Annotated in this window: 65 protein-coding genes and 10 pseudogenes (1 of these 75 running past the window's edge); 28 read left to right on the top strand and 47 right to left on the bottom strand. The window is 72.3% G+C overall.

Going from position 1 to position 115,343, the window contains the following annotated elements:
* The 3 genes and pseudogenes from AB0N31_RS04385 to AB0N31_RS04395 form a co-directional block, all read right to left on the bottom strand.
* Window positions 1–460, bottom strand: a pseudogene (locus AB0N31_RS04385) (transposase); the annotation flags it as partial.
* An 88-nt stretch (window positions 461–548) separates the two neighbouring features.
* Window positions 549–935 (bottom strand): hypothetical protein, encoded by a 387-nt coding sequence (locus tag AB0N31_RS04390; protein ID WP_366057017.1) that lies wholly within the window; start codon window positions 933–935, stop codon window positions 549–551.
* Window positions 936–991: 56 nt separating this feature from the next.
* Window positions 992–1,096, bottom strand: a pseudogene (locus AB0N31_RS04395) (IS5/IS1182 family transposase); the annotation flags it as partial.
* Between the two features lie 13 nt (window positions 1,097–1,109).
* Between AB0N31_RS04395 and AB0N31_RS04400 the strand changes: the two are divergent.
* From AB0N31_RS04400 to AB0N31_RS04410, 3 genes and pseudogenes are all read left to right on the top strand, one after another.
* Window positions 1,110–1,214, top strand: a pseudogene (locus AB0N31_RS04400) (IS6 family transposase); the annotation flags it as partial.
* 483 nt (window positions 1,215–1,697) lie between these two features.
* The gene (locus AB0N31_RS04405) at window positions 1,698–2,477 is read left to right on the top strand and encodes a hypothetical protein (RefSeq protein WP_366056845.1); all 780 of its coding nucleotides are present in this window, start codon (window positions 1,698–1,700) and stop codon (window positions 2,475–2,477) included.
* Window positions 2,474–3,511: a site-specific integrase gene (locus AB0N31_RS04410; RefSeq protein WP_366056846.1), complete on the top strand. Its 1,038-nt coding sequence runs from the start codon at window positions 2,474–2,476 to the stop codon at window positions 3,509–3,511. The genes AB0N31_RS04405 and AB0N31_RS04410 overlap by 4 nt, the downstream gene beginning before the upstream one ends.
* Before the next feature lie 161 nt (window positions 3,512–3,672).
* Here AB0N31_RS04410 and AB0N31_RS04415 read toward each other — a convergent pair whose 3' ends face one another.
* Both AB0N31_RS04415 and AB0N31_RS04420 read right to left on the bottom strand, forming a co-directional pair.
* Window positions 3,673–4,536, bottom strand: a complete 864-nt coding sequence (locus AB0N31_RS04415) for a hypothetical protein (RefSeq protein WP_366056847.1) — start codon at window positions 4,534–4,536, stop codon at window positions 3,673–3,675.
* Window positions 4,537–4,595: 59 nt separating this feature from the next.
* Window positions 4,596–5,717, bottom strand: a complete 1,122-nt coding sequence (locus tag AB0N31_RS04420; RefSeq protein ID WP_366056848.1) for an IS630 family transposase — start codon at window positions 5,715–5,717, stop codon at window positions 4,596–4,598.
* Window positions 5,718–5,812: 95 nt separating this feature from the next.
* On the opposite strand from AB0N31_RS04420, the pseudogene AB0N31_RS04425 reads away from it, so the two are divergent.
* Window positions 5,813–6,151, top strand: a pseudogene (locus AB0N31_RS04425) (transposase); the annotation flags it as partial.
* A 9-nt stretch (window positions 6,152–6,160) separates the two neighbouring features.
* On the opposite strand, the gene AB0N31_RS04430 reads toward AB0N31_RS04425, so the two are convergent.
* The 8 genes from AB0N31_RS04430 to AB0N31_RS04465 all read right to left on the bottom strand — a co-directional run bounded on the left by AB0N31_RS04430 (window position 6,161) and on the right by AB0N31_RS04465 (window position 17,284).
* The gene (locus AB0N31_RS04430; protein WP_366056849.1) at window positions 6,161–8,701 is read right to left on the bottom strand and encodes a sensor histidine kinase KdpD; all 2,541 of its coding nucleotides are present in this window, start codon (window positions 8,699–8,701) and stop codon (window positions 6,161–6,163) included.
* Between the two features lie 12 nt (window positions 8,702–8,713).
* Window positions 8,714–9,397, bottom strand: a complete 684-nt coding sequence (locus AB0N31_RS04435) for a response regulator transcription factor (RefSeq protein WP_366056850.1) — start codon at window positions 9,395–9,397, stop codon at window positions 8,714–8,716.
* A gap of 133 nt (window positions 9,398–9,530) precedes the next feature.
* Window positions 9,531–10,199 (bottom strand): potassium-transporting ATPase subunit C, encoded by a 669-nt coding sequence (locus AB0N31_RS04440; RefSeq protein ID WP_366056851.1) that lies wholly within the window; start codon window positions 10,197–10,199, stop codon window positions 9,531–9,533.
* 24 nt (window positions 10,200–10,223) lie between these two features.
* Window positions 10,224–12,305 (bottom strand): potassium-transporting ATPase subunit KdpB, encoded by a 2,082-nt coding sequence (gene kdpB / locus AB0N31_RS04445; RefSeq protein ID WP_366056852.1) that lies wholly within the window; start codon window positions 12,303–12,305, stop codon window positions 10,224–10,226.
* Between the two features lie 32 nt (window positions 12,306–12,337).
* Window positions 12,338–14,035 (bottom strand): potassium-transporting ATPase subunit KdpA, encoded by a 1,698-nt coding sequence (kdpA, locus tag AB0N31_RS04450; RefSeq protein WP_366056853.1) that lies wholly within the window; start codon window positions 14,033–14,035, stop codon window positions 12,338–12,340.
* Window positions 14,036–14,042: 7 nt separating this feature from the next.
* Complete coding sequence (gene kdpF / locus AB0N31_RS04455) at window positions 14,043–14,132, bottom strand: K(+)-transporting ATPase subunit F (RefSeq protein ID WP_037672136.1); 90 nt, start codon at window positions 14,130–14,132, stop codon at window positions 14,043–14,045.
* A gap of 647 nt (window positions 14,133–14,779) precedes the next feature.
* Window positions 14,780–15,154 carry a hypothetical protein gene (locus AB0N31_RS04460; RefSeq protein ID WP_366056854.1) on the bottom strand — a complete coding sequence of 125 codons (375 nt, stop codon included), beginning with the start codon at window positions 15,152–15,154 and terminating at the stop codon, window positions 14,780–14,782.
* A gap of 150 nt (window positions 15,155–15,304) precedes the next feature.
* Entirely contained in the window at window positions 15,305–17,284 is a 1,980-nt protein-coding gene (locus AB0N31_RS04465) for an amino acid transporter (RefSeq protein WP_366056855.1), read from the bottom strand.
* A gap of 171 nt (window positions 17,285–17,455) precedes the next feature.
* Between AB0N31_RS04465 and AB0N31_RS04470 the strand changes: the two genes are divergently transcribed.
* Window positions 17,456–17,689: a hypothetical protein gene (locus AB0N31_RS04470; RefSeq protein WP_366056856.1), complete on the top strand. Its 234-nt coding sequence runs from the start codon at window positions 17,456–17,458 to the stop codon at window positions 17,687–17,689.
* Window positions 17,690–17,789: 100 nt separating this feature from the next.
* Here AB0N31_RS04470 and AB0N31_RS04475 read toward each other — a convergent pair.
* Window positions 17,790–17,942, bottom strand: a pseudogene (locus AB0N31_RS04475) (transposase); the annotation flags it as partial.
* On the opposite strand from AB0N31_RS04475, the gene AB0N31_RS04480 reads away from it, so the two are divergent.
* From AB0N31_RS04480 to AB0N31_RS04490, 3 genes and pseudogenes are all read left to right on the top strand, one after another.
* A complete protein-coding gene (locus AB0N31_RS04480; RefSeq protein ID WP_366057018.1) occupies window positions 17,883–18,140 on the top strand; it encodes a hypothetical protein in 258 nt (85 codons plus the stop codon). The pseudogene AB0N31_RS04475 and the gene AB0N31_RS04480 overlap by 60 nt on opposite strands.
* Before the next feature lie 141 nt (window positions 18,141–18,281).
* Window positions 18,282–19,745 (top strand): IPT/TIG domain-containing protein, encoded by a 1,464-nt coding sequence (locus tag AB0N31_RS04485; protein WP_366057019.1) that lies wholly within the window; start codon window positions 18,282–18,284, stop codon window positions 19,743–19,745.
* A gap of 215 nt (window positions 19,746–19,960) precedes the next feature.
* Window positions 19,961–20,410 (top strand): annotated as a pseudogene (locus AB0N31_RS04490) (IS701 family transposase); the annotation flags it as partial.
* Between the two features lie 80 nt (window positions 20,411–20,490).
* Here AB0N31_RS04490 and AB0N31_RS04495 read toward each other — a convergent pair.
* Window positions 20,491–21,219, bottom strand: a complete 729-nt coding sequence (locus tag AB0N31_RS04495) for an SDR family oxidoreductase (RefSeq protein WP_366056857.1) — start codon at window positions 21,217–21,219, stop codon at window positions 20,491–20,493.
* A 14-nt stretch (window positions 21,220–21,233) separates the two neighbouring features.
* Between AB0N31_RS04495 and AB0N31_RS04500 the strand changes: the two genes are divergently transcribed.
* Entirely contained in the window at window positions 21,234–21,530 is a 297-nt protein-coding gene (locus tag AB0N31_RS04500; RefSeq protein WP_366056858.1) for a MerR family transcriptional regulator, read from the top strand.
* Window positions 21,531–22,217: 687 nt separating this feature from the next.
* Here the strand turns inward: AB0N31_RS04500 and AB0N31_RS04505 are convergent.
* Both AB0N31_RS04505 and AB0N31_RS04510 read right to left on the bottom strand, forming a co-directional pair.
* Window positions 22,218–22,673 carry a hypothetical protein gene (locus tag AB0N31_RS04505; RefSeq protein WP_366056859.1) on the bottom strand — a complete coding sequence of 152 codons (456 nt, stop codon included), beginning with the start codon at window positions 22,671–22,673 and terminating at the stop codon, window positions 22,218–22,220.
* A gap of 75 nt (window positions 22,674–22,748) precedes the next feature.
* Window positions 22,749–23,330, bottom strand: a complete 582-nt coding sequence (locus AB0N31_RS04510) for a phosphotransferase (protein WP_366056860.1) — start codon at window positions 23,328–23,330, stop codon at window positions 22,749–22,751.
* 324 nt (window positions 23,331–23,654) lie between these two features.
* Here AB0N31_RS04510 and AB0N31_RS04515 point away from each other — a divergent pair, with 324 nt between their 5' ends.
* The 3 genes from AB0N31_RS04515 to AB0N31_RS04525 all read left to right on the top strand — a co-directional run bounded on the left by AB0N31_RS04515 (window position 23,655) and on the right by AB0N31_RS04525 (window position 25,894).
* Window positions 23,655–24,050: a hypothetical protein gene (locus AB0N31_RS04515; RefSeq protein WP_366056861.1), complete on the top strand. Its 396-nt coding sequence runs from the start codon at window positions 23,655–23,657 to the stop codon at window positions 24,048–24,050.
* Window positions 24,051–24,507: 457 nt separating this feature from the next.
* The gene (locus AB0N31_RS04520; protein ID WP_366056862.1) at window positions 24,508–25,002 is read left to right on the top strand and encodes a transposase family protein; all 495 of its coding nucleotides are present in this window, start codon (window positions 24,508–24,510) and stop codon (window positions 25,000–25,002) included.
* Window positions 25,003–25,381: 379 nt separating this feature from the next.
* On the top strand, window positions 25,382–25,894 hold the full coding sequence (locus AB0N31_RS04525) for a hypothetical protein (protein WP_366056863.1): 513 nt from the start codon (window positions 25,382–25,384) through the stop codon (window positions 25,892–25,894).
* Between the two features lie 5 nt (window positions 25,895–25,899).
* Here AB0N31_RS04525 and AB0N31_RS04530 read toward each other — a convergent pair whose 3' ends face one another.
* The gene (locus tag AB0N31_RS04530) at window positions 25,900–26,178 is read right to left on the bottom strand and encodes a hypothetical protein (protein ID WP_366056864.1); all 279 of its coding nucleotides are present in this window, start codon (window positions 26,176–26,178) and stop codon (window positions 25,900–25,902) included.
* Window positions 26,179–26,622: 444 nt separating this feature from the next.
* Complete coding sequence (locus AB0N31_RS04535) at window positions 26,623–26,907, bottom strand: DUF6207 family protein (protein WP_366056865.1); 285 nt, start codon at window positions 26,905–26,907, stop codon at window positions 26,623–26,625.
* A 67-nt stretch (window positions 26,908–26,974) separates the two neighbouring features.
* Here AB0N31_RS04535 and AB0N31_RS04540 point away from each other — a divergent pair, with 67 nt between their 5' ends.
* Both AB0N31_RS04540 and AB0N31_RS04545 read left to right on the top strand, forming a co-directional pair.
* A complete protein-coding gene (locus AB0N31_RS04540) occupies window positions 26,975–28,759 on the top strand; it encodes a protein kinase (protein ID WP_366056866.1) in 1,785 nt (594 codons plus the stop codon).
* 348 nt (window positions 28,760–29,107) lie between these two features.
* Window positions 29,108–29,365: pseudogene (locus AB0N31_RS04545) on the top strand (AAA family ATPase); the annotation flags it as partial.
* A 37-nt stretch (window positions 29,366–29,402) separates the two neighbouring features.
* Here AB0N31_RS04545 and AB0N31_RS04550 read toward each other — a convergent pair.
* Window positions 29,403–30,159, bottom strand: a pseudogene (locus AB0N31_RS04550) (IS6 family transposase).
* A gap of 344 nt (window positions 30,160–30,503) precedes the next feature.
* Between AB0N31_RS04550 and AB0N31_RS04555 the strand changes: the two are divergent.
* Both AB0N31_RS04555 and AB0N31_RS04560 read left to right on the top strand, forming a co-directional pair.
* Window positions 30,504–30,731, top strand: coding sequence for a hypothetical protein (locus AB0N31_RS04555; RefSeq protein WP_366056867.1), 228 nt, complete (start codon window positions 30,504–30,506; stop codon window positions 30,729–30,731).
* A gap of 117 nt (window positions 30,732–30,848) precedes the next feature.
* On the top strand, window positions 30,849–31,262 hold the full coding sequence (locus AB0N31_RS04560) for a hypothetical protein (protein ID WP_366056868.1): 414 nt from the start codon (window positions 30,849–30,851) through the stop codon (window positions 31,260–31,262).
* Window positions 31,263–31,357: 95 nt separating this feature from the next.
* Here the strand turns inward: AB0N31_RS04560 and AB0N31_RS04565 are convergent, their stop codons facing one another.
* Together AB0N31_RS04565 and AB0N31_RS04570 are read right to left on the bottom strand one after the other, a co-directional pair.
* Window positions 31,358–31,894, bottom strand: a complete 537-nt coding sequence (locus tag AB0N31_RS04565; RefSeq protein ID WP_366056869.1) for a transposase — start codon at window positions 31,892–31,894, stop codon at window positions 31,358–31,360.
* A complete protein-coding gene (locus AB0N31_RS04570) occupies window positions 31,891–32,076 on the bottom strand; it encodes a winged helix-turn-helix domain-containing protein (protein WP_366056870.1) in 186 nt (61 codons plus the stop codon). Before AB0N31_RS04570 ends, AB0N31_RS04565 begins: the two co-directional genes overlap by 4 nt.
* Before the next feature lie 94 nt (window positions 32,077–32,170).
* Here AB0N31_RS04570 and AB0N31_RS04575 point away from each other — a divergent pair, with 94 nt between their 5' ends.
* Window positions 32,171–32,581 (top strand): hypothetical protein, encoded by a 411-nt coding sequence (locus tag AB0N31_RS04575; RefSeq protein ID WP_366056871.1) that lies wholly within the window; start codon window positions 32,171–32,173, stop codon window positions 32,579–32,581.
* Here the strand turns inward: AB0N31_RS04575 and AB0N31_RS04580 are convergent.
* Both AB0N31_RS04580 and AB0N31_RS04585 read right to left on the bottom strand, forming a co-directional pair.
* Window positions 32,532–32,888, bottom strand: a pseudogene (locus tag AB0N31_RS04580) (hypothetical protein); the annotation flags it as partial. The gene AB0N31_RS04575 and the pseudogene AB0N31_RS04580 overlap by 50 nt on opposite strands.
* A 273-nt stretch (window positions 32,889–33,161) precedes the next feature.
* Window positions 33,162–34,328 (bottom strand): epoxide hydrolase family protein, encoded by a 1,167-nt coding sequence (locus tag AB0N31_RS04585; RefSeq protein WP_366056872.1) that lies wholly within the window; start codon window positions 34,326–34,328, stop codon window positions 33,162–33,164.
* A 105-nt stretch (window positions 34,329–34,433) separates the two neighbouring features.
* On the opposite strand from AB0N31_RS04585, the gene AB0N31_RS04590 reads away from it, so the two are divergent.
* The 3 genes from AB0N31_RS04590 to AB0N31_RS04600 all read left to right on the top strand — a co-directional run bounded on the left by AB0N31_RS04590 (window position 34,434) and on the right by AB0N31_RS04600 (window position 35,922).
* Complete coding sequence (locus AB0N31_RS04590; RefSeq protein ID WP_366056873.1) at window positions 34,434–35,105, top strand: TetR/AcrR family transcriptional regulator; 672 nt, start codon at window positions 34,434–34,436, stop codon at window positions 35,103–35,105.
* Entirely contained in the window at window positions 35,089–35,484 is a 396-nt protein-coding gene (locus AB0N31_RS04595) for a PPOX class F420-dependent oxidoreductase (protein ID WP_366056874.1), read from the top strand. The genes AB0N31_RS04590 and AB0N31_RS04595 overlap by 17 nt, the downstream gene beginning before the upstream one ends.
* A gap of 90 nt (window positions 35,485–35,574) precedes the next feature.
* On the top strand, window positions 35,575–35,922 hold the full coding sequence (locus tag AB0N31_RS04600; protein ID WP_366056875.1) for a VOC family protein: 348 nt from the start codon (window positions 35,575–35,577) through the stop codon (window positions 35,920–35,922).
* A 29-nt stretch (window positions 35,923–35,951) separates the two neighbouring features.
* On the opposite strand, the gene AB0N31_RS04605 is transcribed toward AB0N31_RS04600, so the two are convergent.
* Window positions 35,952–36,068 carry a hypothetical protein gene (locus tag AB0N31_RS04605; RefSeq protein WP_366056876.1) on the bottom strand — a complete coding sequence of 39 codons (117 nt, stop codon included), beginning with the start codon at window positions 36,066–36,068 and terminating at the stop codon, window positions 35,952–35,954.
* A gap of 25 nt (window positions 36,069–36,093) precedes the next feature.
* On the opposite strand from AB0N31_RS04605, the gene AB0N31_RS04610 reads away from it, so the two are divergent.
* From AB0N31_RS04610 to AB0N31_RS04620, 3 genes are all read left to right on the top strand, one after another.
* Complete coding sequence (locus AB0N31_RS04610) at window positions 36,094–36,285, top strand: hypothetical protein (RefSeq protein ID WP_366056877.1); 192 nt, start codon at window positions 36,094–36,096, stop codon at window positions 36,283–36,285.
* A gap of 626 nt (window positions 36,286–36,911) precedes the next feature.
* A complete protein-coding gene (locus AB0N31_RS04615; protein ID WP_366056878.1) occupies window positions 36,912–39,458 on the top strand; it encodes a hypothetical protein in 2,547 nt (848 codons plus the stop codon).
* Between the two features lie 5 nt (window positions 39,459–39,463).
* Window positions 39,464–39,901, top strand: a complete 438-nt coding sequence (locus AB0N31_RS04620) for a hypothetical protein (RefSeq protein ID WP_366056879.1) — start codon at window positions 39,464–39,466, stop codon at window positions 39,899–39,901.
* A gap of 9 nt (window positions 39,902–39,910) precedes the next feature.
* On the opposite strand, the pseudogene AB0N31_RS04625 reads toward AB0N31_RS04620, so the two are convergent.
* From AB0N31_RS04625 to AB0N31_RS04635, 3 genes and pseudogenes are all read right to left on the bottom strand, one after another.
* Window positions 39,911–40,228, bottom strand: a pseudogene (locus AB0N31_RS04625) (HNH endonuclease family protein); the annotation flags it as partial.
* A 315-nt stretch (window positions 40,229–40,543) separates the two neighbouring features.
* The gene (locus tag AB0N31_RS04630) at window positions 40,544–40,987 is read right to left on the bottom strand and encodes a hypothetical protein (protein WP_366056880.1); all 444 of its coding nucleotides are present in this window, start codon (window positions 40,985–40,987) and stop codon (window positions 40,544–40,546) included.
* 36 nt (window positions 40,988–41,023) lie between these two features.
* A complete protein-coding gene (locus AB0N31_RS04635) occupies window positions 41,024–41,770 on the bottom strand; it encodes a transposase family protein (RefSeq protein ID WP_366057020.1) in 747 nt (248 codons plus the stop codon).
* Window positions 41,771–41,918: 148 nt separating this feature from the next.
* Here AB0N31_RS04635 and AB0N31_RS04640 point away from each other — a divergent pair, with 148 nt between their 5' ends.
* The gene (locus AB0N31_RS04640) at window positions 41,919–42,158 is read left to right on the top strand and encodes a hypothetical protein (protein ID WP_366056881.1); all 240 of its coding nucleotides are present in this window, start codon (window positions 41,919–41,921) and stop codon (window positions 42,156–42,158) included.
* 369 nt (window positions 42,159–42,527) lie between these two features.
* Here the strand turns inward: AB0N31_RS04640 and AB0N31_RS04645 are convergent, their stop codons facing one another.
* From AB0N31_RS04645 to AB0N31_RS04670, 6 genes are all read right to left on the bottom strand, one after another.
* The gene (locus AB0N31_RS04645; RefSeq protein WP_366056882.1) at window positions 42,528–43,373 is read right to left on the bottom strand and encodes a phytanoyl-CoA dioxygenase family protein; all 846 of its coding nucleotides are present in this window, start codon (window positions 43,371–43,373) and stop codon (window positions 42,528–42,530) included.
* Window positions 43,370–43,804 (bottom strand): hypothetical protein, encoded by a 435-nt coding sequence (locus tag AB0N31_RS04650; protein WP_366057026.1) that lies wholly within the window; start codon window positions 43,802–43,804, stop codon window positions 43,370–43,372. Before AB0N31_RS04650 ends, AB0N31_RS04645 begins: the two co-directional genes overlap by 4 nt.
* Before the next feature lie 71 nt (window positions 43,805–43,875).
* A complete protein-coding gene (ccrA, locus tag AB0N31_RS04655) occupies window positions 43,876–45,240 on the bottom strand; it encodes a crotonyl-CoA carboxylase/reductase (protein ID WP_366056883.1) in 1,365 nt (454 codons plus the stop codon).
* A gap of 59 nt (window positions 45,241–45,299) precedes the next feature.
* Window positions 45,300–45,695, bottom strand: a complete 396-nt coding sequence (locus AB0N31_RS04660; RefSeq protein ID WP_366056884.1) for a DUF3037 domain-containing protein — start codon at window positions 45,693–45,695, stop codon at window positions 45,300–45,302.
* Entirely contained in the window at window positions 45,692–46,474 is a 783-nt protein-coding gene (locus AB0N31_RS04665) for a HipA family kinase (RefSeq protein ID WP_366056885.1), read from the bottom strand. Before AB0N31_RS04665 ends, AB0N31_RS04660 begins: the two co-directional genes overlap by 4 nt.
* Window positions 46,475–46,514: 40 nt before the next feature.
* Entirely contained in the window at window positions 46,515–47,732 is a 1,218-nt protein-coding gene (locus AB0N31_RS04670; protein ID WP_366056886.1) for a cytochrome P450, read from the bottom strand.
* 212 nt (window positions 47,733–47,944) lie between these two features.
* On the opposite strand from AB0N31_RS04670, the gene AB0N31_RS04675 reads away from it, so the two are divergent.
* The 4 genes from AB0N31_RS04675 to AB0N31_RS04690 are packed head-to-tail and all read left to right on the top strand — an operon-like array spanning window position 47,945 to window position 51,225.
* Window positions 47,945–48,577, top strand: a complete 633-nt coding sequence (locus tag AB0N31_RS04675; RefSeq protein WP_366057021.1) for a TetR/AcrR family transcriptional regulator — start codon at window positions 47,945–47,947, stop codon at window positions 48,575–48,577.
* Window positions 48,578–48,634: 57 nt separating this feature from the next.
* A complete protein-coding gene (locus AB0N31_RS04680) occupies window positions 48,635–50,299 on the top strand; it encodes an MFS transporter (protein ID WP_366056887.1) in 1,665 nt (554 codons plus the stop codon).
* A gap of 39 nt (window positions 50,300–50,338) precedes the next feature.
* On the top strand, window positions 50,339–50,671 hold the full coding sequence (locus tag AB0N31_RS04685) for a DUF6204 family protein (RefSeq protein ID WP_366056888.1): 333 nt from the start codon (window positions 50,339–50,341) through the stop codon (window positions 50,669–50,671).
* Window positions 50,668–51,225 carry a DUF2087 domain-containing protein gene (locus AB0N31_RS04690; RefSeq protein ID WP_366056889.1) on the top strand — a complete coding sequence of 186 codons (558 nt, stop codon included), beginning with the start codon at window positions 50,668–50,670 and terminating at the stop codon, window positions 51,223–51,225. Before AB0N31_RS04685 ends, AB0N31_RS04690 begins: the two co-directional genes overlap by 4 nt.
* Here AB0N31_RS04690 and AB0N31_RS04695 read toward each other — a convergent pair.
* The 13 genes from AB0N31_RS04695 to AB0N31_RS04755 form a co-directional block, all read right to left on the bottom strand.
* Window positions 51,217–52,554: an acyltransferase domain-containing protein gene (locus AB0N31_RS04695; protein ID WP_366056890.1), complete on the bottom strand. Its 1,338-nt coding sequence runs from the start codon at window positions 52,552–52,554 to the stop codon at window positions 51,217–51,219. The two genes, AB0N31_RS04690 and AB0N31_RS04695, sit on opposite strands and share 9 nt — an antisense overlap.
* Before the next feature lie 9 nt (window positions 52,555–52,563).
* Window positions 52,564–53,520, bottom strand: coding sequence for a class I SAM-dependent methyltransferase (locus AB0N31_RS04700; protein ID WP_366056891.1), 957 nt, complete (start codon window positions 53,518–53,520; stop codon window positions 52,564–52,566).
* Window positions 53,521–53,551: 31 nt separating this feature from the next.
* Window positions 53,552–53,971 (bottom strand): aspartate 1-decarboxylase, encoded by a 420-nt coding sequence (gene panD, locus AB0N31_RS04705; protein ID WP_366056892.1) that lies wholly within the window; start codon window positions 53,969–53,971, stop codon window positions 53,552–53,554.
* A gap of 14 nt (window positions 53,972–53,985) precedes the next feature.
* The gene (locus AB0N31_RS04710; protein WP_366056893.1) at window positions 53,986–55,188 is read right to left on the bottom strand and encodes a cytochrome P450; all 1,203 of its coding nucleotides are present in this window, start codon (window positions 55,186–55,188) and stop codon (window positions 53,986–53,988) included.
* A gap of 14 nt (window positions 55,189–55,202) precedes the next feature.
* Window positions 55,203–58,439, bottom strand: a complete 3,237-nt coding sequence (fabD, locus tag AB0N31_RS04715) for an ACP S-malonyltransferase (RefSeq protein WP_366056894.1) — start codon at window positions 58,437–58,439, stop codon at window positions 55,203–55,205.
* Between the two features lie 23 nt (window positions 58,440–58,462).
* Complete coding sequence (locus tag AB0N31_RS04720) at window positions 58,463–61,540, bottom strand: amino acid adenylation domain-containing protein (protein WP_366056895.1); 3,078 nt, start codon at window positions 61,538–61,540, stop codon at window positions 58,463–58,465.
* Window positions 61,537–62,385, bottom strand: a complete 849-nt coding sequence (locus AB0N31_RS04725; protein ID WP_366056896.1) for a hypothetical protein — start codon at window positions 62,383–62,385, stop codon at window positions 61,537–61,539. Before AB0N31_RS04725 ends, AB0N31_RS04720 begins: the two co-directional genes overlap by 4 nt.
* A 207-nt stretch (window positions 62,386–62,592) precedes the next feature.
* Window positions 62,593–71,241: an SDR family NAD(P)-dependent oxidoreductase gene (locus AB0N31_RS04730; protein ID WP_366056897.1), complete on the bottom strand. Its 8,649-nt coding sequence runs from the start codon at window positions 71,239–71,241 to the stop codon at window positions 62,593–62,595.
* On the bottom strand, window positions 71,238–78,017 hold the full coding sequence (locus AB0N31_RS04735) for an SDR family NAD(P)-dependent oxidoreductase (RefSeq protein WP_366056898.1): 6,780 nt from the start codon (window positions 78,015–78,017) through the stop codon (window positions 71,238–71,240). Before AB0N31_RS04735 ends, AB0N31_RS04730 begins: the two co-directional genes overlap by 4 nt.
* A gap of 20 nt (window positions 78,018–78,037) precedes the next feature.
* Window positions 78,038–97,102 carry an SDR family NAD(P)-dependent oxidoreductase gene (locus AB0N31_RS04740; protein ID WP_366056899.1) on the bottom strand — a complete coding sequence of 6,355 codons (19,065 nt, stop codon included), beginning with the start codon at window positions 97,100–97,102 and terminating at the stop codon, window positions 78,038–78,040.
* The gene (locus AB0N31_RS04745) at window positions 97,102–101,724 is read right to left on the bottom strand and encodes an amino acid adenylation domain-containing protein (RefSeq protein ID WP_366056900.1); all 4,623 of its coding nucleotides are present in this window, start codon (window positions 101,722–101,724) and stop codon (window positions 97,102–97,104) included. The genes AB0N31_RS04740 and AB0N31_RS04745 overlap by 1 nt, the downstream gene beginning before the upstream one ends.
* Window positions 101,721–114,779 carry an SDR family NAD(P)-dependent oxidoreductase gene (locus tag AB0N31_RS04750; protein WP_366056901.1) on the bottom strand — a complete coding sequence of 4,353 codons (13,059 nt, stop codon included), beginning with the start codon at window positions 114,777–114,779 and terminating at the stop codon, window positions 101,721–101,723. The genes AB0N31_RS04745 and AB0N31_RS04750 overlap by 4 nt, the downstream gene beginning before the upstream one ends.
* A 26-nt stretch (window positions 114,780–114,805) precedes the next feature.
* A protein-coding gene (locus tag AB0N31_RS04755; RefSeq protein WP_366056902.1) for a beta-ketoacyl synthase N-terminal-like domain-containing protein crosses the window boundary here: on the bottom strand, window positions 114,806–115,343 show its final stretch. Its footprint extends 5,405 nt past the window's final position; 538 of the gene's 5,943 nt are visible here — the last part of the coding sequence; the start codon falls outside the window, past its right edge; it ends in the stop codon at window positions 114,806–114,808.

Raw genomic sequence — 115,343 nt, forward strand, 5'->3', positions numbered from 1 at the left:
GTCCACTCACGCGGCAGATACAACTGCCACTCCAACGGACACGAGGCGGTGTCGGTGGCGGCATGGACACTGACCGCGACCTGGCAGTTCGCCCGCTTCCCAACCGCCCCGCAGTACTGGCGGGCCACCCCGGCCGACGCCTTGCCGCACTTGGGGAACGACACGTCGTCGATCACCCACACCTCAGGAGTGATCACCTCGACAGCCGCTCGGCGATCCGCCGCCGCACCGGCAGCGGATCCCACGGCGACTGGTTAACGAACTGCTGCAGGGCCTGCATGTTCCCGTCCGGCAGCCGATCCGCCATCGGCTGGATCGACTTGCGTCGGCCGTCCAGCATCAGACCCCGCAGGTAACACTCGCCCCACCGCCGCTGATCCCGCCGCGGCAACGACCCGAACACCTCGGCAACGAACCCCGATAACTCACCCCGGAGCCGTTCCACTTCCCCCAGCCTCATACCAGAGAAGACGCCCACCACCAGGCGAGATCACCCGACGTAACGAAGCACCACTAGTCCACGCGGGCGCAGCGCCCTGTCTGGCGGATCACGGCGTGAAGGCGCGCTGGACGGTCAGCGCGAGTGCGGTGCGGCGTGCCTTGTGAGCGGCTTCGGGTTCGTCCTTGTGTGCGGTGTACATGGGGCTCGCCGGTGACCAGGTCATCGACATGGTGGTGACGATGGCCAGCACGTCGGCCGGCGCGATGCCGGGATCGACGAGGCCCCTGGCTTGGGCGTCGGCGATCGACTGGATCTTCTGTGCGTCGTGGCCCGGCATGAAGTGGTAGAGGTCGCCGGTGGGCGTCCGTTCCAGTCGGGCCCAGGTGGCCAGGCGGACCAGTTCGGGGCGGAGGAGGTAGGCGTCGTAGAGCCGGACGGCATAGCCGGGAAGGTCGTCGCCGGTGACGGGGACCGTCTCGACAATGACATCCAGGTGCTCGGCGAAGACGGCGTCGAAGAGTTCGTCCTTGCTGCGGTAGTACTTTCGGTCATGGCTTCGGAGCGGACCGGCAGGGTTTCATCGTCTCGGGCGAGGCGGCAGTGGAGCATGAGCCAGCCGTAGGTGCGCTCGACCGCCCACCGCTTCAGGATCAAGGGTCAAGGCCCCAGCGGCATCTCACCCCACCTCCAACCCCTCCGCCATCTGATCCCCGCATCCGACCATCGCGCCGAGATGACCGTCCGCTTCGCCATCTGGGAGCAGATCACCGGCGGCGGCGTCGCCGGGCCCTGGACAGCCGCGGCCTCGAACACCCCCAGTACAGCCACGGCGGACCCTGGCGATAACCCCGTGACGGGGCACCCACGGTGGGTATGGCCATTGAGTGACACACTGTCATTCCACGAGATTTCAGGGGGAATTGGGGATGACTTACCGCCGTCACCCGCCCAAGTACCGCGCCGTCTGCTGGCCGACCCCGCGTTCGTCCGGGCCCTGCACGAGCGGGACTTCACCACGGTGTTCGCGATGGCCCACGACGCGGGGATCTCCTTCAACCGGATCGCGGAGGCGTGCGCGCTCAAATCCGAGCGCGTCAGCCAGATCGCTCGGGGCACCGCAGCTGTCACCGCGCTGGCGACTGTCGAGAGAATCGCCGGCGGACTGCGCATTCCCGGTGCCCTACTGCGGCTCGCTGCGCATCCCTAGGAGGACACCGCCGCCCACAGCACGGAGTCCCACCATGGAGATGACCCCATGAAACGCCGCAACCTGCCGCGCGGCGCACTGGCCGCCGGCCTCAACGCCCCGGCCCTCGCCGCCCTCAGCGCCGCCCGGACCGACGTCGACCAGCCCCTCTCCCCCGACGTGCCCCAGGACCTGCCCGACTTGGAAGCGGCAGCCGAGAGCTACGGGTACGGCTACCACGGCCAGCAGCCCACCCTCGTCCTCGCCGACCTGGTCTGCGACTTCGCCGGTCTGCGCCCGCTGCTCACCGTCCCTCAGCCCGCGCCGGTCCGGGCACGGCTGTGCCGCACGGCCGGGCAGATGGCCGGGATGACCGCGATCGTCTTACACGACCTGGGCAGCCGCCGGGAGTCCCGCGCCTGGTGCGCCACCGCCGCCCAGGCCGCCGCCGAATCCGGCGATCCCCAGCTGCACGCCTGGGTCCTCGCCCGCGAGGCGATGGTCCCGCTCAACTACGGCGCCCCGAAGGCGGCGGCCGGCCTCGCCGAACGAGCCCGTCACGTCACCGGGCACCGGCCGACCGCCGCGGCGACGCTGGCGGCCGCGGTCGCCGCCCGCGCCTACGCCCTCAACCACCAGCCCGAGCAGGCCCGCGCCGCACTCGAGGCCGCCGACGCCCTCATGGACCGGCTCCCCGAGGGCGAGCGGTCGGACACGTGGCTGACGTACGGCGAGCAGAAGCACCACGTCCACCTCAGCCACGCGTTCACCACCCTCGGGGAGACCCGCCTCGTCCACGTCACAGCCAGGAGCGCGCCCTGGAGCTGTCCGCGCCGACCAGCACCATGACGCGCACCCTGCTGAACATCGACGCGGCGGCGTGTTCCCATCACGACGGTGACACCGAGCAGGCGTGCCGCCGTACGGTCGCGACCGACAGCCCCCTTCAGCAAGATCAACCAGAAGATCATCCCGCCCGGCCAACCAACGTGACAGCGCCGTTCGCAGCCCTGCCCTCGCATCGCGACCGCGCGCTGGTCGCCTTCTACATCTCGGCCAGCCCGCGCGCCTCGGAACTCCTCGGCGTCAGCCGCGACCGGCTCAGCCCCGGTGACCAGACGATCGGCGTCATCCGCAAGGGCTCCCGGGCCCTGCAACGGATCCCCGCCTCCAGCGACGCGTTCGTATGGCTGCGGCTCCACCAGCAGCAGATCCGCCCGCAGGCCCTCGACGGGCCGGAGGAACCGCTGTGGTGGATCCTCCGACGCCCGATCAGGCCGTTGAGCTACGACGCGGCCCGCATGGTGTTCGCCCGGGCCAACGAGACCCTGGGAGCAAACTGGACCCTGCATGACCTGCGGCGCAGCGCGGCCAAACGCATGGTGCGCGACCCCAAGCTCTCGCTCACCGACGTCCAATGGGTCCTTGGCCATCTCCACATCAGCACCACGGAGCAGTACCTCGAACCCGCCGAGGACGAGGTCGTCGCGCACGTGCTGGCCCACCACGCCCGGCAGGCTGCAGAGCCCGTCAAACCGGTGATGCCCGCCCCGGGCTACCGTTCCGAGGTTCTCCAGACGCTGTCCGGCACGGCCTCGGTGGAGGCCCAGCGTGACCACCGCGACCGTGACTGCCCGGCCCTCCGCCCCCGTCCATCACGCCCCCTTGCCTCCCGGCCAGGAGAATCGCGAAGCGCCGACGACCTGGTGGCAGACGGAGGAACCGCGCGAACAGGTGCTGGAGCGCACACTCGCGCTGCCGTTCACCGCGGACAGCGACGCCGACCTGCGCACACGGCACCGCGGTCTGATGAAGCTGCTGGACTGGCTGGAGGACCAGCCCGGCCGCACCTGGTAGGAGCGCTGGATGGCCAGCGGAGCTGAGGAAGCAGGCCGGGAGTGGACGCGGATGCCGATGCAGTGGCTCTCGTGGCTGATGAGTGATACTCCCGGCTCGCTGCAGAACACCTGCCCGCCGATCTCGCCGAGCGGAGGACATGCTGAGCCCGTCGCCGAGCGATTGGGCGAACCCTGTCCGCCGCCGGTCAGAGCGTTTCGCCGGTGCAGGACCCATGGGGGCCGCAGGCATAGCAGGTGTACCGCATGCATCCGGTGCACAGTCCGATGTTCTCCAGCCGGTAGCGGTCACCACAGCCCTCGCATACGGCCCGCTCCCGCAGCATGGCCGTCCAGCCGTCGGCGCCCCCGAGGGAGTCGTAGGAGGCGGCGACGAACTCCGCCCACGTGATGTCGTGGTCGGTCCAGTGCTTGAGGTGCCAGGAGTACACCGCGAAGAACGCCTTGCCGGTCACGAGGTGGTCGCGCCCACGGCCGTCGCGGACCCACAGTCGGACGAGCTCCCTGATCCGCTCCTCGAACGGCAGTCCGCAGTCGAGGGCGACGTGGTCGCTGTTCACCGCCTCATCATGTGGCACCTCGTGCGCCACCTCGGTGACATCACTCCGGGCACCGTGAACCGACGACCCTCCCATGGGGCCCACCGGGGATCCTGCGGCTTCGGTGTACCACGTGACGACGTGAGCTGTGAGCTCGTTGATCGAGTAATCGATCTTCGTCCGGACACGGTCCGGGTCGAGGAGCATGGCCTTGAACGGCCACGGCCCCTCCATGTGAACCACATGTTCCTCAGTGTCGTCGGTCAGTACGGCCGTGCGTCCGCCATCCAGGGCGACGACCCAGTAGACGCCGCCGTCCTCCGGGTCGTGAAACACCTGTATCCGGGCTGCGTCGATACCCGCCGCCAACAGCGCGCCGATGACACCGTATCGATTGGCGACGCCGGGAGGACTCCCCTTCTCCCTCCACCTCACCCCGGTCGCGGCGGGCGGCACTTGCGTCGGCCGAGCGGGGCCTGGTTCGGGGCAGTCGGCGGCGTCTCTCGCGTCCATGAGAATGGGGCCTCCTTCGTGATGGTTGCACCGGGCCCACAATCTTGTCGTACGGACCGCTAGTGTCCTGCGCCAGAGATCCGTCGGCAGAAGCGGGCGAGGGAGTCGAGGATCTCTTCGGCTGTCTTGGTCCAGATGAACGGCTTGGGGTCTTCGTTCCAGTCTTTGACCCAGGCGCGGATGTCGGCTTCCAGGGCCTGGATGTTTTTGTGTGCGCCGCGGCGGATCATCTGGTGGGCGAGATAGCCGAACCACCGCTCGACCTGGTTGATCCAGGAGGAGCCGGTCGGGGTGAAGTGCAGCTCGAACCTGGGGCGTTTGGCCAGCCAGGCCCTGATCGCCGGTGTTTTGTGGGTGCCGTAGTTGTCCACGATCAGGTGGATCTGCAGGTGGGCGGGCACCGTTTTGTCGATGCGGATCAGGAACTTCTTGAACTCCGCGGCCCGGTGCCGGCGGTGCAGGGCGGTGATGACTTCGCCCGTGGCGACGTCGAAGGCGGCGAACAGGGTGGTCAGGCCGTTGCGGACGTAGTCGTGGGTGCGCCGCTCGGGCATGCCCGGCATTATCGGAAGCACGGGCTGGGAGCGGTCCAGGGCCTGGATCTGCGACTTCTCGTCCACCGAGAGCACCACCGCACCTTCGGGAGGGTTGAAATACAGGCCGACGACGTCATAGACCTTCTCCACGAACAACGGGTCCGTCGACAGCTTGAAGGTGTCCGCGAGATGCGGCTTGAGCTGGAACTGCCGCCAGATCCGGCCCACGGTCGACTTCGACAGACCGCTGTGCTCGGCCATCGATTTACGCGACCAGTGGGTGGCGTTCTTCGGCACCTGTTCCAGCGTGGTGACCACCACCGCTTCCACCTGGTCGACGGTGATGGTGGGCGGCCGGACCGGCCGGGGTTCATCGGCCAGCCCGTCCAGCCGCTCGGCGAGGAAGCGCCGCCGCCATTTGCGGACGGTGTCCGCACTCACCCACAGATCCCGGGCGACCGTGACAATCGGCGGCACCTCCGGCCCCGCACACGCCAGCACGATCCGCGCCCGAAGGGCCAGCGCCTGGGCCGATGTCGCCCGGCGCGTCCACCTTCCCAACACCGCCCGCTCGTCATCAGACAGCAGCAACGGTTCCAGTTTCGGGCCCCGACGGGGAACTGACGCACCAGCAGCAGAAGTCACACAACTACTCACGATCAACTACTGGCGCAGGACACTAGTTCCAGCAGCGGTTCGTGTCCTGAGCTGGCGGTTGTCGTTGTCCCGGCATGGAGGGGATGACTGAAGTCGGTTGCCGGGCTGCGGAGTTGGAGTCGGTACTCGAGCGGGTGGCGGGCCGGTTCGGTCGGGCGGATCTGCGGTGGCGGATGCGGGACTATGTCCGCGGTCTGCTGGGCCAAGCGGCACGCAAGAACGGCTGGCAGCTCGCGGAATGGGCGGGCCACCGCACTCCGGACGGCTTCCAGCGGCTGTTGAACAGCAGCGTCTGGGACGCGGATGCCCTGCGTGACGACGTCCGTGCTTACGTCGGTGAACGTCTCGGTCCGGACGGGGTACTGATCATCGACGACACCGGGTTCATCAAGAAAGGCACCACGTCGGCCGGGGTGGGCCGGGTGAGCGCTTCAGGTCGTCGCCGGTGACAGGTCCGGCTGCCCCGCACGCCGCTGCGGTGCTGTCCGTACGGCGAGCACCATGGTCAGGCCCCCACCCGGGGTGTCCTCGGCGTGCAGACTCCCTCCGATGGCCTCGGCGAAGCCGCGGGCGACCGCGAGGCCGAGGCCGACGCCGTTGCCGCGCGGGGCGTCGCCGTAGCGCTGGAAGGGTTCGAAGATGCGGGGCTTGGCCTCGTCCGGGACACCGGGGCCGCGGTCGACCACCCGGACCTCCACCCGGTCGGCTATGGCGCTTGCGGAGACCAGCACCCGCTCCCCCGGCGGGCTGTACTTCACCGCGTTCTCGACCACGTTGGCGACCGACCTCTCCAGCAGGCCGCGGTCGACGTCCACCATGGGCAGGGTCTCCGGGACGTCCAGGTCCACACTGTCCTCGGGGACTCCGCCCAGCGCCATCGGGATCACCTCGTCCAGGTCGGTCTCGCGGATGATCGGAGTGACGGTCCCGGTCTGGAGGCGGGACATGTCGAGCAGGTTGCCGACGAGGTGGTCAAGGCGATCGGCGCCGTCCTCGATGGCCTCCAGCAGTTCCGCCTGGTCCTCCTCGGACCACTCGACGTCGTCGGCGCGGAGGGAGGTGACCGAGGCTTTGATGCCGGCGAGCGGGGTGCGCAGGTCGTGGCTGACGGCGGCAAGCAGGGCGGTGCGGATGCGGTTGCCCTCGGCGAGTTCCTTGGCCTGGTCCGCCTCCTGCTGAAGGCGTCGGCGGTCCACGACCACGGCGGCCTGGGCGGCGAAGGCGGCCAGCACCCGGCGGTCCTCGGCCGGCAGGACCCGCCCGGACAGGGCCAGTGCCATGTGGTCGCCGGCCGGGACGTCGACATCGGCCTCGTCGGGAACGGCGCAGGGACGTGGACCGACGCTGCCGGCGCAGGTCCAGGGTGCGACATCGCTCTCGCGCTCCAGCAGCGCCACCGACTCCATGCCGAAGGTCTCGCGGACCCGTTCCAGAAGGGCGTCGAGGCTCGTCTCGCCGCGCAGGACATGGCCGGCGAGGAAGAAGAGGATCTCCGACTCCGCCCGCAGGCGCGCCGCCTGGTCGGTGCGGCGGGCCGCGACGTCCACCACCGACGCAACGGCCACAGCGACCCCGACGAAGATCACGATGGCGACGATGTTCTTCGGGTCGGCGATGGTCAGTGTGTGGACGGGCGTGGTGAAGTACCAGTTGAGCAGCGTGGAGCCCACCACCGCGGACGCCAGCGCCGGGAGGAGCCCGCCCACCAGGGCCGCCGCCACGGTCAACGACAGGAACAGCAGCATGTCGTTGGCGAGACCGACGTCCGGGAGGACGCCCGTCAGCAGCCGGGTGAGCAGGACGGGACCCAGCACACCCGCGAGCCAGCCCGCGAGGACCCGGGACTGCCCGAGGCGTGCCCCGCGCGCCACCGGCAGGCCGCGGCCCTTGCCCGCCTCGCCGTGCGTGATGAGGTGGACGTCGAGGTCGGGGCCGGAGTCGCGGGCCACGGTGGCTCCGACGCCGGGTCCGAAGACGTACTGCCAGCTCCTGCGGCGGGAGACGCCGAGGACGATCTGGGTGGCGTTCACCCCCCGGGCGAACTCGAGCAGAGCAGCGGGTATGTCGTCGCCGACAACGTGATGGAAGGTGCCGCCCAGGTCCTCGACGAGCGTGCGCTGGACGGCGAGCTCCTTGGGCGAGGCGGCGGTGAGGCCGTCGCTGCGGGATATGTAGACGGCCAGCACCTCTCCGCCCGCGCCCTTTTCCGCCAGCCTTGCCGCCCGCCGGATCAGGGTGTGGCCCTCCGGACCGCCGGTCAGGCCGACAACGATCCGCTCCCGCGAGCCCCAGATGGCCGAGACCCGGTGCTCGCTGCGGTACTTGTTCAGGTACTCGTCGACCCGGTCGGCCACCCACAGCAGCGCCAGCTCGCGCAGGGCGGTCAGGTTGCCGGGGCGGAAGTAGTTGGACAGGGCCGCGTCGACCTTGTCCGATTTGTAGATGTTGCCGTGCGCCATACGGCGGCGCAGCGCCTCCGGCGACATGTCGACCAGCTCGATCTGGTCGGCACGCCGGACGACCTCGTCCGGAACGGTCTCCCGCTGCCGCACACCCGTTATCGACTCCACCACGTCACCGAGCGACTCCAGGTGCTGGATGTTGACGGTCGAGACCACGTCGATGCCCGCGGCCAGCAGCTCCTCCACGTCCTGCCAGCGCTTGGAGTTCCGCGAGCCCGGCACGTTGGTGTGGGCCAGCTCGTCGACCAGTGCCACGGCGGGGGCCCGGCGCAGGACGGCGTCCACGTCCATCTCGGTGAAGACCGTGTCCCGGTACTCGATCTCCTGGCGGGGCACCTGCTCCAGGCCGTGCAGCATCACCTCGGTGCGCGACCGGCCGTGGTGCTCCACGAAGGCGACGACACAGTCCGTGCCGCGCTCGATACGGCGGTGCGCCTCCGACAGCATCGCGTACGTCTTGCCGACGCCGGGTGCCGCGCCGAGGTAGATCCGGAGCTTGCCGCGTGCCATGTCGTCCCTCGGTCAGGCTTCGAAGCGGTAGCCCATGCCGGGCTCGGTGATCAGATAGCGGGGGTGGGAGGGGTCCTTCTCCAGTTTCCGCCGCAGCTGGGCCATGTAGACCCGAAGGTAGTTGCTCTTGTTGGGCTGCGAGATGCCCCAGACCTCCCGCAGGAGGTGCTTCTGGCTGACCAGCTGGCCCGGATGGGTGACCAGGATCTCCAGCAGGTGCCACTCGGTGGGGGTGAGCCGCACGTCCTGCCCGCCCCGGACGAGCTTCTTGGCCAGCAGGTCGACGGTGAATTCGCCCGTCGCGACCAGAGTCGACTCCGGGGTGAGCGGAATGTCCTCGGTGCGACGCACGGCGGCCCGCAGCCGGGCCAGCAGCTCGTCCATGCTGAACGGCTTGGTGATGTAGTCGTCGGCGCCCGCGTCCAGCGCCGACACCTTCTCGCCGGAGGACTGCCGGGCGGACAGCACCAGGATCGGCGCCCGGCTCCAGCCGCGCAGACCCTTGATGACGTCGACGCCGTCCATGTCGGGCAGGCCGAGGTCGAGCAGGACGACGTCGGGCTGGCGCGCGGCGGCGAGCCGCAGGGCGGTGGCCCCGTCGGGGGCGGCGTCCACGCCGTAGTGACGTGCCTGCAAGTTGATCACGAGGGCCCGCACGAGCTGCGGGTTGTCCTCGACCACGAGCACCCGGGTCATGAGTGTGCTGCCTCTCCTGTCGTACGTCGGACCATGAGCGTCGGCAGCGGAGCGACCGACGTCATGGCGGCGGGAGCCGACCGGTCCGGGCACTTCTGCCGGCCGCCGACCCCGCCGAGAACACGCGACGCCATCAGCTCTTCGCCACGAGTTCCTTGAGGGCGGTGTTGAGCTCGAGCACGTTCACCCGTCGCTCACCGATGAAGCCGAGGGTACGGCCCTCGGTGTGCTCGTCGATCAGCTCCTGGACCTCGGTGACGGGCAGGCCGTTCCTCACGGCGACCCGGTGGACCTGGATCTGCGCGTATTCCGGGGAGATGTCCGGGTCGAGGCCGGAGCCGGAGGACGTCACCGCGTCGGCGGGCACCTCGGCCGGCTCGACCGCGTAGCCGGGGACCGAGTTGTCCTTCACGACGGCGGTCTTGGCGTCCTTCACCCACTGGATCAGCTCGTCGTTGTCGCCAGCCCGGTTGGTCGCACCGGACAGGATGAGCGAGTACTGGGTGTTGGCGCTGTTGGCGCCCAGGCCGTTCTGCGGACGGCCCTGGAACCACTTCAGGTCGGCGGCCGGGGTCTCCTCGCCCTCCTTCAGCGGCAGGTTGTAGGACTGCCCGATCAGGGAGGAGCCGACGACCTTGCCGTCGGACCTGATCTCCGAGCCGTTCGCCTTGTCGTGGAACAGCCCCTGGGCGATGCCCGTGACGACGAGCGGGTAGACGACCCCCGTCACCAGGGTCAGCGCGAGGAGGGCGCGCAGGCCCGCCCCGAGCAACCGGGCGGTGTTGGTCACAGAGTTGTTCATGGCGATCAGCACGCCTTTCGAGAGTCACAGCCCGGGGACGAGGGACAGGAGCATGTCGATGATCTTGATACCGATGAAGGGTGCGATCAGGCCGCCGAGACCGTAGATCCCGAGATTGCGCCGGAGCAGCCTGTCGGCGCTGACCGGCCGGTACTGCACGCCCTTCAGGGACAGCGGCACCAGGGCGATGATGATCAGCGCGTTGAAGATCACCGCGGACAGGATGGCGGAGTCCGGCGAGGACAGGCCCATGATGTTGAGCTTGTCCAGGCCCGGGTAGACCGCCGCGAACAGCGCCGGGATGATCGCGAAGTACTTCGCCACGTCGTTGGCGATGGAGAACGTCGTCAGCGCACCGCGCGTGATCAGCAGCTGCTTGCCGATCTCGACGATCTCGATCAGCTTGGTCGGGTTGGAGTCGAGGTCGACCATGTTGCCGGCCTCCTTGGCGGCCGACGTCCCGGTGTTCATGGCCACGCCGACGTCCGCCTGCGCGAGCGCGGGGGCGTCGTTGGTGCCGTCACCGGTCATCGCGACCAGCTTGCCGCCCGCCTGCTCCCGCTTGATCAGCGCCATCTTGTCCTCGGGGGTGGCCTCCGCGAGGAAGTCGTCGACGCCCGCCTCCTCGGCGATCGCCTTCGCGGTCAGCGGGTTGTCGCCGGTGATCATGACGGTCCTGATGCCCATGCGGCGCAGTTCCTCGAACCGCTCGCGCATGCCGTCCTTGACGACGTCCTTGAGGTGGATGATGCCCAGGACCCGGGCACCGGCGGCGTCCTCGACCGCGACCAGCAGCGGAGTGCCGCCGGCCTCGGAGATACGGTCGGCGACGGGGCCGGCGTCCTTGGCGACCCGGCCGCCGCGCTCCTCGACCCAGGCGATGACCGAGCCGGCCGCGCCCTTGCGCACCCGGCGCCCGTCGACGTCCACGCCCGACATACGGGTCTGGGCGGTGAAGGCGATCCACTCCGCGCCCACCAGCTCGCCCTGGTGCCGCTCGCGCAGCCCGTACTTCTCCTTCGCCAGGACGACGATCGAACGCCCCTCGGGCGTCTCGTCGGCCAGCGACGACAGCTGGGCGGCGTCGGCGACCTCAGCCTCCGTCGTCCCGCGCACCGGCACGAACTCGGCGGCTTGGCGGTTGCCGAGCGTGATGGTGCCGGTCTTGTCCAGCAGCAGCGTGGAGACGTCGCCGGCGGCCTCGACCGCGCGCCCGGACATCGCCAGGACATTGCGCTGCACGAGCCTGTCCATGCCCGCGATCCCGATCGCCGAGAGCAGCGCGCCAATGGTGGTCGGGATGAGGCAGACCAGCAGGGCGACCAGCACGACCATGCCGAGTTCGGAGCCGGCGTAGTGCGCGAACGGCGGCAGGGTCGCCACCGCCAGCAGGAAGACGATCGTCAGCGAGGCGAGCAGGATGTTCAGCGCGATCTCGTTGGGGGTCTTCTGCCGGGCCGCGCCCTCGACCAGGTTGATCATCCGGTCGATGAAGGTCTCGCCCGGCTTCGTCGTGATCTTGATGACGATCCGGTCGGACAGAACCTTTGTACCGCCGGTGACAGCCGAGCGGTCACCGCCGGACTCGCGGATGACGGGCGCCGACTCGCCGGTGATGGCCGACTCGTCCACGCTCGCGACGCCCTCGACGACGTCGCCGTCACCCGGGATGACGTCACCGGCCTCGCAGACGACGAGGTCACCGACCCTCAGCTCGGTGCCGGGGACCACGGTCCCGTCGGCCTTGCGGGCCACGGAGTCGGTCTTGGCCTTGCGCAGCGTGTCCGCCTGCGCCTTGCCGCGGCCCTCGGCGACCGCTTCAGCGAGGTTCGCGAAGATCACGGTGAGCCACAGCCAGGCGCTGATCGTCCAGCCGAACCAGTCGCCCGAGTCCTGGAAGGAGAAGACCGTCGTCAGGACGGAGCCCACGAGGACCACGAACATCACGGGCGACTTGACCATCACCCGCGGGTCGAGCTTGCGGAACGCGTCCGGCAGCGACTTCACCATCTGCCCGGCGTCGAACAGACCCGCGCCGACACGACCCTCGGGGGTCTTGTGACCCGTCGGCGCGTCCTGGTGGGGCGCCGGAGTGGATACGGACATGGAGTCCTCTGACTTCTCTGTGCGGGTGGTCGTCACGCCAGCCCCTCGGCGAGCGGGCCCAGCGCGAGGGCCGGGAAATAGGTCAGACCGGTGATGATGAGGATCGCGCCGACCAGCAGGCCGGTGAACAGCGGTTTCTCGGTGCGCAGCGTGCCCGCGGTGACCGGAACCGGCGTCTGCCGGGCCAGCGAGCCGGCGAGAGCGAGTACGAACACCATCGGTACGAAGCGGCCGAAGAGCATGGCCAGGCCGAGCGTGCTGTTGAACCAGCGGGTGTCCGCGTTCAGCCCGGCGAAGGCCGAGCCGTTGTTGTTCGAGGCGGACGTGTAGGCGTAGAGGATCTCGGAGAATCCGTGCGCCCCGCTGTTGGTCATGGAGTTCGGCGGGGTCGGCAGGGCCATCGCGAACGCGGTAAAGATCAGCACGAGTGCCGGGGTGACCAGGATGTACAGGGCCGCCAGCTTGATCTCGCGGGTACCGATCTTCTTGCCCAGGTACTCGGGGGTGCGGCCGACCGTCAGACCGGCGATGAACACCGCGATGATCGCCATGATCAGCATGCCGTAGAGGCCGGAGCCGACACCGCCGGGCGCGATCTCGCCCAGCATCATGCCGAGCAGGGTGATGCCGCCGCCGAGGCCGGTGAAGGAGGAGTGGAAGGAGTCCACCGCACCGGTCGAGGTGAGCGTGGTCGACACGGCGAAGATCGACGAGCCGCCGATGCCGAACCGGACCTCCTTGCCCTCCATCGCCCCGTTCGCGAGCTCGAAGGCCGGGCCGTGGTGGGAGAACTCGGTCCACATCATCAGAGAGACGAGACCGAGCCAGATGGTGCCCATCGTGGCGAGGATGGCGTGGCCCTGCTTCACCGAGCCCACCATGACGCCGAACGTGCGGGTCAGGGAGAACGGGATCACCAGGATCAGGAAGATCTCGAACAGGTGGGAGAACGGGGTCGGGTTCTCGAAGGGGTGGGCGGAGTTGGCGTTGAAGTACCCGCCGCCGTTTGTGCCGATCTCCTTGATGGCCTCCTGGGAAGCCACCGCGCCCCCGTTCCACTCCTGCGAGCCGCCCATGAACTGGCCGACCTCGTGGATACCGGAGAAGTTCTGGATCACGCCGCAGGCGACCAGCACGATCGCGGCGACGAGCGCGAGCGGCACGAGGATACGTACGACACCGCGCACCAGGTCAGCCCAGAAGTTGCCGAGTTCACCGGAGCGGATGGGGGTCCCCCCGCTTGAGCGAAGCCGAGAGTGAGGGAGGGCGAAACCGCGCACCAGCGTCACCGCGACGGCCATGCCGACGGCCGCGGAGACGAAGTTCTGCACGGCCAGACCGGCAGTCTGCACGACGTGACCCATGGCCTGCTCGCCGTAGTACGACTGCCAGTTGGTGTTCGTCACGAACGACACGGCCGTGTTGAACGCCTGGTCCGGGTCGATGGCGTCGAAGTCGAGCGAGCCGGGCAGGACCCCCTGGAGCCGCTGAAGGCCGTAGAGGAAGAGGACGCCGATCACCGAGAAGGCGAGGACACCGCGCAGATACGCGGTCCACGTCATATGCGCGTCGGGGTTGGCACCGATGCCCTTGTAGATCCACTTCTCGACCCGCAGATGCCGCTTCGAGGAGTAGACCCTGGCCATGTAGGTGCCGAGGGGGATGTGGACGAGCGCCAGCGCGCCTGTCAGGGCGAGCAGTTGGAGCACGCCGGCGGTTATTGGACCCATGCTGCTCTCAGAACCTCTCCGGGAAGATCAGGGCGAGGACGAGATAGCCCAGCAGGGAGACGGCCACGACCAGGCCGACGACGTTCTCGGCGGTCACAGCTTCGTCACCCCTTTGGCGATGAAGGCCACCAGCGCGAAACCCGCGAGCGTGGTGATGACGAAGGCCAGATCGGCCATCGCGAACTCCTGGAGTCAGGCTCGGTTGAACGGACGAGTAGAGGAAAGCGCCTCTGTGGCCGGAACGGGGCGTCCGTTGACGACTCTCTTACGGCATCGCGGAGCGTCTTGACGGAACTCATACGCTGCTCGCCCCTACCCGCGAGTAGGAAATCGGGGTGCAGGTGAGCCGCTTCACAGCAGCCGGAACCGGGGCCGGCGGTCCGCGTGCCGGGCGCCCGGCGCGGGGGACGCGGGTGTTCCGACCGCCTTCCGTCGCTTGTGGCCGTTCCTTGCGGCATCTCGGTACTCAGCCGGCAGCCGTTGACGGAACATTGACGCAGGCGGGAGGCGGGAAGCGGGGGGGACGGCCCGCGCCGCGGCCTCGTTCGGGCTCCGGGGCGCGGACCCGTGAGGTGGACGGCACTCCGCGCGCGCGGACTGCTGCCCGGTCAGGCGCTCGCGTTTCGGACCATCAGGTGGGACTGCCGGGTGGAGCGAGCCCTCCGCAGTCGACGGACTCGCCCCCCCCCCGAGGGCGCGAGAGCGGCGAACCGGCGTGCGGGGCGGGGCGGTACAGCGCCCCGGTCACGGCTGTTGCTTCACGCGGCTGGCTGAGGCCCGCTGAGTGTCGGCGCCGGAGCTGACGTGCCGCAGGGTCTGCTGGGGTCCGTGCCAGTCCGGGCGAGGGCTCCAGACTCCCGCACAGGGTGCACTGTGCGGCCTCGCACGGCAGTGAGGAGGAAGCAGCAACTGGTACTGGTTTTCGGCTGCCGACGTGGCGGGCCTGGAGCGTTTGTCCCAGGCGTGGAGGTCGGTGAAGCGTCCGTTGGCGATCACGACGCAGGCCAGGATGGGGGCGGCTTCCCCGACCTCGTCGAGAACGTCGTCCCCGGGTTCGGCGGGCAGGAGCAGTTCCAGCAGTCCGATCGCGTCGCCCCTGGTGGTGACCGGAACGATCATTCGCTGTACCTGTCCGGTGAGGAACGACACTCTCGTGGCTCCGAAACGCCGACGCAGATCGTCAGCGACCACTGCGACGATGTCCACCGGCGCCGCCCTCTCCGCCGCGGTCCTTCGGTCGCCCCTGTGCAGGGCTACGGCGTGGCGGGCTCAGTCGCCGACGTGGATGCCGGGCCGCCGGTCGGGGTCGGGTTCGTTGCTGCGGATGATCTCGCGGGTGACGGGGGCGGTGTCGCCGCGGCCGAGGAGGAAGTACCGGATCATGTGCACCAGGGGGCTGCCTTCGGCCCAGGCGAAGTAGCAGTGCGGCCGCACACCGGTGGCGTCCCGCAGGGCCAGCAGGATGGCGGCTATGGCGTTGGGCGCTGCCGGGGCCTGGGCGCGCAGGATGCGATGGCCGTCCACTTCGACACCGTGGACGGTGAGGGTGTCGCTGAAGTCGGACGGGTCGACCACGTCGATCTCCAGGAAGAGCACGTCGGCCGGGCCCGGCACCGGGTTGGCGCCGCGCTGTTCGCGTTCCTTGGCCCTGTACTCGGCGTCGTCTCCGGCCTCGCGGCGGTTGGCGATGATGTTGATGGACCGGTCGTGGGCGAGGGTGTCGGTGATGAACCGGCGGGCGGCCTCGTCGAAGACGAGGCGGTCGGCGCGCAGCTCGGTGGTGCGCGATACGCGGGAGACCAGTGACACGGTGATGATGCCAAGGATGAAGAAGCCGGAGATGGCGATGCCGTCCGGCTTGTCGACGATGTTGGCGATCAGCGCGTAGAGCAGGACCGCGGTGAGCAGCGCGAAGCCGACGGTGGCCGCGCGCCGTCGATGGCGGGCGACGAAGACGGTGACGGCAAAGGCGCCGGAGACCATCATCGCCAGAATGCCGGTGGCGTAGGCGCCGGCCTGCTTGTCGACGTCGGCGTCGAAGGCGACGGTGATGATGATGCACAGGGTGGTGTAGACCAGGACGACCGGGCGCACTGCGCGGCCCCATTCGGGGGCCATGCCGTAGTCGGGCAGGTAGCGGGGCACGATGTTGATGAGTCCTGCCATGGCGGAGGCGCCGGCGAACCACAGGATGAGGATGGTGCTGATGTCGTAGACGGTGCCGAACGCCTCACCGACGTGCTCGTGCGCGAGCCAGGCCAGGGCACGGCCGTTGGCGGCGCCTCCGGGCTCGAACTCGTCCTCGGGGATGAGGACGGTGGTGACAAAGCTGGCGGCCAGCAGGTAGACGCTCATGATGAGCGCGGCGACGGTGAGCAGCTTGCGGGTGTTGCGGATGCGGGCCTGCAGCCGCTGCTCGTCGTCGGCGCCGTCGGCCGCCACCAGCGGCATCATGCTCACGCCGGTTTCGAAGCCGGACAGGCCCAGCACCAGCAGGGGGAAGGCCAGCAGGGCAGGGCCGACCAGATCACCGAAGCCGCCCAGGTCGGTGAGGGATGCGGTCCACGCCGACCAGGCTTCGGGATCGGTGAGCACGTGGGCCACGCCGACGCCGATGACGACGGCGTTGAGGGCGAGGAAGACAGCCACCAGGGGGATGGCCACCTTGACCGCTTCGCTGAAGCCCAGCAGGAACACTCCGCCAAGGATCAGCAGCAGCACCACCGTCAGGGCGACCTCATGGCCGTGCAGTGCCGAGGGGAAGAAGGGGTTCTCCACCACGTGCACCGAGGCGTCCGCCGTGGACAGGGTGATGGTGATGATCCATGAGGTGGCCACGAAGCCGAGCAGGACCAGCACGAACAGCTTGCCCCACCAGAACGGCAGCAGGTCCTCCAGCATCGCCACCGACCCCGCACCGTGCGGGCTCTGCCTGGCCACCCGGCGATACATCGGCAGCATCCCCAGCAACGTCAGTGCCACGATCAGCAGCGTCGCCAGGGGGGACACGGCCCCCGCCGCAAGCGCTGCGATCGCCGGGACGTAGGCCAGACTGGAGAAGTAGTCGACGCCGGTCAGGCACATCACCTTCCACCAGGCATGCGGCTCGGCATGACTCTCACCGGCCGCCGGCCCCGCCGGCTGCACCCGGTGACGCAGCAGCCACCGCGCCGCCGCACCAGTTGGCTGCGCCCGCAGAGCCGGACTGTCCACCGTCTCCGGCATCATCGGCCGGCTCGCCTCGCTCATATCCCCACGCTCTCTTCAGTCTGCCTGTCGGATCGATCGCCGCACGCCACCGCCTACCCGCTGGTGCGACGATCACTGAGTATGTGCCCTGCCGACCCGCTGCCCGGCACCGAGGCGCCGATAACGAATGAGATGCCGGTGGGCTGTCAGGGGTGACTGACGGGACCCGGGGTGCCGCTGGTCAGACTGAACTGTGAGCGGCGCTCGCTGGGCCGTCCCATCGCCGCGTACGTCCGTGACGTGGGCGCCGCCGAGCCCGGCGTGCGGGTCACCGTGCCGATCCCGGAGACGGAGCCGGAGCGGCTGTGGCAACGGCTGCTGCAGAACCAGCAGGGCGCGTGCAACCGGCTGAGGTGCGGGGAAGGACCCGCCCCCGCCTGTGCCCAGTCGGCGCAGCGCTCGTAGCGCGTCTCGTCGTTCCTGCGTGAGCGTGACTGCGGGAACCGGGGCAATGGAGCCTCAGGAGCCCCAACCGGCCCCTGAGGCTCACCCCTTAGACCGTGTCCTACATGGTCAGTTTGAGGAGGCGTTTGTAGCAGCAGAGAGCGGCTGCCAGTCCGAGAAAGGCCAGGTAGTTGCCGGGTTTTCGCTCGTAGCGGTGGTTGAGGCGGCGGTAGCCGGTCAGCCAGGACATGGTGCGCTCGATGACCCACCTGCGTCGGCCGCGCTCATCCGCCCCGGCGGCATCGTCTCCTGGGTCGCCGCCCCGGGCCTGCCCGCAGACACCGCAGCTCTGGCGACCGCGCTGCGCACCTGGCTCGGCGAACCGCACACACGTACGCCGAACGGCCAACAAGGTGAACCTGGCCAACCTGCAGGCAGGAAAAGCGCCGGACAACGCAGAGGGGAGGTCTGATTGTGTGCGATCCACTCTGCCGGCCGGTTCGGCACAGATCTGCCTTGATGCTGCCGAAAGGCCACCCCGCCTCCGCACCGGCAAAACATCCGAGGAGCAGGAACGACGATGGCACCCGATTCGACAACCGCCCAGGTGACCATGACCCTGGCTGCCCTTGCAGCCACCGGGGCCACCCCGCGTCCCTCCGGGGAAACCCCGCAACAACAGACCGAACGAATCATCACCGGCGTCAACGCGCAACTGAGCGATCCCAGCCTTGCGACGCAGGGCGCGTGGAGGCTGGTGTGGCTCGCCCTGAGCGAGGCCAACGCGAATATGGCCTACATCGCACGGAGCACCAACGGCTCGAACGAGTTCGCCGTGGTCGCTCGCGGAACGGACGCCGATCTGACCGACATCCTCGAGGACCTCGATGTCGGCACAGTCGTCCCGTTCCCCGAAAGCGGAGCACCGAAGCCCATCGCCGTTTCCAAGGGGGCGATGGATGCGTTCAAACGGGTTGTCAACGCCCGCTCGATCGCCTCACCCTCCCCGAACGTCACGCTCGCTCAGGCGCTCACCGCCGCACTCGACTCGGCGCCCTCCTCGCCGCAGCCGACCGTCTATCTGACCGGTCACAGCCTGGGCGGTTGCATCGCCACCATGCTCGCGCCGTACCTGCAGGCACAGACCTGGCCGAAACAGCCGAAGTTCGCGGTGATCACCTATGCCGCTCCGACCGCCGGCGTACAGAGCTTCGTCGACTACTTCGACTCCGTGCCGTGGGTCATCGACGAGCGTCACAACAACGCCTACGACCTGGTACCGCAGGCGTGGGCCGATCTCGACACCACCGCCGGCTGGTACCCGAGCCCGGGACCGCAGGCAACCGAAGAAGTGAAGCTGCTCATCGGGGCGATCTCCCAGCGCACCAAGGGCAACGTCTACGTCCAGCCCGGCACGCTCTGCCCGATGAACACCAACTACACGAGCCTTGCCAAGAACCTGGTCAACAAGACCACCCAGGACTTCCTCGGCCAGGTCGCCTTCCAGCACGCCAACTCCACCTACCTGGACCTGGTGGGAGCGCCTGCCGTCCCTTCCGCACCGGTGGTGACCGACGTGACCCCCGCCTTCGGCGAACCAGGCGCCACGGTGACCATCAACGGCACCGGTTTCAGTAAGGACAGTATGGTCGACTTCGGCCACTTCGCCTGCCCCACGCGCAACATCGACTCCGACAGCAGGATCACCGCTAAGGTCCCCAACGGAACCGGCGTCGTCCACGTCCGCGTCACCAACACCCTCGGCACCTCCCCGGCCGTCGCGATGGGGCGGTTCGCCTATGGCGGACCCGCACCTGTGGTGGTCAGTGCCGTCAGCCCGACCAGCGGAAAGGTCGGCACCCTGGTCACCATCAGCGGCTCGGGCTTCGCCGATGGCGCCACCGTGCACTTCAAGGACAAGGCATCCGATTCGGTCAAGTTCGTCTCCACCGGACAGATCACCGCAACCGCGCCCGGTCAGCTCGACGACCACCAGACGGTGAACCTCACCGTGACGGTCGGCAAGGCCACCTCTCCCACCAGCCCGGCCGACGAGTTCACCTATACCGGACGGTAGCGTCCGCACGCCCCGTCCCCGGGGTGGCCCTTCGAGCAGTCCCGGGCCCTTGCCGCCGACCGGTCGAACCGTGCCCGGGCGAGGGATCGCCGCAGGATCGTTCACCCTGCGGCGACCAGGCCACGGAGCTGTGCGGCACGGCGAGCAGCTGCCGGGCGACCAGGCGTCCGGAACCCAGCCCCGGTCGCCAGATCAGGTTGTGGTCGAGCTCGGCGGGCACCTGCCAGCTACTGATCCGCCGCAACCGCACCACCGGCCAGGTGGCCTACTACCGCTGTTTCAGCCCACGGCCAGTAGCGCTGCCCGCCCTGGTCCGCGTCGCCGGAACCCGCTGGAAGATCGAGGAGACCTTCCAGGCCGGCAAGGGCCTCGTCGGCCTGGATGAGCACCAGGTCCGCCGCCACACCCCCTGGCTGCGCTGGGTGACCCTCGCGATGCTCGCCCATGCCTTCCTGGCCGTCATCCGCGCCGGCGAGCACTACGAACACGCCGCCCCCACCGGACTCATCGCCCTCACCTGCAACGAAATACAGCGACTATTCGCTCTGCCCGCCGCATCCCCGAACGACCACCGCGACCATCGCCTGCACTGGTCCCTATGGCGTCGTCGACACCAGCCCCGCGCCCGCGACTGCCACTACCGCCGACGCGAGGCCACAGCATGAAGATCCACAACTGCGGATGGAGTATTAATTGACTGAGCTCGGAAGCAACCGACCGAAGGCAGTGCGCCCCGAGGGGCCCCTCATGCCGCCGTTAGCGCCGCCAGGGCGTGGTCCATCGCGGCGTTGAATTCTTCCGGCGTCAGCGGCAGCCGGGACTTGACGTCCCGACTCCACTGGTCGGCGAGGACCTCGGCGGAGCTCGCCTCGACACCGTCGAGCGCCGCGTCGGCCAGGTCCGACGGCGCGATCTTGGCCACGGGCCAGCCCGCGGCCATGTCGGTGTCGGCCAGGCCGAGGTGCACCGCCGTCACGAGTGTGCCCTGCTCGGCGAGTTCCAGGCGGACGCCGTTGGTCATGGCCCAGGCGGCGGCCTTGGTCAGGTGGTAGGCATTGGCGCCCTTGCCCCCGAACCATGACATGGCGGAGAGGACGTTGACGATCGCGTCCCCGCCGTTCCTGGCGAGCGCCGGCGCGAACTCCCGGATCATTCCCAAGTGGCCGAACATGTTGGTCTCCAGCTCGTGCCGTACCGCGTCCAGCGAACCGGTCACCAGGTCGGTCCCCGTCTGGATCCCCGCGTTGTTGATGAGCAGCGAGACGTCCGGGGCGGCCTCGGCTGCGGCCCTCACGGATGCGGGATCGGCGATGTCGAGGGGCAGCACGTCGACCCCGGGCAAATCCACGGTCTCGGGCCGGCGAGCCGTCGCGTAGACCTTGCGGGCGCCCCGTTCGAGCAGGCGCTGGGCGAAAGCGCGGCCCAGGCCGCGGTTGGCTCCGGTGACAAGGGCAACTGAGTTGGTGATGTCCATGCCCGGTACGCGCCGTGCGCTACTACGAGCAGCAGGGGCTGCTCATCGCCGAGCGCAGCCCATCCGGCCAGCGCCTCTACCGGCAGGATGCCGTCACCCTTGTCCGCTTCTTCCAGCAGATGTTCGCCGCTGGCCTGACCAGCCAAAGGATCACGGAACTCCTTCCGTGCTGGGACTCCGGGCACACCGACGCCGAGCAACGAGCCATGCTGCGCGCCGAGCGGGACCGCATCCAGGCCAAGGTCGACGACTTGCAGGCTGCCCTGGACCGCCTCGACGAGGTCATCGCGATCACGGACACGCACCCGTAGGCGCGGTCGGCCGGACGTCGCACCAGCGATCTACGGCTGGAGCACTAATGACCCAGGAGTAGCGGCCTGGCACTGGCACTCGCGTGATCAAGCGCTCGCAGCCACGTTGCTCGAACTGGAGAAGAACTCCGCCGGCCCCAGCGACGACGAGAAGGAGGGGCCAGGGAGGACTCCAGGAATGCGAGCGGGGCGCACTCGCCGGCCTGAGGGATGCGCGGGGCAGGAGGCGGTCTCGCTCTTGAACCGCATACAGCTGGTGCCACACCTCCTCCGTAGGGAACCGTTTGATCCCGGCATCAGCCATACCAACACGCCCAGTTGCTGATCGAGTTGCGCAACGCCCCGGTCCACTACCGACCCGAATGGCGTGCCACAGGAGGCGTCACAGGGGGCCGCGGCCTTGCCAAGAGCCTGGTCGGCTTGAGCTTCGCGGCTCGTACGGCGCCGTCGCCACGCACGCAGCGCAAACAAGGCAGTATCACTCGACCGATCTCGTCAGGACGAGCAGCCAGGATCGAACCCACTGCACACCCAGCCCTAAACCCACAGCAGCCGACGGGTTCCCTACCAAACAGCCGCAGGAATTCACGAACCCGTCGGCTTCGCGCAGGGTGGAGTTCGACCACAGGGTGCGGCTCGGTTGGGTCCGCTCCCCGCAGTCAGCGCTCCGGGCGATGGCGTCCCCGGTCACAGGCGGGTGGTGAAGCGGCCGTCGGGCAGTTTGCGCAGCCAGCCGCGATCAACGAGTCTGACCAGCCTCCCCCGCAGCGGTTCCAGCCTGGCCCGCACGGTGACGTCGACACCCGGCATCTCGCCGACCTGGCGGGCCATGACCGGTCCGGCGGCCTGCCGCACGGCAGCCAGGATGCGCTGGTGGTCCGGCGGGAGCATGGTCTCCTCCACATCGGGCGTGCGGTGCGGGAGCAGCATCACCGCCCGGCCGCCCACCTGCCTGGGCGCCGGCGCGGCCGAGGCGTGTTCGTCGGCGAGCTGCTCGCTCACCCGGGCAAGGACACGTTCGGCGACGGCGAGTTCGTCCCGCTCGGCCCGCACCTCCGCCAACTGCTTGGCCAACTGCTCTTCGAGTTCGTCCAGTTCCGCACGGCGCGCGGTGATCCGTTCCAGGAGTTCGGGATCCGGCATGCGTCGGATCGCAGAAGGCCGTCCGACTGCCACGGGACGGAATCAGCGAACCGACTGCGGCCGTTGCCCACGCGCTCACCGCACTGAGCGTTCCAATGCAGCCCGATGATCGGAAACCCACTGATAGGCCGCCTGAACTTGCGTCACCGCCCCTGCGTCACGGAGCCGTGCCATGGCGACGTCACCCGTATCGGCCTGGGTCTTGATGCCCCGCCAGCACCGGTCCTGCCACCACAAGATCGTGGACACGAGACGTTGCCGGTCCAGCAGCACGTAGCTGTCGACGATCAGCCTCATGCGCCGGGCTGTCTCCTCGACGTCGGTGACCGAAGGGCCCAGATCGAGGTACTGCCAGCAGACATGAGCGATGTCGTGGATCCGCGCGCCAGGCGCAGCAAGGTCCCAGTCGATGAATGCCGTCGGGCGAAGCTCGCCGCTGGACAGGCGATAGACGGTGTTCTTGGGCGACAGGTCGTTGTGACACACGACCTCTTGGTCTCCGGCCAGCCAGGTGCCGGCCGTCAGGTCGTGGAACTCACGCACGAGCCGGGCGACCGTCACCAGACTCTCGTCCGATGACACAGCGACAGGTTGTTGCGGCTCCCATGCCACGTGGCCATCGAGGTAACGGAGGACTTCACGGCCCTCGTCGTCCACACCGAGACACCGCGGAGCACCACTCCAGCCACTGGCTTCAAACAGCCTCAGCAGATCACCCACGAACTTCGTGCGAGCCGACGCTGGACGGCGCACCGTCTCCCCGACACGAACAACCGCATTGACAAAACCTCCGGGCAAAAACGACTCAGGCATCCGTCCACCCTGCCCGATCACTACCTTCAATGCTCAATAACTTGTCCTGACGCTTGATCCGCCCCCGAGACAACTCCGCCAGATGATCTACTCCGCAGACAGCCGCCGACGGCCAGCGTGAGTATCCCGAGGATCGGCCACACCAGTCCTTTGACCTGCGACTTCAAGTTGGCAGAGGCTCAGTTGTGGCCACTCCTCGACGACCCTGCTGCCGGTGTCGTCCGCGAGACCGCCGCCGCCCTGCTGCCCTCGGCCAAGGAACTGCCCGCCGACTGGCTGCTGGAGCGCACCCGTACCGATCGGCCGCGGCACGTCCGCGTCGGCGCGTTCCGGCTGCTCGACGCGCGCGGCGGCACCGTGGCGCTACGGGCGGCGGTCGGTCTGCTCGAGGACCCGGATATGAAACTGCGCACCTGGGCCGCGCAATCAGTGCAGCGCTGGCATCCGTCGCCGGACGGGCGGCGCGGCGACGCAGAGGTGGGTGAACTGCTCGACCAGAGCCGACACCTCTTCAGCGACCACGTACTGCGCCGACGCAAGTGGGAAGCCGGGGTGGACAGCTGAGACCGTACGGTCCAGAACCCTGCTCAGCACTCGCCGTCCGGTGGCCCTGACGACAGCACGCCTGCCTTGGTGACAACTATCGTGCTTCGACTCAGCTGGCTGACGAGCTCGTGCACGGTAGGCGGTGAGAGGTCGCGTTTCCAATCGTCGATCATGGTCGTGTGGTGGGGAACGTGTCTCGTGCAGCGACCATCAGCGGCCGGAGGATCACGGGCCTGCCGGCCGATGTGATTTCTGAACTCGTGGCCGAGCTGGGTCCGTTGTGGCATGAACGGCACCAGGCCAGGCTTGCGTCCAGGCTCCGGAAGCGGGTGATCGGTGTCGGCGCGAAGCACCGACCGGTCTTCGTCGACCGGCTCCCGGCCACCCTCGTGCGCCTCCGGCACGGGGTCACGCACGACGTGCTCGCCTGCTGGTTCGGGGGGACCGCTCCACCATCACCCGCGCCATCGGCGAGGTGCGACCGCTGCTCACCGAACGCGGCTGCACCATCAGCTCGGGGGTGCGGCTGGGGACCCTGGCCGAGGTCGTCGACCACCTCGGCGTCAGCGGAAAGACCGGCATCACCGACGGTACCGAGATCCGGGCCCGCCGGCCCGCCGCCGGACGCAAGGGCCGGGACACGTTCGTCCCCGGCAAGAGCAAGCAGAACGCCGTCAAAACCATGGTGGTCACCGACGAGGACGGGCGGGTGCGCCTCTGCAGCCCGACCAGGCCCAGAAGCTGCGCGGGCATCACCCACGCCCGCCGGTTGGGGCTGGTCGAGCTCCTGGCCGACGGTCCCGCAGTGGAGATCCTCGCCGATGCCGGTCACCAGGGTCCGGGCGCGCAGACCGGCAGCCGGATGGTCACCCCGCCGCACCGCAAGTTCAAGAAGAACGCCCCCGTCGTGGACGATCACCTGAAGGTGCCCTGCAGGAAGGACAACAGCCTCTCCCGCGGAGCCCGCTGAGAGGAGATCGCGGTCGACAGCGAGACGGAACCGGTGACCGTCAAGCCAGGCGCATGGACATCGAAGACCCGCGCGAAACATGACAAACTCGCCTCCGAACAGCTCGACGCACCTCGGAAGCTGGGCATGGAATGGGCGTGACCTGTACAGGGGGGCGCATGGGGCTGGTGTTGCCCTCACCAGCGAATTTCGCGCGTTGTGAGACTCCGACCCGACGCCGGGCAGCAGAACCCGGCGCGACCCGACATGGCAGCCGGGCCGCCAGGCTGCCCACCATCGGCTCCGGGAAGCGAAGGGGTCAGCGTCGTCGGTGGCCTGCGGGTGCGAACGGCCCGGACGGGGAAGGGATTTGGGCGATACCAGCGCAGAGGGAGGCAGCGTGGCGAGCGAGATCTCGGACAGATTCCGGTACAGCATCACGCACACCTACGTCACGCGGCATGTCGGGGACAGCACCCAGACGAAGACACTGGTCGGCGCGGAGGTGAGGAGCTTGGACCGGTTCGCCGACCGGACCAACGAGCGGAGCGAGCATTGTGAGCAGTGCGGCGCCCGCGTGCGGGTCGTCCTTGGGTCGGCGGCCGATGTGCGGCGTCGCCGACGTGTGCACCGGCTGCTGTGGCCGGTCTGGGCGGTGCTGGCCGTGCTGAGCGGCTGGGGCCTGGTGCAGGTGGTGCGCACGGGGGACGGCCGGGGGTACGACGACCTGTTCGTCCTGTTCTTCACGGCGGCCGGAACCGTCCTGCTCGGCTGCAGCACCCTGCGCAGCCTGGTCCTCACGCAGGGCTTCGACACCCCGGTGGTGACCAGGACGGACGACCGCGAGCCCTACGGCGTCCAGCACGGCTGGTCCCCGCCCCGGCCGACGGACGTCCACGATCGCACTCCGTGATGCACTCACCGGCCTCGGCGGGAACCCAGGGGCGGCTGGGCGGCGCCCTCGTCCGCCGGCAGGGACACCGGCTGCTCCGATGGCCGGGGGACGTGGGAGCCGGGGGTGGGTGTACGGGCGGTGGAGTGTTCGGTCCGGGGCTCGCCCGCCCGGCGGGTTCGGTGCAGGGCCGGGATCAGGACGCAGGTGACCGCGGCGCTGTGCCACAGCAGGGCGTCGAGTCGGACGGCCGTGGGATACGCGCCCGCGGCGACCGCCGCCCGTGCGCACACCCTGCGATCCATATTGCTCTCCACGGATAGCAGCGTGGTGCGTCGGCCGGGACGGCGTCGTTGACGAGCTTACGCTGCACCGGGCACACGAACCCGGTGATCGCGGCGAACGCGCACAGCAGCGCGACCACGGCCCACGGCACGGTCCGCCGAGGGTGGCGGCGGCGAGGGTCACGGCCAGCGGCGCGCTCAGCAGGGGCACCCACTGGGCGGCGGGCAGTCGGCGGCTCAGCCAGCGCGGACGCGCCGAGACCACTGCCTCGGCGACCGTCATGGCCGCGAGTACGCCGCCATGCGCGCCCTCTCCGATGCCGTGGTCCAACGGTGACCCGGCGGCCGCGCCCTGTGCGACGCGCGCCCCGGCGAACCCCGGGCACCCGGCCCCGGCGTCAGCTGCCGCTTGTACTACTCCGGCGACACACCCTGACCAGCCCACGGCCGGCACCGCGCGAGCCGCTACGGGCCGGGCTCCTGGCGCAGGTCCAGGTAGCAACGCAGCCGCACCCCCGGCTGGCCGCGCTCCCGGCTCGTGCGGTTCGCGGCCGCGACCTCCACCACGGCCAGCTTCTGTTGCAGGGAGCCTGGCCGGGAGCTGCTCCAGGATGCCGAGCGCGGTGTCGTGGCGGCGGGGAAGGGGCTCGCCGCGTCAGTCGGCGGTGACTCGCTCGTGGGCGCGCTGGTCGCATTCGTCGACGGTGAGGCCGCCCAGTTGCCGTTGACGGTGGCGTAGTCCGCGCACATACCCCGGCCGGGCCGCCCACTATCCTGCTTTTCCGTCACGGGGTGAGGTGACCAGGGGGAGGCGTACGTGCAGTCGTTGGAGAGCACGGATCCGGCCACGATCGGCGGCTATCCGCTGCTGGCACGGCTCGGCGCGGGAGGTATGGGGCAGGTCTACCTGTCGCGCACGCCGACCGGCCGCCCCTTGGCGCTGAAGACGGTCCGACCCGACCTCACCGCCGCCCCGGACTTCGAGCGGCGCTTCGCCCGGGAGATCCGCACCAGCGACCGCGTCCGCTCCCCGTGGACCGTTTCGGTGGTGGACTTCAGCCCGCCCGGCCACCGCCCACTGTGGCTGGCCACCGAGTACGTCGCCGCGCCTGCCCTCTCCAACTGGGTCGCCGGGCACGGGCCGCTGCCGCCCGCCGCCCTGCGCGCCCTGGCCGCCGAACTCGCCGCGGCGCTGGCCGCCGTGCACGCCTGCGGGCTCACCCACCGGGACGTCAAACCGTCCAACGTCCTGCTCGGCCGCGACCGGCCCATGCTCATCGACTTCGGCATCGCCCGGGCCGCCGACGACCCCCGCCACACCAGCACCGGCGGTGTCATCGGCTCGCCCGGCTATCTCGCTCCCGAACAGGCCGCCGGGGGAGCCGTCACCGAGGCGGGCGACATCTTCTCCCTGGGCGCGGTCCTGGTGTTCGCCGCGACCGGCACCGGTCCCTTCGAGCATCCCGGTGAACAGCCCTCGGCCGCCTCCCTGCTCTACCGCATCGTCCACGAGCCACCCCGCCTGGACGGCGTACCGGCCGAACTGGCCCCGCTGATCCGCGACTGCCTGGCGAAGCGGCCCGAGGACCGGCCGCACAGCGCCGAGTTGGCGGCCCGGCTGCGCCGGGGGCGGGCCGCGGACGACCCACGGTCGGCCGCTCACGAGCGCGGGCCCGCTCCGGCGGCCGACGCGTGGAAGGACGCGCTCCCGCCCGGACTCGGTGCCGACCTCGCAACCCGCGAGGAGGAGGGCGCACACCGGTGCGCGGTACCGCAGCACGGCCAGGGGCAGGCGCCGTCGGACGCGGTGACGTCCGCCGGCGGGAGACCGCCCGCGCCGACGACCGCCGGGGCGGTGTCCCTGACCCCGTCCCTCGACCACGCGATCCCTGCCGCGCCCTACTCGACGCCCCCCGACACCCCGGCCCCCTACGGCCGGGCAGCCCCGGACACCCTCACCCCGTACGGCCCGTTCGCCCCCGGCACCGCCGGGCCGGCCGGGTGCGGGCCGCACGGTGCCTGCACCCCCCACAGGGAGGGGGGCGCACGCCGCCGCGTCCGCTGGACCGTCGCCGGTTCCGTTCTCGCGGTGGCCGCCCTGGTGACCGGCGTCCTGCTGTGGAACCCGTTCGGCAAGGAGGCGGCCGGTGAAGGCTCCACGGTCTCCCCGCCCCCCTCGTCCTCCGCACCCGCCCTCTCCGCCGCATGGGCGGGCGTCTGGACCGGCACGGGGCCGGGCAACCCTGACGCGGACGGCCAACAGCACCCGCGCACCGAGTCGTTCACCGTGACCCTCACCCTGCACACCGCCGAGGTGGGCGAACTGGCCGGCAAACAGGTCAGCAACATCAAAGAGGCCGGCACCGGCCGCGAGGTCGGCTGCACGGAAGCCCTGGAACTACGGTCGGTGCGTGGCACGACAGCCACGTTCGTCGCGGCCACCAGCCACGCGACCAACCGCTCGGACACCTCGCTGCAGTGCGAGAGCGGCCACCTGTACGTGGTCCAGCTGACCGCTGCCGACACCATCAGCCTCGGTGATGAGGGCAGCCAGTCCGCCGGTGCGCCCACGGCCCTGCACCACAGCCGCGGCACGTCCTGAGCGGCGACCGCCGGGGCGGCGCGGGAGCCACGGAATCGGGTGACGAGGGCCGCCGGTCGGGCTGATAGTTTGCCGGTCTCCCTGTCGGTGAGGGTGGCCATCTTGAGAAGGCCAGGGTCTTCGGTCCAGACGTCGATGGTGTCGAGGACGCAGTACCGGTTGTTGCCGCCGCCGAAGGGGAAGTCGGCCCGCTTCTCCGACCTGCACCGGTGCCGCGAAGTGCACCGCCGGGTTGAACAGCATCTGGGTACGCCGCGCCCTCTTTCACCCCACGCGTCGGACGGCTCGTAGCTGCCACACCGCCCGCTTCAGGCGATGGCCGGGGATGTCACGCCGACCGGTGCACCCGACCTGCTGCCGCGCGCGCCTCGCGGCTTTCACGGGCGGGCGGGGGAACCGGCCGCTCTGTCGCGTGCTGCCGAAGGCGAGGCGCCCGTCTGTCTGGTCGTCGGGCCCGCCGGGGTCGGGAAGACGGCCCTCGTGCTGCACTGGGCCCACCGCTGCCGTGCCGGATATCCCGACGGGCTGCTCCATGCCGACCTACGCGGCTTCGGCGACACGGGCGAGCCGGCCTTCGTAGAGGTGCTGCGCGAGTTCCTGTCGGCGCGTTGGGGCGTGATGGGCCCTGGGGCCGGGCGGGTCTTCAGGCCGTGGTGGGCGAGCCGGCAGCGCAGGTGATCTGCTCCCAGACGGCGAAGCGGACGGTCGTCTCGGCTCGGTAGTCGGAGGCTGTCGTCAGGTGACGGCGAGGGCGGGAGCGGGCCGAGATGCCGCTGAGCGCGGACGGGCAGCGCTGCGCCCCGCCCACGCTGCGGAAGATCTTCATCGCGCGTTCGCGCTGTCTCGTCGGTTGATGACTGTTCTCGGCCCGGTTGTTCGATCGCTTGTGGGAGCGGTGCTCGACCTGGGGCATGACCTCGCGGTGGGCGGCGCCGCAGGAGCACAGCTTGTCCGTGACCGTCACCCGCGGCGCCGCGCGGGTCTTCCTCATCGGGCGGCGGAAGAAACACCGGGCGGCAGCCTTGTCCCGCCGACCCTGCACGAGGATGTCCAGCAGTCGCCCCCTGGTCGACAGCTCGCCACAGGTACCTCAGCGCGCTGTTGATCTTGACGAATACCTCGTCCAGATGCCATGTGTCGCCGGGCTGGGGCCGGCGGCGACGCAGTCCGCCGGCGTAGGCCCGGCCGAACGTGGCGCACCATCGCCGCACCGTCTCATGGGAGACGATCACGCCGCGCTGCAGCATCAGCTCCTCCACCTCGCGGAAGCCGAGCGGGAACCGGAAATACAGCCACACGCAGGGGGGATCACCTCGACCGGGTACCGGCGCCCCCCTGTACGACGCCGACGCACTCCCCACGGACGATCTCCCTCCCACCGTGATCAATCCGAAGATCATCCCAACCGGTCAATCAACCTGGCAGTGCCCCCGAACATGCTCGACGCCCTCGGTCACCCCTGATGGATAACCCGGCATCGGCAGCGCGGCCACGACGGTACAGCGGCAACTGCGCCGGTGCAGCAGCTCCGAGGCCCGGCAGAAGAACACCGACCGTATTTTTGCAGGTGGAATTGCCTGGGACCGTACCCGTCCACCGTGATCGACTGGGCCCGCCGCAGAGGCGCTGTCCCGCACCGGCGGACAACCCCACCGCCGACGCACAGCGTCCCCGCCTGGCCCCTCTCGGTGGTCCAGGAATGAAAAGCGGGAAATGTCGAGCAGAGCGAAAGGTAAGAGCGAACATGAAGCAGAAGATCACTTCGCTTGCCGGTGCCATGGCCATGGCCGGTGGCGTCGTCATCGCGGCCGTGGCCGCGGCCACCGGCCAGGCGTCCGAGGCGGACCACGGACGGCCCATTTCCGCCCCCACCCCGCACGCGACCGTGGTCTTCGGCTACCAGCTGTCCGATTCCGACCTCGCCGCGCCGCTCGGCGAGTGGGGCATGGGTCGGCGGACGCCGCGCGCCTAGGTCCTGTCTCTTTGGCCAGCGTCATGTCCAGATGAGGATGGCCACGAGGTGGAGAGTCTGCTGTCAGCACCGCGTGCCTGCCCGAACGGGCCGGTCGCACGTCCGAAGGAGAGAGTCATGCTGGTCCGTAAGTTCAAGGCAGCCGTGATTGCGGCCGCCGCGGTCGCGAGTGTCTCGGTGGTGGCCACGCCGGCCGAGGCGAGTAACTGCTCGCGCGGAGGCGGCATCTACCTCTGCGAATACGGCGTGACCAGCTACAAGCTGCCCGACGGTACGAAGCAGGAATTCGTCGTCGGTACCGACCGTGCGGTGTGGACCCGCTGGACCGACTCCGACGGGGACTGGTCGGGATGGATGTCCATGGGCGGAAAGGCGTGGAGCACGGCGCGCGCCTACGACTACGACACCAGCGATCCCTGGACCTTCAGGGTGTTCTATTACGACCAGACCGCAGAGTACTGGGGCCGCAACCGTGACCACGACGGCAACTGGTCTCCGTGGACCCGCTACGATCTCCCGCTCAACGGCTGATCACCGCGCGCCCGGCCGTACGGCCCCATCACCCCGGCCGGGTCTCCCTCACCTCGTTCGACGGCCTCCACGAGCGGAAGTGCTTGCTGAGGTTTTCAGGGCGGGGTCGGTGGTGCGAGGGTCAGGCCGGTGGTGGTGAGGCAGCCGTCGGTCAGGTGGGGGCGGAGCTGGATCCTGCGTAGCTCCCGGCGGAGGACACGGTCGAGGTCGTCGGGTGTGTCGAAGGCGGTGTTGGCCATGGCCCGGCGTACGAGTGACCAGAGGGCCTCGACGGGGTTCAGGTCGGGTGCATACGGCGGGAGGCGGACGGTGGTGAGCCAGTCGTGCTCGGCCTCGTACCGTTTCAGCCCGGACGCCAGGTGGGTGTTGAGATTGTCCCAGACCACCACGATCGGGCCGCCGAGCTGGACGTGTGCACGGACGAGCAGGTCGCGGTAGTCCTGCCAGGAAAAGCTTTTCCGTGCCCCCTTCAGGAGCAGATGGCGACGGGGCCGATAGATCAGTCTGGCGCTCTCGCCGGGTTTGTGGCAGCACAGCGCGGCGACCGAAGTCCTGCGGCGGGATCTGCCCCGGACGCGGACAACGGGCGTGCGGCCACGTCGCCCCCAGGTCCGGGCCCGTGGCGGCGTCATCGAGAATCCGGCCTCGTCCTCGAAGAGGATCCAGCCCCCATGGGCCGCCGAGAGGCTTTTCCCTGCAGCCACACCTCCTTCTCCCACAACTCCACCGCGTGCTCGTCGCGTTCGAGCGCACGACGGGCAGGCGCCTGCCAGGACCAGCCGTGCCGTTTCAGCAGCCGCCGCACCGTCGCCACCGACAGGCCCCGAAAACCTCAGCAGGAGAAGAGTGTGTTGCCTATCCGGCCGGAGCGGGGAGAGACTGCTTGCGAGCCGAGAGTAGGTGCGCCCGTGGCAGCAGTCGAACCGGAGCACGTCGCCTGGTTGACCGAGAGGCAGCTGGCCCGAGCCTGGCCGACCATCCGGGCGACCTGTCTGTACGCCACCGCGAATGCCAACGGAGTCCGCAACAACCTCCATGTGTCGCACTCCACTTGGGGCGAGAGCAAGTGGCGCACGTATCACCCCGCGGACGTCGCCCGGGTGGCCGGGGCGATCGCCGACGGCACCGCGGAGCTCCAGCCGCACTGGCGGAACGACACCTCCGAGGCCAAGCTGCTCGATCAGCGCCTCCGCAGGAAGAACCTGCCCGGTGACATCGGGTGCGCCCTGCTCGTCGCCGTCCCGTTGGCGATCATCGTCATTCTCCTGGTCATCTCCTGGAACAGCTCGGGATCGTCTGCGCCCTCCTACTGGCACTGACCCGCATAGAGCCCGCTCCGTCGAGATCCGCTTCGCCGCCCTCCGCGAACAGCTCCGAGTGCGCCTTGGCGAGCAGCAGATAGCCCTCGTCGTTGGCCGTGACGCCCAGGCGCTCCCGCCTTCGTCAGCTCGCGCCTGACCTTGACCGGGACGCCCGCCACCAGCGAACCGGGCGGGATCTGCATGCTCTGCGGCACCACCGTGCCGGCCGCTATCAGTGAAGCGGCGCCCACCCGCGCGCCGTTGAGCCCAGGGCGCCCATCCCGACCGGCACGTCGTCCTCGATCGTGCAGCCGTGCAGCACCGCCGCCCCAGGCCGGCTACCTCGCCACTCTCGCGATCAGCCGGTTCGACCTCTGCGGATCTCGGGCAAGCCGCTCGGCGCGCTGCCGCACACCTGGCTGTTCACCGCCACCAAGCCCGAGCCCCACGCCCCGGCTCCCCCGGTCCGCCGGCCTCCGTCTGCTGGCCGCCTCCCCGTGCTGGGCGCCCGTGGGGCCCGTCCCCGGTCTGGAACGACTGGTGGCGGGGCCGATGGGAGGGGGTGGTGCGATGCGCGTCCGGCACCGTTCTTGCCCGTTCAGGTCGTGGGCCCCCCGGGACGCACGGTCCGGAAGGTGGTGCGGATCTCCTCGGTCAGAGCGGCGGGCTGTTCGAGGGCGGCGAAGTGCCCTCCGCGGTCGAGCCGGCCGTAGTGCAGGAGGTTGGGGTAGCGACGCTCGATCCAGCGTCGCGAGGCTTGGACGGCCTCGCCGGGGAAGATGCTGAACCCGGCCGGGGTGGGATTCGGCTCAGGGGTGCCGCCCGGCTCATGCCGTGCCTCCCAGTAGAGGCGCACGGAGGAGGGGCCTGCGTTCGGCAACCAGTACAGCATGATGTCATCCAGGATCTCGTCGCGCGGGACGACCGTCTCGGGGTCGCCGTCGCTGTCGGTGACGTCCTCGAAGAGGGTATAGATCCAGGCGGCGAGTCCGGCGGGGGAGTCCGCGAGAGAGTAGCCGATGGACTGCGGCCGGGTGGCCTGCTCCTTCGCGTAGCCGGACAGGACGCTCTCGTAGCGCTGCGTCCTGGCCAGCATGCGCTGTTCTTCGGGCGTCGCCGCCTCGATCTCCTCGGCGGTGGGGAAGACCAGGGGCAGGTTGACGTGCATGCCGAGGAAGCCCTTGGGGGCCTTGCGGCTGATCGCCTCGACGACGGCGGATCCCCAGTCGCCGCCCTGTGCGACCCATGTGCGGTGGCCGAGGCGGTCCATGAGCTCGATCCAGGCGTCGGCGACGCGGGCGACTCCCCATCCGGTGGTGTCCGGCTTGCCGGAGAAGCCGAAGCCCGGCATCGAGGGGATCACGACGTGGAAGGCGTCCTCGGCCCGGCCGCCGTGCGCGAGGGGGTCCGTCAGCGGACCGACCAGGTGACGGAACTCGAGGACGGACCCGGGCCAGCCGTGGCACAGCAGCAGGGGAAGCGCCGAGGGCTCGGGCGAGCGAGCGTGCAGGAAGTGGACATCGATCCCGTCCAGGACGGTGCGGTACGACCCGATGCCGTTGATCTCGTCCTCGCAGCGCCGCCAGTCGTAGTCGCGGGCCCAGTGGTCGCACAGTGCGCGGATCCGATCCAGCCGAGGGCCCTGGTCCGCACCGGTTTCCCGGTCCGGCCACCGGGTGTCGGCCAGTCGGCGAGCGAGCCGGTCGAGGTCCTGCTGGTCGACCGAGACGGGGAACGGCTCGATGGTCGTGGGCTGTGGGGGCACTACGGATCTCCTTGTCGGGACGGTGGTGCGGTGATGCACCCTACCCATGAAGTGGAGGGAGTTTTCAACTTGAGAGGCCGCCCTCAACTTTGCTAGGTTCGGCGCATGACCGAACGTCCCCTGCGCCGTGACGCCGAGCGCAATCGGCAGCGTCTGCTGGAGGCGGCGCGAGAGCTGATGGCCCGTGACGGACTCGGAGTGCCGTACGAAGTGATCGCCCGCGCGGCCGGAAGCGGCATGGGTACGCTGTACCGGCGCTTCCCCCAGCGACAGGACTTGGTGGACGCCCTGTTCGCCGAGCACGTCGAGGCCGTGGTCGCCCTGGCCCGCCAGGCACTCCAGGCCGACGATCCGTGGACCGGCCTCACCTGGTTCATGGAGCGGCAGTTCGAGCTCGAAGCCGGCAATCGCGGTCTGAGCGAGCTGCTGCGCGGTGCCCAACGGGGAACCGACCGGCTGGCCCAGGGGTGCGCCAGGATCGCGGAACTCGCCGGGCAACTCATCGAACGCGCGGTCGGTGCGGGTCGGTTGCCGGACCACGTGGCCCCCGGCGACCTGGAGACCATCCACCTCATGGTGGGGGCGGTGATGGACGCCTCCCGGCAGCACGACCCCACTCGATGGCGACGTGCACTGGCCATGTCGCTCGCCGGACTCCGCCATGCCGAACCGTCCCACCCGCGTGAGGGCGAGCAAGCCGACGCGCACCCCGAAAAGGCCCCGGTCCCCCCGGCATCACCGAACGGAGAGCAAGCCCACCATGTCCCTGCCCCCTGAACTGGTCGACGTCCTGCGCACACCCGCCCTGTGCTTCCTGACCACCCTCATGCCGGACGGCTCACCCCAGATCACCCAGACCTGGGTCGACACCGACGGGGAGAACATCCTCGTCAACACGGTTCCCACGCACCAGAAGATGCGCAACGTCGAACGCGATGCGCGCGTCGCTGTCGCTGTCGCGGACCCGGACGCGCCCGCGCGGTACTGGGGAGTCCGTGGACGGGTCACCTCCACCACCACGCAGGGAGCCGATGAACACATCGACGCGCTGTCGCACAAGTACCTGGGACGTCCCTACCCGGGTTTCGCCGGCGGAACGCAGCAACGCGTCCTGCTGACCATCACCGCCGACCGACTGCACACCCCGCGCACCTAGGGCGTGTATCGAAAATGCGTACGGCGGTTGGTGTGGCGTAGTACTCCTGGAGAGCCTCAACGCCGGTCTGTTGTCACCTTGGAGTTACCGATGGCCGTTCGCCGTGTCGTACCCAATGTCCAGTCGGAGGCTGCGCAGGAGAGCCGGGAGTTCTACGGCCTGCTCGGATTCGAGGAGGTCATGAACCACGGCTGGATCATGACGCTCGCGTCCCCGTCCAGTCCGACGGCACAGATCAGCTTCATGGCCAGTGACAAGAGCGCACCGGTCACTCCCGACGTGAGCGTCGAAGTAGATGACGTGGACGCGGCCTACGCGACCATGCGGGAAAGCGGCGCGGAGATCGTTCATCCCCTGCAGGACGAGGAGTGGGGGGTGCGCCGGTTCTTCGTCCGTGACCCCAACGGCCGGGTGGTCAACGTACTGGGACACCGTTGACGGTTCTCCCGGCTGCAGGGGAATACGAGTCACAGCCATTCGTTGATGGCCGCGACGAGCACAGTCGCCTCGTAGCGGACGGCGAGTTTCTCGTAGCGAGTGGCCACCGCCCGGTGTCTCTTGAACCGGTTGATCCTGCACTCCACAGCGTGCCGCTCCCTGTAGTCGATCTTGTCGGACTTCGGTGGGATCACCTTCGACCTGAGCTATGCCACTGAGGCCGAACGGCTCGCCGATTCACTCGGCCAGGTGGTGAAGCAGCAGGCACACAGTCGAGCCGCTGCAAGGGCGGCGCAACACCTGGTGACCGAGAACGGAGCAGGACAGGTGCTCAAGGCCGTCCAGCGGCTGACCGACGGATGACGTCAGCACCCGCCAATACCGGTCAATACCGGGGAAGATGCCGTCGGGCGGGTCGACGCCGACGAGGCCTTCCGTCCCGTCGGCCGTGGTACTCGTCGCGGTTTCCGCAGGCCGGGGAGCCGGACGGGACGCTGAGGGCGGCGGGGGCCGGTGGCACCGCGGGCGGAGTCAGCCGGTCCGGCCGGGGGCGGGGCATGAGGACGGCCGGTCCTCCCGGCGGTAGCCGGTGGGAGACGCTCACGTCATGGCTCACTCCGTGTCCGCGTGACCCGGTCGGCCTTCCCTCGAATCTCGGCGCCGGACGAGCGCCAGCACACTGCGCAGCTTCCTCGCGGTCCATTCGGGGACGTACCGGCACACCGCCCCTGGAACCGGGGCCCCACTGGGCCGAATCCTGATCACTCTTGCTGCAGTTGGAGCGGGCGGTGACGGCGATGAGACTGGCCTCCTGGCCACGAGGTCGTTGACGTAGGCCTCGCGTCGGGCGGAGCTCCAGGTGAAGGCGCCGAAGTCCCGGCTGAAGTCGTCGCGCGCGCTGCCCGCACGTAGTGGGCCCCTGCTTCCGGGCGTGTCGAGTCGGCGGGTTATCGTCCGACTGTTTGTTCCATTTTTCTCACAGGAGCCTCATGCGCCTCCAACAGGCCTCCCTGGTCGTGGCTTTCTCGCTCGTCGCCGGCCTGACCACCGTCACCGCCGGACTGGCCGGCTCCGCGGCGTACGCCGACGACGTGGCCGCGCTGCCGCTGTCCGGTTACGCGCACCTGGTGGTCGACCCCGCCCACCAGCACGTCTTCGTCAGCCAGGGTGTCGGCTCGGCCGGCATCGTGGTGACCGATCTGTCCGGCACCCCGGTCACCACCGTTGCGGGGGAGCAGGGCGCCACCGGTCTGGCGCTGTCGCCCGACGGCGGCACGCTGTACGCGGCGCTGGCGGACGGCGGAGCGATCGCCGCGATCGACACCGCGACGCTCACCGAGACCGCCCGCTGGTCCACCGGCGCGGGCAGCTCCCCGGTCTCCGTCGCGGTGGCGGGCGGCCGCGTCTGGTACGGCTACACGGCCGACGGCAAGGGCGGCATCGGCTCGGTCGACCCGTCCGCGCCCGCGCCGGCGGCGATCCCGCAGCCGGCCCTGTCGCAGTGGACAACCGCACCGCTGCTCGCCGCGGGCGGCGACGTGCTCGCGGCCGAGGAACCGCAGGGCAGCCTCAGCCACGTGGCGACCTTCAACGTCGCTTCCGGCACGGCGTCGGTCAAGGCGGACACCCTGGTCTACGGCGGCACGGCGACCGGGCTCGCCGTCACCGGCGACGGCACGCGGGTGCTGCTGGCCGCCCCGCAGCAGCTCGCCCTGCGGGCGTACCGCAGCACGGACCTCGCGGCCGCGGACCCCGCCGCGTACTTCACCGGCGGCTCCGGTTCCGCGCCCGGCTCGGTGGCCGTCGACACCGACGGCACGGTCGCCGTCGCCGGCACCTCCGGCGTCTACCTGTACGCCGGCACGAACACCCTCGCCGAGAACCACCTCACCTTGCCGTCCGGCACGCTCGCCCCGGACGGCCTGGAGTGGGGCGCCGACGGCACGACCCTCTACGCCGTCACCAAGGACTCCTCGGGTGCCCACAGCCTGAACGTGCTGGACGCCCCGAAGCTGACGGACACCGAACTCGCCCTGCGGCACCCGCAGTACGCGGTGCCGACCGAGCGGTACACGGTCAGTGGCTCGCTGAGCACCCGCGGCTTCCTGCCGGCCGGCGCCGCGCTGAAGGTCACCCGCGACGGCACCGCCCTGCCCGGCACCACACTCGGCGCGGACGGCACGTTCACGTTCACCGACCTCCGCCAGGACGAGGGCACCTACGCCTACCAGGTGGCGTACGCCGGTGACGCCACCCACCGCCCCGCGACGGCCTCGCTGAGCGTGAACGTGGCGAAGCTGCCGACCGATGTCGTGGGCACCGACATCACCTCGGCGAACCCCGGCTCGGTCGTCCTCACCGGCCGCCTCATGGCCCAGCTGGGCCTGGGCACCTTCCCGCAGGGCACCACCGTCCAGGTGGCCCGGCGCGACGAGGCAACCCAGCAGACCGTGCCCCTGGGATCCGTCCCCGTGGACCCGGCCACCCTCCAGTTCACCGTCACCGACGCCCCGGGCGCCGCCGGCTCGTTCATGTACGTCTTCGCCTACGCCGGGGACGCCACCCACCAGCCGTCCGAGAGCGCCATGAGCATCATGGTCGCCCCGTACGCCCCGACGCTGACGCTGAACGCCCCGGCGACCGCCGTCCGAGGGGCGGCCCTGTCCTTCGGCGGCAAGCTCGGTGACGGCCCCTACGCCGCCGGCCGGACGGTCACCGTCTCCCGCAAGGACGCCGCCCACAGCACCCCGGTGACCTGGACCACGCCGGTGGCCGCCGACGGCACCATCACGGTGAAGGACACCCCCGACATCGGCGGCGCCAACACCTACACGGTCACCTACCCCGGCGACGCCTCCCACAAGGCGGCCACCGCGCTCGCCACCGTCCAGGTCTCCCGCGCGGCGACCGCCCTGACCGTCGCCGGCAACGCCTCCTCGTACGCGTACGGCGCGACGGCCACCGTCACCGCGCACCTGGGCACCACGTACAACGGCCGCACGGTGTCGATCTACGCCACGCCCTACGGCGGGACGAAGACCCTGCTCACCACGGGCACCGTGGACACCTACGGCAACCTGAGGACCACCTACAAGATCACCCGCAACACCACCTTCACCGCGTCCTTCGCGGGCGACTACCGCTACGCCCCCGCGACGGCCGCCCGCGCCGTCAACGGCTATGTGAAGATCGCGACGGCGCTCGGCGGCTACTACACGAGCACCACGTACAGCGGGATCACCTACCGCGTCTTCCACAAGACTGTGAAGCCCACGGTGACCGCGACCGTCACGCCCAACAAGGCCGGCCAGTGCGAGCGCTTCCAGGTCCAGCAGTACTACAGCGGCGCCTGGCACACGCTCACCACGTCGGGCTGCTACGCCCTGTCGTCGACGAGCAGCGCGAAGGCACAGCTCAGCCTCACCAACGCGCTCAACCAGAAGTTCCGCGTCCGCCCCACGTACGAGCGCTCCACGAAGGACCTCAGCAACGTGAGCACGTGGGGCGGCTGGCTCTACTTCGTGGTGCGCACCTGAAACCGGTGACCTGGCCGGAGGCCGCCCGGACGACGCTGGGCTGTGCCGTGGTGTGCGTCCTGGCGTACGCCGCGCTGACCCTGCTGGGCCAGGACACCGGCCCGGTTCAGGCACCGGTGGTGATGGTGCTGGCCCGCTGGTGGTGGGAGCGGCACCGCGACTGGGCCGCCGGTGCGGCGGCCGGCCTGGCCGGGTCGCTGGTGGTGTTCGTGCTGCTCGGCCCGCTGCGCGCACACCTGGACCGGCTGGCCGCGGACTCGTCGGCCACCTGCGCGGGGGCGGTGACCGGGGTGGTCGTGCTGACCGTCGGGTCACGGCTGCGGGCCAGGGCCCGCGGTGCAGCCGGGCGCAGCCGACCCGGCGCAGGCCGTTGGACAACCGCCGGCGGAACCTGGGACCACAGCCGGCCCGGCCGTCGTTCTGGCGGCCGGGCCCGCACCTGAGCCGTCGCTCTACGCCGCGGGGGTGTAGGTGACGGTGGTGTCGCCGCAGTCGTCGGCGAGTTCGGTGAGCCGGTCGTGTTCGGTCTGGTCGGCGGTGAGATTCCAGCGCGGTTTCGTCGCGGTCCATTCGGAGATGCACCGGCACACCGCGTCCGGGGCCGGGGGCAGCCATTGGGCGGGGTCCTGGTCGGCCTTGCTCCGGTTGGAGCGGGCGGTGACGGCGGCGAGGCTGGCGGCCTGGCCGAGGTCGTTGGCGTAGGCCTCGCGCCGGGCGACGGTCCAGGCGGAGGCGCCGAAGTCCCAGGCCTCGGCGAGCGGCACCAGGTGTTATCCGCACTCCGATTTTGGTGCCGCTGACGTCTGCGACATGAGCGATGTGAAGTTTGCCCACCGCAGTCCGTCCTCCGCCTCGAAGACGCCCATCTCCTTGAGGCGCTGCCGTGCCCAGTCCAGCGCGTCCTGGATGTCCTCGTCCACCGGCTGCCGCTCCCCCACGATGCCCCGCTCCCCCGCTGTCTGTTTTCGTCGCCGTTCGTGTTGTCCGCGCGATGCGGCGCCCGCAGGCAAAGCCGGATCGTACGCGGTCTCGCCGGCACGCGCCGGTGCCGTCTGCGCCGGCCGCGGCGTCCGCCGGGACCGCTCTCAGACGGACCCGGGCTGTTGGAAGGCCGTACCGAGCGCGCGCAGTTGAGCGCGGCGGGCCTGCATGAGTTCCTCCGGTCGGCGCAGGGCGGTGTCCAGGAGCCATACCCCGCGGCGGTACGGCTGGAAGCCGATGCTCTCCCACAATGCGGCGATCTTCTTCTTCGCCTGGAGCCGATAGGCCTCGGTGACCTGCTCACGGTCTTCGGGGTGCTCGCCCATGCCGGGAAACACCGCTACCGCGCAACAGCCCCCGGACAGAGGGCGGATCGCCTCGACGGCCAGCGCCGGGCCCAGTCCGAAACCCCTCCACGCCTTGTCGAGACTGACGCGGTCGAGGGTCAGCAGATCGCCGACGGGATGGGTGACCGCTTCCTCGAACGCGGCGCTGTAGCCCGTGCGTCCAGAACGACCAAGAACGGCAGAGACAAGGAAATCCCACACCGATCACTACATTTCAAGTCGATGACTGAACGCTTCTCATCCTGAACGCCAGGTGATCTCGATGGCGTGAATGGCAGCGACCGTGCGCCCGATGCGGTTGGTGCTGCACCGGGCCTTGCGGAGGATCCGCCATTGCTTGAGGAGGGCGAAGGCGCGTTCGCCCGGTGCTCGCAGCCGGGCATGGTCCCGGTTGTACTGCTGGCAGTCCTCGGGAAGCTCGTGGTGACGGTAGTGGGGAGTGCGGACGGTGGCGCCGGCCCCCTGGTGGGCGCGGTCGGCCAGGACGAGGAGCTGACGGGACAGGCAGGCTTGGATCACACCGTGGGCGCGGGCTGCGGTCAGGTCGTGGGGGCGGCCGGGCAATGCTCGCGAGAACCACAGGGGTGTTCCGTCCGGAGCGGCCACGGCCTGCACGTTCATCCCGTGACGGCGGTGTTTCATCGAGCAGTACGGCTCGTCCGCCGCGATACGGTCGGTGGCGGTCAGGGTGCCGTCGAGGAGGACGAACCCCTTTGGCGACAGCTCGCGCAGGGCCTCGTGCAGGCTCGGGGCGCGCTCGGCGAGAAGGCCGACCGTCTCGCTCACGTACCGGCCGGCGGTGGCGGTGGAGACGCCGAACCCCGCGGCGACCTGGGCCAGAGTCTCGTTCTTGCGCAGGTGCACCAGGACCAGCAGAGCCTGCCGGAAGCAGCCCAGCCTGCGCCGGCGGGAGTTCAGCTCATACCTTCGGGCGTAGATCAGCCAGGAAACGTGCTCAACGACCTCGTGCGGGACGTCGGGCATGGCTCGATACGGGACCAACAGGGCTCCTGTGTCCAGACGTTGGCGAGTGAGATCACCAGCCGAAACGACCAGGAGGCCCTGCCGCGTCACGGGCCCCGACCGTCAGCCGTCATCGCCCGCCAAATCCCGGACGACGAACAGGAGCTGGATGCTCGCGGCGAACATCGCGGCCGACCTCGACGACTGGCTCCGCCTCCTCGTCCTCCACGACCAGGAGGACCCGGTTGACGCCGAGCCCCAGACCATGCGGATGCGGATCTACCACCAGACCGGTCGTCTCGTCCGGCATGCCCGCATCCGGCACCTCCGCCTCGACGCATCATGGCCCTGGTCGGCCGCCTTCGCCCTCGCCTGGAACCGGCTCACCAGCCCGTATCAGGTCACTTGACCAGCACGAACCCGTCCCCACGAGAACAAGGAAGGAGAGCCCCCGCGGTCTCCGGGCCCGTGGACCCCGGCGCAGCCGCAGCGACACGCGACGACCCCACCCACACAGCAACGGAACAAACAGGGTGAAATCACCGCATCGACAAGTGGCGATCACCGCTGACGGATCGAGGTTGAGCAAAACGCCCTCCGAGGACTCCGGTAGGCGTCCCCACCGGGACGCCTACCGGTTCTCGGGTGAATTCGCCGGGCGCCTGCGTCGCAATAAAGGAACGTGTTCACGCCGACAAGAAACAGGAAGGGAAACCGAGATCCTCAGTCTTTCAGCTTCGGAAGTCGAAGGCGGATGACGGCCGATGCGGGAAGCTCGTCAAACGGCGCGCTCGGCGAGCAGAGCATGCGGGTTACTGGATTCGTACCAGCCGAGGAATGGAGGACAGACGTCGTAGCCCAGCAGACGCTGCAACTCTTCGGGGTACTCGCGGACCACGTCCATCGGCACCGCGAGATACTGATTCTCCTCCTGTCGCATGTTGCCGGCGATATACGACAGGGTCAGCCCGGTACGCGGCTCGGTGGACGCATTATGCCCGCCACCGTGATAGAGACCGCCGAGCCAGATCAGCGCGGATCCGGCCGGCATCTCGGCCGGCACCGCCTCGTCGCGCTGCGGTGCCCGCTCATCGTCCCAGCGGTGACTCCCCGGGATCGTCATGGTCGCGCCATTCTCCGCAGTGAAATCGGTCATCGCGACCATGACCTGGACCCGGGTGGTGGGCGCGGGGTAGGGCCGCAGGTGAGAGGTATCGTCGCGGTGCAGCCACTGCGCACCCTCATCGGGCCAGATCTGGATCACCTGGGTTGCGCTGATCTGGATGTTGGGTGAGATGTTCACCTGCTGACCGCTGAACCACACCGGCACGGGCTGCTGAATGAGTCGGCGGGCGGCCCCGAGGAACAACGGGTGCAGCGCGACGGCGGCCGTGTGCCGGCTACGGGCGAACAGCGAGGACATCCGTTTGGTCTTGTGCCCGGAGAAATCATTGTCGCCGTAGCCGAACTTCTCCAGCGCGGGACCCAGGTCGGCCCAGAGCGCCTGTCGGGTGTCGGGGGCCAGGAAATCCTCCACGACGACGGCGCCATGCTCATCAAGGAGATTGCACACTTGGTCGAGATCGGCGTCGGAGCGTACCGTGACGAGGTTTTTGTCGGTCATTCGTTTCCCCTCCATGAAGGCGTGTAGTTCAGGACGCGATGTCCCTGAGGCTCTGGGCGCGCTCGGTGCTCTCCCACTTCAGGTCCGGCAGTTCCCGGCCGAAATGCCCGTACGCCGCGGTCTGCTGGTGGCCAGGAGTAGTCGTAGAGCCGGAACAGAGATGCGACGGGGATCGGCCCGCCGTCGCCCTGCCAGACGGCGTAAGCATCCTCCGGGGTGAGCACGTCGATCTCCCGGCACATCCGGACCAGGGCCGCGTGCCGTGCCGCGCTCCTGTACGGCGTCCTGCCAATGGGTCCACAGCTTGTGCTTCCCTCGGCCCAGCGTTGCCTGAGCAGGCTTGGTGTCCGCTCCACGTCGTCGAAGATCTCGGCCACGTCACCGGCCACGATGGGCCAGTCCAGGAACGACTCCGGGACCGTCTCCTCCACGATGCGACGGTTCTTCGGGGGTGACATGTGTGGGGTCCCTCCCGGCGTGGAGAGCGCCGTCGCATACCCGGTCATACGAGTTCCCGGTCTCGCGGCGACTCCGTCTGCCGGAAGCGGTTGATCGCGTCGAGATGCTTGTCGCGCATCGCGGTGTCGCGGACGCCCAGCCCCTCGTGCGGTGCCAGGGCCAGCACGCCGACCTTGCCGATGTGCCGGTTGCGGTACACGTCGTCGACTGCCTGACCGGCGTGTTCCAGGGCGTACGTTCGGGAGAGGGTGGGGTGGATCTTGCCCTTGGCGATGAGGCGGTTGGACTCCCACGCCTCCCGGTAGTTGGCGAAATGCGATCCGACGATCCGTTTGAGCGACATCCACAGGTAGCGGTTGTCGTACTCGTGGCGGTAGCCGGAGGTGGAGGCGCAGGTCACGATGGTGCCGCCCTTGCGGGTGACGTACACCGAGGCGCCGAAGGTGTCCCGGCCAGGATGCTCGAAGACGATGTCGGGGTCCTCACCGCCGGTGAGCTCCCGGATCCGGCGGCCGAACCGTTTCCATTCCGCCGGGTCCTGGGCGTATTCGTCCTTCCAGAACGTGTAGCCCTCGTCGGCGCGGTCGATGACCGCGTCGGCGCCCATCGCCCGGCAGAGGGCGGCCTTGGCCGGGCTGGACACCACGCAGATCGGGTTCGCGCCGCCGGCCAGCGCGAACTGCGTCGCGAACGCCCCCACGCCACCGGACGCGCCCCAGATGAGCACGTTGTCGCCCTGCTTCAGCTGGGCGCCGTTGCGGGAGACCAGCTGCCGGTACGCGGTGGAGGCGACCAGACCGGGCGTGCCGGCCTCCTCCCATGTCAGGTGCACCGGCTTGGGCATCAGCTGGTTCGCCTTGACCAGCGCCAGTTGGGCCAGACCGCCGAAGTTGGTCTCGTACCCCCAAATGCGCTGGTCCGGGTCGAGCATCGTGTCGCTGTGCCCGTCGGGCGCCTCCAACTCGGCCGACAGACAGTGCGCGACGACCTCGTCGCCGGGCTTCCACGCGAACACGCCGGGCCCGGTGCGCAGCACGACTCCGGAGAGGTCGGAGCCGATGACGTGGTAGGGCAGGTCGTGCCGCCGGGCCAGGGGTGAGCGACGGCCGTACCGGGCCAGGAACGTGAAGGTCGGCAGCGGTTCGAAGAGCGAGGACCACACGGTGTTGTAGTTGATCGAGCTGGCCATCACCGCCACCAGCGCCTCCCCGGGCCCGACTTGGGGAACGGCGACCTCGTCGAGGTGCACCGACCGGCGCGGATCGCGGTCCGCGGCCGCGACTCCGACGAACATCTCGGCCTCGTCCGCGTGCAGGGTCACCGCGCGGTAGCTCTCCGGGACGGGCAGGGCGGCGAAGTCCTCCGGCTGGGTGTCCGGGTCGAGAACGGCGCTGATGATGTCTTGCATCTGTGCTCCTCCGTGTACGCGACTGCGGAAGCAGGGGGACCGGCGGGCCGCCTCCCGGGTCAGTGCACGAGCCGTCCCATCAGGCGCTTGAGCTCGGCGGCCGGATCGGTGGTGAGTCCGCCGTGCACGGGACTGGTCTGGATCACGGTGCTGCGGGGTGCGGTGAGCCAGCCGAAGCGTGCCCCGCGCGTGCCGGCCCCGGCGGGACCGCCCTCGGGGCCGCCCGCGCACACCGCGCGGATGGTGTCCAGGGCCGCGGTGACCATGTCGATGTCGATGTCGGGGTCGAGCGCGCGAAGCCGATCGGCGTCGATGTGGACCGCGGCGCCGAGGAAGTCCGCGCCGGGGCAGTAGAGCAGCGCCCCGACGTTGATCTGTTCGCTGCGGTCGACTCGCGGGACGGCGCGCAGCAGGGCGTAGTCGAAGCTGAGGACGGACGGCGTGGCGGTGGTCATGCGTCCTCCTCCGGCCACCACGCGCGGGGTCCGGCGCATCGGGTGAGCAGGTAGTCCACGTAGCGCTGCCGCAGGTCGGCCGGGTCCGCTTCCTGGGGAACGGAGTTCATGCCCAGCAGGAAGCTGTCCGGGACCAAGGCTGTGATCTCGGTCAGTGCCTCGGCGGTCACCGTCTCGGCGAGTTCGGCGTCGAGTTTGGCGAGCACGGCCGGGTCGAGGGAAGCGACCAGGTCGGCGAGCACGTGCTGGGACAGGTCGTACCGGCGCTCGGCCCAGGCGGCGACGGCCGGCCAGGAGTGCTGGAACAGCAGTGCGGCACCGTGGTCGATGGCCCAGAGCTGGCGGTGCCAGATGATCAGGTTGGGGTTGGACCAGGTGCGGTCGACGTTGGCGGTCAGCGCGTCCAGCCAGTAGATCCTGGCGGCCTCCTCGGCGGGCGGCTCCCACCCGACCCCGTCGTAACCGACCGACCCGGGCAGGAAGTCCATGCCCAGGTTCTCGCCGGCGCTGGCCCGCAGCAGCTCCTGGATCTCCTGGTCGGGGTCGCGGCGCGCCATTTCCGGGTCGATGTCGACGGTGACGAGCTCGGGGACACGGATGCCCAGTCGCCGGCCGAGTTCGCCGACGACGATCTCTGCGACCAGGGCCGCGGTGCCCTGGCCTGCGCCGCGGAACTTCACGACGTAGACGCCGTCGTTGTCGGCTTCCACCAAGCCGGGCAGCGATCCGCCCTCACGCAGGGGGGTCAGGTACTGCGTTCCTAAGACTCTTTGCAACAAAACTCATCCTGCTGTTCGTTGTCGGGCATGGATACGGTGGTCACACGAGCCGGACGGGCAGTCGTGTGACGGCTTTCAGGAAGCGTGGGCCGACGTCGTCGGGGTCGGCGGCCAGGCGGATGTCGGGGAAGCGCGCGAACAGCTTGTTGAGCGCGATCTCGGTCTCCGCCGTGGCCAGCGACGTCCCCGGGCAGAAGTGGTCGCCGGCGGCGAAGCTGAGCTGCGGGTTGTCGGCGCGGGTGACGTCGAGGACGCGCGGGTTGGTGAACCGCTCGGGGTCGTTGTTGGCGGCGCCGACCACGAGCTGGATCTGGCCGTCCTTGGGGATGGTCACCCCGTCGATCTCGATCGGCTCCGCGGCGAAGCGCGGCAGGGCCATCTTGATCGGGCCGGAGTAGCGCATCAGCTCGCGCACCGCCCGGACGGTGTTCTCCGGCTGCGTCTTGACCAGCTCCAGCTGGTCGGGGTGGGTCAGGAGGTTGAAGAAGCTGAGCGAGATCGAGTGCCGGACCGTGTCGAGGCCGGCCTGCACCAGGACCAGGACCAGGGCGACGAGTTCGACCTCGTCGAGCTTCTCGGTCTCGTCGCTGACCTGGACCAGGTCGGAGATCAGGTCGTCGCCGGGCTGGGCGCGGCGCGCGCCTATCAGCCGGATGACGGTGTCGACCATGCCGTGCAGCGCGGGCGGCAGGATCTCCGGGTCGGGGCGGACGAAGGTGGTGAACGCCTCGGACCACTTCAGCCACTGATCGCGGTACTCGTCGTCGACGCCGAGGAGTTCGCAGATGACCGTGGTGGAGATCGGGTGGGCGTACTCGGCGACGAGGTCCGTCTCGCCTTCGGGATCCATCCGGTCGAGCAGCTGGTCCGCGAGCAGCTCGATCCGGGGGCGCAGGGACTTGACCCGGCGCACCGAGAACGCCCGGTCGATCAGGGACCGCACTCGCCGGTGGTCCTCCGGCACCATCGTCATGATCGTCGAGTCGAAGTACTTGAGCAGTTCCTCGGGCACGCCGCGGCGGCGCATGCTGTCGAGGTGGACGCCCTCCGGCGGGTGGTTGCTGACCCGGCGGTCGGCGAAGAGGCTGCGGACCGCCTCGTAGCGGGTGACGACGTAGACGTCGTTGCCGTCGGAGAAGCGGCCCGGGCACACCGGTCGGGGCGCGCCTGTCCAGCGCTCCCCCGCCTCACGGTCGGTCACGAAGTTCACGTCGGACAGGTCGAACTCGACGTCTGTCCAGTCGAATGTTCCGGTCACCAACATCCCCATTCACTAGCTTCACAACGCTGATCCGGGTGTTGACGGGGGCCGTCGGCGAGCGATGCGACACACCCCGGGTTGAACCATGCAGTATTCAGATTCAGGACTGTATCAGAATGCGATACTGTATCTGAGTTCTCAGAAGGAGGCCGATCATCAGCAAACGACTCACCCGGCAGGAGAGCCGGGAAATCACTCGCCAGGAGCTGCTGCAGGCGGCGGCCGACCTGTTCGCCGAATGCGGCGTCAACGGCACCTCGGTCGAACAGATCGTGGAGCGCGCCGGGTACACCCGGGGCGCCTTCTACGGCAACTTCGACGGCAAGCAGCAGCTGATCCTGGCCCTCCTGGAGCAGCGCACCGAGCGCGAACTGGCCGAGGTGCAGGCACTCAGCGCCAACGCCGGCTCGTTCGAAGAGACGATCGAGTACCTGCGCACCTGGCACCGCGAGCGGGACAAGAACTTCGCGAGCTGGCTGGCCCTGCGCACCGAACTGTGGCTCTACGGCATGCGCGATCCGGCAGTGATGTCCCTGCTGGCCGACCGCGAGCGCCGTTCCCGCGAGGCGATGGCCCAGGCCCTCACGCAGGGTTTCGCCGCCCGGTCGGTCACACCACCCGCACCGGTGGAGCTGCTCGCCCTGATCGTGCACGCCTTGGACGACGGGCTCTCCATCCAGCGCGTGCTCTCGGCCGGTGCCAGCCCGGCGGGAGGCGTCATGGACGTGGTGGATCTGCTGATGCGGTCGTGGACCGCGCTGGCCCGCACCGGCGCCACCGAACCCGCCGGTGCCACCGAACCCGCCGGACCGCCCGCCCCGGAGAACGGCACCACTTCCTGAGTCGATGGCCGGTTCCTTCTGCCGGCCACGCCATACCGAAGAACTGGAGTACAACCCATGAGCGAGGAAGCGAAGTCGACGACGGCGGAGGCGGCTCTCGGGCCGCCCGTCGCTGCCGACGGTCCGGACCCCAAGCGCTGGCTGGCGCTGATCGTCCTGCTTGCCGCGACTTTCATGGACCTGCTCGACGTCAACATCGTCACCGTGGCGATCCCGAGCATCCAGGAGGACCTCGGCGCCTCCTCGGCCGCCGTCCAGGCGCTGAACGTCGGCTACACCCTGTCCTTCGCGGTCACCCTGATCACCGGCGGCCGTCTCGGCGACATCTTCGGCCGCAAGCGAGCCTTCCTCTTCGGCGTCGCCGGCTTCGTCCTGGCCTCGGCCCTGTGCGCCTTCGCGCCCAACGCCGAAGTCCTGGTGGCCTCCCGGGTCCTGCAGGGCATCGCCGCCGCGATCATGGTGCCGCAGGTCTTGGCGATCATCTACGTGACCTTCCCGGCAGCGGAGATCGGACGGGTCGTCGGCCTGTACGCCAGCATGATCGGCCTGGCCATCGTCGCCGGACCCTTGCTGGGCGGCGTGCTGATCTCCTGGGATCCGGCCGACCTGGGATGGCGGACCGTCTTCGTGGTCAACCTGCCGTTCGGCGTGGCCGCCCTGATCGCCGGCTCGATGTGGATGCGCGAGTCGAAGTCGCCCCGCGCCACCCGGCTGGACCTGGTCGGCATGGTGCTGGTGACCACCGGCCTGCTGTTGCTGCTGCTGCCCCTGCTGCGCGGCCGCGAACTCGGCTGGCCGGCCTGGAGCATCGCCTCGCTCATCGCCTCCGTACCGGTCCTCGTGGCGTTCGTGTACTACGAGCGATACAAGACCGCCAAGGACGGATCGCCCCTGGTCGTCCTCTCCCTGTTCAAGATCCGGACCTTCGGTGCCGGGGTCGGCGCCCAGCTGCTGTTCAGCTGCATCCCGGCCGGCTTCTTCCTCAGCTGGACGCTCTATCTGCAGGGCGGTCTCGGCTGGTCGGCGCTGCACACCGGTCTCACCGCGATCCCGTTCTCGCTGGGCGTCCCGATCGCCGGCAACTTCGCCGTCCGCAAGCTGTTCCCCCTCTATGGACGCAACTGCCTGTTCGCCGGGGCGCTGCTGATGATGGCCGGGCTCCTGCTGTACGCGTGGATCGCCCACCTGGCCGGCGACGGGATCACCTCCTGGCACGCCGTCGTCCCGATGCTGCTGCTCGGCTCCGGCATGGGCATGCTGCTGGCCCCGCTGACCGGCATGACCATCAACGATGTCGAGCCGCGGGAGGCCGGCGCGGCGTCCGGCCTGATCAACGCGGCCGGTCAGCTCGGCGCCGCCCTCGGCGTGGCCGTCATCGGTGCGATCTTCTTCTCCGGCCTCGCCTCCAATACGGGCACGCAAGCCGACCGGGTGCTGCCGAGCATCCCGGCCGTCGCCTCGCAGCAGGCCGAGATCCGCGCCTGCGCCGTCGACGCCCACAGCCAGGCCGACCTCACCGCCGTGCCCGAGACCTGCCGCGCCCTCGGCGCCGGTGACCCCGCCGAGCAGGAGGCGATCGGAAACGCGCTGGCCGACATCAACTCCGGGACGTTCACCGCCACCTTCAGCGAAGCGCTCTACTGGGCGTCCGCAGGCCTGGCCGCGGTGATCTGCCTGCTGTTCCTGCTGCCGCGGCAACCGCGGCGGCTGGGCGCGTCCTGACCGTCCCCGTCCTCCCGACACCTGAGGAGCACCACCACCATGCCCCGCAAGAACTACCAGATCATCGTCTACGGCAAATTCGCGCCGCTCGACGACGACCAGCGCGCCAAGCTGCTGGCCGTGGCCGACAAGCACGACCTGTTCCAGTCGAAGTTCACCGAGGAGGGCACCCTCACCTACGAGCGGGCCCTGCTCACCTTCACCTTCCGCTGTGTCGTGAAGGCCGACGCCGAGGACAAGATCGACGAGGTCGTCGCCGGGGCCGAGGAACTGGCCACGGCCGCCGTCCGGGACCTCGGCGCCGATGTGCGCGATCTGCGGTCCGTCTGCACCGACCTGGAAACCATCAAGATCAAGCGACGGGGACGATGACGCCCGAGACATTCACCGTTCTCCTTTCCGACTCCGCTCTGCGGCGGGTTTTCTCGGCCATGGCCCTGGGCTCGTCGACGTCCGCGGAGATCCTCGCCACAACCGGGCTCGCCGCCCCGGAGGCCGCCCCGGCGATCGGCCGGCTGCTGCGCGAAGGCCTGGTCGTCGCCCAGGGCCGGGGCCGGCTGGCCGTCGACGAGGCCGCCCTGGACGCCGCGGCCGAGATCGCCGGACGCCGCCAGCGGGAGCAGGCGGAGGCCGAACAGCCCGATCCCGGGCTGCGCGGCTACGTCCGTGGCACGGTGCTGGTCCGGCTGCCGGAGGACGACGACGAGACCCGGCAGGCCGTGCTGCACCATGTGGCGGCGACGACCTTCGAGGCCGACCGGGAGTACGACGAGCGCACCGTGACCGATCTGCTGCGGCCGTGGTGCGAGGGCACCACCGTGGACCCGGTCTCGCTGCGGCGGTTCCTGGTCGACGACGGCTTCCTGCACCGCGCGTCGGGCGCCTACCGGCTCGTTTCCCTCGTCGGGCCCCGGCAGTCATCCTGAGCCCGTCGCGACCGGCGAGGGCCGCGGGCACCGGACAGCCTCCAGGACGGCGGCCTGGTAGGGCGTGAGCACCGGCGCCGGCGGGACGGACGTCGGCCAGTGCGGGTCGCGGCCGTACGTGAAGAGCGTGCCGAGCGACGACAGCATGGCCCGGCGTTCGGTCCGCCGGCGGCCGGAGGGCAGCACCTCCCCCGGCCGTCCGGCGCTCTCCAGCGTCTGCCGCAGGCTGCTGAGCAGCACCGGATGGGTGCTGACCTCGACGAAGATCTCATGACCGTCCTCGGCCAGCCGGCCGGTGGCGGCGGCGAACCGGACCGGCTCCCGCAAGTTGCGCATCCAGTACGCCGGCCCGAGTTCGGTGCCGGGCACCGGCGCCGCGGTCACGGTCGAGTAGAACGGCACCCGTGACGGCACCGGGCTCAGCGAGCGCAGCGCCGCGGCCAGGTCGTCGCGGAGTTCATCGACGTAGTGGCTGTGCGAGGCGACCGTGCCCCGCACCATCCGGCAGTAGACGCCGCGCCGGTCGAGGTCCTCGACCACCGCGGTCAGCGTGCCGGTGTCCCCGGCCAGCACGGTCGAGCGGGGACTGTTCTCCCCGGCGACGCAGATACGGCCTCCACTGGAGGCGGCCAGGGCGTGCGCGGCCTCGGGTGACAGCTCGGTGGTGGCCAGCGCACCCCGGCCGGCGATCCGCCGCAGCAGAGCGCTGCGGCGGCATGCGATCAGCAGGGCGTCGTCGAGGGTGAGCGCTCCGGCCGCGTACCCGGCGGAGATCTCGCCCATGCTGTGCCCGGTCACCGCGTCCGGCTCCACGCGCCAGCTGCGCCACAGGGCCACCAGGGCGATCTGCAACGACACCATCGTCGGCTGCAGCACGTCGATCTCACCGAGCCGCGACACCGCCGGGTCGGCCCGCAACTGCTGGATCACCGAGAAGCCGGCCAGCTCGCGTACCCGTTCGTCGCAGCGCCGCAGCGCCGCGCGGAATACCGGCTCGGTGGCCAGCAGCTCCAGGCCCATGCCGTCCCACTGAGCGCCCTGACCGGCGAAGACGAACACCAGTCCCGGCCGGCGGGACGGCGGCGGAGCCGACGCCCGGTCGGCCCGCCCCTGCACCAGCTTGTCCAGGCCCTCGGCGAGGTCGTCGTACGACTCGGCGGCGACAGCGGCCCGGTGTGCCAGACCGGTCGTCCCGGCTGCCGCGTCGTGGCAGTACCGGGCCAGCGAGGGCAGATCCCTGCCGGCGCGGATCCGGCCGACGTGCCCGCGGATCGCGGCGAGCAGGCCGTCCTCGGTCTCGGCGGCGACGGCGAACAGCCGTACGGTCACTTCTCCCCCTCACACTCGGACGGCGACCTGGTGCCGATAGCTCTCCATCGGCAGGCCGCTCATCCACGGCACGAGGCCCAGCCGGCTGAGCACCTTGATCGAGGCGGGCGGCTGGTAGTCGGCGAACATGCCACCGAACATCAGGATCTGACTGTGCGTGGCGATCGTGCGCACCAGCGGGTTCATCCGCTGCCGGTCCAGCGTGCGGCGGAAGCGGCTGCCCGGGGCCATCCGGCGGCGCACCGCGGCGCGGACCTCACCGGAGACGTCGTGATCGCTGATCCACTTCAGCTGGGGCATCTCCTCGGTGATCCCGCGCATCGTCCGCAGCCGCTGACGGGTGAACACATCGATGTGGGACAGCGTCCCGCCCGGACGCAGCACCCGCGCGGCCTCGTGCAGAAAGCGGCCCAGATCGGGATACGTGTGCGAGCTCTCGATGTTGATCAGCACATCCACCGAGGAGTCTTCGAACGGCAGCTTCTCGGCATCGCCGTGCACGAAGCGCAGGCTCTCGCCCCGGGCCAGAGTGGCCTCGGCCCGGGCGATCGCCTTCGGCGACAGGTCCAGGCCGGTCATCCGGGCGCCGGGAACGAGCCGGGACAGGAAATTGAGCCCCTCGCCCGTCCCGCAGCCCACCTCAAGGACCGCCCGGCCGGCGCACCCGTCCAAACCGTCGGGAAGATCGCGCAGGGCCAGGTAGTAGAGCTGCTCGCTGAAACCGTCGGTGCCGAACTCGGTGAACCCGGGCAGCCGGGCCTCGATCTCGGCTGCCAGGTCGGGGTCGTACATCCCCCAGTTCCACAGTTCGCCGCGGCCGGACAGGGTGGCCGCCATGTCGTAGATGGAGGAACTCGCCGACTTCATCCCGGCGGCCTTCCCCCCCGAGCGGGGTGCTCTGGACTCGTCGAGGTTGATGTCCGCCAGACCGGCGGTGAAGGCGGTCATCACATCGGGTTGGCTCATTGTGGTCTCCGAGTTCGCCGGATCGGTGCGGTCACGCGTCGACGGTGTCGCCGCGCATCAGGTCGTCGGCGCCGTCGGGCACCTCGGCCGGGTCGGAACCGACGTTCTGCGGTCGGTTGCCGCCGTCGACGAAGACCACGCTCGGCCGGTACGAGCGAGCCCGTTCCTCGGTCATCGCCGCATACGAGATGATGATCACCAGGTCGCCGGGGCTGATCAGCCGGGCCGCCGCGCCGTTGATGCCGACCACTCCGCTGCCGGCCGGCCCCTCGATGACGTAGGTGCTGAGCCGGGCTCCGTTGTCGATGTCGACGACGTCGACCTTCTCTCCGGGCAGCAGGTTCGCGGCGGCCATCAGCGTCGAGTCGAGCGTGAGCGAGCCGACGTAGTGCAGGTCCGCCTGCGTCACCGTGGCACGGTGAATCTTCGACTTGAGCATCTCTCGGTACACCGGATGATCTCCGTTCACCATGTCACCGGCAGCTCGTGGACGCCGTAGATGATCGATTCGGGGTTCGTGCGGATCTGGTCCGCGGGTGTCGCCAGACGCAGCTCGGGCAGCCGCCGGGCCAGCGCCTCGAACGCGATCCGCAGTTCCAGCCGCGCCAGTTGCTGCCCGACGCACTGGTGGATGCCGTAACCGAACGACAGATGCGCCACCGGCGGCCGGGTGATGTCGAGGCGGTCCGGGTCTTCGCAGAGCGCCGGGTCCCGGTTCGCCGCGGTCAGCGACAGGGACACGGCGTCGCCCGCGGTGAAGCGGTGCCCGTCGAAGTCCATGTCGACGCCGGCCGCACGAATCGAGCCGGCGTGCATGACCGTCACATAACGCAGCAGTTCTTCCACCGCGCCCGCGCCCAGGCCTCCCGGGTCCGCGGCCAGTGCCGCGTACTGGTCCGGATGTGCCAGCAGGGCGAAGGTGCCCAGCGCGATCATGTTCTTGCTGGTGTCGTAGCCGCCCACGAGCAGCACGCTGCCGATGGTCGCCAGTTCCTCGTCGCTGAGATCGCCGTCGGCGACCAGCGTGCCGAGCAGATCGTCGGTGGGCTCTTCGCGTTTGGAACGGATCAGCTCCATCAGCTGCCCACCGACGTTCTGCCAGCCGGCGATCGCCTCCTCCGCGCTGGAGTGGACGGTCAGCAGCGCCTTGATGCCCTTGACGAACACGTCCCGCCGGTCGGCGGGGACACCGAGCAACTCGCAGATCACCAGACCGGCGACCGGTTCGGCGAACGCGGCGACCAGGTCGGTGGGGCCGCCTTCCTCGATCATCTTGCCGAGATACAGCTCGACGTGCTCGGCCAGCCGCGGCTCCATGGTCCGGGTGCGGCGGGCCGAGAACCAGGCGGTCAGCCGGCGCCGGTAGTGGGTGTGCTCCGGCGGGTCCATCGCCGTGAACATCCCCGGCGCCAAGTCGGTCCGGTCCCCGGCCATCGGCAGCGGAATGGGGGTGCGCAGCAGGTCGCCACGCGAGCTCATGCCCCGGGCGGCGAGGAGCCGGCGGACCTGGTCGTAGCCGGTGATCAGCCAGCCGAGGTGGCCGTCCGGGAAGACCATGCGGGCCACCGGCTGCTCCGCGCGCAGCTCGGCGAGTTCGGGTGCGGGGTCGAACGGGCAGGTGCCACGGGTCATGGGCAGGCCGTCGACGGGACGAACGGTCTCGGACACAACGCTCTCCTTTGCTAGACGCCGGCGGACCCGACGATCTCGGCGGCTTCGGTGATGAGTCGGTCGGCCAGCTCGTCGGCGTGCCGGTCGCGCCAGGCCTCGTACGGGGTGCCGCGCAGCCAGTGGTTGCAGGCGCCCAGCGCCGGCCCGCAGGCCACCTGGTAGTCCGCGACGCGCTCCGGGGTGCCCTCGATCGCCCACCGCTGGGCTTGGGCGCAGTACCAGCGGAAGACCAGGGCCATCCGGCGCTTGGGGTCGGCCGGCTCGCCGGCGGGGACGACCCGCGACGCCAGTTCCTCGAAACCTGCGCCGAAGTAGTCGCGTTCCACCCGGGACCGGATCTGGCGGGGCACGGCGTCCCAGGAGTCGTAGGTACGCCACAGGTCGTAGAGCTTGCCGGCGCGTACGTGGAAGAGGACGCCCTTCCGCAGCACCCGGGCCCGGCCGCCGAGCTCGAACAGCGCGCCGTACGGGGCGTACGCGGTGTCGTGCACGTCGAGGTCGGGCAGCAGGTCCTTGGCAGCCTCGCTGAGCCCGCTCTCGGCGGTGCAGAGGTTGATCGATCCGGTGAGGACGAAGTCGGCGCCCAGTACGAAAGCGGCGGCGGCCGACTCCGGAGAGCCGATGCCTCCGCCACCTCCGACGCGTACGCCGGAGGCGACCCCGCCGAGCTGCGCCCGCAGCCTGCGCACCGAGGGCAGCAGCGCGGGCAGTGCGCCCTGGTCGGTGTAGTCGGCCCCGTCGCCGATCGCGCAGATGTCGTCGGCCAGGGCGATCCGCTCGCCGGCCGCGGCCTCCTCGGCGGTGAGCAGTCCGTCGTCGACCAGCCGTTGCACGAGGGAGCGCGGCGGCGGCGCGAAGAACAGGCGGGCGGTGTCCAGGCGGGTCACCTTGGCCAGCAGCTTGCGTGGGGCGTGCACGGTGCCGTCCGCCAGGATGCGGGCACCGGTCAGACGGTGCCTCACCAGCGCGGGGGTCACCTCGACATAGGTGGCCGCCTCGACGAGGCACACGTTCTCACGGACCAGCAGGTCGACCAGGTCGGCCTCGGCGCGCGGGTTGAACGGGTCGTAGGTGATGTTGACCCCGAACGGCGCGGCGGCCCCGGCTGCCGCCCGGATGCCGCGGATCGCGTCGGCGACGTCCACGAGCGGGAGCCCGGCCGCACCGAAACAGCCGAGCAGGCCGGAGCGGGCCAGCCGGGCGACCAGCTCGACGGAGCTGACACCGTGGTGCATGCCACCGGCGACGTAGGCGTGCCGAACGCCGTGGTGGCGCCGGAACGCCGCCGAACCCGGCTGCGCGCGCTGCGGCGCCGGAGCACGGACCGGTTCGGTCAGCGCCACGATCCGTTCCGGCTCGGGTCGGAGCGGTGTGGCCTCCTCCCGGATCCGGGCGATCAGCTTGGTCAGCACCTGCCCCGGGCCCAGTTCACGGACCCGGAAGTCACCTCGGCCCATCAGCAGCCGGATGCTGTCGGTCCACCGCACCGGGGAGACGATCTGGCGGCGCAGCGTAGCAGCCACGGCGTCCGGCGCGTACGGCCGGGCGTCGACGTTGCTGATCACGGGGATCTTCGGGGCGGCGAACGTCGTGGCATCCAACAGGCGCCCGAACTCCTCCGCGGCCTGCGCCATGTAGCGGCTGTGGAAGGGGGCGCTGACGTTGAGCGGGGCACAGCGGGCGCCCTTGTCCTTGAACACCGCAAGCGCACGGTTGACCGCGTCGGCCGGGCCCGCGATGACTGTCTGGGTCGGCGCGTTGTAGTTGGCGATGTCCAGTCCGGACAGCTCGGCGTCGCCCAGCACCTCCCGGACCAGGTCGGCGTCGACGGCCGAGACCGCCGCCATCGTGCCGCCGGTGACCTGTCCCATCAGCCGGCCGCGTTCGGCGACCAGGCGCAGCCCGGTCTCGAAGTCGTACACGCCCGCGGCGAACAGGGCGGCGAACTCACCGAGGCTGTGCCCGAGCAGATAGTCGGGCAGGCGGCCGCCCTCTTGCAGGACGGCCAGCCAGGTGAGGGCGTCGACCACGTACAGGGCGGGCTGGGTGTACCGGGTGTCGCGCAGATTGCGGCCGGGGTCCTCCAGGCACAGCTCACGGATCGAGTACCCCAGGACGGCGTCGGCCCGTTCGACCAGCTCGGGGAACCGGTCGAACAGGTCTCGGCCCATTCCCTTGGCCTGAACACCCTGGCCGGGGAAGACATAGACGTCGAAGCCGTCGCCCGGGGTGGCGGGGTCGGCCACGGGCGTCTCAGTGGTCATGGTGGTCACCTCGGTTCGTCGAGCCGGTGCGGCGATGAGCGAGCGGGTGTCGAGCACCGCCTGGTACAGCACCTCGTCCCGGGCGTACGGGGAGAGCAGCGGCAACACCCGGGACCGGCTGCCCTCGGGAAGCCGCGCCCGCACCAGGTTGGCCATCGACCCGGACGGGCCCAGGTCCAGGAAGAGCAGATCGTCGCGGGCCAGCAGCGGTTCGAGGGCTCGTGCCAGGTCGAACGGCTCGCGCAGGACCCGCCAGAAGTGGTCCGAGTCGGGGCGGTGTGTCTCGGCACCGGTCGTTCCGGAGATCAGCGGGATCGTGGCGGGTCGCGGGGTGAGACCGCCCACGAGCTTCGTGAACGCGTCGCGCACGCCGTCGATCAGCGGTGAGTGGAACGGGTACAGCACCGGAAGCCGTTGGCAGAGCACACCTGAGACGTTCAAGTGGCGCTCGATGTCGTCGAGCCGGTCGGCCGTGCCCGCGAGCACGAAGTTGTCCGGCCCGTTGATCGCGGCCAGATGTGCCCCGGCCAGCGCGGGATCGCGGTCGACGAGGGCGGCGTCGGCGAGGACCGCCAGCATTCCGCCGCGCGGGCACTCCGCCTCGAAGAGCGCCACTTGGTCCAGCAGCGAGCGCAGGCATTCCTCGGGGTCGAAGATGCCGGCCACCGTGGCGGCGACGACCTCGCCCAGGCTGGCGCCGAGCACCAGCTCCGGCTCGAAGCCGCGGGCGCGCAGCATACGGGCCAGCGCGTACTGGACCATGAAGATGGCCGGCTGTGTGAGCGACAGGCGGGTCATCGCCGTCTCCGCGCCGCGGCCGTCGCGGTGGATCGCGGCGATGACCGAGTCGCCGTGGACATCGCGCACCACCGCGTCCAGACAGTCCAGAGCATCGCGGAAGACCGGGTCGGCACCGTAGAGCCACCGGCCCATGCCGTGGTACTGGGAGCCCTGGCCCGCGAAGAGGAAGACCGGTGTCAGCATGGTGAGGGGTCCTCTTCGGTCGCTCACGCGAGCCCGCGCAGGCGGCCGGCCAGCGCGGCGGGGGTCGGGTTCTCGAACACGTCGGTGAGAGCCAGCCGGACGCCGGTCTCGTCCTTGATGCGCTGCGCGAGCGAGGCGGCGAGCAGCGAGTGGCCGCCGCTGGTGAAGAAGTGGGCGTCGGCGTCCAGGTCCGGCCGGCCCAGGAGCTCGGTGAAGAGCTTGGTCAGGGTGGCGGTGAGCGCGTCGCCGCCGGCCGCACCCGCGGTGTCGCCGCCGGCGGCGGCCGACTGTCGCGCGGCGAGGTCCGCCAGTGCCAGATAGTCGACCTTGTCGCTTCCGGTGCGGGGGAACGTCTCCACCGCGAGGAACCGGTGCGGCACCACCGAGCGTGGCAGCCGCTGCCGGGCGTGCTCCCAGAGCTCGTCCACCGCCTCGGGCCGGTGCGGCACCTGTACGAAGGCGGCCAGGCTGCCGTCCGCGGCAGGGTCGCCGACCACCAGCACGGCGGCCGCCTCGACGTCCGGATGATCGGACAGCACTGCTTCGATCTCGCCCAGCTCGATCCGGTTGCCGCGCAGCTTCACCTGCCGGTCCATGCGGCCCAACAGGTCGATGCGGCCGTCCGGCAGCCAGCGCGCCACATCTCCTGAGCGGTAGAAGCGTCCCCATGAGGAGTTCACCCCGAAGCGCTCGGCGGTGAGGTCGGGCCGTCCGTGGTAGCCGGAGGCGACACCGACTCCGGCGACGCACAGCTCGCCGCGCAGGCCGATCGGCAACGGCTCACCGTTCGGGCCGGCGATGAAGATCCGGGTGTTGGCGACAGGCGTTCCCACGTCCACTCGGTCGCCGGGATTCGCCGGTACCCGGCCCGCGGTCGCCCAGATCGTGCTCTCCGTCGGGCCGTAGACGTTCCACAGTTCGGCGCCCGCCGCGGTCAGGGTCGCGGCCAGCCCGCCGGGCAGGGGCTCACCGCCGCTGAGCAGGGTGCGGCTGGCGACCAGATCGGTGATGCGGTCGGCGACCAGTCGCCAGGTGGTCGGTGTCGCCTGGAGGAATCCGATGTCGTGGGCGCGTATCTCCTCGGCCAGCAGGGCTCCGTCGGTGCGGGCCTCGTCGGGCAGCACGACCGTGTGGCCGCCGTGCAGCAGCGGCATCATCAGTTCCAGCGACGAGGTGTCGAAGCTGTACGTGCTGAGCCAGCCGGTGGGCCGCGCCGTCGTGGCGACGCCGAAGCGCACCGCGTAGTCGGTGATGTGGTTGACCAGGCTCCGGTGCGTGATCGGGATGCCCTTCGGCCGTCCCGTCGATCCGGACGTGTAGATCACGTACGCGAGGGCGTCCGGGCCGGCCACGCCCGCCATGGCGGCGTCTACGGGGACGGTGGGGGCGGCGTCGACGTCAGGGGCCGGGATCGTGCGCCGGTCGCCGGGCGCGGTGAGCCCGTCGCCGGTCACCACCACCCGGGCGCCCGCGTCGTCGAGCTGGTAGGCGATCCGCTCCGCCGGGTGGTGCGGGTCCAGCGGCAGGTACGACGCTCGGGCAAGCCACGTGCCCAACACCGCGGCGGCCAGCGCCGCACCGCGCGGCAGGAGCAGCGCGACGACGTCGCCGGGGCGGACACCGGCCGCCGTCAGTCGCTCGGCGGTGTGCACGGCGGCGCACCACAGGCGGCCGTAGCTCACCAGCTGATCGCCGTCCCGGATCGCGAGGGCGTCCGGATCGGCCGCGGCGCGCTCGGCGAATCCTGCGAGCACCGACGTCAGGTCGATCGGCTGGTGGGTCGTGTTGGCGGCTTCGATGATCGCGTGGTCCTCGGGCGACCAGATCGACAGCGAGCCGACCGGCGTGTCCGGTGCGGCGCCGACGGCGACCAGCAGCGCGTCATAGCGACGGACCATCAGCTCGACGTCTGCCCGGTCCAGGACACCGGTGTAGAACGCCGCGCGCACGGTTGCGCTGTTGCGGTCGGAGGTCACGAAGAACTCCAGGTCGAACTGGCTGAACCCGTTCTCGACAACGACCAGTTCCGCCGCGGCGCCGGCCACCGTGAAGGTGCGCTGGTCGGCGGTGAACGGCACGTAGTTGAACACATGGCGGAACAACACGTTGCGCCAGCCGGAACCGTCGCGCTCGATCACGTCGAGCAGTTCGTCGGCGGGCATGTCCGCGTGGGCCATCGCCTCCATGAACACCCGGCGCGCCCGGCCGACCAGCTCCCGGAAACCGGCCGTGCGCGCGGTCAGCAGGCGCAGCGTGACCAGGTTGCTGTGGTAGCCGACCGCCCCGGCCGCCTCCCGGCCGCGCGAGTTGACCGGCGATCCGATGGTCAGGTCGGGGCCGGCGCCGTGTCCGGCCAGCAGCATCGCGTACGCGGTGAGGAGGACGACCGACTCGGGCGCGCGCAGCTCGCGTTGCAGCCGCCGGACGACCTCGTGCGCCTCGGGCGAGAGGACGTGGGTGACCTCGTCGCCCTCCAGCGTGGTGGTGGCCGGGGCCGGCTTCTCGCACCACAGCTCCAAGCCGGACGAGCGGAACCCGGCCATGGTGTCGCGCCAGAACGTCACGCTCTGCTCGGAGGGTTCGGGCTCGTGCCAGGCGGGCACCGGGTCCGGCTCGGGGGTCCGGCCGGCCAGCGCCGCCTCGTAGAACTCGACGAGCTGGGCGCGCAGGAGGGCGGTGGACTGCACGTCGGCGACGGCGTGGTGCAGTGCGAGACAGAAGACGTCTTCGTCGGGGCCGTGCAGCAGCAGGGCGCGCAGCAGCGGGCTCCCGTCGGCCCGGAACGGGCGGGCCACGAAAGCGGTCAGCGTGCCGCGCTCGTCACCGTGCCCGGCGGCCTGCTCCGGCTCGATGCCGAGGCTGGGCAGGACGGTCCTGGTCAGGGCGTCGTCGGTGCGGTGGAAGACCGTGCGCAGCACCTCGTACCGGCGTGGCAGCAGGTCGAGTGCCGCGGCCAGGGCCGTCGGGTCGAGGCGTCCGGCGACGCGGAAGGCCAGCGACAGATTGTTGGCACCGCTGCCGGGCACGAGGTCGTCGAGCAGCCACAGGGCGGTCTCCTTGCGCGAGGCGCGCACGTGGGCGTCCGCGGCGCCGGCCGTCATCGGCGGGCCTGCGAGCCGGCGCCGAGCAGGCCGGCCACGGTCGTGGCGACCTCCGGGGTCCGCAGCAGGTCGCGGTGCTCCACGTCGAACCGGACCTCGTCGGCGACTCCGATCGGTGCCAGGCCGGGGGTGGCGCGCATCCGGTTGAGTCCGCTGGCCGGGCTCGCCGAGGTGATGACGGTGGCCCGGGACCAGCCGGGACGCGGGTCCAGTCCGGCGGCGACGCCGAGATAGGTCATGAACGAGCCGACCAGTGCCACCAGTTCACCGGCGTAGCCCTCGTCGAGGCCGGCGCGGCGCAGCGCGGCCGAGCCGATCGGCTCGAAGATCGCGTAGAGCTCGGCGGCGAACTCGGCCGGTGTGGTTCCCGGCCGGGCGGCCAGGCGCTCCGCCGCGCCGGCCAGCTCGTCGACCTCGGCCGGGGTCAGCACGGCGGTCATGTTGCCGATGACCCGGCCGAACTGCAGGTGGACGGTGGGCACGTCGACGAGCTCGGGGTCGAAGACCACCACCTGCGGCGCCGTCGGCTGCCGGGCGGCGATCCGCTCGGCCAGGGCACCGGCGAAGACCGATCCGGCGCAGTAGCCGAGGACCGCCCGGACCGTACGCCCGCTCGCGGCGACCTCAGCCAGCCAGGGCGCGAGGTACTCGTCCTGGTCGATGCCGGGGCCGGGGACCCGGGCCGGGGCGACGGTCTGCCACAGCGCACAGTCCAGTCCCAGGCTGGGCGTCAGGTCGGCGAAACCGCCCTCGTTGCGGCCCGTCACCGGGAAGTCGGTGGCGAGCACGACGTCGGCGTCCGATGCTGCGTCGAGCACCACATTCCACACGGCAGGGCTTGGCATCTGGCAATTCTCCTGAATATCGAAAGGTCAATGCAGGGCAATTTTTCACGCATCGCCGGAGCCGTTCTTCGCCGATGCTATTAACCAATCGGGGCGTTGTCCACCTCGATTTTCCGGGAAATTTTCGAGCAATTTTTGGCATGCCCCAGCAGGCAAGACCCGGTACGGGCCACGCCGAAATAAATGATTCGTCCGTCAGTCGACCGACTATTCCCCCTCACTCATTCGCGCCACCACGAGATCCGCGAGAGCCTGCGGAGTAGGGCATTCATAAAGCACATCCGCCGCCCATTCCAGACCGGTCAGCGTGCCCAGGTGATCACGCAGTTCCAGCGCGGTGACCGAGGACAGTCCCAGATCGAAGAACTCGTCGCCGGCGCCGATCTCGGCGCCCGAGTCGTGCCCCAGCACGGCCGCTGCCAGCTCCCGCACTCCGGTCAGGACCTCGGCGTCCCACCGATCGCGGGGCAGCCGCGCCAGCGCCGCCCGCAATCCGCCGGACGGACCGGACCCGGTGGACGCAGCCGAGGGCTCGACGCCCGCGGGTGGCTCGGTCGCCGCCTCGCTCAGGAGCGCCGGATCAGCCGGACCAGCCGGATCCTCGTCCCCGTACTCGGCGACGAACACACCTTCCGGCCGGATCCGTGCCGCGGTGTGCCCCTGCCCGATCACGGCGCACAGCCGGGCCCGGGCCCGGGCATCCATCTCCGGCGGAAGGTCGACGACGTGATCCGCGACCGGCAGCGAGCCGTCCCGGGTGAGAACCCACAACGACACCCCGGGCATCCCGGCCGGTTCGGCACCGGGCAGGACGATCACCAGATCGGGCCGCCCGGCGGCGTCGACCGTCACCCGGGCGCCGTGTCTGGCCAGCGCGCCGGCGAGCGCATCGGTCAGGTCCTGGTCGTCCCCGGGCGGCGGCACCAGCGCTACGGTCATGTCCAGGACCGGGGGAACGGCGTCCGGGACCAGTCGCCACCGCACCGGTCGCCGGGCCGTACCGGCGCCGGGCCGCAACCGTGCCACGGCCGCGAGAACCTGGTGCGGTGTCTCGTCGCCGCGCAGGCCGAGCATGCTCAGCACGGCCGCCGGGTCGCCGGAGCCCAGCGCCGACCAGAGAGCGTCGGATGCCGGGACCGGGGCCGGGGCCGGTGGTACCGGCTCGGGCCAGTACCGGCGGCCCTGGAACGCATACCGCGGCAAGGGGCAGCGCCGCGGCTCACGGCCTGCGTACGCGGCCGGCCAGTCGACGCGCACCCCGTACGTGTGCAGGGCGCCGAGCGCGCCGAGGGCGGCCCGGGCGTCCGGACGGTCCCGCCGGGCCAGCGCCACCGGGGGAACTGGCGCCGCGGGCAGGCAGGCACGGACGGCCGGAGCGAGCACCGCGTCCGGGCCCAGCTCCAGGAACGCGGTACCTCCCGCCCGGTCCGCCTCCTGCACCGCGTCGAGGAAGCGAACGGAGCCACGCAGCTGGTCCACCCAGTACGCCGGCGAGATCATCTTCTCGTCGGTCCGCACCGTGGAGACGATCGGAATCCGGGGCTGCTGGAACGTGACCGCCTCGGCGACCGCCCGGAACTCGGCGAGCGCCGGTTCCACCCGGGCCGAGTGGAACGCCGTCCCGACCCGCAGACGGCGGGTGCGATGCCCCCGATCGGACAACACGCCGGCGAGCTCCAGCACGGCGTCCTCGTCCCCGGAGAGCACGACCGTGTCCGGGCCGTTCACCGCGGCGATCGACACCCGGTCGGCGTACCCGGCCAGGAGCGGCAGGACCACCGCCTCGGCGGCACGGACGGACACCATCGCGCCACCGGCCGGCAGCCCCGCCATGGCCCGCCCTCGGGCGGTGACGAGCGTGGCGGCGTCGTCGAGCGTGAGCATGCCTGCCACGTACGCCGCGGACAGCTCGCCGATTGAGTGGCCGATCAGCATCTCCGGCCGCAACCCCCAGGCGCTGGCCAGCCGGAACTGGGCCACCTGGAGCGCGAAGAGGGCGGGCTGCGTGTACTCCGTGCGGTCGAGCAGCCGGCCGTCGCCCCACACCACCTCGTGCAGCGGGGTGTCCAGCGTGAAGTGCGCGCTCACCTCGTCGAAGGCCCGCGCGTACTCAGGGAACGTCTCGTACAGCCCGCGCCCCATCCCGGGCAGCTGGCTGCCCTGGCCGGTGAAGACGAGCACCAGCCGGTGCCGCGCGGCGGTGGCGCGCAGCACGGCCGGCGCGGTGTTCCCCTCGGCGAGGGCGGCCAGCCCGGCCCGCAGCGCGGTCTCGTCCCCACCGGTGACCATCGCCCGGTGCTTGTGGACGGCGCGGGTGGTGGCCAGCGCGTACGCCACCGCCGACGGATCCGTGGCAGCGGTGGCCGCCAGGCGGGCGGCCTGCTCGCGCAACGCCGCCTCGGACCGTGCCGACAGCAGCCACGGCACCCCGTCGAGGACCGGCCGTTCCCCCTCCGCGTCCGTCGCCGACGGTGCCTCCTCGATCACCATATGAGCGTTGGTGCCGCTGATGCCGAACGAGGACACCCCCATGCGCCGCGGCGCCTCGTGTCGCGGCCAGGGCTGCGCCGAGGCCAGCAGCGCCACGTCGCCGGCGCTCCAGTCCACGTGCGGAGACGGCTCGTCGATGTGCAGACTGCGCGGCAGCACGCCGTGCCGCAGCGCCAGCACCGCCTTGATCACCCCGGTCACGCCGGCCGCGGCCTGGGTGTGCCCGACGTTGGACTTGATCGAGCCCAGCCACAGCGGCCGCGGGCGGTCGCCGCCGTACACCGCGAGCACCGCCTGCGCCTCGATCGGATCGCCGAGGACGGTGCCGGTACCGTGCGCCTCGACCGCGTCGACGTCGGCCGGGCCCAGCCCGGCGGCGGTCAGCGCCGCCCGGATCACCCGCTCCTGGGCCGGGCCGTTCGGCGCGGTGAGCCCGTTGCTCGCCCCGTCGGAGTTGACCGCGCTGCCGCGCAGCACGGCCAGCACCTGGTGACCGTGCTCGCGGGCCCGCGACAGCCGCTCGACCAGGACCACGCCTACGCCCTCGCCCATGCCGGTGCCGTCGGCGGCCGCGGCGAACGGTTTGCACCGGCCGTCCGCGGCGAGCCCGCGCTGGCGGCTGAACTCCACGAACACCGCGGGCGTGGCGAGCACGGTCACCCCGCCGGCGAACGCGAGGTCGCACTCCCCGGCCCGGATCGCCTGTGCGGCCAGGTGCAACGCGACGAGCGACGACGAGCAGGCGGTGTCCACGGTGACGGTCGGCCCCTGCAGCCCGAAGGTGTACGCCACTCTTCCGGACAGCACGCCGCCGCCGACGCCCGGCGCGAGGAACCCCTCGGCGGCGGCGCCCTCCAGCAGCCGGCCGTAGTCCTGGTACATGGCGCCCATGAACACGCCGGTGCCGGTGCCGCGCAGCGTGTCCGGGTCGATGCCGGCGTCCTCGCACGTCTCCCAGACGGTCTCCAGCAGCAGCCGCTGCTGCGGGTCCATCGCCACGGCCTCCCGCGGCGACACCCCGAAGAAGGCGGCGTCGAACTCGGCCACACCGGAGACGAACCCGCCGGACCGGGCGTACGAGGTGCCGGGCGCGTCCGGGTCCGGGTCGTGCAGCTCCGCGAGGGGCCAGCCGCGGTCGTCCGGAAACGGCACGATCGCGTCCCGTTCGGAGACCAGCAGGTCCCACAGGTCGTCCGGGCCGCGGACGCCGCCGGGCAGCCGGCAGCCGATGCCGACCACCACCACCGGGTCGTCCGCGGTGCCGGCGGTCACCGGGGCGGCGCTCGGCTGCTCCGCGCCGGCCAGCCGGTCGCCGAGGTGCCGGGCCAGCGCGGCCGGGTTGGGGTGGTCGAACACGAGCGTGACCGGCAGCCGCAGCCCGGTCGCACCGGAGAGCCGGTTGCGCAACTGAACCGCGCTGAGCGAGCCGAACCCGGCGTCCTTGAACGCCCGGTCCGGGTCGATCGTGTCGGGTGAGGCGTGCCCCAGCACGGCGGCGGCGTGCCCCAGCACCAGCTCAAGCAGCACCCGGTGCCGGTCGGCCGGGCTCTTGCCGGCGAGCCGGGCCACCAACTCGGAGTCGGCGGCACCGCCACGGGTGGCCGTACGCCGCGCCGGCACCCCGGCGAGCGCCCGCATGACCGGCGGTACGGCGGCACCGGTGGCACGGAGCGCGGCCAGGTCGAGCCGGATCGGCACGAGTACCGGCTCGGCGACGGTCAGGGCGGCGTCCAGGGCGGCCAGGGCGGCGTCGCGCGGGAGCGGCGGGAACCCCGAGCGGCGGAATCGGGCCAGGTCGGCGCCATCGGTCATGGTGCTCTCGTCGGCCCACAGGCCCCAGGCCAGCGAGACACCCGGTAGCCCGGCGGCCCGGCGTACCCGGGCCAGCGCGTCCAGGGCGGCGTTGGCCGCGGCGTAGTTCGCCTGGCCGAGACCGCCGAGCACACCCACCGCGGAGGAGAACAGGACGAGCCGGGCCTGCGGGAGCAGTTCGTGCAGGAGCCAGGCCGCGTCGACCTTGGGGCGCAGCACCCGGGCCAGCCGCTCCGGCGTGAGGTCGGCGACCAGCCCGTCGTCGAGCACCCCGGCGGCGTGCACCACCGTGCCGACGTCGGCCGTGTCGAGCAGCGCGGTCAGCTCCGCCCGGTCCGCGACGTCGCACGCCACCACGGCGACGTGCGCGCCGGCGGCGGTCAGCTCCGCGGCCAGGGCGGCCGCCTCCGGGGCCTGCGGCCCCCGCCGGCTCGCCAGCACCAGGTCGCGGACGCCCAGGTCGTGCACCAGGTGCCGGGCGACGATCCCGCCGAGCGTGCCGGAGGCACCGGTCACCAGGACGGTGCCGAGGTCGCCGGCCGGTTCGCCCGCCGGGGACACCCGGGCCAGCCGCAGCTCCCGCGCGGCGCCGGCGGCGAGGCCCACCTGCGGCTCGCCGGCGGCCAGCGCGGCCGGCACCGCGGCGACGGTGGCGTCATCGCCGTCGGCGAGGTCGAGCACCGCGAAGCGGTCCGGATGTTCCAGCTGGGCACAGCGCACCAGCGCCGCGGTCGCGGCCTCGCCGGGATCGTCGAGCACCCGCCGGGTCACCACGACGAGAGTGGACGTGGCCCGGCGTTCGTCGGCCAGCCACCCCTGCACCAGGGCGAGCGCCCGCTCGGCAGCCGCGGCGGGCGGGCCGGACGGGGCCGGGACCAGGACGAACGGCGCGTCGTCGTCGCTCGGCGGCACTCGCAGCAACCGGGCGAGGGCGGGATCGCGGACCGCGTACCCGGCGGCGGGACCGTCCGGCAGCGGCAGCGGCGCCCACTGCGGAAGCAGCAGGTCACCGCGGTCCGGCAGGCCGAGTGCGCCGTCCGGGAGTGGGCTGAGCACCAGGGACCGCACCGACGCGACCGGCGTCCCCGCCGGGTCGGTCAGCTCGATGCGGACGGCGCCGTCCCGGGCGCCGGTGAGCGTGGCCCGGACGGTGTCCGCGCCCACGGCGTGCACCTGGACCCCGGTCCACTCGAACGGCAGCGCGGGCCGGTCCTGCGCCCCGGCACGGAGGTCGCTGAGCGCCAGCGGGTGCAGACAGGCGTCCAGCAGCGCGGGGTGGACGCCGAACCCGCCCGGCTCGGCGCCGGGCAGGGCGACCTCGGCGTACAGGTCCCCGGCCCGGTCGCGCCACAGTGCGCGGACGCCGCGGAACACCGGCCCGTACCGCAGTCCGGCGCTGTCCAGCCGTTCGTACAGCTCGTCCACGTCGAGCGGCTCGGCGCCGGCCGGTGGCCAGGCGGTCGCCGCGGGCGGCGGCGGGTCACCGCCGGGCGTGAGGACGGCGGTGGCGTGCAGGGTCCAGCCACCGGCACCGACCCGGCCCTGCACGGTCACGTCCCGTGACCCGTCCGTACCGGGCTCGCCGGCCTCGATCCGCAGCCGGACCTCGGCGTCCTCCGGCACCACGACCGGGACGAGCAGGGTCAGCTGGTCGATCACCGGGCACCCGGCCTCGTCACCGGCCCGGGACACCAGGTCCACCATGGCGGCGCCGGGGAGCACGACATGCCCCTCGACGGTGTGGTCGGCCAGCCACGGGTGGGTGGCGGCCGACAGCCGTCCGGTCAGCACGAGCCGGTCGGCCCCGGGCACGGCGGCCCGCAGGACCGGATGCTCGACGGCGTCCAGGCCCAGGGCGGACGGGTCTCCGCCGCCGGCCGGCAGCCAGTACCGCTCGGTCACGAACGCGGTGGTGGGCAACTCGACCGGCCGGGCCCCGGGCCACACCGCGGACCAGTCCGGACGGACCCCCTGCACATGCAGTTGCGCCAGCGCCCGGACCAGCTGGTCCGGTCCGCCCTCGTCGCGGCGCAGCGTGTGCAGGACGGCGACCTCGGCGCCGATCGCATCCACCGTCTCCTGGGCGCCGGTGGCCACCACGGGGTGCGGGCTGACCTCCAGCAGCGTGGTGCAGCCGTGGCCGGCGAGTGCGGTGACGGCCTCGTCGAAACGGACCGGTTCGCGCAGGTTGCGGTACCAGTAGTCGGCGTCGAACGCGTCGTCGCCGTCGATCCACCGGCCCTCGACCGAGGAGAAGAACGGTACGGCCGGCGGGCGCGGGACCACCGGGGCCAGCGCGGCGCGGACCCTCTCCTGTACGCGTTCCACGTGCGCGCTGTGCGAGGCGTAGTCCACGTCCACCCGACGGGCCCGTACCCCCTCGGCCTCCAGCTCGGCGAGCAGCTCGTCCAGGGCGTCACCGTCACCGGAGACCACGACCGAGGACGTGCCGTTGACCGCGGCCAGCGACAGCCGCCCGCCCCAGGCATGCAGACGTTCGCGGACCTGCTCGGCGGACAGCGCCACCGACATCATGCCGCCGAGGCCGGACAGCTCCACCAGCGCCTGGCTGCGCAGCGCCACCACCCGGGCGGCGTCCGGCAGGGTCAGCGCACCGGCGACGTACGCGGCGGCGATCTCGCCCTGGCTGTGGCCGGCGACCGCGGCCGGGGTCACGCCCACCGAACGCCACACCTCGGCCAGGGCCACCATCATCGCGAACAGCACCGGCTGCACGATGTCGACCCGGTCGTAGTCCTGCTCGCCGCGCAGGACGGCGGTCAGCTCGAAGTCGACGTACGGCGCGAGCGCGGCCTCGCACTCGGCGATCCGGTCCCGGAAGGCTGTGTTGCTCTCCAGCAGCCGCACCGCCATCTCCCGCCACTGCGATCCCTGGCCGGGGAAGAGGAAGGCCACCGGACCGGGCGCTCCGGTGACGCCCTCCACCACCGTCGGTGACGGCCGTCCGGCGGCGACGTCGGCGAGACCGGTCAGCAGTCCGTCACGGTCGTCGGCGCACACCACGGCCCGGTGCTCGTGCGCGGTCCGCGTCTCGACCAGGGACGAGGCGACGTCCCGCGGGTCCTGGTCGGGCCGGGCGGCGAGCGCGGCGGCGAGCGCGGCGGCCTGGGCGCGCAGCCCGGCGGGCGACCGGCCGGACACGGCCCAGGCACACGGCCACGACTCTGCGGGCTCGGTGCCGGGTGTCGGGGCGGCCGCTGCGGGCTCCTCGAGGATGACGTGCGCGTTGGTGCCGCTGACGCCGAAGGACGAGACGGCCGCGCGGCGCGGTTCGTCGCCGGCCGGCCACGGCACCGGCTCGGCCAGCAGCTCGACCGCTCCGGCCGACCAGTCCACGTACGGCGTGGGCCGGTCCAGGTGCAGCGTGCGCGGCAGCACCCCGTGCCGCATGGCCATCACCATCTTGATGATCCCGGCAACGCCCGCCGCGGCCTGGGTGTGCCCGAGGTTGGACTTGATCGAGCCCAGCCACAGCGGTCGCGGGCGGTCTCCGCCGTACACCGCGAGCACCGCCTGGGCCTCGACCGGGTCGCCCAGCGGGGTGCCGGTGCCGTGCGCCTCCACCGCCGCGACCTGGGCCGGGGTGAGGCCGGCGTCGACTAGGGCGTCCTGGATCACGCGGCGCTGCGCGGGGCCGTTCGGGGCGGTCAGGCCGTTGCTGGCCCCGTCGGAGTTGACCGCGACGCCGCGGACGCTCGCGTGCACCCGGCGGCCGGCCGCCACCGCGGCGGAGTGCCGTTCCAGCACCAGCACGCCGACGCCCTCGGACCAGGCGGTGCCGTCGGCGGCCGCCGCGAAGGGCTTGCACCGCCCGTCCGGGGCGAGCCCGCGCTGCCGACTGAACTCGACGAACGCGCTCGGCGTAGCCATCACGGTGACACCGCCGACCAGCGCCATGTCGCATTCGCCGCGTTGCAGGGCGCGGACCGCCTGGTGGAGGGCGACCAGCGACGACGAGCATGCGGTGTCCACGGTGACGGCCGGGCCGCGCAGCCCGAGCTGGTACGCGACCCGTCCGGACACGACGCTGCCGCCGCCCTGGGCGCCGTGGTAGTCGTGGTGCATCACCCCGGTGAACACCCCGGTACGGGTGTCCCGCAGCGCCGCCGGGTCGAGGCCGGCCCGCTCCACCGCCTCCCACGAGGTCTGCAGGATCAGCCGCTGCTGCGGGTCGGTGTACAGCGCCTCCTTCGGCGAGATGCCGAAGAAGCCGGCGTCGAAGGCCGGGGCGTCGTGCAGGAATCCGCCGTCACGGACCGTGGAGGTGCCGGGGTGGTCGGGGTCGGGGTGATACAGCCCGTCCACATCCCAGCCGCGGTCGCGGGGGAATCCCGTGATGCCGTCGCGGCCCTCGGCGACCAGCGACCAGAGGTCCTCGGGCGACTCGACGCCGCCCGGGTAGTGGCAGGCCATGCCGACCAGGGCGATCGGCTCGGCGGACCGGCTCTCCGCCTCCCGCAGCCGCCGGCGGGTGGCCTGCAACTCCGCGGTGACACGGCGCAGGTAGTCACGGAGTTTGTCCTCGCTGCTCATCGGTCCTCCTGATCGGGTACGGGGCTGCCGAGCTCGGCGTCGATCAGGGCGAACACCTCGTCGTCGGTGGCGGTGGCGAACACGTCCAGGGGCGCCTCGGCGGTCTCCGGGCTCAGGGCGGTGAGCAGTTCACGCACCCGTTGCACCACCCGGCCGCGAAACACCTCGTCGGTGGCCGCCTCGGTCAGGCCGGCGGCGAGGCGGTCGAAGTCGGCGAACAGCGCCGGCAGGTCGTCGGCCCCGCCGGTGTCGTCGTCGAACCGTCCGGCGAGGTGCTCCACCAGGTCGCCGGGGGTGGGATGGTCGAAGACGAGGGTCGCCTCCAGCGTCAGGCCGAGCGCCGCGCCGAGGCGGTTGCGGAACTCCACCGAGCTCAGGGAGTCGAAACCCAGCTCCTGGAAGGAGCGTCCCGGGTCGATCGCGGCGGCACCGGCGTAGCCGAGCACGGCCGCGGCCTCGCCGCGGACCAGGCCGGAGAGGCGGGCGCGCAGCTTTGCGGATCCCAGCCCGGCCAGGCCCGGGTCGGCGACGACTGCCGGTGCGGCGCTCAGCAGGCCGCGCAGTATCGGGGGTACGGCCGTCGGGGTGTCCGGGCCCCACCGCAGCGCGACCACCTCGGGTTCCGTACCGGCCAGGGCGGCGTCCAGCAGGCGCAGTCCCGCCTCGGCCGTCAGCGGTGCGAGGCCGGCGCGGGCCAGCCGTTCGCGGTCGGCGGTCATACCGTCGTCAAGGTCCCACGGCCCCCAGGCCACCGAGACCGCCCGGCCGCCTGCCGCGACCCGGTGCCGGGCCAGCGCGTCCAGATACGCGTTGGCCGCGGCATAGTTGCCCTGGCCGGGCCCGCCGAGCACGCCGGCCGCCGAGGAGAAGAACACCAGCTCGGCCTCGGGCAAGAGCTCGTGGAGGTGGTGGGCGCCATCGGCCTTGGCCCGCCACACGGTCTCCAGCCGGCCGGTGTCCAGCGCGGTCACCACGCCGTCGTCGAGCACCCCGGCGGCGTGCACCACGGTGCCGATCGTCCGGCCGGCCAGCAGCGCGGCCAGCGCTTCCCGGTCACCGAGGTCGCAGGCGACCGGCTCGATCCGCGCGTTCAGCCCGGAGAGGCCGGTGGGGACGCGCCCACTGCGGCTGACCAGGAGCACGTCGGTGAATCCGTGCCGGGCGATCAGGTGACGTACCACCGGGGTGGCGAGGCCACCGCTGCCGCCGGTGACGAGCAGCGTGCCCGGCCGGCGCGGCGGCGGCGCCTCGGTGGCCGGGGCGCGCACCAGGCGGGCCGCCAGCACCCGCCCGTCGCGGACCGCCAGCTGCGGCTCGCCGGTGGCCAGGGCCCGCGGCAGGACCTGCGCCGCGTCCGTCCCGGACAGCTCGATGAGACCGAAGCGGCCGGGGTGCTCGGACTGCGCCGAGCGCAGCAGCCCCCATGCGGCGGCCGTGGCCGGGCCCGGATCGGTGGCGACGAAGACCAGGCGGGCGCCGCCGAAGCGGGTCTCGCCGAGCCAGTGCCGCGCCTGGGCGAGGACATCACAGGTCAGCTCGAACGCGGCGGACGCCGACGTCCCCGTCGCGGCGACCGGCACGATCACCACCTCGGCGGGTTCGGTCAGCGCCGTCGGAGTGTCGGCTCGGGTCACGGTCACGCCTGCGGCGGTGAGCGCGACGCCGATGCCGTCCCGGTCCGGGCCCACGACGGCGTACCGGCCGGGCGAGCCGGGACCGATGTCGTCGAGGGGCACCCAGTCGACGCGGTACAGCGGGTCGGCCGGGGCTCCGCCGGGGCGCAGGGTCACCGCGTCCACCGAGGCGACCAGCCCGCCGGCAGCATCGGTGAGCCGCACCGAAACGACACCGGGCCGGACCGGGGCGACGCAGGCCCGCGCGGCGACCGCGCCGCTCGCCGCGACCCGGATCGCGGACCAGGCGAACGGCAGGTGAGCCCGGCCGTCGGGGACGAATCCGCCGAGAGCCACCGTGTGCAGCGCCGCGTCGAGAAGAACCGGGTGCACGGCGTACGGGCCGGCGTCACCGCCGGGCACGGTGACGTCCGCGTACACGGTGTCGCCGGCCCGCCAGGCGCGGCGCAGCCCCTGGAAGGCGGGACCGTAGCCGGACAGCCGGTCGTAGAACCCGTTGAGGTCGAGCTCCTCGGCGTCGCCGGGCAGCGGTGGCGGCTCGGTCGTGAGGCCACCGGCGGGGGCGAGCGCGCCCGTCGCGTGCCGGGTCCAGGCCGGTTCTCCGGCAGCGCGGGCGTGCACCTCGAAGGCGCACCGCCCGTCGTCGCCGGGCCGGGCCGCGGTGAGCCGCAGGTCGGTGTCGCCGAACGGCAGCGGCGCCTCGATCACCAGCTCGGCCACGACCGGCCGGCCGAGCCGGGCGCCGGCCTGCAGGGCCAGGTCGGCGAAGAACGTGCCGGGCACCGGCGTGGCCCCGTCGACTGCGTGGTCGGCCAGCCAGGCGTCGCCGTCCCGCGAGATCCTGGCCGACAGCACGTGCCCGCCGGGCAGCTCCACCAGGTCGGCCCGCGGCCGGCCGGGGTCCGTGCCGGTGGTCACCCAGTGCCGGTCCCGGGCGAACGGGTAGCCGGGCAGCGACAGTCGGCGCGCTCGCACCGGCATGGGCGGGGTGATCTCGGCCCCGGTGACCCAGGCGGCGGCAAGCGCGTCGAGGTCGTCACCGGTCACCGCAGCGGCCGGTTTCCGCCGGCGGCCCCGATGGCAGCCGGCCCCGGTGCGCAGCGCCGTCACGAGTTCGGCGGAGGTCGTGGCCACGACGGCGAGCCGCTCGTCCAGGTGCTCACGCCCGGACCACAACGTGTACGCCAGCGCCGCCGGATCCACCGCGACGGCGGCCGTGGTCAGGGCGGCGGCCAGGCCCTCGGCGGTGGTCTCTCCGTCGATCGCCGGGCGGGTTCCGAACACCGCCTGGACGCGGTGGGTGAGGTCGGCCAGTTGCGGGAAGTCCAGGCCCAGTTCGGCGAACGGCTCGTCGGGCCGTGCCGCGGTCGCACCGACCTCGGTCAGCAGCGCGGTCACGACCGCGGCCACGTCCCCGCCGGCGCCCTCCAGGTGCGTCAGCAGCCGGGCCACGCTCTCGTCGAGGCGGGCGGTGTCCCGGGCGGACACCACGAACAGCCGCGGCTCGGCCGGTTCCGGCACGGCCGGCGACGCCGGCCACTCGGCGAGGACGACGTGCGCGTTGGCCCCGCCGGCACCGAAAGAGCTGATCGCCGCGGTTCGCGGCACGTCCGCGCGTCCCGGCCACGGCGCCCGTTCGCGCTGTACCCGGAACCGTGCGGTCTCCCACCGCACCGCGCTGGTCAGCGGGTCGGCGTGCAATGACGGCACGAGTTCCCGATGGCGCAGTTGGAGTACGACCTTGGTGAGCGCCGCGACGCCGGCCGCGGACTCCAGATGCCCGATGTTCGACTTGACCGACCCGATCGGCCAGGGGCCCTGGCCGGCACCGATCCGGTCGAAGGCCTCTTCCAGCGCGGCGACCTCGATCGGGTCGCCGAGGCTGGTGCCGGTGCCGTGCGCCTCCAGATAGCCGAGGTGGGCGGGGTCGACCGCGGCGCGCCGCAGCGACCCGGCGATCAGGGCGGCCTGCGATGCCGGGTTCGGCACGGAGAACCCGGCGGTGCGGCCGCCGTGGTTGACCGCGGTACCGCGGATGACGGCGTGCACGTGGTCGCCGTCGCGCAGCGCGTCGCGCAGCGGGCGCAGCAGCACCACGCCGACTCCCTCGCCGGGCACGTAGCCGTCCCCGCCCTCGCCGAAGGCGCGGCAACGCCCGTCGGTGGACAAGAAGGAGGACTGGCTCAGCAGCAGGTACTTGTTCGGGTGCACGGCCAGGTTGACGCCACCGGCCAGGGCCGCCTCGCACTCCCCCCGGCGGATGGCCTCGACGGCCAGGTGCAGCGCGGTCAGCGAGGACGAGCACATGCTGTCCAGGGCGATGCTCGGTCCGCGCAGGTCCAGGAAGTACGACACCCGGTTGGCGATCGACGCGCTGAACGACGAGGGCACCGGGCCTGGCTCCGCACCGACGCCGTACAACTGGTACTGGTTGTACATCACCCCGGCGAACACGCCGACAGACCGGCCGCGCCAGGCCGACGGCGCATGGCCGGCCTCCTCGAACGCGTGCCACGCCTCCTGCAGGAACAGCCGCTCCTGCGGGTCCAGCACGGCCGCCTCGTTCGGCGAGATGTGGAAGAACCCCGCGTCGAACTCATCCACCCCCGAAATGAATCCACCCCATTTGCCGTAGGAGCGTCCGGGCGTCCGACGGTCTTCGGAGTAGATCGCCGCGTGATCCCATCGGTCGGCGGGCACCGTGCTGACGCAGTCACGGCCGTCGCGCAGGTTCGCCCAGAACTCGTCGATGTCGCGGGCCATCGGGTAACGGCCGCTGATGCCCACCACGGCGATCGCGTCGTCGTCGGCGCCGACCGGCTCGGGGTCCGCCTCCGGCGGGGTGAACTCGGCCGCGATCCGGGCCGCGTCCCCGTTCAGGACCACGACGTGGGAGCGGCCGCTGCCCACGGCGGCCAGCAGCACGTCGACGGCGGCGGGGGTCTCCAGCCCCCGCAGGCCCATCCGGCGCAGCGCGGCGTCGTCGACCGGCATGCCGCCTTCCGCCCAGGCCGGCCAGCCCACCGACACGATGTCGGGGCGGGTGCCGGCGAACAGGTCCAGGAACGCGTTCGCACACGCGTAGTCGGCCTGACCCGGATTGCCCCAGGTGCCGGCAGTGGACGAGCAGAGCACCAGGAAGTCCAGGCTCAGGCGCCGGGTGGCTGCCTCGAGGTGACGGGTACCGTCGACCTTGGGGGCGAGCACCGCCCGTACGTCATCGGCTTTCTTCCCCGCCAGCAACCCGTCGCGCAGCACGCCGGCGGCGTGCACCACCCCGTGCAGCACGCCGAAGCGGTCCACCGCGGTGCGTACCGCCCGGTCCACGTCGTCTGCGCGGGTCACGTCCATCACCACGGTGACCGCCTCGGCGCCGAGGGCTGTCAGCTCGGCGGTCACGGACGGGTCGGCCGGGGTGCGGCCGCCCAGGACGAGCCGGGCATGTACCGACCGGGCCAGATGCCGGGCCAGGGCCAGCCCGACCCCGCCGAGCCCTCCGGTGATCAGGTAGACACCGCGCTCTCGCAGCGACGCCCGGTCCGCCGGTGCCGGCATGGGCCGGGCGAGCCGGATCCGGCGGGTGCCGTGCGTGTAGCGCACCTCTACGTCGGGTGCCCCGGCGGCCAGCTCGGCCAGTGCGTCGGTCCGGCGCGGCGAACGGACCACCGCGGCCCGTATGCCCGGGTTCTCCCGCACCGCGGTGCGGAACAGACCGGCGACAGCGGTGACCGGCGCGTCGTCGTCCTCGACGTGGCAGACCAGCCGCAGGGTGTTCCGCCCCGCGCGGATCGCGGCCGCCAGGAACTCGCTCAGCGCGACCGCCTCACCGGTGAGGTCGGCCGGATCGGCGGGCTGCCACAGCACACCGGTCGCGGCGGTGTCCGCGAGCGCGGACGGCCAGTCCGTCCGGGTGTGCGCGCCGGCCGTGACCCAGTGCGCCGCAGGCGCTGCGGGCGGCAGCGCGGCCGTGTGCCAGGACGTCTCGAACCACACCGCCTCGGCGGGCACCTCGGTCTCGGCGGTCGTCTCGGTCACCGGTTCCGCGGGCGGGACCGCCACGACCTCGTGCTGTCGCAGGTGTTCGGCCAGCAGGGTGAACGTGTTGTGCTCGAACAGCAGGGTCGGGGAGAAGTCGACGCCGAAGATCCGTTCCAGGTCGGCGGCGATACCCAGCAGCGCCGTCGAGTCCAGGCCGAGCTCGTAGAACCCGGCCGTCTCGTCGAAGTCGGCGCGGCCGGTCCTCGCCTCGATCAGCTCACGAACGATCCGGTCGGCGTCCTGCGCTGCCGGGGGGCGTGCCTCGAGACGGGTGATCGCCGCGGCATCCCGGATCCGTTTGGAGGTCAGGCCGTGCAGCCAGGCGACGACGGTCCCGTCCGGGGCGTGGAACTCCAGGTCACACGTGGTCAGGTCGCCGTCGGGCCCGGCCGGGCGCGGCGGGGTGGCGTGCACCAGGGTCTGCGAGTCCAGCGGTCCCGCGGCCCGGACCGATTCGATCAGCATCGGGATGTACGGGCGTGCCTCGTCGCCCGGCACGGCCTCGGCGAACTGGGTGGGCAGCAGCGTCGAGGAGTCCAGCGCCGCGGGATGAAGGTGGAAGTACTCGGCGTACTCGGCGGCCTGGGCGCTCAGCGAGAGGTCCGCGAGCAGTTCGTCCGGCCCGGCGTGCAGGGTGCCGACGGCCCGCATGAACTCGCCGTGCTCGATACCGGTCGCGCGGACCGTCGTGTACAGGTCGGCCATGTCGACGGTCTGCCGTGCGGCGGCGCGCAGGGCTTCCAGGTCCCGTCGGCGATGCGGGAACGGCAGGCCCAGGTACAGCTGGCAGTCCAGGACCGGTTCGCTCTGCCCGGAGGGGCGGCGGGTGCCGGTGACCGACACCCGGAAGTGCCCGTCGTCGCGGGTGAAGCGCAGCGTCAGCTCGGTGTCGAAGTCCGGCCCGGCGGCGACCGGGTTGCGGAACAGCACGCGGCGCAGCTCGACACCGCCGGGATCGGCGCCCCGGGCTCGCACCACCCGCAGGATGATGTCGAGAAACGACACCCCGGGCAGGATCCGGGTGCCGTGCACACGGTGGTCGCGCAGCACGGGGTCGCTGCCCCGGATCACGACGGTACAGGTCAGCCCGTCCAAGGAGTCCATCAGGTTCTCTCCCCCGCGCATCAGAACTGGATCTGGAAGAACGGCGCCGGCGGCGTCGGGCCGTCGTGGCGCCCGTTGCCGTTGGCTGAGGCCGGCACCGGCACGTCGAACCAGAACCGGCGCCGCCGATACCGCGGCGGGTCCAGGGGTTCGCGCCGCGGGACGTAGCCGTCCGGGGCCTGGCGCACCACCATGTGGGCGTTCGTGCCGCCGAAGCCGAACGAGCTGACCCCGGCCCGGCGTACGCCGTCCCGCCCGGTCCAGTCCCACAGCTCGCGGACCGGGAACAGCGGTGACCGGTCGAACGCGAAGCGCCGGTTGAGCGTCGCGCAGTGCAGGGTCGGCGGCAGTTGCCCGTGGTGCACCGACAGCACCACCTTGATCAGGCCGGCGATCCCGGCCGCGCTGAGCGTGTGCCCGATGTTGGTCTTCACGCTGCCCACACCGCAGAACCCGACCTCGTCGGTGGCTCGGCGCAGGACCTCGGTGAGCGCCTTCAGCTCCATCGGGTCGCCGATCATGGTGCCGGTGCCGTGCGCCTCGACGTAACCGAGCTGCGCCGGGGACACCTCGGCCGCGGCGAGCGCGGACTCGATGACCTCGCGCTGCGCCCGGGGGTTCGGCGTGGTGATGCCCATGGTGCGGCCGTCGTTGTTGACGGCGCTGCCCTCGATCACCGCGTACACCCGGTCGCCGTCGCGGATCGCGTCCTCGACCCGCTTGAGCAGCAGGGCGCCGACGCCCTCGCCGAGGACGATGCCGTCGGCGCGCTCGTCGAAGGTGTGGCACCGGCCGCTGGGCGACAGCGCCCCGGCGCCGCTCATGCCGACGAACGGCACCTCGTCGAGCAGGATCTCGACGCCGCCGGCGATCACCAGGTCGGACTCGCCGGTGCGCAGGCTCTGCGCGGCCAGGTGCACCGCGACCAGCGCCGAGGAGCAGGCGCTGTCGACCACCACGGCGGGGCCGCGCACGTCGAGGTAGTGCGAGAGGTGGGCGGCGATGAAGTTCTGCGCCATGCCGCTGATCGAGTGGGTCGTCGCGGCGGCATGGTGGGCGCCGAAGTTCGCCGCCCGGGCGCCGGCGAAGACCCCGACCCGGCGACCGGCCACATCGGCGGGTGTCAGGCCCGCGTCGGCCAGGCACTCCGCTCCGGCTTCGAGGAACTGCCGCACCAGCGGGTCGACATGGGCGGCACCGGCCGGGTCGAGCCGGAAGAAGTCCGGGTCGAAGTCCTCGATGGCGTCCAGGAATCCGCCCCACTTGCTGACGGTCCTGCCGGGCTGCGGGGTCGGGTGCCAGAAACGATCGGCATCCCAGCGCGACGGCGGCACCTCGGTCACCGAGTCCACGCCGCCGACCAGGTTGCGCCAGAACGTGGCGTGGTCGGACGCTCCGGGGAAGTGGGCGGCGATGCCCACCACCGCGATGCCCCGCTCCGGCTGCTCTCTCCTCGGGAGGTGCGGCTCCGGTGAACGCACCGGCTCCGGCGGGCGCACCGGCTCCGGCTCCTCGGGCACCGGCTGATCCGGCAGCTGATCGTCGAGGGCGGCGGCCAGTTGGGCGATGGTCGGGTTCTCCAGCAGCGCCGACGGTTCGGCGACCACCCCGAGGTCACGTTCCAGCGCGGCGAGCAGCTGGGCGATCATGATGGAGTCCACACCGAGGTCGGCGAAGTCGGCGTCGGGCCGGATCTGCGTGGCGTCCAGGCGCAACGTCGCCGCGAAGACCTCGGTGAGCCTTCGCACGCCGTCACCGGTCCGGGTCCCGTACGCCGTGGGCGTGTCCGCGGCGGCGACCGGCGCGGGGGCCTCGGGGGTGGCGACCGGCGCGCGGGCCTCGGGTGTGGCGACCGTCAGGAGGGCGCCGGCGTCGAACCGGGTGGTGTCCACCAGGCACGGCAGCACCACCGGGTCGGGCCCGGCCAGCGCCGCGTCCAGCAGCGCCACGCCGTCCCGCGGGCTGAGCGTCCGCAGCCCCAGCTCCCGGTACGCCGGGGTGTCCGCCTCCGGCATGCCGGCCGCCTGCCAGCTCGGCCACTGCACCGACCGGAAGACCGGCGTGTCGGTGCCGGTGGCGCTCCGGTACTCGGCCACCCGGTCCAGCACCGAGTTGGCCAGCGCGTAGTCGCTCATCCCGGCCGCCAGCGCGGGCACCTGACCGGCGACCGACGAGTACAGCACCACGAAGCGCAGCGGGTCGTCCGCACACGCGTCCAGCAGCGCCTGCAGGCCGGTGGTCTTCGGTTCCAGCACCCGCCGCATGTCGGCGGTGCGTTTGCCGACGAAGGCCGGGTCGGTCATCACACCGAGACCGGCGCAGTGCACGATCCCGGCGATCGGTCCCCACTCCTGGCGGATCCGGCCCAGCACCTCCCGGGCGCGCTCCAGCGGGACGCTCTCGATCAGCAGGCGCACCCCGGGGCGTTCGAGCGCGGTGAGGTCGCGCAGCCGGGCCGCCAGCGCCGGATCGGTGTCGGGCGCGGCCAGCAGCTCCGCCCAGTCCTCGCGGGCGGGCAGCGGGGACTGCCCGAGCAGGACCAGCCGGTCCGCTCCCCGCTCGACGAGCTCGGCGGCCAGCAGGCGGCCGAGCGCGCCGGTCCCGCCGGTGATCACCACCGGCCGTCCGGCGAGATCGGCCGACCACCGGGCGGACGCCGGGGAGTTGCCGGTGGGACGCAGCGCCGGCGTGTACCGGGCGCCGTCACGCACGCACACCTCGGTGACCGGGTCGGTCGCCGCCAGCTCCGCGGCGACCACGGCCCGCAGCGCGTCCGGATCCATGACGTCGACGTCGACGGTACGGGCGAACACCCCGCGGTACTCGGCGGAGAGCATCCGGGCCAGCCCCGCGAACGCCGCTCCTCGGAGCGTCGGGTTGTGCGCGCGGAAGGACACCAGTCCCTGGGTCATGTGCAGATACGCGAAGCCGGCGGTCCGGTTCGCCGCGATCAGCTCGCGGGCCAGCACGATGCGGGCCCAGTCGACGCGTACGTCGGACACCGGCACCGCGGACAGGTCGACGAGGTCGATCACGACCGGCGCCCGGCCGATCGACGCGGCGGCCCGCAGACCGGTCTCCTCGTCCGTGTCGTCCAGGCGGACCACCCGGGCCGCGTCCCCGAACGCCGCCGTCGCCAGCGCCTCGGTCTCGGTCCGGACCAGGACCACCGGTGCGTGCGGCGCCGGCCCGGACGACGCCGGCGCCGGTTCCCACGCCTTGACCAGCAGGCGTCGCGCATCGTCCTGCGGCGGCGGGGCGGACGGGCTCGTCAGCCAGTGCCGTTCCCGTGCGAACGGGTATGTCGGCAGGGAGGTCAGGGCGGGCCGATCGGTGCGCAGCGCGGCCCAGTCCACGGTCGCACCGTCCTGCCAGAGCCGGGCGATCCGGTCGAGCCGCCCCTCCCGGGCAAGCCGGCGCAGGTAGCCGACGCCCTCCGGCTCGGTGAGCCAGTCGTGGGCGCCGGTCACGGTGGTCGCCTCGATGTCGCCGGCCAGGAAGGCGGCCAGCCGGTCCCGCAATTCGGTCACGGACGTGACGACCAGCGCCAGGCGCACCGGCATCGGAACCCGGCCCACCTGCGAGGTGTGGGCGAGTGAGGAGAGCGCGGGCTGCTGGTCGCCGAGGAAGGTCCAGTGTGCCTGGGCGTACCGGTGCAGGGCGGCCTCGTCCCGCGCCGACAGCAGGAAGATCTCCGGCCCGGCCGACTCCGCCGGCGCGGACGTTGCGGGCGGCTCCTCCAGGACGACGTGGGCGTTGACCCCGCCGAAGCCGAACGAGCTGACCCCGGCGCGCAGCGGCACGGGCGTGCCGTCGGCGTCGTTCGGCGCCCACAGCCGGGTCTCGCGGACCGGCTCGAACGGGGTGCCGTCCAGCTCGATCAGCGGGTTGAGCCGGGACAGATGCAGAGTCGGCGGCAGCTGCCGGTGACGCATGGCCAGCACCACCTTGATCACGCCGGCTATGCCCGCAGCGGGCTCCAGGTGCCCGATGTTGCTCTTGACCGTGCCGATGCCGCAGGTGACCGCGGGCCCGGCGGCCAGCGTGCGATGGGCGCGGATCAGGCCGTCGATCTCGACCGGGTCGCCCAGGGCGGTGCCGGTGCCGTGCAGCTCGACGTAGGACACCGTCTCGATCGGCACATCCGCGTCCCGATATGCCTCGACCAGCAGCTCCGCCTGCGCGAGCGGGTTCGGTGAGGTGAGCGACGAGGCGCGGCCGCCGTGGTTGACCGCGCTGCCGCGGATGACCGCGTGCACACGGTCGCCGTCGGCGAGGGCCCTCGACAGCGTCTTGAGGACGACGACGCCGACACCCTCGCCCTTGACGTATCCGTCGGCCCGCTCGTCGAGCGCCTTGCACCGGCCATCGGGCGCGAGCACGCCGAGCTGGTTGCCGGCGACCACGGTCTGCGGGGACAGCACGAGGCTCACCCCACCGGCGATGGCCAGGTCGCTCTCCCCCGCGCGCAGCGACCGCACGGCGCGGTGCAGGGCGACCAGCGAGCTGGAGCAGGCGGTGTCGACGCTCTCGCTCGGGCCACGCAGGTCGAGCAGGTACGAGATGCGGTTGGCCAGCATGGTGCGGGCCAGACCTGTGCCGGCGTGCGCGTTGACGTGCTCGCCGCGCAGCACCATCGACTCGTAGTCGGTGAACTGCACCCCGGCGAAGACGCACACCCGGCCGCCCGCGAGCCGGTCCGGGCGGCACCCGGCGTCCTCCAGCGCGGCCCAGGTGTGCTCCAGGAAGAGGCGGTGCTGCGGGTCCATGACCTGCGCCTCGGCCGGTGAGATGCGGAAGAACAGCGGGTCGAAGTGGTCCACGCCGGTCAGGAAACCGCCCCAGCGCGCGGTGCCGCCGAAGCGGCGGGCGACCTCCCGCCAGTCCCATCGGTCGGCGGGCGTCTCGGTGATCAGGTCCCGGCCGTCGGCGAGGTGCCGCCAGAACGATTCGAGGTCGTCGGCGCCGGGCAGCCGCCCGGCCAGGCCGATGATCGCGATCGGCTCGTGACCGACCGGATCCGCGGACCGCGAGCCGCTCGCGGGCACGGACACGCCATGCGGCACGGACACCGGTGCGGGCGTGGGCTCGGCCGGTGCGAGTGCGGGGGCGGGTGCCGACTCGGACCACGCGGGGCCGGACTCGGCCGGCGCGGGCGCGGTCGCGGACTCGGACGACGCGGACTCGGACGACGCGGACGCGGACGCGGAATCGGCTTGCGGAGCGACCGGGGCCGCCGGGGGCAGCTCGTCCGCCAGGTGCGCGGCGAGCTTGGTGATCGTGTTGGCACCGAACAGCGTCGTCGTCGGCACGGTCACGTCGTAGCGGGTGGCCAGCGCCGCGGCCAGGTTCTGCAGGCCGAAGGAGTCCAGACCGTACTCGCCGAAACCGGCGTCCGGGTCGAGAGCGGTCGGGGCGATCCCGAGGATCTCGCCGATCAGCTCCCGGACCTGTGTGGCCAGTTCCGGGGAGACGGCGGCGGCCGGCGCGACAGGCCGCGGCGGCGCCGGGAGGACCGGCACGCCGTCGTCGCGCAGGCGCATCCCGGCGACCAGATCGCGCATCCGGGCCGGGTCACCGGGCAGGACGGCCACCTGCGGGCGGTCCAGGCGCAGCGCCAGGTCGAGCATCTGCTCGCCCTCGACCGTCTCCAGGTAGCGGAAGCCGGTGCCAGCCAGGTAGCGGCGCTCGTCCTCGGTGTCCACGTGCATGCCGCCGGCGCGCCACATCGGCCAGTCCACCGACACGGTACGGCCGTGCCGGCGGCCGGCGAGACGCTGCCGTTCCCGGAAGTCCGCGAACCCGTCGAGGTAGCGGGCGCCGACCGCGTAGTCCACCAGGCCGTAGTCACCGAGCTGCCCGGCCAGCGACGAGTAGAGCACGAACATGTCCAGCGGCAGATCGCGGGTGACCTCGTCGAGCACCCTGGTGCCGGTGATCCGGGCGCGCAGGTGCTCCCGCAGCTCGTCGACGTCCTTGCCGGGAAGCGGGGTGCGCGACGCGGTGCCGGCCAGGTGGAACACCCCGTCGAGGCTGCCCAGGGCGGCGATCACCCCGGCCACGACGCGGGTCATCGCGGTGCGGTCCTCCACGGCCGCCTGGTAGTACTCGACGGTGCCGTGCGCGCGCAGCTCCGCCAGCTGCTCGGCCCGCTCGGCAGCCGGCGAGCGGCCGGTCAGCGCCACCCGGGCGCCCCGTGACAGCAGCGTCCGGGCCAGCAGCACACCCAGCCCGCCGAGGCCTCCGGTGATCAGGTAGACACCGCCGTCACGCAGCGGCGAGGGCAGCACCGGGCGGGCGGGGATCTCGCTCAGCGTCCGCACCGTCCGGCCCGACGCCGACAGCCGCACGGCCGGGCTCGACAGCCGGTGCGCGGCGATCTCGGCGAGCAACGCGGAGGTGTCGCCCGCACCGTCGACCCGGACGACGCTGAACGTCGTGCCCGGCAGCGCGGCCCGCAACGACGCGTCGAACCCGCCCCATGCCTCGGCGAGCGCGTCCTCCGGCGCCAGCACCTGGATCCGGATCGGGGTACGGGCGCCGCCGGCCGTCAGCTCCTTCGCGATCCGGAACATCGCCTCGATCCCCAGGTCGTCGCGGTCGGGTGCGAGCAGCGGCCACTGGTGGACGATCCGGGCCGGTGTCTCGGCGAGCAGCCGTGCGTAGTCGTCCTGCTCGCCGGGCCGGATGGTGATCACCGAGCCCTCGTCGCGGTACTCCGTGCCGGCGTGGACGTGCACCGCGCCGGGCACCGGCAGATCGCCCAGGACCAGCACCCGGCCCGGGTGCTCGCCGGCCGCCGGGACCGGCTCGTCCTGCCAGGTCGCCGTGAAACAGCTGACCGGCCGGGCCGTCGTGCCCTCGGTGAACCAGTGCCGTTCCGGCGCGAACGGGTAGGTCGGCAGCGACCGCCGGCGCGGCGGGGCGGCCCACCGGCGATGCCAGTCCACCTGTGCGCCCCGGGCCCAGGCGGCTGCGGTCTCCTCGTCGCCGTGGCCGTCGTACGCAGTGCGGTCCGCGTCCCGCTCGATCCGCCCGGTGTGCATGCCGGCGGTGTCACCGGTGAGGAAGCGTCGCAGCGTGGCGACGGCGTGTTCGGCGGAGTCGGTGACGAACGCCAGCCGCTCGGGGTGGGCCCCGCGCCCGGTCTGCAACGTGTAGGCGGTGCCCGCCAGGTCGTGCGCCCAGCGGTCCGGCCGGTCGGCGAAGGAGCGCGCGTACGCCCGCAGCCGTTCGGGGTCTCGGGCGGACAGGACGAACACGACCGGTCCCGGCGCCGGAATCGGCTCTTCGGCCGGGTACTCCTCAAGCACGACGTGTGCGTTGACTCCGCCGTACCCGAAGGCGCTCACCCCGGCCCGGCGGGGCATCCCCGGTGCGGGCGGCGCCCACTCCCGCGGCCCGGTCGCGAGTTCGAACGGGGTGCCCTCCAGACCCAGATGCGGGTTCGGCCGCGGACCGTGCGGGTCGCCGCTGATCCGGCCGTGCCGCATCGACAGCAGAACACGCAGCACCGCGGCGATGCCGGCGGCCGGTTCGAGATGGCCGATGGTGTTCTTCAGCGCGCCGAGCGCGCAGTGCGGCTTGTCGGGCGCGTCGTGACCCCACTCCTGGTAGAGGTCGGCGAACGCCTCGCGCAGCCCGTTGGTCTCGGCGGGGTCGCCGATGACCGTGCCGGTGCCGTGCGTCTCCAGGTAGCCGATCGTCGCCGGGTCGACCGCCGCCTCCCGGTGGGCCTGCCGGATCACGTCGGCCTGCGCCCGCGGGTTCGGCGCGGTCAGCGAGTTGGCGCGGCCGCCGTGGTTGACCGCGGTGCCGCGCACTACGGCCAGGATCGGGTTGCCGTCGGCGCGCGCCCGGCTGAGCCGCTTGAGGACGACGGCGCCGACCCCCTCGCCGCGTACGTAGCCGGCCGCGTCGGCGTCGAAGGCCCGGCCCACGCCGTCCGGGCTGAGCATCCCTGCGCGTTCCAGTGAGGCGAAAGTGACCGGGGACAGCATCAGGCTGACGCCGCCGACGATGACGGTGCCGCACCGTCCGAGGCGCAGCGCCTCCGTCGCCCGGTGCAGCGCGACGAGCGAGCTGGAGCAGGCGGTGTCCACAGGTTCGCTGGGACCGTGCAGGTCGAGCTGGTACGAGATGCGGTTGGCCAGCATCGACGGGGCCAGGCCGGTCGACGAGTAGGCGTCGGTGGCGGCGCCGGAGCGCTGGATCAGTTCGGCGTACTCGCAGGAGCCGACGCCGACGAAGAGCCCGGTGTCGCTGTCGGCCAGATCACCCGGGTCCGTGCCCGCGTCCTCCAGAGCGGCCCACACCGTACGCATCAGCAGCCGCTGGCGCGGGTCCATCCAGCGGGCTTCGCGCGGGGAGATGCCGAAGAACAGCGGGTCGAACCGGTCGATGCCGCCGATGAAGCCGGCCCGGGTCACCCGGGTGCGTTCCGGGTGCGCGGCCGGGTCGCCGTGATGCTCCCCCGCGTCCCACCGGTCGGCCGGTACCTCGGTGAACAGGTCGCCGCCGCGTTCCAGGGCGGCCCAGAACTCGTCCAGGTCGGTGGAGCCGGGCAGCATCCCGGCCATGCCGACGATGACCACCGGGTCGTCCGGTTCCGGCGTCCCGGGGTGCGCGGGCACGTCCTGCGGGTGTTCGCGGGCGAGCCAGTCGGCCAGGGACGCTGCCGTCGGGGTGGCCAGCAACTGGTCGGGGCCGACGGGAACCTCGAACGCCGCGGAGACGTCACCGGCCAGTCTCAGCAACGCCAGCGAGTCCAAGCCGTGATCGTGGAACGAGGCGGCCGGGTCCAGGTCGGTCACCGGGTAGCCGCTGACCCCGCTGACCAGCCGCAGCACGGTGGTCAGCGCGGAACTTGAGGAGTCGGCCGGCGGGGTGGGCGGCGGCGTGGCGGCCGACGGGGCCGCGGCACGGATCCAGCAGCGGACCGGCTCGAACGGGTACCCGGGCAGTGACAGCGGTTCCGGCGTGCTGCCGGGCGGGCCCGCCCAGTCGATCACCTCGCCGTGCACCCAGCGGCGGGCGGTGTCGTGCGGATCCGCGCTCGGCGCGACCGGGGCGCCCGGTTCCGCGGTCACCACACCGGTCCAGCCCGCGGGCCGCCCGGCGAGGAAGGCGTCGAGCTGGTCGATCAGCTCGTCCGTGCGGTGGGCGACCACGGCGAGCCGGTGTGCCATCGCCTCACGCCCGATCTGCAGCGTGCAGGACAGGCGGCCGAGGTCGATGTCCGCCGCGTCCGGCAGGGCCGCGGCGAGCTGTCGCAGGGTCGATCCGCTGTGCACGGCACCGGGGTGCAGGGCGGTGTCCCGCCCGGCCAGCCGCATGATCGTGGCGGGGTCCAGACCGAGCTCGTCGAGCGGCTCGTCGACGGCGCCGACCGGCACCCCGGCGGCCGCGGCGATCTCCGCCAGGCCGGTCGCGCCCGGCTCGCCGCGCAGACGGCTCAGCATCCGCGCGACGACCCGGCGCAGCGCCTGCGCGTCGCGCCCTGAGAACGGGAACACGGCCGGCACCGGCGCGACGCCGGGCCGCGGCTCGGCCCGGTACTGCTCGACGACCAGGTGGGCGTTGGAGCCACCGGCGCCGAAGGCGCTGACGCCGGCGCGCAAGGGTTGCGGGCCGGTCCACGGCGCCGTCTCCCGCTGGACGCGGAACGGGACGTTCGCCCAGTCGACGGCCGGGTTCAGCTGCTCGGCGTGCAGTGACGGCGTCAGCTCCCCGGCGCGCATCTGCAGCAGCACCTTGGTCAGGGCGGCGATGCCGGCCGCCGACTCCAGGTGCCCGATGGACGACTTCACCGAGCCGATGGCGATCGAGCCGGCCGGACGGTCGCCGAACGCCCGGGCCAGTCCGGCGACCTCGGCCGGGTCGCCCAGGGCCGTGCCGGTGCCGTGCGCCTCCACGTACGACACGCCGGCCGGTTGGACGCCGGCGGCCCGCAGCGCGCTCGTGATGACCTCGCTCTGGGCGCCGGGGCTGGGCACCGCGTACCCGCCGGTCTTGCCGCCGTGGTTGACCGCGCTGCCGAGGATCACGCCGAGGATGCGGTCACCGTCGCGCTCGGCCGCGGCCAACGGTTTGAGCAGGACCGCGCCGACGCCCTCGCCGGGAACCATGCCGTCGCCGCCGGCCGCGAAGCTGCGGCACCGGCCGGTCTCGCCGGTGAAGCCGCCGGCCGCGAGCTGCCGGTACTTGCGGGGGTGCGGGGTGAGGTTGACGCCGCCGGCCAGCGCGTAGTCCGCGCTTCCGCCGGCCAGTGCCTCGCAGGCCAGATGGATGGCGGTCAGGGACGACGAGCACATGGTGTCCACTGCCAGGCTCGGGCCGTGCAGGTCGAGGGCGTACGAGACCCGGTTGGCGATCGACGCGTAGCCCATCCCGCCGGCCAGGCCGCGCTCGTCCTCGAAGAGCTGGTAGTGGCCGTACATGACGCCGACGTAGACGCCGACGCGGCTGCCCCGGAGCCGGATCCGCGGGTAGCCGGCGTCCTCAAGGGTGTGCCAGGCGGTCTGCAGGAACAGCCGCTCCTGCGGGTCGGTCAGCTCCGCCTCGCGCATCGACATCTGGAAGAACCGTGGGTCGAACTCGTCGATGCGGTCGAGGAAGCCACCCCACCGGCTGACCGGTGTGCCGTTCACCTCGGGCGCCACCGGCGGATCCCAGCGCCCGGCCGGCACCTCGCGGATGCAGTCCCGCCCGGTTCGCAGATTGGTCCAGAACGCGTCGAGGTCGTCGGCGAGCGGGTACCGGCCGGCGACGCCGATGACGGCGATCCGGTTGTCCGCGGCGGGCGCCGTCTCCGCCGGCCGTCCGGCACGCTCGGTGACCATGACGGGCGCGGGCCGGGGCTGGTCGGGCACGAGGGCCCGCACGCTGTCCGGATACCGCTCGACCAGGTGGTCGGCGACCTCGCGGATGGTCGGGTGTTCGAACAGCAGAGTGGCCGGCAGATCGCCCATGCGTTCGGCGAGCAGGTCGGCGATGCGGGGCACGGTGAGCGAGTCGACCCCGAAGTTCTCGTACGTCTCGTCCAGCCACAGCCGGTCCCGGGGCACCTGGAGCACCTGGACGAACGCGTCCTTGACATAGTCACGGGCGGCTTCGACGAGCCGGTCCGCGCCGCCGGCGTGCGGCGCGGGCGCCGGTTCGGCCACGGGCGCGGGCGCCGGCTCCGCCGTGGGTGCGGCGACGGGCGCCGGCCCGGCCGGGCCGGTCTCCGCGACGACGACGTGCTGGGTGAGCCCCTCGTCGGCGGGGAACGCCCGGCTGCGGGCGAATCCAGCCAGGTCGAGCGCGGTGCGCCAGCCGGGTCCGGACAGCAGCGGCGAACCGGGCAGGCGCAGGCCGGTGTCGCGGTGCAGCCACCAGCCGTCGAGCAGACCGAAGGTGAGCGTGGCGGTGACGACGTTGCTGGTGGCCTCGTTGAGCACCAGTTGCCCGCCGGGTTTGAGCAGCGTCGCGACCGCGCGCAGGGTGTGCGTCAGGTCCGGGGTGGCGTGCAGGACGTTCGCCGCGACCACGATGTCCGCGCCGCCGGGCGGGAAGCCCTGCGCGAGGGGGTCGCCGGAGATGTCGAGCTGCTGGAAGCGCACCATCGGGTAGCGCTCGGCGAACCGCTGCCGGCCGTGCTGCAGGAAGGCGGGCGAGATGTCGGTGTAGACGTACGTCAGTTCCGCGCCGGTGGCGGCCAGGGCGGGCAGCAGGCTCGCGGTGGTGCCGCCGGTTCCGGCGCCGACCTCGACGACCGTGACCGGTCCGCCGAGCCGGCCCACCCGGTCCAGCAAGGCGGCGACCACGAGTTCGTTGGCGCGGTCGACCACCGGGCTGCCCCGGTACGCGCCCTCCACCAGCTCCGTGGATCCGCCGGGGAACATCACCTCGGTCGCGCGGACGGTGCCGCGGAGCACCCCGAACAGGTGGTGCATGCAGGGCCTCAGCAGCCGGTCGATGCGGTTCAGCGCGGGTTGTCCTGCGCAGAGCGCGACCAGCTCGTTCTCCGGGTCGGCCGGGGCCGGGCGGTCCGTGGCGGACAGCGCGCTGCCGTCGTCGTACAGGAAACCGGCGACGGTGAGCACGCGCAGGAGTTCGGCGAAGAGCCGGGACTGTCCGTCGGCGATCCGCAGACGCCGCCGCAGTTCGTCGGCGGTCCACCGTTCGCCGCCGGTCCGGAACACCCCTTCGCCCCGGAACAGTTCCCAGAGCCAGCCGAGCACGACCTCGTCCAGACGCGCCTGGTCGCTCTCGGTCAGCAGCCGGGCGACCGGCGGCAGCGCCGCCGCCGAGGGTGCCAGCTCGTCGTCGGCCTGCTCGGCGGCGGGCCGTTCGACTCCGGCGGCGGCGAGCACGGCGGCGGTCGCCTTGATCACCACGACCTGCCGATCGGTACGGCCCAGCACGTCGTGCACGGCTGCCATGCCCTCGGCCGGGGTGATGGAGTGGATCCCGGTCCGGGCCAGGCGCTCGCGGTGCCGGTCGTCGGCGACGATGCCGACGGTGCCCCAGTAACCCCAGTTGATGACGGCCGAGCGGGCGGCCAGCACGTCGTCGAGGTGGTGTGCGAACGCGTCCTCGAACGTCGATCCGGCGGCGTAGTTGGCCTGCCCGGCGCTGCCCGACAGGGCCACCGCCGAGGAGAAGAACAGGACGAAGTCGAGCCCGTCGGCGGCGCCCAGGGCGCGGTGCAGGGCCACCGACGTACGGGTCTTGGCGTCGAGAACGGCCCGGAAGGTGTCCTCGGTCATCGTGGCGACGGTCCGGTCGCGCAGCACGATCGTGGCGTGCACGACCCCGTGCAGCGCGCCGTGCTCGGCCCGGACCGCCGCGACCACCTCGCCCAGCGCCGCCGGGTCGGTGGCGTCGGCCCGCCGGTACGAGACGAGCTCGCCGGCCGGGTCGAGGCGGCGCAGCCGGTCGCGGCGGTCGGCGTCGAGTTCGCTGCGCCCCACCAGCACGACCTTGGCCCGGTAGCCGCGCACCAGCCACTCGGTGAGCTCCAGGCCGAGTCCTCCGGCACCGCCGAGGATCAGGTAGACCCCGCCGTGGCGTATCGCCTCGCGCGTCGTCGTGGGGGCGGCGGGGACCAGGCTCCGCCGGTGCAGGACACCGGCGCGCAGGGCGTACGGGCCGCCGGCCGGCACGTCGAGGACATCCGGGGAGACCGGGTCGGCCGAGGAGCGGTCGACCACGGCCACCCGCCAGCGCGGATGCTCCTGGGCCAGGGACAGGGCCAGCCCGTGCAGACTCGCCGCGTACGGGTTGCGGACCGGTTCGGTGCCGGTGCTCAGCGCGTCCTCGGTGACCACCGTCAGCCGTACCGGTGCGCCGGACCGTTGCAGCGCCTTGGCGACGCGGAAGAGGGCCAGGACGCCGCGCTCCTGCGCGAGGTCGAGGGCGGCGGGGTCGTCGGTGCGCCCTTGCGCCGGGCCGGAGAGCACGATCACGTGGCCGGGACGCCCGGCCGGTGCGACGAAGTGCTCGGGCTCGATCTCGGTGACGGAACCGCCGAGCCGGGTGGCGAGGGCGGCGGCGAGGGGCGCGGCGGAGGACGGACGGATCAGCCAGGTGTCCGAGCCGGGCGCGGTGAACGGCTCGGCCGGCGCCGGGGACCAGCGGGGCAGGTACATCAGGTCATCCACCGGTCGCTCGGTCATGGCGGGGCCGGCGGTCACGGCAGGCCCGGTGGTCACGCCGGGCCCGGCGTCGGACGTCCGCGGTGCGGGAGCCGGGCGCAGGGACAGGTCGCGCAGCCGGACGTGAACGTTGCCGGCCGGGTCGGTCAGGGTCAGGTCGTACCGGTCCGGGCCGACGGCGCGCACATGGGCGTACACCTGCTCGGGCAGCGGCCCGAACACCTCGGCGGCGGCGAGCGCGAACGGCACCATCGGCGGGCCGCCGGCGCGGTCGCGCAGCACCGCGAAGGTGTGCAGGGCACCGTCGATCAGCGAGGGTGGCAGGGCGCAGTCGGCGAACCGGGCGGCTTCGGCGGGCACGCGCAGACTCGCCAGCGCCTCGTCGGCGCCGGAGGCGATCCACTCGACGGCACGCAGCGCCGGGCCGTAGACCAGGCCGGCTCCGGCCAGGTCGGCGTAGAGGTCCGCGCCGTCGTGCCGGTGTGGCAGGGCGGCCCGGATCAGCTCGACGGGTACCGGCTCCGGCACATCGTCGGCCAACGCCTCGACAACGCCCTCGGCCAGCCGGTCGCCGGTGTCGCCGAGCAGCGTGAAGGCCAGGCCGGCGCCGTCGCGGCGCAGCCGGGTGCGGGCGGAGACCGCGGCCTCGGTGACCACGAGCGGACGCAGCCACCGGACGTCGCGCAGCCGGACCGGCACCGAGTACCCGGCGTGCGCGGCGGCGGCCCGGGCCATCTCCAGGACCGCCGCGGCGGGAAGCAGGCGCAGGTCGCCGACGCGGTGCCCGTCGATCAGCGGGTGCGCGGGGGCGAAGGCGGTGCGGTAGGTCAGGCCGTCCACGCTGTCGGCCGGCTCGATCTCGTCCAGCAGCGGATGCGTGGCCGGGCCGGCCGGCGACGGCGCCCACATCTGCTCGGTGAGCCAGCAGCGCAGCTCCTCGAACGGGTAGCCGGGCAACGGCAGCCGCCGCCCGGTGCCGGGCCAGGCGACGGTCGCGCCGGAGGTCCAGGCGGCAGCCAGGCCGGCCGGGTCCGTGGCGGCCGGCGCGGCGGCGCGGGAGGCGGCACGGCCGCGGACGCTGCCCGTCCACACCCCGGTTCCGGTGCCCGCGCGCAGCAGACCGGCCAGCTCGTCCGCCGTGGAGGCGAGCACCACCATGCGGTCGGCCCAGGCCTCGCGGCCGTGCTGCAGCGTGTACGCCACGTCGGCGAGCCGGTCGGCGAGGCCGTTCTCCACCGCGTCGGCCAGCCGCTCGGCCAGCGCGCGCAGGCCCTCCGGGGTGCGGGCGGAGAGCGGGAAGAGCCAGGGGCCCGGTGCGGCGGCCGGCGCCGGCCCGGGAACGTACTCCTCGACGACCAGGTGGGCATTGGCTCCGCCCGCGCCGAACGAACTGATCCCGGCGCGGCGCGGCAGGCCGTCCCGGCGCGGCCACGGGGCCGCCTCGGTCTGCACCCGCAGCGGCGTGGAGTCGAAGTCGATGTTCGGGTTGACCGGGTCGGCGTGCAGCGACGGCACCAGTTCCCCGTGCCGCATCTGCAGGAGCACCTTGCAGAGCCCGGCCATGCCGGAGGCCGATTCAAGGTGGCCGATGTTGGACTTCACCGAGCCGATCGGCAGGCTGCCCCGGGGCAGGCCGGAGGCGCCCAGCGCGCGGGCCAGGGCCCGGATCTCCACCGGGTCGCCCAGTGCGGTGCCGGTGCCGTGCGCCTCAAGGTAGCCGAGTGTGGCGGCGGCGGACCCGGCCTCGGCCAGTGCCCGCTCGACGAGGTCGCTCTGGGCGACCGGGTTGGGCACGGTGAAGCCATTGGTCTTGCCGCCGTGGTTGACGGAGCTGCCCAGGATGACGCCGTGGATGTGGTCGCCGTCGCGGACGGCGGCCGACAGGGGCTTGAGCAGCACCGCGCCGACGCCCTCGCCGGGCACATAGCCGTCGCCGTCCGCGCCGAAGCTGCGGCAACGGCCGTCGCTGGAGGTGAAGCTGCCCTGGCCGAGGAACCGGTACTTGTACGGGTGGACGTGCAGGTTGACACCCCCGGCGAGGGCCATTTCGGCCTCGCCGGAACGCAGGTCGCGCACGGCGAGGTGGATGGCCGTCAACGACGAGGAGCACATGGTGTCCACACCCAGGCTGGGGCCGGTCACGCCCAGGGTGTACGAGACCCGGTTGGCGATGGACGCGTGCGACGACGCGCCGATACGGCCGTCGGCGGCCTCGTGGAGCTGGTAGAGGCCGTACATGGCGCCGGCGTACACACCGACGCGGCGGGCGCGCAGGTCGGCCCGGGTGAGGCCGGCGTCCTCCATGGCGTGCCAGGCGGTCTGCAGGAACAGCCGCTCCTGCGGGTCGATGATCTCCGCCTCTCGCGGGGAGATGCCGAAGAAGAGCGGGTCGAACCGGTCGATGCCGCGCAGAAAGCTGCCCCACCGGCTGTACTCGGCGGCGCGGTCCGCCGGGGTGGCCTCGTCGTAGTCGCGCCAGTCCCAGCGGTCCGCCGGAATCTCGGTGATCAGGTCGCGGCCGGCTCGCAGGTTCGCCCAGAACTCGTCGAGGGTGTCGGACTCGGCGAACCGGGCCGCGACGCCGATGATCGCGATGGGCTCCGGGGCGTCCGTGGCGGGTGGCGTGGGACGGCCGCCGCTCGGGGCGGCTTCGGACACGGCCGCCACGGCTGCCGGGACGACCGGCGCCGGTGCCTGAGCCGGTACCGGTGTTGACACCGGTGCCGATTCCGGTGCCGGTGCGAGTTCGGCGAGGCGGCCGCCGTGCTGCTCGGCGAACCAGCCGGCGAGCCCCCGCAGTTCCTGGTATTCGAAGAAGAGGGTCTTCGGCAGTGATCCGAAGTGGTCCTCCAGCCGCCGGGTCAGATCCATGATCAACAGCGAGTCGATGCCGTACTGCTCGAACGCGGTGTCCGCGTCGATGTCCTCCGGCGGGTATTCGAGGACCTCGGCCAGCACGCCGCGCAGGAAGTCCTCGGCGGCCGCGAGGGGCGAGCCGGTGGCGGTCACCGGTTCCGGCGCCGGCGCCGAAGCCGCCGGCGCGTCGAGCAGGCCGCGGATGCGGTCCAGCTCGCCGTGCGCCACGAGCACGTGATCGCCGTCGTGGCCCAGCGCCCGGTCCCAGGCGCGCAGGGCGTCCGCGGTCGGCAGCGGCCGGAGCCCGGCGCGGCGGGCGATGCGGGCCTGTGTGGTGTCGTCGGCGTCCATCCGGATGCCACCGTCGGCCCACAGCGACCACAGCACGCTGAGGCTGCGGCCGGGCCGGTCGCTGCCGCGACGCCAGGCCGCGAACGCGTCGAGGAAACGATTCGCGTACGCGTAGTCGGCCTGGCCCGGGCTGCCCGCGCCGGACATCGAGGAGAAGCAGACGAAGAAGTCGAGCGGGTCCGCGGCCGTGGCCCGGTCCAGTGCGAGGGTGCCGTCGACCTTCGGCCCCAGCACCGCGGCGATGTCCTCGTCGGTCTTGCGCAGCAGGAAGGAGTCACGGGTGACCCCGGCCAGGTGCAGCACCCCGCGCAGCGGGCCGAACTTCTGGTGGACGCGCTCGACCAGCCGCTCGGCCGCGCCCGGTACGCCCAGGTCGCAGGGCAGGTAGTGGACGTCGAGCCCGGCGGCGCGCAGGGCGGTCAGGTCGGCGTCGGCGGACCGGCCGGTGAGCACGTAACGGGCCGACGGGCCCAGGTGGGTGACGAGGTGCCGGCCGAGCGCGCCGGCGCCGCCGGTGACCAGCACCGTCCCGGCAGGCGTCAGCGGCGCCGGTACGGGGGCGGGGACGATCGGCTCCCAGCGGGCCACCTGCCGGCCGGCGGCGGTGTACCGGACCCGGAACTCGTGGTCCGCCGCGGCCTCGGCGTCCGCGACTGCCCGCAGGTCGGCGCTCTCGGTCGTGATCACCGCGGCGCGGAAGTCCGGGTGCTCGTTGGCGATACTGCGCGCCATGCCGTCCAGAGCCAGCAGACGGGCGTCGGCGGCCGCACCGGACGGGCGGAACACGTGCAGCACCCGGATCGGCTGCCGGCCCGGCTGCGCGGCCCAGGCCCGGAAGAGCCGGACCAGGCCGGGCAGCGGGTCGTCGTCGCCGAGGCGGACCACCACGAGCGGGCCGGAGCTCGGGAAGGGCCCGTCCTCGCCGGTCGCCAGGATCACCGTGCGGCCGGCGGGGGCGCCGCCGCGGGCGGGGGCGTCCTGCCAGCGCTGCGCCAGCAGGTGGGTGTCCACCGCGTCGGCCGGGTCCTTGACGGCGCGGGTGACCACACCGTGCAGCCGGACGGCGACGCGGCCGTCGGCGTCGGCGAGTGCGATGTCGTGGCCTGTCGCGGTGGCGACGGCATGGGCGTACCCGTGTTCCGGCAACGGCCCGAGGATCTCCACCCGGTCGATGGAGAAGGGCAGTTCGCGGGGCCGGGGCGCGGACGGGTCGGCGGCGGTCCAGAGCGCCGCCTGCAGCATGGCGTCCAGCAGGGACGGATGCAGGGTGAAGTCGTCGAACGGCAGGTCCGCGGCGTCGGGCACGGCGACCTCGGCCAGCGCCTCGCCCTGGGCGGAACGCATGGACCGCAGCCCGCGCAGGCTCGGCCCGTACCCGCCGCCGAGCGCGGCGAAGACCGCGTAGCAGTCGTCGGCCGAGGCGGTCCGCGGCAGACGGGCGCGTACCGCGGCCAGGTCGAGGGGCGGGGCCGGCTCGGTGGCGCCGAAACGCAGGGTTCCGGTCGAGCACAGCTCGCCGTCCGGGGTGCCGTCGACGCGCCGCAGCTCGTAGGCGACGCCGTCGGTGGCGGGCGTGAACCGCAGCTGTACCCGGACCGGTTCGCCGGTGAACAGCACCGGCCGGGCCCAGAGGACGTTCTCGACGGCGGTGGCGCGCCCGTGCCCGGCGCGGGCGGCGGCGTCGACGGCGAACTCCAGGGCCGCGACGGCGGGCAGGATGAGCACCTGCCCCAGCGCGTGGTCACGCAGGAAGAACTCGTCGCCGGTGAGCAGCCGCTCGGCCGGCCCGGCGATGAGGGCGGCCGGCGGTTTGATCCAGTACCGGCGGGTCACCGGCGGCGGCTGCGGCAGTGACAGCCGGGCCGGGCGCGGACCCGCCCGCTCCGGCAGGCGGACCGGGGTACCCGCGACCCAGAGCCGGGCGGCCTCGTGGAGATCCGAGGCCTGGACGGGCTCGCCGGTGGCCGGCACGGCGGTGCCGGTGACCACCCCGGTGACCACCCCGGTGCCGTCGCGCAGCCGCTCGGTCAGCTCCGCGACGCCGGTCACGACCACGGCGAGGCGTTCGTCCAGTTCCTCACGGCCGGTGCGCAGGGTGCTCTCGATCCGGTCGAGGGCCGCCTCCGGGTGCTCCTGCAGCCAGGTGACCAGCTCGGCCCGGTACCGGTCGAGCTGGTCGCGGCCGCCCGCCGACAGGACGATCAGCCGGGCGGCACGGTCCTCGGTGCTGTTACCCATCAGTGCTTCTCCGCTTCCGCCACGACGACGTGTACGTTGCTGCCACCCATGCCGAAGGAGCTGACGCCGGCGCGTGCCGGCACGCCTTCCGGCGGCTCCCAGGGCTGCGTCTCGGCCTGGAGCCGGAACGGGCTGCCGGCCAGGTCGATCATCGGGTTGGGGGTGCCCAGGCCGGCCAGGCCGGGCATCAGGCGGTGCCGCATGCTCAGCAGCACCTTCACCACTCCGGCGACACCGGCGGCGGCCTCCAGATGGCCGATGTTGGACTTGACCGAGCCGAGCCCGGTGCGCCCCTCCACGACCGGCCGCCCCCAGTCGCGGTAGAGCTGCCCGAACGCCTCCCGCAGCGCGTCCACCTCGATCGGGTCGCCGAGTGGTGTCCCGGTGCCGTGCGCCTCGATGTAGCCGATGGTGTCGGGCGGCACCGCCGCCGCCCGGTGCGCCGCGAGCAGGACGTCGCGCTGGGCCTGCGGGTTGGGCACGGTCAGCGAGTGGGTGTGGCCGCCGTGGTTCTCGGCCGAACCGATCAGGACGCCGTGCACCGGGTCCCCGTCGGCGACCGCGCGCTCCAGCAGTTTGAGCGCCAGCAGGACCACGCCCTCGCCCCGGCCGTAGCCGTCGGCGCGCTCGTCGAAGGTCTTGCACCGCCCGTCGGCGCTGAGCATTCCGGCGCGGCGCAGGCCGGTGAAGCCGTGCGGGGACAGCAGCAGGTTCGCGCCGCCGGCCAGGGCGAGTTCGCAGTCGCCGAGGTGCAGAGCACGGGCCGCGCGGTGGATCGCCACCAGGGAGCTGGAGCAGGCGGTGTCGAAGACCGCGCTGGGGCCGTGCAGGTCGTACACGTAGGAGATGCGATTGGCCGCGATCGAGGCGACGTTGCCGATCAGGAAGTGATCGCCCATCTCCGGCGAGCCCGGGCCCAGCAGGCTCAGATAGTCGGCGCCGCTGAGACCGACGAACACCCCGGTACGGCTGCCGGCCAGTGCCGCGGGCACGAGCCCGGCGTCGAGCAGGGCCTCGTCCGCGGCGTGCAGAAGGAGCCGGTGCTGCGGATCCATCTGGGCCGCCTCGCGCGGCGAGATCCGGAACCGCCCCGCGTCGAAGGCGTCGACGTCGCGCACGAACGAGCCGCGGAAGCGTTCCGGGAACACCCGGGCGGAGAAGCCGCGCTCCAGCGGGTACGGCGCGGTGAGATCGCGGCCCTCGGCGAGGTGGGTCCAGAACTCGTGCAACGACCCGGAGGCCGGCAGCCGGCCGCCGACGCCGATGATCGCCACGGGCGGGTAGCCGAGGGCCGGAGGAGGTACGGCGGGCCCGGAGGCCCGGACGGTGGCCGCCGCCCGGGCCCGCTCGGGCTCGGCTGCGGTCTCGGCTTCTCGCTCGGCCTCGGCCTCGGTGAAGGTGTCCGGGCTGCCGGCGCCGAGGTGCACCGCGAGCGAGCTGAGTGTGGGGTGCGCGTAGAAGAGCGTGGGGCTGACCGGTGTGCCGAAGCGGGTGCGGACCGCCATCGCGAGCCGGGTGAAACCGACCGAGTCGAAGCCCGCCTCGCCGAGCGGCCGGTCCACCGGGATGTCCTGCGGCGCCACCCCGGCGACACCCGCGGTCAGCTCCCGCAGGGTGGCCAGCAACCGGCCGCTGCCGCTCGGCCGGGGCTCCCGCGGCCTCTCGGCGTGGCCGAACTCACGGATCAGTTCGTCCAGGGAGGCGGTGGCGAGCCGGACCGCGTCGATCTTGGCGTTCGGGGTCGTCGGCAGGCCGGTCATCGGCACGGTCCGGGACGGGATCATGTACGCCGGAAGCCACTCCTCGATCCGCCCGGCGACCGTCGCGGCCGCCGCGGGCTCGGCGACGACGAAGGCGACCAGGCGCGGATGCCCGGGCCGCTCCTCGCGCAGGACCACCCGCGCCTCGCCGGTCGCACCGGTACGCCGGATCGCCGCCTCGATCTCGCCGAGCTCGATCCGGTGCCCGCGCAGCTTGATCTGCCGGTCGGCGCGACCGAGCAGCAGCAGCTCGCCGGTCTCGGTCCACCGGGCCAGATCTCCGGTGCGGTAGCGCCGCTGCCCGTCCTGCTCGACGAAACGCTCGGCGTTCAGTTCGGGGCGGCCGCGGTAGCCGCGGGCGACGCCGTCACCGCCGATCAGCAGTTCCCCGGCGGCGCCGAACGGGACCGGGCCGCCGTCCGGCCCGGCGAGGTGGAACGTCGTGTTCGCGATCGGCGTGCCGACCGTGATCGGCCGGTCGCGGCGTACCCGCAGCGCCGAGGACCAGATCGTGGTCTCGGTCGGGCCGTACATGTTCCACAGCTCGCCGGAGCGGTCGAGCAGGTCGGCCGCCAGCTCGGCGCTCAGCGCCTCCCCGCCGCAGAGCAGCCGGGGTACCCGTCCGCTCCAGCCGGCGGCGAGCAGCATCTGCCAGGTGGCCGGTGTGGCCTGCACGATGGTCGCGCCGCTGCTGTCGAGCAGGCCGGCCAGCGCGAAGCCGTCCCGGGTGACCTCGGCCGGCGCGATGTGGACGGTCGCCCCCTGGGTGAGCGGCAGCAGCAGTTCGAGGCCGGCGATGTCGAACCCGGCCGTGGTGACGGCCAGCAGCACGTCGTCGGCGGTGCACCCGGGCCGGTTCGCCATCGCGGTGAGGAAGTTGACCAGGTTGCCATGGGTAACCTCGACGCCCTTGGGCCGGCCGGTGGATCCGGAGGTGTAGAGCACGTACGCGAGATCGTCGTCGTGGCAGGCGACCGGCGTGCCCGGGGCGGCGTCGCCAGGGTCACCGAGCGGGATGCGGGCGCCGGGTGTCCCGGCCGGCAGGCGGTCGGCGCACGCCGGGTCGACGAGGACCGCGGCGAGACCGGCGTCGGTGCAGATGTGCGCGAGGCGGGCGGCCGGGAAGTCCGGGTCGAGCGGTACGTAGGCCGCGCCTGCGGTGTGCGCCGCCAGCATCGCCACGATCATGGCGGCTCGCCGGCCGGACAGCACACCGACCAGGTCGCCGCGGCCCACGCCGGATTCGCCGAGGGTTCGCGCCAGTGCGTGCACCCGCCGGGCCAGTTCGCCGTAGCTGGTGGCACCGTCGGCGTCCACCACCGCGACGCGCTCCGGGGCCGACGCCGCGCGGGCCAGCACCAGGCCGGCCGCGGTCACGTCGCGCGGCCGGGCGGCACGGGTGTCGTTGGCCCGGTCGACGAGGGCGCGTTCCGCCGCGGTGACGAGGGGCAGATCGCCGATCGGCCGGCGCGGATCGGCGGCCACGGTTTCCAGCAGCAGCCGGTAGTGCTCGGCCAGCCGGTCGGCCGTGGCCGGGTCGAACAGGTCACGGTCGTACTTGAGGTAGACCAACGCCTCCGGCCCGCGCACCACCACCTCGACGACCAGGGGGTTCTCACCCTCCTGGGTCAGTTCGAGGGCGTCCTGGAAGACGGTCTGCCCGGCGGCCATGTCCTGGTCGCCGCCGACACCCTGTTGCAGGTAGAAGCCGATGTCGAAGGAGGCCGCGGTGCCGTCGGCGCGGCGCAGGTCACCGACCACGGCGGCGAACGGGTAGGAGCTGTGCTCCTCGGCCCGCGCCATGTGGTCGTGCACGGCGGTCATCAGCTCGGCGAGGCTGCGCTGCGGGTCGCAGTCGACCCGTACCACCACCGGATTGATCAGGTACCCCACGGTGCGGTCGAACCGCTCGGAGATCCGGCCGTCGGTCGGCACCATGACGCTGATGTCGCGGTGGCCGGAGTGTCGGTGCAGCAGTGCGGCGAAGGAACCCAGCAGCACGCTGAACGGGGTCAGCCCGGCCGCTCCGGCGACCTGGCGGAGGGCCGCCCAGGTCGCCTCCGGCAGCCGGAACTGCACCATCGCGCCGGTGTCGGCGGTGGGCGGCTCGACCCGGTGCCGATCGGTGATCGCGTCGAGGACCGGACCGCTGGAGGCACCGGCCAGCCGGTCGAGCCACCAGCGGCGGTGCTTCTCGGCCTCCGGCCCGTCGAGCAGTTCCTGCTGGCGACGGACGAACTCGCGGTACGGGGTGGCCGGCTCGACCGGCGGCAGAACGCCTCGACCGGCCAGTGCGTCGTGGCACGCCACGATGTCGCGCAGCAGCAGGTGGCTGGAGATCCCGTCGGTGATCATGTGGTGGAACACCAGGAGCAGCAGTGTCCGGCCACCGGGCGCCGTGATCAGCCACATCCGGTGCAGGGGGTCGTGCTCCAGGTCGAACGGGGTGTGCACCAGGCGCCGGATGCGCGCGGCGAACTCCCCGTCGGTGACATGCCCGAGGTCGAGCCGGACCACCTCGGCGGGGCGCTCGGTGATCTCCTGCACCGGCGTGGTCCCGTCCAGTCGGACGGCGATCCGCAGCCCCGGCTGCCGCTCCACGACGGCGATCAGGGCCCGGGTGAGCACGTCCGGGTCGATCCCGTCGCCCAGCCACAGCCCCAGCGGCAGGTTGTAGGAGGTGGTGCCGGGCCGGCTCGCGTGGATCGCCCAGAGCGCCGCCTGGCCGCGGCTGAGCGGGTACGGCACCGGCTCCGGCACCGGCACCGGATCGGTCAGGCCGCGCAGCAGCGACTCGGCGATCTCGTCCGGCAGCTCACCGGAGGCGACCGCGGCGAGGACGTCGCGCAGTGCCGGGCTCATCGGACAGTCCCCTGCCGCAGCTCGGCCAGCGCGTCGTCGACGGTGACCGATCCGTCGCGCAGCCCGGCCAGCAGGGCGCCGACTCCGTTGGCGGCGGCCCGGGTGGGCGTCGGCTCGGGCACGGCGGCCGCGGGCAGGGGGCCGTACGCGTCGTGCACGGCCCGGGCCAGAGCGCGCACGGTCTGCCCGACGCCGAACATGCGGGCGGGTATGTCGACTCCGTAGGCGGCGCCGAGGCGGCGGCTGAGGCGGCGCAGGCCCAGCGAGTCCACACCGACGTCGGACAGCACCCGGTCGGGTGGCAGACGGTCCGGTGCCATGCCCAGGTGCGCGGCGAGCAGGGTGCGGACGTGGTCGCGCACAGCTGCCTCCGGGTCGCCTTCGGCGTCCGTTCCGGCCGGTGTCGGCACCGACTCGGACGGGGGTGCCGGCTCGGACGGAGATGCCGGTACGGCCGCCGCGGGCTCGGGCCATGTGTCGGTGGCCTGATCCTGATCGGTTCCGGCGAGCCCGGCCGCGGCGGCCTGAGCCTGGTCGAATCGTGGCCCGGGGGTGATCCAGTAGCTCTGCCGGGCGAAGGCGGAGGTCGGCGCCGGAACCCGGCGGACCGGTTCCCCCGGCCACAGCTCGGCCCAGTCGATCGCGACGCCGTCCACCCACAGCCGGGCGATCTTGTCGAGCTTGCCGGCCGCCACCACGGTGCGCAGGTACTGGCGTCCCTCGGGGCCGTCCAGCAGCAGCGCCGTGCCCGTCCCTTGCCCGTCGCCCGCGCTGACGCCGTCGGCGGTCACACCGGCCAGCCACTCCTCCAGGCGTTTCACCAGCCCGGCGAGGTCGTCCGCGACCACGGCGAGCCGCTCGGCGAAGACCTCCCGGCCGGTCTGCAGCGTGTAGGCCAGGGCGGCCGGGTCCACCGCGTCGGCGTCCCGCGCCCAGCGGGCCAGGTTCTCGGCGTTGCCACGCAGCCGTTCGGCGTCGCGGGCGGACAGCACGAACAGGTACGGCCCGGTACGACCGGCGCTCGGCCGGGTGCGGAACTCCTCCAGCACAAGGTGCGCGTTGACACCGCCGAGACCGAATGAGCTCAGCCCGGCACGCAGGGGCGCCTCGGTGCCGTCCGGGCCGGTGACGCGCCGCCACGGCTCACGGTCGCGCAGCACGTGCAGCGGGCTGCCGTCGAGACGCAGGTACGGGTTGAGCGTCTCCAGGTGGGGATTGCCGGGCAGCTCGCGGTGCCGCATGGCGAGCAGCACCTTGATCAGCCCGGTCACGCCGGCGGCCGCCTCCAGGTGGCCGGTGTTGCTCTTCACCGCGCCGAGCGCGACCCGGTGCCCGGTGCCGTCGGTGCCGTGATCGGCGTACAGCCGCCGGAAGGCGGTCTTGAGGCCTTCGATCTCGACCGGATCGCCCAACTCGGTGCCGGTCCCGTGGGTCTCCACGTAGGTCACCGTGCGCGGGTCGGTCCCGGCGCGGTGGTGCGCCGCCACGATGCAGGCGGCCTGGGCGGCCGGGTTCGGCGCGGTGAGCGAGTTGCTGCGTCCACCGTGGTTGATCGCGCTGCCGCGCAGTACGCCGTGGATGACGTCTCCGTCCGCGAGGGCCGCGCTGAGCCGCTTGAGCACCACGACACCCACCCCCTCGGCGCGGGCGATGCCGTTGGCGCGGGCGTCGAAGGTGCGGCAGCGGCCGTCGGGGCTGAGCATGTCGGCCTGGCTCATGTCGACGAACAGCGTCGGCGACGCGATCACGTTGACGCCGCCGGCCAGCGCGACCGTGCACTCCCCCCGCTGGATCGCCTCCGCCGCATGGTGCACGGCGACCAGCGACGACGAGCAGGCGGTGTCGATCGTCTCGGACGGGCCGTGCAGGTCCAGCAGGTACGACACCCGGTTGGACAGGATGGCGTGCGCCCGGCCGACGGTGTTGTACCCGTCGAGCGGCACCCCGAGCGCGTGCTGGAGCTCGAAGTAGTCGTAGGTGCTGCTGCCGACGAAGACGCCGGTGTCGGTGCCGGCCAGGTCGGAGGGCCGGATACCGGCATCCTCGATGGCCGTCCAGGTCGCTTCGAGCACCAGCCGGTGTTGCGGGTCCATCGCGACCGCCTCGGTGGGCGAGATGCCGAAGAAGTCCGCGTCGAACAGGTCCACTCGGCGCAAGAACCCACCCCAGCGGGCGGTGGTGCGGAATTCCCCCGGCTCGGGGTCGCCGTGGATGCGCCGCCAGTCCCAGCGGTCCGCGGGGATCTCGGTGACCAGGTCGTCGCCGGCGGCCAGGTGGGCCCAGAACTCGTCCAGGTCGTCCGAGCCGGGCAGCAGACCGGCCATGCCGACGATGGCGACGCCGTCGACACGGGCGGGCTCCGTCACCCCGGCGGCTCCGGTGCCCGCGAACGGCCCGGAAGAAGGGACGGGCCCGGAGGCAGGGAGAAGCCCGGAAGACGGGACGGGCGCGGAAGACGGGAGGAGCCCGGAGGAAGAAGAGACGTCCCCGGGTGGCACAGCCGAAGCCGGAGCGGCGACCGGAGTGGTGGGTGCCGCAGAAAGGTAGTGGCGGGCCAGCTCTTCCCCGTACTCCTCGATGATCTTCGCCACCAGCTCGCCGGCGGTGGCCACCCCGAAGAACGCCGCCGGGGTGGCGTCCAGGTCCCAGCGCACGTTCACCTGGTGGCTGAGCTTGGTGTACATGATGGAGTCGAAGCCGAACCGGCTGAGCTGTTCGCCCTCGGTCAGCTCGTCCACCCTCAGCCCGGCCACGCCGCGCAGCAGGGCCAGCAGGTCGGCGGCCACCGCCGCACGCCACGGTTCGGCGCCCGGCGCAACGGGCTGCGGAACGGCCGGCGTGACAGCCGGCGGAGCCGGCTCCGGGTCGGGCGTCCGCACGCCGATTCCGGCCAGCGCCTGCTCGGTGCCCGACACGACCATCACCTGAACCTCCTGTCGGCCGAGCACGTCGGCCAGTGCCTCGATGCCCGTGCGGGGCGGGAGCGGATGAAGACCGGCCGCGGCCAGCCGGCCCCGGTGGCGCTCGGTGAGCGCCGAGCCCGACCACGGCCCCCAGTTCAGGACGCGGACCGGGAAGGGCAGACGGGCGGCGAGTGCCTGCCCGATCGCGTCCTGGGCCGTGCAGGCGGCGGCGTACGCGGCCTGGCCCGGATTGCCCAGGAACGACTGCAGTGAGGAAAAGATCGCGAAGAAGTCCAGGTCGCGGCCGTCGATCGCCTCGGCGATCGCCAGCGTGGTGCGGGTCTTCGCGGTCAGCCCCTCGGCGAACCAGTCCTCGTCCAGCGCCGCCAGCGACCGGTCCCGCGCCACCGTCGCCGCGTTCACCACCCCGTGGATCACGCCGACCCGGTCGAACACCGCCCGTATCCGTTCCGCGTCGCGAGCGTCCGCCTGGTGGAACTCCACGGACGTACCGGTCGGGTCGAACGCGGCGATCCGGGCGGCCCGGGCGCCCTCCGGGCGGGTCCGGCCGATCAGCACCACCCTTGCGCGGTGTTCCCGGACCAGGTGCTCGGCCAGGTCCAGGCCGACATCCCCGGCGCCGCCGACCAGCGCGTACGTCCCGCCGTCGCGAAACACCGGCCGGGTACCGGTGTCGTCGAGCGGCCGGAGCACCCGCTGGTACCAGCGGCCCGAGCGCAGCGCATAGTCGCCCGGCGTGGCGGCGGCGACGGTGGTGGCGTCGCCGGGGCCGACGTCGATCGCGCTGATCCGCCACCTCTCGCACTCCCGGCGGGCCGACTTCACCAGTCCGTGCGCGGCCGCCGCGACCGGGTCGGTGATCGGCCCGTCCACCGCCGCGGCGGCGCGGGTGACCACGGTCAGCGTGAGCTCGCCCGCGCCGGCCGGCCGGGTCTGCAGATGCCGGATCACCCGGAACAGCTCCCGGACCGCGGGCTCGCCCCCGGTGACGACCGCGTGCACGACGGCGGGAGTGGGCAGCGACTCCAACGACGTGGAGGTGACCCGGTGCACGTCGCTCGCCGGGTAGTCGTCGCCGCCGAGCAGCCAGACCGGTCCGTCGGCCGGCGGGCGGGTGCCCACGTCCGCGATGCGCTGCCAGCGCGGCGCGTAGGCGCCCGCCGGCTCACCGGGTACGGGGGGCTCCTCCGGCCGCGCGCCGATCCAGCACCGGCGTCGCTCGAACGGGTAGGTGGGCAGCGGGATCAGCGTGCCGCCGGTGTCCGGCCAGACGGCCTCGGCTCCGGCCACCCACCGGTCGGCCGGTGTGACGCCATCGGGGCGGGCCAGCGCGGGGTGGCCGGTGCCGTCGATCGCCGCGCCGAGGGCCGCGACGAGCGTCGGCCGGTCGGCGGCGGTCACCGCCAGCCGCTCGGTCATCGCGTCCCGGCCGTGCTGCAGCGTGTGGGCCACGTCCACCAGTTCGACGTCCGAGTCCAGGGCGGCACGCAGGGCGGTCGCGTAGCGGCGCAAAGCCTCGGGGGTCCGGGCCGAGAGGGGGAACACCAGCGGACCGGCCGGCGCCGCCGGGACCGCCGGCTCGTCCGGCTCCTCCACCACGACGTGGGCGTTCACCCCGCCGTAGCCGAAGGAGCTGACCCCGGCGCGGCGCCTGCCGCCGCCCGGCGGGCGGTGCCAGGGTGTCGCCTGCCGGATCAGCTGGAACGGGCTGCCCTCCAGCCGCAGGTGCGGGTTCGGCTCCCCGAGCCCGGCCACCGGCGGCAGGATGCCGTGGCGCATCGCCAGCAGGACCTTGAGCAGCCCGGCGATGCCGGCGGCGGACTCCAGGTGCCCGATGTTCGCCTTGACCGCACCCAGCCCGCAGAACGGCTCGCCGGGCAGCCCGCCGTGACGGCGCGCCAGTTCGTCAAAGGCCATCCGCAACCCGTTGATCTCGACCGGGTCGCCCAGCTCGGTGCCGGTGCCGTGGGTCTCCAGGTATCCCACGGTGGCCGGGTCGACGCCGGCCTCCGTGTAGGCGCGCACGATCATCGCGGCCTGGCCGGCGGGGTTGGGCGCGGTCAGTGAACGGGCCCGGCCGCCGTGGTTGACCGCGGAGCCGCGCAGCAGCCCCCGAACGCGGTGCCGACCCGCCGCGCCGGCCCGGGTCAGCACGACCAGGCCCAGCCCTTCTCCCCGGACGAACCCGTCCGCGCGGGCGTCGAACGCCTGGCACCGGCCGGACGGGCTGAGCATGCCGGTGCGGCTGAGCAGCAGGTGGTTGTGCGGCGACAGGATCAGGTTGATGCCTCCGGCGACCGCGATGTCGCACTCCCCGGAGCGGATCGCCGCGGCGGCTCGGTGGATCGCGACCAGGGAGCTGGAGCAGCCGGTGTTGACCGGCTCGCTCGGCCCGCGCAGATCCAGCAGGTAGGACACCCGGTTGACCAGGATGGAGTGCGCGGTCGCGGTGGCCGCGTGCGCGTCGACGGGCACGTCCGAGCGGCGCCGGATCTCGTCGTAGTCGCTGGATCCCGCGCCGACGAACAGCCCGACCGACCGGCCGGCGAGCGTGCCGGGCGGCAGGCCGGCGTCCTCCAGCGCGGTCCACACGCCCTCCAGCAGCAGCCGCTGCTGGGGGTCCATGCCGGCGGATTCCTCCGGCGAGATCCCGAAGAACAGCGGATCGAACATGTCGGCGTCGCTGATGAAGCCACCGCGGCGGGCGTGTACGTCGGCGGGCAGGGACCGCCAGTCCCACCGGTCCGCGGGCACGTCGGTGACCAGGTCGTCCCCGGCGACCAGGTGGTTCCAGAAGTCGTCCAGGTCGCGGCTGCCGGGCAGCCGCGCGGCCGTCCCGATCACCGCGATCAGGTCGTCGGTCGATGTCCGCGGCGCGGGGCTCGGCGGCGCCTCGGCTTCCGCCGTCTCCGGTACGGGCTGCGCATACCGTTCCGGCAGGGTGGCGCCGTAGTCCCGTTCGAGCCGGGCGGCCAGTGCGCGCAGAGTGGCGGTCTCGTAGAACAGGGTGGGCGTCACGTCGATGCCGAAGGTGTCGTTGAGCCGCCCGGCGAGCAGGCTGTAGCTGACCGAGTCGAACCCGTAGTCACCGATCTCGGTGTCCAGGTCGAGATCCTCGGCGGGGATGCCCGAGGCCTCGGAGGTCAGTGCCAGCAGCTCGGCGGTGAACGAGGCGCCGTCGTGTGCCGGGGCCTGCGCCGTGTCCCGCCCGGGTGCCGGCGCCGGTGCCGGTGGGGTGGCTGGTGCCGCGGCGGTGGCCACGACGACGTGCTGGAAGTTGCGGCTGGTCTCGCCGTCCGTGGGCAGGGCCTGGAAGCGGTCGTAGCCGGCGCCGGTCAGCACCGCGTTCCAGCCGGCCACGTTCAGCAGCGGTGATCCGGGCAGCCGCAGGTGCGTGTCGGTGTGTGCCCACCAGCCGTCGAACAGCCCGTAGGTGACGGTGGCGGCCAGGGTGACCGTGGTCAGCTCGTTGAGCAGCAATTGCCCGCCGGGGCGCAGCACGGTGCGCAGGTGCCGCACGGCGCGGCTCACGTCCGAGGTGGCGTGCAGGACGTTCGCGCCGACGGCGAGGTCGAAGCCGTCCGTGGGGAAGCCCTGGGCGACCGGGTCGGTGTCGAGGTCCAGGCGCTTGAACCGTACGAACGGGTACCGCATGCCGAACTCGCGGCGGCCGTGGGCCAGGAACGCCACCGACAGGTCGGTGTACCAGTACTCCAGGTGCTCGCCGTGCGGAGCCAGGGCGAGCAGCAGGCCGGCGGTGGTGCCGCCGGTGCCGGAGCCGACCTCGACGATCCGGATCCGCTCGCCGGGACGCAGTTGCGCGCGGCGGCGGCCGACGTGCTCCAGCAGCCTCTCGGTGAGCACGTCGTTGTAGAGGTCGCTGATCGGGTTGTCCCGGTAGATCCGCTCCATCGCGGAGGTGCCCGAGGCGGGGAAAAGCAGGTCGGTGGCGAGCAATTCGCCGCGGAGCAGCATCGGGTAGCGGTCGAGGCAGCGGCGCAGCAACTCGACGAAGACCGCGGACGCCGGATGGGCCGCGGCCAGTTCGCCGAGGCGCGCGGCGTGCCCTCCGGCGAGGGCCTCGGCCAGCGCGTCCCGATCCGGCCGGAACCGGTTCTGGTGGACGGTGAGCACGCCGTCGTCGGCGAGCATGGTCAGCAGGGTGCGCAGCAGGCGTTCGTAGCGGGGGGTGACACCCACGCGGCGGGCGACCTCAGCCGCATCCGGGTCGGGTCCGTGCCAGGCGCCGATCTCGTGCAGCACGGCCAGCAGTGCGCCGCGGGCGATGGCGGTCATCTTCTCGTCGACGGCGTGGAAGTCGTCGACGACCCGCAGGTCGGCGCTGGTCAGCAGTCCGTCGGCAGGTGTCACGGCCGGTGTCGTCCCTTCGCTGGGGGTCATCCGCTCCCGCAGCGCGACGCTGCCGGGCGCCACCACGAGCTGCGGGGCCGGCCGGCGCAGCGCCTCGGTCAGCGCGGTGAAGCCGGTGTCCGGGGTGATGGAGTGGAATCCGGCCGCGGTCAGTTCGGCGCGGTGCTTCTCGGTGGCGACCGCGCCGACCGTGCCCCAGAAGCCCCAGTCGACCGCCCGGACCGGATACGGCAGACGTTCGTCGAGGCTGTGCGCGTAGGCGTCCAGGAAGGTCGATCCGGCCGCGTAGTTGCCCAGGCCGGGTTCGCCGAGGAAGGACTGGGCGGAGGAGAAGAAGAGCAGGAAGTCGAGTTCCGCCACGCCGATCGCGTCCACCAGAGCGGCGGCGACGCCGGACTTGGCCGTCAGGCTCTCGGCGAGATCGTCGTCGGAGAGGTCCCGGACCAGACGGGAGCGCTGCACCATCGCCGCGTGGATGATCCCGTGCACCTGGCCGGCCTGGTGCAGCGCCGCGGCGAGCTGCCGGGCGTCGGCGGCGTCGGCGCGGAGGTAGCGGATCCGGTGCTCGGCCGCCAGGTCGGGACGCTCCCGGCGGCCCACCAGCACCACCTCCGCGTCCCACTCCGCGACCAGCTTGCGGGCCAGGGCCAGGCCGATACCGCCGCCGCCACCGACGATCAGGTAGCGGCCGCCCCGGCGCAGCGGCTCGGGGCCGTGCGGGGCGGGGGCCTCGCTCAACGCCTGTCGGTGCGCAGTCGTCCCGGTATAGGCGATCCGGGTTCCGCGCCGCGCCGGGGCCAGCAGGTCCGCGGTCAGGTGGGCGGGGTCGAGGTCGACGACGGCGACCGACCACCTGCGGTGTTCGTTCTCCAGGACCCGGGCGAAGCCGAGGACCCCGGCCGCGTACGGGTCGGTGAGCCGCCGTCCGGGCGGGGCGGCCGCCCCTGCGGTGACCACGACCCAGTCGATCTCGGGCAGCCGGGCCCAGCGGCGGGCGTAGGCGGCCAGCGCCCGGACCCCGGCCGCTTCCCCGCCGGCGACCCGCGCGGCTTCGGATCCGGCCGTGGGCGCCGGGCCGGTGAGCAGGTAGACCACCCGCGGGTCCCCGGTCACCGGGCCGCCGATCTCGACGAGTTGCGCGCCGGGATGCCGGGAGGCCAGTTCGGCGGCCGGTGTCGTCCGTTCCGGTGCGTAGAGCACCACGACCGGACCGTCCGGTGTCACCGGTTCGGGGGCGGGGCAGGGCTCCCACCGTGGAACGTCGGCGCCCAGGGACACCGGCTCGGGGCTCGGCACCGCCGCGCCGGGCGCATCAGCGGTGCCCGGGCCGGTGGCGCCGGTTCCGTCGGTGTCCGTCCCGACCCAGCAGCGCACCCGCTCGAACGGGTAGCCGGGCAGGGAGATCTTGCGGGCCCGCCGTTCGCGGTGCAGCGCACTCCAGTTCGGGGCGGCGCCGTTCACCCAGGCCGCGGCCAGCGTGTCCGGGTCGGCCGAGGCGGGCGCGTCGGCCGGCTCGGTGGCGCGTCCCCGGTGGACGCGCGACTCGTCACCGTTCAGGAAGGCCCGTAGCGCCGCGCGGAGTTCCTCGACGTCGGCGGCCACCACGGCCAGCCGCTCGGTCATCGCGTCGCGCCCGACCTGCGTGGTGTGGGCGATGTCCGCCAGCGAGACGGTGCCGCCCAGCGCCGCGGCCAGGGCGGACAGGCTCGACTGGGCGTCCACCCGGGGTGGTTGCCCTTCGCTGCGGGCGGCCACGGCCTGCATCAGCCGGTGCAGATCGTCCGCGTCCAGGCCCAACTCCTCGAAGGAGGCGTCCCGGTCGGCGCCGGCGAGCCCGGCCGCGTCGGCCAGGTCCGCCAGCTGGTCCCCGGCGGGCAGCTCGGCGTAGCGCTCGGCGAGCAGGCGCAGGGCCTGCGGGGTGCGTGCGGACAGCAGCACCACCTGTGGGCCGTCTCCGGTGCCCGGTGCCGGTGCCGGTTGCGGGTACTCCTCGACGACGAGGTGGGCGTTGCTGCCCCCGGCGCCGAACGCGCTGATGCCGGCGCGCCGGGGCACGTCCCCGGTGGTGTGCCACGGGCCGGCGTCCTGCTGGACGCTGAGCGGGGAGTGCTCCCAGTCGATCGCCTCGTTCGCCGGTCGCGCGTGCAGCGAGGGCACCAGGGTGCGGTGCCGCAGTTGCAGCAGCACCTTGGTCAGTCCGGCGATGCCGGCCGCGGACTCCAGGTGCCCGATGCCGGACTTCACCGAGCCGAGCCGGGTGCCGCCGGTTGCGAAGACCTGGCTGAGCGCGGAGATCTCCACCGGATCGCCGAGGGCGGTGCCGGTGCCGTGCGCCTCCAGGTAGCTCACCGTGGCCGGGTCCACGCCGGCGCGGTGCAGCGCCTGCCGGACCACGTCCGCCTGCGCCGCCGGGTTCGGTACGTAGAAGCCGCCGGCGCGCCCGCCGTGGTTGACCGCGCTGCCTTTGATCACCGCGAGCACGCGGTCGCCGTCCGCCACGGCGGCCGCCAGGGGTTTGAGGACGACGACACCGACGCCCTCACCGGGGACGTACCCGTCGCCACCGGCGCCGAAGGCCCGGCACCGCCCGTCCGTCGAGACGAACCCGACCTGGCTCAGGTGCAGATATTTGTACGGGTGGACGATCAGGTTGACGCCGCCGGCCAGCGCCAGCTCGCTCTCTCCGGAGCGCAGGCTCTCGCAGGCCAGGTGCAGCGCTGTCAGCGACGACGAGCACATGGTGTCCAGCGCGAGGCTGGGACCGCGCGCGTCGAGGAAGTAGGAGACCCGGTTCGCGACCGCCGAGGTGAACGACGTCGGCAGCACCGGCAGCCGGTCCTCGGCGCCGAGGCCGAGCATCTGGTACTGGGTGAACATGACGCCGGCGAACACGCCCACGGGCCGGCCAGCGACCGCGGCGCGGGGGATGCCGGCGTCCTCCAACGCGTGCCACGCGGCCTGGAGGAACAGCCGTTCCTGCGGGTCCATGCCCTCGGCCTCGCGCGGGGTGATCCGGAAGAACGCGGGGTCGAACTCGTCGATCCCGTCCAGGAAGCCGCCCCATTTGCTGTACGAGCGCCCGGCGGCCCGCTCCGGTTCGAAGAAGCCGGCCAGCCGCCAGCGCCGTTCCGGGATCTCGGTGACGCAGTCGCGTCCGTCGAGCAGGTTCGCCCAGAACCGGTCCAGGTCCGGAGCCATCGGATAGCGGCCCGCCACGCCGATCACGGCGATGTCCCGGCCGGACGGCTGCGCATCGCCCGCAGGTGCCGCGAGGGGTTCCCGGACGGTCGTCGCGAAGGAGCGGCGGGCCGCGCCCATGGCTGGTTCCGGGACTGTGGTCACGGTGTCGGTCTCCGGCTCGCGCAGTTCCAGAGCCCGGCGGGCGTGCTCGGGTCGTCCGTGCAGTACGACGACCTCGCTGCCCCGGTGGTCCCGGATCGCGTCGAGGATCGCGAGGCCCTCGTCGGTGGGCAGCGGCACCTGGCCCTGCCGCCGGAACACCGCCTCGGTCGCCGCGTCGGTACGCATGCCCCCGTCCGCCCACAACGGCCAGGCGACCGAGGTGAACCCGTACTCACGGGCGCAGGCGTCGACGAAGGCGTTCGCCGCGGCGTAGTCCGCCTGTCCGATGTTGCCCGCGACCCCGGTCACCGACGAGAAGGCGACGAAGAAGTCCAGGCCGAGATGCCGGGTCGCGTCGTGCAGCAGCAGCGTGCCGCGCACCTTGGGCGCCAGGACCGCCGACAGGTCGTCCGGTGACTTCCCGGCCAGCAGGCCGTCCCTGAGGACCCCGGCGGTGTGCACCACCCCGTCGAGGCGGCCGTGCCGGGCGAGGATCCCGTCGACCAGGGCCTGGACGTCCGCAGACACGGTGACGTCGGCGCGTACGAACTCGGCGTTCGGCGACTTGCTCGGCGGGGTACGCCCGGCGAGTACCACCGTGGCGCCCTGCGCGGTGAGGGACGCGGCGAGCGCACGGCCCAGGCCGCCCGCGCCACCGGTGATCAGGTAGACGCCGCCGGGCCGGAGCGGCCGCGTTCCGCCGGGCGCCGCGTCGCGGTAGCGGCGCACGAACCGGCCGCCGTCGTGCCGGACCCAGGTCTCGCCGGGGGCGGACAGTTCGGCCAGTACGGCCCGGGGATCGGGGTCGCCTGCGCATTCCACCACGGTCACGGCCAGGCGCGGCTGCTCAAGGCGGATGGTGCGGGCCATTCCGGCCACCGCCGCGGCGATCAGCGGCTGGGCGACGTGCACCACCGGCACCGGGGCGGCCAACAGCACCTGGGCGAGTGCCAGCGTCTCCCGGCAGGCGGTCTCCACCGCCTCCGGCAGGTCGTCGCCGGCCCGCGGGCCGAGGTGCACGACCGCGTCCGGGGCGCCGGGCAGGTCGGCCAGCAGGGCTCGCAGGTCGTCCGGCGCGCCGGGGCGCAACTCGTACTCCCGCTCCCCCAGCCGCCGGAAAGCCGGGCCGCGCCGGGCGGTGATCTGGTCCGGCCGCAGCCGGACGTCGCCGATGACCAGCAGGGACCCGGTCGACGGCGGTTCCGGCCAGGCCGCCGGCTGCCATTCCCCGGTCAGGCAGGCGGTGGTCGCCGCGGTGTCGTCACGCGGCGGCGCCTCGGTGCGCGGCCGGTCCAAAATCAGGCCGGCCAGGTGGTCCGTGACCGCGTCGACGGTGGGGTACTCGAACAGCAGCGTCGGGTAGAGCGTGATGTTCCACCGCTCCTCGAAGGAGCGGACCAGGGAGAGCAGGTCCGTCGACTCCAGACCGAGGTCGTAGAAGCCGCGGTCGCCCTCCACCTCCAGCAGGTCCGGGTCGGCCGCGACCTGCCGGACCAGCTCGACGATCTCGGCGCGCAGCGAGGCACCCGGCGTGGGCGCGGGCGTGGCCACGGGCGCGGGTGCCGTAGTCGCCGAGGCGGTGAGCCGGGTGATCGCCTCGGTGGAACGGACCCGCTTGAGGACCAGGCCGGTGAATCGGGCGGCGGGCGCGCCCGAGGCGTCGTACAGGTCGATGTCGGCCTTGACGATGTCGGCGGCCGGGCCCGCCGGGGTGAGCCGCATCTCCACCGTGCAGGTGTCGCCGAGCGGCCGCACCGCGCGGAACTCTCCGATGTGCAGGGGAATCAGCGGCCGTTCATCGGCTCCGGCCCCGGCGAAAGCCAGCGCGTACGCCTGCATGGTCGACCCGTCGAGTAGGGCCGGGTGCAGCATGAAGTCGTCCGCCGTGGCCCGCGCCTCGGCGCCGAGCGCGAGCCGTGCCCGTACCGCATCGGCCTCGACCCGCATCGTGCCGAGACAGCGCATGAAGTCACGGTGTTCGATCCCGACCGACCTGCCGATCGTGTAGACCTCGCCGACGTCGCGTGCTGGTACGGCTCCCGCCGGTGCCGGGGACCCGGTCAGGGCCGGCAGGCCGACGCGGAGGATGGCCCGCAGATGCGTGGTCTGCGCGTCGTCGGCCGGAGCGCCGTCGCGAACGCGCCAGCTGGTCGCGGTGACACGTGTGATGGCGCCGTCCGGCTCCAGCAGGACCGTGACCTCCCGGTCGAAGCCCTCGGTGGTGGTGAGCGGCTCGACGAAGAGAACGTCGCTGAGCCCGGCGCCGCCCGGCTCGATACCGCGCTCGGCGAGCAGGCGGTACACGATGTCGAGGAAGGTCACCCCGGGCAGCGTGCGTACCCCGTGCACGCGGTGATCGTCGACGATCGGGTTGTCCCCGGTCAGCCGGAGAAGGCAGCGAACAGCCAGACGGCTCACGTGTTCTCTCCCGGTGGTTTCGCAGCTCAGCGGTGGGAACGGTCGAGCGTGGCGGCCGCGACCGGCGTGACGGTGAGATCGAGGCGCGCCGACCGGACCGGTGTCGCGGCGGGGCGGGCGGGTCTCGTGGGGATCTCGGCGCGGCGAGGCCAGTACCGGCGACGCCGGTACTCCGGTGCCGGGAGCGGAGTCCGGCCGGTCCCCTCGGGCACGCCGGGGCCGAGTACGACGTGGGCGTTGGTTCCGCCGAATCCGAAGGCGCTGACCGCGACCCGGCTGCCGGCGGGCAGCTCGGTCGTCGTACGCGCGGGGAAGAACGGTGACTCGGCGAACGCGAACCGCGGATTGGGCCGCTCGCAGTGCAGGGTCGGGACGATCAGCCCGTGCCGGAGCGTCTGCACGGCCTTGATGAATCCGGCGATCCCGGCCGCGCTGAGCAGGTGTCCCATCGAGCTCTTGACACTGCCGATCCCGCAGTACTGCCGGTCGCCGGTGTGCTGCCGGTAGACGGCGGTCAGCGCCTGCAACTCGATCGGGTCGCCGATCATCGTGCCGGTGCCGTGC

Origin of the sequence: Streptomyces sp. NPDC051051 (genome assembly GCF_040682975.1) — a bacterium.
Classification (GTDB): domain Bacteria; phylum Actinomycetota; class Actinomycetes; order Streptomycetales; family Streptomycetaceae; genus Streptomyces.

Bases quoted from the DNA above. Each gene is read 5' to 3' on its own strand.
- AB0N31_RS04485 (WP_366057019.1), top strand. From the start codon at position 18,282: ATGACCCTGGCTGCCCTTGCAGCCACCGGGGCCACCCCGCGTCCCTCC.
- AB0N31_RS04560 (WP_366056868.1), top strand. From the start codon at position 30,849: ATGCTGGTCCGTAAGTTCAAGGCAGCCGTGATTGCGGCCGCCGCGGTC.
- AB0N31_RS04410 (WP_366056846.1), top strand. From the start codon at position 2,474: ATGACGCGCACCCTGCTGAACATCGACGCGGCGGCGTGTTCCCATCAC.
- AB0N31_RS04740 (WP_366056899.1), bottom strand. From the start codon at position 97,102: ATGGGTAACAGCACCGAGGACCGTGCCGCCCGGCTGATCGTCCTGTCG.
- AB0N31_RS04700 (WP_366056891.1), bottom strand. From the start codon at position 53,520: ATGAGCCAACCCGATGTGATGACCGCCTTCACCGCCGGTCTGGCGGAC.
- AB0N31_RS04730 (WP_366056897.1), bottom strand. From the start codon at position 71,241: ATGAGCAGCGAGGACAAACTCCGTGACTACCTGCGCCGTGTCACCGCG.
- AB0N31_RS04430 (WP_366056849.1), bottom strand. From the start codon at position 8,701: ATGGCACGCGGCAAGCTCCGGATCTACCTCGGCGCGGCACCCGGCGTC.
- AB0N31_RS04465 (WP_366056855.1), bottom strand. From the start codon at position 17,284: ATGAGCGAGGCGAGCCGGCCGATGATGCCGGAGACGGTGGACAGTCCG.
- kdpA (WP_366056853.1), bottom strand. From the start codon at position 14,035: ATGGGTCCAATAACCGCCGGCGTGCTCCAACTGCTCGCCCTGACAGGC.
- AB0N31_RS04565 (WP_366056869.1), bottom strand. From the start codon at position 31,894: ATGACGCCGCCACGGGCCCGGACCTGGGGGCGACGTGGCCGCACGCCC.
- AB0N31_RS04725 (WP_366056896.1), bottom strand. From the start codon at position 62,385: ATGCCAAGCCCTGCCGTGTGGAATGTGGTGCTCGACGCAGCATCGGAC.
- AB0N31_RS04685 (WP_366056888.1), top strand. From the start codon at position 50,339: ATGCCCCGCAAGAACTACCAGATCATCGTCTACGGCAAATTCGCGCCG.
- AB0N31_RS04440 (WP_366056851.1), bottom strand. From the start codon at position 10,199: ATGAACAACTCTGTGACCAACACCGCCCGGTTGCTCGGGGCGGGCCTG.
- AB0N31_RS04690 (WP_366056889.1), top strand. From the start codon at position 50,668: ATGACGCCCGAGACATTCACCGTTCTCCTTTCCGACTCCGCTCTGCGG.
- AB0N31_RS04505 (WP_366056859.1), bottom strand. From the start codon at position 22,673: ATGCCGGATCCCGAACTCCTGGAACGGATCACCGCGCGCCGTGCGGAA.
- AB0N31_RS04635 (WP_366057020.1), bottom strand. From the start codon at position 41,770: ATGCCCGACGTCCCGCACGAGGTCGTTGAGCACGTTTCCTGGCTGATC.
- AB0N31_RS04640 (WP_366056881.1), top strand. From the start codon at position 41,919: ATGCTCGCGGCGAACATCGCGGCCGACCTCGACGACTGGCTCCGCCTC.
- AB0N31_RS04615 (WP_366056878.1), top strand. From the start codon at position 36,912: ATGCGCCTCCAACAGGCCTCCCTGGTCGTGGCTTTCTCGCTCGTCGCC.
- AB0N31_RS04600 (WP_366056875.1), top strand. From the start codon at position 35,575: ATGGCCGTTCGCCGTGTCGTACCCAATGTCCAGTCGGAGGCTGCGCAG.
- AB0N31_RS04460 (WP_366056854.1), bottom strand. From the start codon at position 15,154: ATGATCGTTCCGGTCACCACCAGGGGCGACGCGATCGGACTGCTGGAA.
- AB0N31_RS04735 (WP_366056898.1), bottom strand. From the start codon at position 78,017: ATGGACTCCTTGGACGGGCTGACCTGTACCGTCGTGATCCGGGGCAGC.
- fabD (WP_366056894.1), bottom strand. From the start codon at position 58,439: ATGCTGACACCGGTCTTCCTCTTCGCGGGCCAGGGCTCCCAGTACCAC.
- AB0N31_RS04745 (WP_366056900.1), bottom strand. From the start codon at position 101,724: ATGAGCCCGGCACTGCGCGACGTCCTCGCCGCGGTCGCCTCCGGTGAG.
- ccrA (WP_366056883.1), bottom strand. From the start codon at position 45,240: ATGCAAGACATCATCAGCGCCGTTCTCGACCCGGACACCCAGCCGGAG.
- AB0N31_RS04405 (WP_366056845.1), top strand. From the start codon at position 1,698: ATGAAACGCCGCAACCTGCCGCGCGGCGCACTGGCCGCCGGCCTCAAC.
- AB0N31_RS04660 (WP_366056884.1), bottom strand. From the start codon at position 45,695: ATGACCACCGCCACGCCGTCCGTCCTCAGCTTCGACTACGCCCTGCTG.
- AB0N31_RS04555 (WP_366056867.1), top strand. From the start codon at position 30,504: ATGAAGCAGAAGATCACTTCGCTTGCCGGTGCCATGGCCATGGCCGGT.
- AB0N31_RS04720 (WP_366056895.1), bottom strand. From the start codon at position 61,540: ATGACGGCCGGCGCCGCGGACGCCCACGTGCGCGCCTCGCGCAAGGAG.
- AB0N31_RS04435 (WP_366056850.1), bottom strand. From the start codon at position 9,397: ATGACCCGGGTGCTCGTGGTCGAGGACAACCCGCAGCTCGTGCGGGCC.
- AB0N31_RS04595 (WP_366056874.1), top strand. From the start codon at position 35,089: ATGTCCCTGCCCCCTGAACTGGTCGACGTCCTGCGCACACCCGCCCTG.
- AB0N31_RS04495 (WP_366056857.1), bottom strand. From the start codon at position 21,219: ATGGACATCACCAACTCAGTTGCCCTTGTCACCGGAGCCAACCGCGGC.
- AB0N31_RS04590 (WP_366056873.1), top strand. From the start codon at position 34,434: ATGACCGAACGTCCCCTGCGCCGTGACGCCGAGCGCAATCGGCAGCGT.
- AB0N31_RS04680 (WP_366056887.1), top strand. From the start codon at position 48,635: ATGAGCGAGGAAGCGAAGTCGACGACGGCGGAGGCGGCTCTCGGGCCG.
- AB0N31_RS04530 (WP_366056864.1), bottom strand. From the start codon at position 26,178: ATGGATCGCAGGGTGTGCGCACGGGCGGCGGTCGCCGCGGGCGCGTAT.
- kdpB (WP_366056852.1), bottom strand. From the start codon at position 12,305: ATGTCCGTATCCACTCCGGCGCCCCACCAGGACGCGCCGACGGGTCAC.
- AB0N31_RS04415 (WP_366056847.1), bottom strand. From the start codon at position 4,536: ATGGACGCGAGAGACGCCGCCGACTGCCCCGAACCAGGCCCCGCTCGG.
- AB0N31_RS04535 (WP_366056865.1), bottom strand. From the start codon at position 26,907: ATGTGCGCGGACTACGCCACCGTCAACGGCAACTGGGCGGCCTCACCG.
- AB0N31_RS04645 (WP_366056882.1), bottom strand. From the start codon at position 43,373: ATGACCGACAAAAACCTCGTCACGGTACGCTCCGACGCCGATCTCGAC.